This window comes from Streptomyces sp. NBC_00464 (genome assembly GCF_036013915.1).
Lineage (GTDB): Bacteria > Actinomycetota > Actinomycetes > Streptomycetales > Streptomycetaceae > Streptomyces.
Map to the genome: position 1 here is coordinate 1436527 of NZ_CP107899.1, position 115343 is coordinate 1551869.

Genomic DNA, 115343 nt, shown 5'->3' on the forward strand with positions numbered 1-115343 from the left:
CACCAGGACCGGCGTGCGGCCCTCGGCGAGCAGCCGGTCGATCTCGATGCGGGCCAGGCGCTGGTACTCCGCAACGCTGGCGGCCTCGGTGACGTCCCAGATGTCCAGCAATCGGTGGGGTACGGATCCGCGCTCGTCGGGCGTCAGCTTGGCGGTGCCGATGTCCATCCCCCGGTAGAGCTGCATGGAGTCGGCGTTGACCACTTCGCCCCCGAGCTGCTGGGCGAGGAACACCCCCAGGTCGGACTTTCCGGCTGCGGTGGGACCGACGACGGCGATGACCCGCGGTGCGGGAGCTGGACTTCTCACTGCCCCAGTCTCGCAAACCTCGGGGCCGTTCCCGAATGGGCGAGGCGCAGGCCGTGGGGCACCCGCCGCGTCACGCCCCTACCGAGTAAAATGGTGTCTACATTTGGGTGGTTTCTCATGGTTCTGCCGTTTGTCCCCCCACACCGCCGATGCCGCGGCCGGGAGAGTACGGGACAGCAGGGCGGGTACCGGGGCCGGAGAGAGCACGCGCACGCAGCCCCCAGCAGAGAAGGTGTCCGATGGGCTTCATGGACAATTTGAAGGCGAAGCTGAGCCCGGCGAAGGACAAGGTGAGCGACCTCGCGCAGCAGCACGGGGACAAGATCGACCAGGGGCTCGACAAGGCCGCGCGGACGGTGGACGCGAAGACCAAGGGCAAGTACAGCGACAAGATCGTGTCCGGCACGCAGAAGGCCAAGGGGGCCGTGGACCGGCTGGCCCAGAAGGACGGGGGCGGTACGCCGCCCGCTCCGGGCAGCACTCCGCCGCCGCCCGCCTCCTGACAGCGGGCCGCAGGACAGCACGACGGCCGTGGAGCGGCATCGCTCCACGGCCGTCGTGCGTTCTGCCCGCGAGACGTCATGCGTACTGCCTGCTCGCGAGACGTCGTGCGTTCTGCCTTTGAGTGAGAGGGTCAGGACCAGGCCGCGACCATGTAGCCCACGCCGTACGGTGCGTCGTCGTACAGCAGCCTGCCGTCCAGTCCGGCTCCCTCGGCCGCCCCCGCGAGCACCTGCCAGGGCGCGCGGCCCGCGGCCTTGAGTTCGTACGCCAGCGCTTCGTCCAGCGCGATCAGCGCACCCGTGTCCGCCGCCCCCAGCGCGCGCGAGGCAGCCGCGTCGAAACCGGCGGCGCGCTCGTCGAGGTAGCCGGGCGCCTTCAGGGTGCGGCAGGCACTGCCGTCGCCCATCACCAGCAGCGCGACCCGCTCCGCACGTGCGGCCAGCTCACGCCCCGTCTCCGAGCAGCGGCCGGTCTCCAGCGGCTCCCCCACACCGAGCGCCTCGACCGGGGTACCCGACCAGCCGGTGCGGGACAGCAGCCACGCGCCGACCGCGAGCGACGGAGCGAGCGGGCGCTCCGCGACCGTGCCCAGGTCCCGTCCCAGCCGTACGCCGAGGTCCACACCGAACTCCTGGAAGCCACCGGTGGCGCCCTCCGGGTGGGTACCGCGGCCCGCGAGGTCCGCGGGGCCGACCACGATCAGCAGATCGGGCCGGGAGGCCGCGAGCACGCCCAGGGCGTCGGTGCACGCGGTCCGCGCCTCATCGAGCTCGGGCGCGGCACCAGCGGCGACATCGGGGACCAGCAACGGCGGACAGGGGCAGACAGCGGCGGCGACAAGCATGGTGGGCAGCGTACTGGCCTGCCGCTACCGCACGGGGATCGGTACGCCCGTCAGTCGCAGCCGCAGCCCGGTGCCGAGGCGGCGGGCAGCGGCGCCGGGGCGCCGATCCCGGGCAGGCCCAGCATGACGCCGACGGGCTTGGCGGCAGCAGCGGCGGTGCGCTTCTCCCAGGCGTCCCCCGAGCGGGTCCGCCGCACCCCGAGGGGCGCGCCCTCGGCGAGCAGGTGGTGCGGGGCGGCGTAGCTGATCTCGACGGTCACCACGTCGCCGGGCCTTACGTCCTCGTCCGGCTTGGTGAAGTGGACCAGGCGGTTGTCGGGCGCGCGGCCGGACAGGCGGTGGGTCGCGCCGTCCTTGCGGCCCTCGCCCTCCGCGACCATGACGTCCAGGGTGCGGCCGACCTGCTTCTTGTTCTCCGACCAGGAGATCTCCTCCTGGAGGACGGACAGACGCATGTACCGCTCCTGGACGACCTCCTTGGGGATCTGCCCTTCCATGTCGGCGGCCGGGGTTCCGGGGCGCTTGGAGTACTGGAAGGTGAAGGCGTTGGCGAAGCGCGCCTCGCGGACCGCGTGCATGGTCTGCTCGAAGTCCTCCTCGGTCTCACCGGGGAAGCCGACGATGATGTCGGTGGAGATCGCTGCGTCCGGCATCGCGGCCCGCACCTTGTCGATGATGCCGAGGAAGCGTTCCTGCCGGTACGAGCGCCGCATCGCCTTCAGGATCGTGTCCGAGCCCGACTGCATCGGCATGTGCAGCTGCGGCATCACGTTCGGCGTCTCGGCCATGGCCGCGATCACGTCGTCGGTGAAGTCGCGCGGGTGCGGCGAGGTGAAGCGGACCCGCTCCAGGCCCTCGATCCGCCCGCAGGCCCGCAGCAGCTTGGAGAAGGCCTCCCGGTCACCGATGTCGGAGCCGTACGCGTTGACGTTCTGGCCGAGCAGGGTGATCTCGGAGACGCCCTCGGCGACCAGGGCCTCGATCTCGGCCAGGATGTCGCCGGTCCGGCGGTCCTTCTCCTTGCCGCGCAGCGCCGGGACGATGCAGAAGGTGCAGGTGTTGTTGCAGCCGACGGAGATCGAGACCCAGGCGGCGTACGCGGACTCGCGGCGGGTGGGCAGCGTCGAGGGGAACGCCTCCAGGGACTCGGCGATCTCGATCTGCGCCTCCTCCTGGATACGGGCGCGCTCCAGCAGCACGGGCAGCTTGCCGATGTTGTGCGTACCGAAGACGACATCGACCCAGGGGGCCCGCTGGACGATGGTGTCGCGGTCCTTCTGCGCGAGGCAGCCGCCGACCGCGATCTGCATCCCGGGGCGCTTCGTCTTCATCGGGGCGAGCCGGCCGAGGTTGCCGTAGAGCTTGTTGTCGGCGTTCTCCCGCACCGCGCAGGTGTTGAAGACGACGACATCGGCGTCACCGTCGGATCCCTCGGGCGCCCGCACATAGCCGGCGTCCTCCAGCAGACCCGACAGCCGCTCGGAGTCGTGGACGTTCATCTGGCACCCGTAGGTGCGCACCTCATAGCTTTTTCTGACGTCCACTGCTTCGCTCCGGTTGCCGCTGCTCATGCGACAAGGGTAGGCGCTGCCCGGACACCTCCCGCCGCGGGCGGCTTCCGGACCGTACACCGGCGCCCGCCGCGGCAGAGCAGATCCGATGGCACCCCTGGCCAGGGCCGGGAATCACCTGGCAGGATCGCCGCCATGCTCCCGGCAGGACTGTCCCGAATCGGCCGGCGTCGCTCCCTTCGGACGGGCGCCGCCCTCGTCGTCGTGCTCGGACTGCTGCTCTGGTGGCTGCTCCCCCTCGGCGACCCGGCGCCGACCGGGTCGCTGACGTTCAGTACCGGGGTGCGCAGCGGCGTCTACGAGCGCTACGGCGAGCGGCTCAAGGGTGCGCTCGCCAAGGACCTGCCCGAGGTGTCGATACGGCTGCAGACCAGTGAGGGCTCGCAGCAGAACATCGCCCGGGTCGCGACGGGCCAGGCCGATTTCACCATCGCCACCACCGACGCCCTCGCCACCTATATCCGGGGCCACAAGCCGGGCGCCGACCGGCTGCGCGGCTGTGTCCGGCTGTACGACGACTACATTCAGCTTGTCGTGAAGCGGGACTCGGACATCCGCAAGGTCGGGGATCTGCGCGGCAAGAGGGTCGCGGTCGGACAGCCCGGGTCGGGGGTGCGGCTGGTCGCCGACCGGCTGATGACGGCCGCGGGCCTGAACCCCGTCGACGACGTGACGGCGGTGCCGGCCGGGATCGACACGATGCCGAAGCTGCTGAGGGAGGGCCGGCTCGACGCGTTCTTCTGGTCCGGCGGCCTGCCGACCACCGCGGTGGCGGATCTCTCGGACCGGTTCTCGATCCGGCTGGTCCCGCTGGAGGACCCGCTCATCAAGGAGCTCCAGGCGGCCGGGGGGTCCACCCGCTACTACCGCTCGGCCGTGATGCCCGCCGACGCCTACCGCAACGCGCAGCAGGGGCAGGCCATCCCCACCGTGGCGGTCGCCAATGTGCTGGTGACCACGGACCGCACGGACGCGGCGATGACGGAGGCGTTCACCCGGACGGTGATCGACAGCCGGGACCGGATCGGGCGCGAGGTGCACGCCGCGCAGCTGGTGGACCTCCGGACGGCGATCTACACGGATCCGCTGCCGCTGCACGAAGGGGCCAAGCGCTACTACCGCTCGGTCAAGCCCTGAGGGACCCCGCAAGCCCCGAGGGACCCCGCCCCGGCTTCCTCAGCCCTGCGGCCCGTTGCGCGGCACCGAGACCGTCACGCGCAGCCCGTGCGGTTCGTTGCGCGCGCAGGAGAGCGAGCCGGCGCTCGCGGCGAGGAGCGCCTTGGAGATGGAGAGGCCAAGGCCTGACCCCCGTACGTTCTGATGCTGGGAACTGCGCCAGAACCGGTCACCGACGCGCTCCATCTCCTGATCGGTGAGCCCCGGTCCGCCGTCCGCCACGACCACGGTGACGCAGGTGCTCCCGGCAGCGACCGTGACCCGGACCTCCTCGTCCTCGGGCGTGAACTTGAGGGCGTTGTCGATGATGGCGTCGAGTGCGCTGGACAGCGCGATGGGATCCGCCCAGGCGGTGACGGCCCCCATGCCGTCCGCCCGCAGTCGTACGCCCTTCTCCTCGGCCACCGGCCGCCAGGAGGCGACCCGTTCGGAGCTGAGCGCGCCTATGTCCGTGAGCTGCAGTACGGCGTCGGCGTGCTCGGCCAGCGCCAGGTCGAGCAGGTCGTCGAGGACCTGGCCCAGGCGCTTGCCCTCCGTACGCACGGAAGCGATCTCCTGGTTGCCCTCGGGCAGTTCGAGGGCGAGCAGCTCGATCCGCAGCAGCAGCGCCGCCAGTGGATTGCGCAACTGGTGCGAGGCGTCGGCGACAAAGGCGCGCTGCTGCTCCAGCACGTCCTCGACGTTGTCGGCCATCTCGTTGAACGAGCGGGCCAGGCGCCTGAGTTCCGGTGGCCCGCCCGACGCCGCGACCCGGGACCGCATCCGGCCGCTGGCGATGTCGTGGGCGGCGGCGTCCAGCGTCCGCACGGGGAGCAGTACCCAGCCGGTGAGCCGGTTCGCGGCGCCCAGGGCCACCAGCATCGCGATCACCTCACCCGCGGCGATCAGCAGCCAGCCGCGGAGCGTGGCGGCACGCATCTGGTCGGTGGGCGAGTCGATGACGACGACGGCGACCACATCGCCGTCCCGCACGACGGGCGAGGCGACGACGACCCGGCCGTCCTGCCAGGGCCAGACCTGGGGCGGATCGTGGCTGCGGCGGCCGAGCAGCGCCTCGTTGAACGCCTCACGGCCCTCGCCCTCGACGGGCAGCCGCCAGGACCCCGGCGCCTTGGCCATCGCGGAGTCGTCACGGTAGAAGACGCCGGCCCGGATGCCGTAGACGGCGTCGTACGTCTCCAGCTCGCCCTGGAGCGTGCGGCGCCGCTCGTCGTAGCCGCTGGTGCGTTCGGTGATGAACTGGGCGAGTGCGGCGAAGCGTGCCGTGTCGTCGATGCGGTCGATCACGACGCGCTGCTGTTCGGCTGCGGCCCCGCTGACGGCCAGCGGGAAGCCGAGCGCGAGCAGAACGCTCGCCATGAGGACGATGAGCAGTGGGAGCAGCCGGGTACGCAACGGGGACGTACGCCTTCTACGCGGACGGCGCGACGAGGCGGTAGCCGACCCCGCGCACGGTCTCGATCAGGGCGGGCAGCCGCAGTTTGGAGCGCAGGGAGGCGACATGCACCTCCAGGGTGCGTCCCGTCCCCTCCCAGCTCGTACGCCACACCTCGCTGATGATCTGCTCCCGGCGGAACACCACCCCGGGCCGCTGGGCGAGCAGCGCGAGAAGGTCGAACTCCTTGCGGGTGAGCTGTACTTCGCTCCCGTCGACACTGACCCGCCGGGTCGGCAGCTCGATGTGCACATGCCCCAGGCGCAGGGCTGCGACGGGCGTGGGCGCGGTGTCCTCGGGGCCCGTCTTGCGCCGGCTGACGGCATGGATACGGGCGAGGAGCTCACCGGTGTCGTACGGCTTGGTCACGTAGTCGTCGGCGCCGAGGTTGAGTCCGTGGATCCGCGAGCGCACGTCGGCCCGCGCCGTCACCATGATCACGGGTACGGAGCTGCGCTTGCGGATCTTCCCGCAGACCTCGTAGCCGTCCTGGTCGGGCAGGCCGAGGTCGAGGAGCACGACCCCGAAGGCTTCGGTCTCGGTCGGCAGGAGCGCCTGGAGGGCCTCCTCGCCGCTGCGGGCGTGCACGACCTGGAAGCCGTGGCGGGCGAGGATCGCGGACAGGGCGGCGGCGACGTGGTTGTCGTCCTCGACGAGCAGCAGTCTCATGGCCCCCCTTTCTCTCCGGATGCGCGGTGTTTGCACGGTCACGTACACCCCCGGTTACTTCCCCGTACCGGGGCGTTTCACGTCAGGGTGTACCAGGGCATCCACTCCGATGACCGGTGGGCCAGTCAAGGCCCCTTCCGTTGCATCGAGGTTTCCGTTATGCACCCGGTACGCCCCGAGGGTCCGACAGGGCGTCCCGTTCACGCGGAGTGTCCGGTTGCAGCCGGATCGTTATGCTCAATTTCCGCTCAGATGTAATGACGCTGGTCGCACTGCGTCACTAAGGTCCTTCCCAACCGAGGAGGACGGAGCAAGAAGCCGATGAGCGGAGTTTCAGTGACCAAGGGCGCCGAGGACGCTGCACCCGCGCCCGGCGGCGACCTGGTCGTGCTGAGCAACGTCAACAAGCACTTCGGCGCGCTGCATGTGCTCCAGGACATCGACCTGACGATCGCCCGTGGCGAGGTCGTGGTCGTCATCGGACCCTCCGGGTCCGGGAAGTCCACGCTGTGCCGCACGATCAACCGCTTGGAGACGATCGACTCGGGCGCGATCACGATCGACGGAAAGCCCCTGCCCGAAGAGGGCAAGGAGCTGGCGAGGCTGCGTGCCGATGTCGGCATGGTCTTCCAGTCGTTCAATCTCTTCGCCCACAAGACGGTGCTCGAGAACGTGACGCTCGGCCAGCTCAAGGTCCGCAAGGCGGACAAGAAGGCTGCCGAGGACAAGGCGCGTTCGCTGCTCGACCGGGTGGGCGTCGCGACCCAGGCCGACAAGTACCCGTCGCAGCTCTCCGGCGGTCAGCAGCAACGTGTGGCGATCGCACGGGCGTTGGCGATGGACCCGAAGGTCATGCTCTTCGACGAGCCGACCTCCGCGCTCGACCCGGAGATGATCAACGAGGTGCTGGAGGTCATGCAGCAGCTCGCCCGCGAGGGGATGACCATGGTCGTCGTCACCCACGAGATGGGCTTCGCGCGTTCCGCGGCCAACCGGGTCGTCTTCATGGCGGACGGGAAGATCGTCGAAGAAGCCACGCCCGACCAGTTCTTCAGCAACCCGCGCAGTGACCGTGCCAAGGACTTCCTGTCGAAGATCCTTCACCACTGATGGAGCCTTCAGCGCCGGTTTCCGGACCGGCTGATCACTCACATCGCGTCAACTCTAGGGAATTTCACCATGCAGCTTCGTAAGGTCACCGCCGCCTCGGCCGCCGTGCTCGCCCTCGCCCTGACCGCCACCGCCTGTGGTTCCGACGACAAGGACGACGCGTCCGGTTCGGGCGGCGGCAAGAAGATCACGATCGGTATCAAGATCGACCAGCCGGGTATCGGTCTGAAGACCCCGGACGGCAAGTTCACCGGCTTCGACGTCGATGTCGCCACGTACGTCGCCAAGGAACTGGGCTACGACGCCAAGAACATCGAGTTCAAGGAGACCAAGAGCGCCGACCGTGAGACGTCGATCGAGCGCGGTGACGTGAAGTTCATCGCCGCCTCCTACTCGATCAACGACGAGCGGCTGGCGAAGGTCGACTTCGCGGGCCCGTACCTCCTGGCCCACCAGGACATCCTGGTCCGCGCGGACGACACCTCCATCAAGGCGCCCGAGGACCTGAACAACAAGAAGCTCTGCTCGGTCACCGGCTCGACCTCGGCGCAGAACGTCCACGACAAGCTGGCCCCGAAGGCGGACCTTCAGGAGTACGGCGGCTACTCGGAGTGCCTGACCGGCCTGGAGAACGAGGCTGTTGACGCGCTGACCACGGATGACAGCATCCTGGCCGGCTACGCCTCGCAGGACGTCAACAAGGGCAAGTTCAAGCTGGCCGGCTTCAAGATGACCAACGAGAACTACGGCATCGGCCTGAAGAAGGGCGACGCCGACCTCAAGAAGAAGATCAACGACGCGCTCACCAAGATGGTCTCGGACGGTTCGTGGGAGAAGGCCGTGAAGGCCAACTTCGGCCCGGCAGGCTACAAGAACGAGCCCGCCCCGAAGATCGGCAACGTCGTCAAGTGAAGCAGGGCTGACCGGGCGCGCCGCCACTGACGGCGGCGCGCCGTGCCCTCCTACACGCGGAAGCGCGGGAGATCGTGTTCGACTTTCTTGATGGTTACGACCTGCTGGGGGCCTTCTGGGTGACGGTGCAACTCACCGTCTACTCCGCCCTCGGCTCCCTCATATGGGGAACGCTGCTGGCCGGCATGAAGGTCAGCCCGGTCCCCCTGATGCGCGGTTTCGCGACCGGCTACATCAACGTGGTCAGGAATATCCCCCTGACCGTGATCATTATGTTCTCCTCGCTGGGTCTGTACTCGACGCTGGCCGTCAGTCTCGGCGCAACCGACATCACGGGCATCAACTTCCGGCTCGCGGTCCTGGCGTTGAGCGCCTACACCGCCGCGTTCGTGTGCGAAGCCCTGCGGTCCGGCATCAACACGGTGCCGGTCGGTCAGGCCGAAGCGGCACGCGCCCTCGGCCTGAGCTTCACCCAGGTACTGCGGCTGATCATCCTCCCGCAGGCCTTCCGCGCGGTCGTCAATCCGCTCTCCAACGTGCTGATCGCGCTGACGAAGAACACCACCGTCGCTTCCGCGATCGGGGTGGCGGAGGCCTCCTACCTGATGAAGAAGATGATCGAGAACGAAGCGCAGCTGCTTCTGATCTCGGCTGTCTTCGCGTTCGGCTTCATCGTTCTGACCCTCCCGACCGGCCTCATCCTCGGCTGGGTGAGCAAGAAGGTGGCGGTGAAGCGATGACCTCGGTCCTCTACGACGCCCAGGGGCCGCGCGCCAAGCGTCGGAACATCCTCTACACCGTCCTGTTCGTGCTGGGCGCGGCAGCCGTGGTGTGGTGGGTGTACGACGGTCTCGCCTCCAAGCACCAGCTCGACTGGATCAAGTGGAAGCCCTTCTTCACCAGCTCCCAGCCGTGGGAGACATACATCTGGCCGGGGCTCCAGAACACGCTCAAGGCGGCGTTCTTCGCGCTGATCATCGCGCTTCCGCTGGGCGCGCTGTTCGGAATCGGCCGGCTCTCGGACCACCGGTGGATGCGGGCACCGTCCGGTGCGGTCGTGGAGTTCTTCCGGGCCATTCCGGTCCTGATCCTGATGCTCATCGCGAACCAGGCCTACTTCGAGTACACCAGCCTCGACCCGGACACCCGTCTGCTGTACGCCGTGATCACGGGGCTGGTGCTCTACAACGCCTCGGTGCTCGCCGAGATCGTGCGGGCCGGCATTCTGACGCTCCCCTCGGGGCAGACGGACGCGGCCAAGGCGATCGGCATGCGCAAGGGCCAGACCATGGTCTTCGTGCTGCTGCCGCAGGCGGTGACCGCGATGCTGCCGGCGATCGTCAGCCAGGTCGTGGTGATCGTGAAGGACACGGCACTCGGTGGCGCGGTGCTCAGCTTCCCGGAGCTGCTGGCCTCGGTCCGGCCGATGGCCGCGAACTACGGCGCGAACACCATCGCGTGCTTCACGATCATCGCCGTGATCTACCTCGCGGTGAACTTCGCCCTCACGTCGTTCGCGAGCTGGCTTGAGCAGCGGCTCCGGCGCGCGAAGAAGAGCACGGGCGCCGTCGTGGGCACCGGCCCCGGGGGCGACCTGGAGACGATCGGTGCGCCGTCGCTCAGAATCGATGACGGGCACGCCGTCTGACGGCTCGTCGACCGACGTCCGCGAGGGGCGGTGGCGCATGCGCCACCGCCCCTCGCCGCGTTCCGGTGTCACTTGACGCACGCACCCCCAGTAGGTTGCATACGTTCTGTGATCGCGCCCCGAGCCTCCGCTGCCGCATCTCCTTCGACGCCGTCCTCCGTCTCAGGGGCCGCCCCGGCCTCCTCGCTCCTCTCGCGCGCCTCCGGGCGTCCGACCGCAGGTGTTCCGGGGGCCGCGCCGTGGACCCGGTGATCATCGTCGGCGCCGGGCCCGTGGGCCTGGTGCTGTCGCTCGCCCTGGCGGCGCAGGGTGTGCCCTGTGTGCTCCTCGACGAGGACCCGGGCAAGGACGAGACCCGTCCGGCCCGCACGGTCGTGCTGCGCGAGGACACCGCCGACCTGGTCGAACGGCTCGGCTGCAAGACGCTCCAGGACGAGGGCCTTCGCTGGTCCGGCTGGCGGTCCGTGCGGCGCAGGCAGCTCGTACGCGAACTCGCGCTCGGCGAAGGCGCGCCCGACGGCGGTCTGTCGGCCGCCCCCGTCCACGTACCGCAGCACGCGCTGGTGCGTGGGCTGCGGGACGCGGTCGCCGCGCAGGATCTCGTACAGACGGCACGGCTCAGCCGGATCGACACGCTGGAGCAGGACCGCGACGGGGTCACGGTGCACACGCGCGAGCCCGGTTCCACCTGGTGGCGCGGGAGTTACCTGGTCGGCTGCGACGGGGCCAGGTCCACCGTGCGCAAGCTCCTCGACATCCGGTTTCCCGGGCGTACGGCGGTGGAGCGGCATGCCGTCGCCGCGCTGCGCACCGAACTGCCCTGGCCCGGCGAGGCCGTACTGCACCGGCTGCCGCCCTGGCGCACCGGTGGCGCCGAGGTCACCGCGCGGCCGCTGCCGGACGGTGTCTGGCGGCTGGACTGGCTGCTGCCGCCACGGGGCGAACTCGTCACGCCGGACGCCCTTGTCACCCGGGTCCGGGACACCCTGGCCGGCTGGTGCGGCGAGACGCCCCCGTACGAACTGCTGGACACCGGGGTCTACACGCTCCACCACCGGCTCGCGCGGCGGTGGCGGGTGAAGCGGGCCTTCCTGGCAGGGGACGCCGCCCATCTGCTGGGTGCCCTCGGTACCCAGGGGCTGGACGAGGGGCTGCGGGACGCCGAGAACCTGGCGTGGAAGCTGGCACTGGCCTGGCATCACGGCGCCCATGACGTGCTGCTCGACAGCTACCAGGCCGAGCGGCGGGCGGCAGTCGCCTCACGGCTGCGCGCCGCCGACCAGTCGCTGCCGATACTGCGGGGCGGCGGGGGGCTGCGGACGCTGATTCCCGGGAGCGCACGGGGGCACGACTCGCTCCTCACCGACGGGCATCTGGGCTGCGGCCCACTCGGTGCGCCCCCGTCCTACTCCCATTCCCCCCTTGCGCCCCCGCGCGCCGAGGCGCACACCGCGGTGGGTACGCCCCCCGGTGCGCCGGTCGCGGATGTACGGGTCACCGCGCCCGACGGCACGACCGTGCGGCTTCGGGAACGGCTGGGGCAGGGCCATCTTCTCGTGGTGCTCGTGGCACCGGGTACGGGGGTCTGGGACCGCCGGCACTGGATGCGGGCCGGCGTCATGCCCCGGCTCGTCGAGGCGGTCGACGGCCTGCCGGTGAAGGCCGAACTGCTGGTCACCGAGAGCTATCCGGGCGCGTCCGCGCACACCGTGCTGCTGGTCCGGCCGGACGGCCATCTCGTGGAGTCGTTCGGCGGGGTCCGGCCGGCGGAACTCCTCGCGGCGGCGGACGCGGCGCGCGGCGGCGCGGTTCTCACCTCCGTGCGCTCCGACCGGACCGCAGACATCAATTGACCGACGCAGGCGCACATGGTCTACTCCGGAACATGACCGACACCGATGTGCGCCTGTGGCGGAGGGTCCATATGGACCTCCTCCGCTATGCGGGCTGCGTGTGTCGCCCGTCCTGCTGAATCGCCTTCTCCTGCTCCGCCGCGCGCTGTGACGTACGGCCGGAGCGTCCACGCGAACTCTCAGGACGGTCCCTGTGTCTGCCTCTCCCTCCCCTGTGCCCGTGCGTACGTCCGACCCCGGTCCGACCGCTGCGGAACTACTCGACTTCGTCCGCAGCACCGCCGCGGACGCCGCACTCATCGCCTCACTCCCCCTCGACCCCGAGGGCCGAACCTGGATCCGGCTCGACGGGCCCGGCGGCAGCGAGGCCTGGCTGATCGGCTGGCCGCCCGGCACGGGAACCGGCTGGCACGACCACGCCGATTCGATCGGTGCCTTCCTCACCGCGGCCGGCACGCTGAAGGAACACGCGCTCGCGGCGCGGCTGCCCACCGACGGCTGGAAGACGCTGGAACTGTCCGAGGACATCGACCGCTCACGGGAGTTGACGACCGGTCAGGGCAAGGCGTTCGGCCGGCACCACGTCCACGAGGTGCTGAACGAGTCGGCCACGGAGCACGCCGTCTCCGTCCACGCGTACTACCCGCCGCTGCCGCAGATCCGGCGCTACAGCCGCACCGGCGCGGTGCTCCGCCTGGAGCAGACCGAGCGTCCGGAGGACTGGCAGTGAGCGACGAGGTACGGCACAACGGTGGCGACGACCGGGTCGGGATCGACGAGCTCCTGGAGCGGGTCCGGGCCGGATACGAACGGCTCGGACCGCAGGAGGCCAAGGCGGCGGCCGAGGAGGGCGCGTTGCTCGTGGACATCCGCTACGCGGAACTGCGGGCGCGGGACGGGCTGATTCCGGGGGCGCTGGTCGTCGAACGCAACGAGCTGGAATGGCGGCTGGACCCGCAGGGAAGCCATCGCGCGGCAGAGGCCGTGAGCCACGGTCTGCAGGTGGTGGTGATCTGCAACGAGGGGTACGCGTCCAGCCTTGCCGCCGAGTCTCTGCACCGGCTCGGGCTGTACCGGGCGACGGACCTGATCGGCGGTTTCCAGGCCTGGCGCGCGGCGGGGCTCCCGGTCGAGGTGTGACCGGGAGCCCTGACGGGGCCTTCGAGCCCCGGCGGGCAGCGGGCATTGGAGCCCGGCCCGTCGTCGGTCACCGGCTCGTGACGGCCTCCACCGGGCGGGCCTTCAGGGCCATCCGGCCGGGCAGCGCCGTCGCGACCAGGGCGAGCAGGGCGGCGGCGCCCACCACGGTCGCGTACACCAGCGGCCTCACGGAGGGCGCCGCGCCGCCCGTCATGCCGATACTGAAGGCCGTCAGTACGGCGAGCGCGATCCCGGTGCCGAGAGCGGCCGCGACGAGCAGGACCGACAGGGCCTCGATACGAAGCATCCGCAGCACCTGACGGCGGGTCGCCCCGGCCAGTCTGAGGAGTGCGAACTCCTTGAGCCGCTCGGAGACCGACATGGCGAGCGTGTTGACGACGGCGATGGCGGTGAAGGCCAGGACCAGTCCCATGGCGAGCAGGTTGACCTCGGCGTTCTCCTGCTGGCGTGCCGCCTGGAGCCGGTCCGCTTCGGCAGGTGCGGCAACCGCGACACTGGGGAACTTGCCCAGTACGGCCGTCAGTTCGCTGCGACTCACATCACCTGCGACCAGGACGGTCGCGGCGAGGGGGTTGTTCATGTGCCGGGCGAGCAGGTCGTGCGGCAGCGTCAGATCACCGAAGCCCAGCCCGCGGCGGTAGACGGCCGCGACCGTGAGGGTGGCGGGGGTGCCGTCGCCCAGGTGCAGCTTCAGTTCGCTGCCGGGGCGCAGCCCGAGCCGGTCGGCGGCCAGTTCACTGATCGCGGCGGTGCGGGAGCCCGCGGTGAACGCGGCGAGAGACCCGCGCGTCACACCGGGGTCCCAGGTGCGGTCGAGTCCGGCCGCGGTGACCCCCTGGGCCTGGTACTTGTCGAGCCCGACCCGGACCGTGGTGCGGACCACCTCCGTGGCTCCGGTGACGCCGGACGTCGTACGGACAGCTTCGGCGGCTTCCGCCGGCACGCCGGGGCCCTGCGCGCCCAGCACCCAGGTGGCGTGGGTGCCCTCACGGGCCTGGGCGAGGGCGGCGTCGCCGAGGGTCGGCTGGACGAAGAGAACCGTGCAGGTCATGCCGATGAGCAGGGTGAGCGGAGTGACGACGGAGGCCATCCGGGTGGAGTTCCCGCGGATGTTCGCCGCGGCCAGGACGCCGACGTGTCCGGCTGCCCGGAGCGCGCCCGCCAGCAGGAATGCGGCGCCTCGGACCAGGAGCGGGCCGAGCAGCGACACCGCCATGGCCAGCACCACCACGGCCAGGAAGGTGACCGGTGTCGAGGCGGCCTCGGTGTGCAGGATGCCCAGTACGGCGACGAGCACCCCGCCGCCGATGAGCAGGCCCAGGCCGGCGGCGATGCGCCCCCGGGCCGGGCGGCGACGCTCGACCGCGGACTCGGCCATGGCCTCGGCAGGCCGGAGGCGGGCGATACGACGGCCGGCGATCCGGGCGGCGGCCCAGGCACCGAGGAGGGTGACGGCCAGGGCCGCGCAGCCGGGAAGGATTCCGGCCGTCCGCTCCAGCGTCGGCGGAACCACGCCCATGTCGATGAATCGACTGTGCAGCAACCGCGCGAGCGGCAGTCCGGCAAGGGCGCCCAGCACCCCGGCCACCGCACCGACCACCAACGCCTCGCGGCCCAGCAGGCGGCGGATCTGCCGTGACGTGGCGGCGATGGTACGCAACAGGGCCAGCTCGCGGTGGCGTTGCTGGATGGAGAGCGCGAAGGTCCCGACGACCACGAGTACCGCGACCAGCAGCGAGGTACCGCCCATCGCGCCACCCATGGAGACCAGCTTGATGCGCGCGCCCGCGGCATCCAGGAACTCGACCGGGCCGCGCTCGTCTCCCGTCGAGATCTGGGCGGTGGTGCCTGAGAGGGCTTGCGTGACCTGCTGCTTCAGCCGGCCGGTGTCCGTACCGGGGGCGGGCAGCACACCCAGCGCGGAGACCTGGCCGGGGCGGGCGGCGAGGCGTTCGGCCTCCGCCGCGGAGAAGAACAGTGAGGTCTGCTGCCGGAGTTCACCGTGTCCGTCGGGGGCCGCGATGCCGCTGACACGATAGGTGTGAGGGGCCTGCGTGGACTGCACGGTAAGCCGGTCCCCGGTCCTCAGGCCTGCTCTATCGGCGAAACCCCGGTCGATCACCACGTCGTCGGCCGAGGCGGGGGCGCGGCCCGCGGTCAGGGCGAACGGGGTGAGCGGGGCGGATTCCCAGGAGTGTCCGTACGAGGGTGTGTCGCCGCCTCCCGCGTCCGCGGGCAGGGCCGACAACGGCTCGGCGAGGAAGGTCAGTTCGGGGACTACCGCGCGCACACCCGGGAGGGTGCGGATCCGGTCGGCGGCGGTGGCGGGGAGCCAGGCACGTTCGGCGACCGGTTTGGCCTTGTGCTTGACCTTCGTCTTCCCGTTTCCCTTGTGCTTCACGGTGGTCCGGTGGACGTTCTGGTCGGCGGAGACGACGAGGGGCGTCGCGGCGTAGCGCTCGGTGGCGATGCGTCCGCGCAGTCCGGTCTCCAGAAGGGTGCCGCAGGCGGTGACGAGGGCGGCGGCACACATGAGGGCCAGCAGCGCTCCGAGGAACCCGCCTTTGCGATGGTGGATGGTCCGCAGGGCATAGCGCAGCATCATGACGCGTCCGTCTCTCTTCTGTTGGCGTCGTCCGTGGCGGAACTCTCAGTGCCGGGGATGTCTCTGTCCGGGCCCGGGAAGGCGAGCAGCCGGGTGTGGACCGTGCGGGCGCCCGGCGGGGTTCCGGCGTCGGGGCGCTTGTAGCGGTTCATGAGGGCGATGTACTCCTCGAAGAACTCCTGGAGTTCGGGGAGCGTGAGTCGCAGGGCGCCCCGTGAGTAGACGTGGCCATCGGCCCACTCGTCGGCGTCCCGGCCGTCGGCCCCTGTACCGCTCTCGCGCTGGAGCTGCTCGAAGTGCGCGAGGTCGGCGGCGTACGCATGGCGGTTCAGCTCGTCCATGACGAGACGCACGCCACGGGTCCGGCGGGACGGAGGCGGGAATCGGCGGTCACCCGGGACGGCCCGCCACCACCTCGCCCGGCGGGCGTCGGGCCGGGGCGGCACGGTGTCTGCCACGAAGCCGTACCGGGCCAGTTCACGCAGGTGGTAACTGGTGGCCCCGGTGTTCAGGCCCAGGGCGCGGGCGAGGATCGCCGATGTCGCGGGGCCGTGCAGGGTGAGGCGCTGAAGGATCTGCTGGCGTCGCGGCTGGGCGAGGGCCTTGAGAGCGGCCAGCTCCGTGATCTCGGTTCCGCCGGGCTTCTCTGGCATGCGTCACACACTGCTCTGTGCACAGATACCTGTGCACTGGAGCGTTCCGGCGTCTTCGTTGGGGGGCTTTCCCCCGTGCCATGGCCCGGGGGGCTTTCCCCCGTGCCATGGCCCGGGGGGCTTTCCCCCGTGCCATGGCCGGGCACGGCGCGAGGGACAGTACGGCACGGCACGATCCGCCGGTCCGTGTCCCCGCCCCGGAACTGCCCGTCGACCGGATCCGCCCACTCCGAATCGCCGGTGGGAATCAGCGGTGGAAATCACCGGAATCCGAAGCGACACACCCGTATGGCCTCGCTCCGGTGGAGCGAACCGCGGACCGGACGGACATTCGGCTCAACGCCAATGACCAGTGCGACATCACCATCGCACCGCTACGGCGTCGCCATGCCACCGCTACGACGGGGAGCCCGCACCCATGCCGACCACCGCCCTCACCCCCGACGAACTCGACGTCCAGGCCGCTCGCCTCCATGACACGGAGGCCTGGCAGCAGATCGTCACGGGCTGGGAACTCACTGTCCCGGAGCCCCCGCGCCCCGTCTCGCCCGGCGACGCGCAGGAGCGGCCGGACGTCTCGGGCGACTGGCGTGACCTGCTGTCCGTACCCGTGGACCAGCTCATCGCCGACACGGTGCGCGCGCTGCCCGCCGTACCGCGCGAGCGCCCGCTTCCCGGGCGTCTCGGTGCCGTGCTGCCCGACCGGCTCCATGCCTGGCGGCGTATCGGACAGCCGGAGGTGCGACCCTCCGTCCATCTCGCCCACGCACGGCAGATCCTGACCGAGTGGGGATGGCAGAACACCCCGTACCGGCTCCGCAACGCCCGCGGTGCCCGATGTGTCTGCGGCGCCATGCTCACGGCGCACCGCCTGGGCTACGGATCGGCGCACACCGTCGACCGGGCCGGTGCCTGGCTGATCTCCGAACTCCGCTCCCAGGGCTGGACCGGGCTGATCGGGCCGTGGAACCGCTACCCGGGGCGCACCGCCGACGACGCCCTCGCCCTGATCGACGCCACCATCAGCCGTGCGGCCCGCGCCGGGCAGTAGCGACCGGTCAGTAGCCGCTGGTCAGTAGCGGCCGGACAACGGCGAACGGCCGCGCCAAGAACCGGATCGCCACGTTCTCACCGACCCCCGCCGGCACTCAGAACGGGTCGTCCAGCCCCTCGGTGTCCTCGCCCTCCTCCTCCAGTGCCCGGCGCACCACGCGCAGGGCCATTCCCTCCCCGTACCCCTTGCGGGCGAGCATGCCCGCAAGGCGGCGAATCCGTTTGTCGCGTTCCAGGCCCCGGGTGGACCGGAGCTTGCGGGCGACGAGCTCCCGCGCCGTCTCCTCCTCCTGCTCGGAGTCGAGCTGACCGACGGCCTCGTCGATCACGGAGGCGTCCACGCCCTTGGTCCGCAGCTCACGGACGAGGGCGCGGCGAGCCAGACCGCGGCCGTGGTGCCGGGATTCCACCCAGGCATCGGCGAACGCGGCGTCGTCGATCAGCCCGACGTCCTCGAAGCGCGACAGCACTTCTTCGGCCACCTCGTCCGGGATCTCCCGCTTGCGCAGGGCATCCGCGAGCTGCTGGCGGGTGCGTGCGGTCCCGGTGAGCAGCCGCAGGCAGATGTTGCGCGCCTGCTCGGCCGGGTCTCGCGGCTCCCCCTTCTCGGCCCTCGACGAGGAAGGGGAACCGCTGCCTCTGGAACGGGAGCGGGCACGGCGCCCGGCCCCCTCGCCGAATCCCGTACCCGTACCCGAACCCGCGCCTCTGCCATAGCCGGCCCCCGTTGCCGGCTCATGGAAGAGGTCGGATTCGCTCTCGGATCCGGTGGTGTGTCCGGCGGCGGATTCGGGGCCGGGACCCGCGCCGGATTCGGCGGCGCTGCCCGGCCACTCCGTACGACGCGTCACGGTCTAGCTCTTGGCCGCCGCCGTCTTGGCCGGCTTGGCCTTGCCGGCCGGAGCGGGCGCCGACTTCGCCGCACCGTCTGCCGCAGCCGCCGCGGCTCCTGCCGCATCCGCTCCGGGCTCGGCCGATGCCGCCTCGGGCCGCACACCCACGCCCAGCTTCTCCAGGATCTTCTTCTCGATCTCGTCGGCGAGGTCGGGGTTGTCCTTGAGGAAGTTGCGGGCGTTCTCCTTGCCCTGGCCGAGCTGGTCGCCTTCGTACGTGTACCAGGCGCCGGCCTTGCGCACGAAGCCGTTGTCCACGCCCATGTCGATCAGACCGCCCTCGCGGCTGATCCCGTGGCCGTAGAGGATGTCGAACTCGGCCTGCTTGAACGGCGGCGCGACCTTGTTCTTGACGACCTTGACGCGGGTGCGGTTACCGACCGCGTCGGTGCCGTCCTTGAGCGTCTCGATCCGTCGGATGTCCAGGCGCACCGAGGCGTAGAACTTGAGCGCGCGGCCACCGGTGGTGGTCTCCGGCGAGCCGAACATCACACCGATCTTCTCGCGCAGCTGGTTGATGAAGATCGCCGTGGTCTTGGACTGGTTGAGCGCGCTGGTGATCTTACGGAGCGCCTGGCTCATCAGACGGGCCTGCAGACCGACGTGCGAGTCGCCCATCTCGCCCTCGATCTCCGCACGGGGCACCAGGGCCGCGACGGAGTCGATGACGATCAGGTCGAGGGCGCCCGAGCGGATCAGCATGTCCACGATCTCAAGAGCCTGCTCGCCGTTGTCCGGCTGGGACAGGATGAGGTTGTCGATGTCGACACCGAGCCGCTTCGCGTACTCCGGGTCGAGGGCGTGCTCCGCGTCGATGAAGGCCACCGTGCCGCCGAGCTTCTGCGCGTTCGCCACGGCGTGCAGCGTCAGCGTCGTCTTACCGGAGGACTCCGGTCCGTACACCTCCACCACACGCCCGCGAGGCAGGCCGCCGACGCCGAGCGCCACGTCCAGCGCGGTGGACCCGGTGGGGATCACCTCGATGGGCTCGTTCGGCCGCTCGCCCAGGCGCATCACCGCGCCCTTGCCGAATTGCCGTTCAATCTGTGCGAGTGCGGCGTCCAACGCCTTCTCGCGGTCGTTACCTGCCATGGGTTCCACCCGATTTGCTTGAGTCGATCGCTTCACGTCAAAGACGCTAACCCCTGCCACTGACAATGGGCCTCGACGTCCTCCCGGCCTGTGGACAACTCCACGGTCGAGCCCGGGAAAACCCGGCCGGAATCCCATGAGAATGGATGTTCGATTTTGGTGTCAAGCGCACCACGCCGCACCGACTCGCCCCCAGGATAGCGCTCCGAATCCAGGTGTTTAGTCAGCAAATGGCACATATGCGACACGACGCCAAGCGTGCATCGCAAGGGGACAACACGGACCGCAAAGGCCCCGCATCAGGAGCGCGGCTGCGGGCCCTGCGGCTCCTCGTCCTCCCCCTGCCCGCCCTCGGCCTCGGCCTCGGGGGCACGCCAGAGCCGACGCAGCCGCACGTACACCGATTCGCCGCGCCGCCACTGATGGCGTCCGTGCACCCGGGGGTCGTCCGTGACGTCGTAGCGCTTCACATAGGCGCCCAGGAAGGCCTGCAGCGTGGCCACGGCCGGGATGGCGATCAGCGCGCCGACGGCCCCCATCAGTGCCGTACCGGCGATGACCGAGCCGAAGGCGACCGCCGGGTGGATGTCGACGGTCTTCGAGGTCAGCTTGGGCTGCAGCACGTAGTTCTCGAACTGCTGGTACACCACGACGAAACCGAGGACCCACAGCGCGTACCAGGGGTCGACGGTGAACGCGATCAGCATCGGCAGGGCGCCCGCCAGATACGTACCGATCGTGGGAATGAACTGCGAGACGAGTCCGACCCAGACCGCGAGCACCGGCGCGTACGGCACACCGAGGGCCAGCAGCAGGATGTAGTGCGCGATGCCGGAGATGAGCGCCATCAGACCGCGCGAGTAGAGATATCCGCCCGTCTTGTCCACCGCGATCTCCCAGGCACGCAGCACTTCCGCCTGGCGGGCGGGAGGGAGGATGGAGCACAGCGCGCGGCGCAGCCGGGGGCCGTCGGCCGCGAAGTAGAACGAGAACAGGAAGATCGTCAGCAGCCGGAACAGGCCGCCCAGGACCGTGGTGGACACGTCGAGTACGCCGGTCGCACTGTTCTGGACGTACTTCTGCAGCCAGTCGGAGTGCAGCAGGCTGTCCTGCACCTCGACGCGGGAGAGCTCCGTGTGGAAGGACTGGTTGACCCAGTTGATCACCGAGTCGAGGTACTCCGGGAAGTCCTCCACCATGTCGACGATCTGGCCCGCGAGCATCGAGCCGAGCAGCACGACGAAACCGGCGCCGGCGATCAGCACACCGAGGAAGACCAGGAAGGTGGCGAAGCCCCGGCGCATACCGCGGCCCGACATCCGGCTCACCGCCGGCTCGATCGCCAGCGCCAGGAAGAAGGCGATCAGCACATTGATCAACAGGCCGATGAGCTGGTCGAACGCCCAGCTGCCGAGCCGGAAGCAGGCATAGAGCGCCAGCGCCAGCACCATGGCACGCGGCAGCCAGCCGGGCATGCGGGCACTCCCGGTGCCGGACGGCGGGGCTGGTGGCGCGGCCGGCGGGACGGGCGGGGTGAGGGGCGGCTGGGTCTGAGCGGTCTCGTCTGTCGGTGCCACGGAACAAGTCTCGCCTACTGCTGAGACAGTCGGGCGCGCGCCCCGGGGGACGGCTCGCCGCCGCGCGGTGTCGGACTGTGCGTCAGCGCTTGTCCGCGGGGATGCCGACCGCCGTGCAGACCCCGCGCCAGACGTCCTTGGCCTCCCACCCCTCGTCGAGGGCCTGCCACACCGTGCGCCCGCCGAGTTCCGCCATCACATGGTCGCGCGCGAAGGAGTCGGCGTACCCCGCGCCGAAGTGGTCCGCCATCCGTTCCCAGAAAATCGTCAACCGCATGCCACCAGTATCCCGCTCCTGAGAGTGCAGCCGGGCCGCCCGGCCTTGCCGAGAGCGCTTACCGTCCTACGGTCGGTCCATGGCTGGATCCGGAACAAGTCCCCTCAACCGCGCCGAGCAGTTCATCTGGCTCACGGCCCGTGTCCTCGAACAACGGCGGTTCGCCCATCACTTCCTGAAGGGAAGTGCGGACGCCGTGGAAACGGCGCTCGCCGCCTATCTCAACGAGGACGGCGGGTACGGTCACGCGCTCGAACCCGATCTGCGCGGCCCCGTCAGTCAGCCGCTGCACACAGCGCACGCGCTGAGCGTCCTCGACTCCATCGACCGTTGCGGAGGGCTCCGGGTGGAGCGCATCTGCCGATTCCTCACCGATGTGTCCACCAAGGAAGGGGCCTTACCCGCTCTGCTTCCCTCGCAACGCGGCTACCCGGCCGCGCCGTTCATCCCGATCGTCGACCAGCCCCCTGCCGAGCTCCTGGTCACCGGGCCCGTCGTCGGGCTGCTCCACCGCAATTCGGTGTGGCACGCCTGGCTGTTCCGGGCCACGGACTTCTGCTGGGCGGCCGTCGACGCCCTGGAGGTGTCGCATCCGTACGAGATCGAGGCTGCGGTCGCCTTCCTCGACGGTGCGCCGGACCGGGCGCGGGCCGAGGCCGCAGCCGACCGCCTCGGACGCCTGGTGCGCGACCAACGGCTCGCCGTCCTGGACCCGGAGCGGCGCGCGGAGTACCCGGTGGCGCCCGGATACGCGCCGGGTGAGCAGCACTTTCCGTACGACTACGCCCGCGCGCCCGAATCGCTCGCCCTGCGTTGGTTCACCGACGCGGAGATGGACCGCGCGCTGAACCATCTGGCGGCCGGGCAGGAGGCGGACGGCGGCTGGCCGGTGACCTGGCGGCAGTGGGCTCCGGGAACCGCTCTGGAGGGACGCCCCCTGGTCACGCTCAGAGCCCTGCAGACCCTGCGGGCGTACGGACGCGGCCTGGACTGACCACGGACACCGGCGGGTCGGCGGCTGCCGCCGGCCCGGGGTTCTCACGCGCTGCCGCGCCCCACGTCCCCCTGCCCGCTGTCGTGCAGGAGCAGGGCCGCGATGGCGAGCGCGGTGCCGCGCGGGGAACCCGGATCGAGCCCGGTCAGTTCCGCGAGCCGGGCGAGCCGGTTGTCGACGGTGTTGGGATGCAACCCGAGGAGCGCGGCGGTGAGGCGCCGGTCCTGCTGTTGTGCCAGGTACGTCCGCAGGGTCCGCAGGAGTTCGGGACGTGCCGCGACCGGGTCCAGCAGGGCGGCGATGCGCCGGCCGCTGGGGCCGGGCCGCGACAGGTGGAATTCGAGGAGCACGTCGTCGAGACCGTGCACGCCCGGAGGCAGTCCGCACACCCGCGCGATCCGCAGGATCTCGGCCGCCGTACGGGATGCCTCGGGCACCGCCGCGGGTGACGGCGCCCGTGCCGCGGCGATCCGCACCCCGACCCCGCAGGCGCGGGACAGCCGCCGGGCGAGATCGTCCGGCGGCTCGCAGTCCCGCGGGACGACGGCCCGGCCGGCACCCGCGTCGAACAGGAAGAGCAGTTCCGTACCGAAGGTCTGGTCCAGGACCGTCTGGATCCGCCGCATCCTGCGCCGCACCGTCACCGGGCTGAGGGAGTCCGGCTGCCCGCCGCCCGGCTCGTCGGCCGGCTCCAGGGCGACGGCGAGGACCAGCGCCGGCCCCTCCAGCCCCAGCTCCTCCAGCAGTACCGGTCCCGGTTCCAGCGTCCCGTCCAGGAAGCCGCGCACGAGGGAGCGGCGCCGCTCCCGCTGCTCCGCCTCCAGTGCGGAGCGCTCGTCCATGTAGGTCTCGGCCACGGCGCCGAGGAGCGAGTGGTGCGACTGGAGCAGCAGGTCGACGAGTTCGATGAGCGCTCCCTCCTCGCCCGGTTCCGCCACCTCGCGGAGTGCCTGCCACAGGACGTACACGCCGAGGGCGTGGGTGCGCAGAAGCAGGTGCAGGGGCAGGCCCTCCTCGGCGCGCTGCGCGGCCCGCTCGCGAAACAGCCGCAGCCCGCCGGAGCCGGGATGCGGATCGCTGACCCGCCGCAGGAAGAGACGCACCCCGTGCCGGGCGGTGGCGGCGATCTCCAGGTCCTTCACGTCGTCGGGCAGGTCCGCGTACCCCGGAAGCTGCTCGAAGGACTCCCGGGCCATGTGCCGGGCCAGCTCGTTGACCCTGGGCTCGCAGCGCAGAGCGAGGGCCCTCGCCTCGTCGGACAGTGGCACGGCCGGCCTCCTCGCGTTCCGGTGGTCCCTGTGACGCGTCACAGTACGCAGCCCGCGGCGGTGTGACGAGGACGGGTGTCGGAGGCCACCACAGAGTCCGAGACTCGGGATTCCGGCGATCCGCCGGACCGTACCGAAGGAGCCGCAGGTATGACCGAGCACAAGCCGACGGACTATCTCAGCTATATCGACCGGGTATGGCGGGGCAAGGACACCCTGCTGGCCCATCTGTCGGGGGCGTACTCGGGCGCGGAACTGGTGACCGTGCGCGACCGGGTCGGCTTCCTGCCCGCCTTCGCGAATGTGGCGGTCTTCGACACGGGCGACGGGCTGGTCCTGGTGGACTCCGGCGACAAACGCACCGCCGCACCGCTGCACACGGCTGTCCAGGCGTTCAGCGAGCAGCCGGTCGGCACGGTCGTCTACACGCACGGCCACATCGACCACGTCTTCGGGGTGGCACCCTTCGACGCGCAGGCGGACAGCGAGGGCCGGGAGCGGCCCGAGGTCATCGCGCACGAGGCCGTCACCGCCCGCTTCGACCGCTACATCAGCACCGCCGGATACAACACCTGGATCAACCGGAGGCAGTTCGGTGTGCCGTCGCTGAACTGGCCGTCCACCTACCGCTACCCCGACACCACCTACCGCGACCGGATGACCGTGCGGCGCGGCGATCTGACCTTCGAGCTGGTGCACGCCAAGGGCGAGACCGACGACAGCACCTATGTGTGGATCCCCGAGCTCAAGACGCTGTGCACCGGCGACCTGTTCATCTGGAACACACCGAACGCGGGCAACCCCCAGAAGGTGCAGCGGTACCCGGAGGAATGGGCGCGGGCGCTGCGCGCCATGCAGGAACTGGGTGCCGAACTGCTGCTCCCGGGACACGGCGTGCCGATCGTGGGCAGGGACCGGGTCCACCGGGCGCTCGACGACACCGCGCGTCTCCTGGAGTCGCTGTGCGAGCAGACCAGGGCCCTGATGAACGCGGGCCACCGCCTGGACGCGGTGGTGCACGGCGTGCAGGTGCCGCAGGAGCTGCTGGCGAAGCCCTATCTGCATCCGGCCTACGACGAGCCGGAGTTCGTCGTACGGAACCTGTGGCGGCTGTGGGGCGGCTGGTACGACCAGAACCCGGCGCACCTCAAGCCGGCGCCGGACGCGGCGGTCGCGGCCGAGTTCGCCGCCGCGGCGGGCGGTGCGTCCGTGCTGGCGGCGCGCGCGGCCGAACTTCTGGAGCAGGGCGAGCTGCGGCTGGCCTCGCATCTGGCGGAGACCGCCGCGCTGGCCGCCCCGGCCGATGGGGACGTGGCGCGGATACGGGCCCGGGTCTACGCACAGAGGGCGACGGCCGAGACGTCGACGATGGCGCGCGGAGTGTTCAGCTGGGCGGCCGCGGAGTCGGCGGCGGTGGCCGAGGGCACCGACCTGGAGACGGAGCTGACGCGCTCGCCCGAGGGCCGCAGGCGCGCGGCCGGAATGATCAGCGTCGGCGTCACGGACGACGACGCGTGCGGCTGCGGCGGGGAGGACGGATGAGCGCCGGTACCGGTGCAGCGACCACGCCGCCCGCCGATACGGAAGGGGCGGAGCGATTGCGGAAGGGTGCCTGGGGCACCACCTGGCTGCTGCTCACCTTCATGCTGGTGAACTTCGCCGACAAGACCGTGATGGGGCTGGCCGCCGATCCGATCCGCGAGGAGCTGGGACTGACCCGCGGTGAGTTCGGTACGGCGCAGGCCGCGTTCTTCGCCCTGTTCAGCCTGGCCGCGCTCGGGGTGTCCTTCCTGACCCGCCGTGTCCGGACGACGGTGCTGCTGCTCGGCATGGCGCTGCTGTGGTCGGCGGCGCAGCTGCCGATGCTGCTGGGTGCCGCGGGCTTCGGGACGCTGTTGGCGACGCGGGTGCTGCTCGGGGCGGCGGAGGGTCCTGCGGTGCCGGTGGCGGTGCACCACCTGCACGGCTGGTTCGGGCAGCGGGAGCGGACCCTGCCGACCGCGGTGCTGATGGTCGGTGCGGCGGGCGGGGTGGCCGTGTCCGCTCCGCTGCTCACCGTGGTGATCGACGTATGGGGGTGGCGCTGGGCCTTCGGTTCCGTGGGTCTGGTCGGTCTGGTCTGGGCGATGTGCTGGTACGCCCGGGGCGAGGAGGGGCCTCTTGCCCCACCGCTCGCCCGGCGGTCCGCCGCCCGTGACGACGGTGCTACGTCCGTTCCCTACCGGCGGCTGCTGCTCTCGGGCACCTGGCTGACGGCCGCCTTCGGGGCGTTCGCCGCCTACTGGCTGCTCTCGGCGGGGCTGACCTGGGCTCCGGACTATCTGCACGAGGTGTCGGGGCTGAGCCTGAAGCAATCGGGTGCCGTGGTGACCGCGACCGCGGTGGGCAACGCGGTGGTGCTGCTGGCGCATGGTCTGCTCGCCCGGCGGGCCTCGTCGAGGGGGACGGCGCCCCGGCTGTCTGCGGGGCTCGGCGGAGGTCTGGTGATGTGTGTGGCCGCCGCGTCGATCGCCACGTTCGCGGAGGTGGACGCGGTGGGCGTGAAGATCGCGCTGATGGCCGGCCCGATGGCACTGACGAACGTGATCCTCACGGTGTCGCAGACGGCCGTCGCGCGGATCACCCCGGCGGGACAGCGCGGGGTTGCCCTGGGCGCCCTGGCGTTCGTCTACGCCCTGGCGGGTGTCCTGTCCCCGCTGGTCACGGGCCGGATGGTGGATGCGGCCGTATCGGTGCCCGCGGGCTACCACTCCGCGTATCTGCTGATGGCGGGTCTGGTCGCGGTCGCCGGTGTGCTCGCCGTCTGCTTCCTGCGGCCTGAGAAGGACGCGCTGCGGCTGAATGTTCCCGAGGCTCCGACGGCCGGTCTGCCCGTGCACTGAGAGGGACGCATCCCCAGGACCACGTGTAAGGGGCTCGGCCCAATGGACCGAGCCCCTTACACACCCCTCCCCGGGCGTCGTGTGCGCGGTCAGCCGAGAGCACGTACTCCGGCGGTGACGGCCACGGCCACCCCCACGACGACGAGGAAGGGCGCGCGCAGCACGAGGGCGAGTGCCGCGGCGGCGAGCCCGGCGCCCCTCGCGTCGAGCACCACGTGCTGTCCACTGCCGAAGGCCTGCTGCGCGGTCAGGGCGGCCAGCAGCGCCACCGGAAGCAGAGCGGCCAGACGCTGCACGAGGGGGCGCTCCAAGGCGCCGGCAGGCACCAGGAGGCCCAGGAGTTTGGCGAGGTAACAGCCGACGGCGGTCAGCGCGATGGCGATCCAGACGTTCATCGGCCGTCCTCCGACGTGGTGGTGCGCGAATCCGCGCCTCCCCTGGCTTCCTTCGGGCTCGGTGCCGTGTCCTTGCCGCGTCCCGTCAGAAAGAGGACGACGGGCGCCGCGAGTGCGGACAGCAGTACGGGCACGCCTGCGGGCAGTACCGGCAGCAGGCCGAGTGCGAGCAGAACGGCAACCGCGGCGGTGATCCGCTCCGTCGTGCTCTTCAGCATCGGGGCGAGCAGGGCGAGGAAGACGGCGGGGCCTGCCGCGTCCAGGCCCCAGGCAGCGGTGTCGCCCAGCGCGTCAGCGCCCAGTGCGCCCACCAGCGTGGTGAGGTTCCACAGCACGTAGAGCGTGAGCCCGGTGACGGTGAAGCCGATTCGGGCGGCGCGCCGGGTGGGCTGGGACAGGGTCACGGCGGTCGTCTCGTCGATGACCCACTGGGCGGCGAGGGGACGCAGGGCACGCGGTAGTGCGAGCAGCTGCGACAGCCGCAGGCCGTAGAAGGAATTACGTACGCCGAGAAAGAAGGCACCGGCGGCCGCGGTGTACGGGTTGCCGCCGGCGGCCAGGGCGCCCACCAGGGCGAACTGGGAGGCGCCGGTGAAGACGAGGAGGCTGAGCGCGCAGGTCTGCAGCAGGCTCAGTCCGGACCCGGCCGAGGTGACGCCGAACGCGAAGCCGGAGAGGCCGACGGCTATGCCGACGCCGAGTGCGTCACGTACGACGGCCGCGTCCGGCTTGGCCTCGGCGGTGATCGCACTGCCGCCGGGCGGGCCGGCGACGCTCTGAGGGGGTGCTGTCTGTTCTGCCACGCCCGGGACGCTACCCCGGCACTCCGGGGCCGGTCTTGTACGTTCTTGCGCGTTCGCGCTGGTAGGCGCCGGGTGGCACCCCCACGATCCGGGTGAAGTGACGGTTGAGATGCGGCTGGTCGGTGAAGCCGACCGCGGCGGCAGCCGCGGCGGGGGCGGTGCCCGCATCGAGCATCCGGCGCGCACGCCGGACGCGCGCGTCGGTGAGCCAGGTGTGCGGTGGCATCCCGTACTGCTTCTTGAAGGCCCGGAGCAGGGCGAACGGACTCGTGCCGAGCTCGGTGGCCAGTGCCTCCAGGGTGGGCGGCTCCGACAACCTGCTCTCCAGTACGGCACGGGCCCGCGCCGCGTCCCGCGCGCCGGCCGCCCTGGCCGTGCGGGCGGGCAGGACGCTGCCGTGCCGGGTGAGCAGACGCGTGACCAGGACCCGCAGCACGCTGTCCGCCGCCAGCGCGTTGCTCTCCTCCGCTGCCCGGTGGACCTCGCCGATGAGCCGGGCCGCGTAGGGATCGGCCACGCTGGTCTCCGCGAAGCCCACGGTGCCCCGCAGGTTCGTCGTATCGGCCGCGATGTCGTTGATCACCTGGGAGGACGGGTAGAGCGTGGCGTACACCCACCCTTCGGGCACACCGGCGCGGGCGGTGTGCGGGACCTCCGGATTGATCATGACGACGGTGCCGGGCCCGGCGTGGACGGTTCCGCCGGGCAGCCCGACGTCCTCGACGCCCTGGGTGATGGTGCCGAAGACATAGCCCTCGTGGCTGTGGCGGGGGAAGGTGTGGCGGATGTAGCGGGCCCGCAGCAGGTCAAGGTCGGGCAGCTCCGCGTGCTGCCAGTACCTCGCCCATTCCGCCGGTCCCGTCGCTCCTGCCATGCTCGAATTCTCGCAGCTCGCGGGCTGCGAGTGCCTCGGCGCAGTGGCCGGCCCAGCCGTCGCGGCATCATCCGCGTGCGGGGCACGCGACCCGGCGGGGCCGTTTCCGGGGCCGTTGTCAGTGGCGGGGTGCACGATGGGGAACATGACCGGCTCCGCACTCGATGCGTTCTCCCCCGCGACCCGCAGCTGGTTCACGGGGGCCTTCAGCGCGCCGACAGCCGCGCAGGAAGGCGCCTGGCGGGCAATCGGTGAGGGGTCGGACGTCCTGGTCGTCGCGCCGACCGGTTCGGGAAAGACCCTGGCCGCCTTCCTCGCCGCCCTGGACCAGCTGACCGCGGTCCCGCCACCCGCCGAGGCGAAGAAGCGCTGCCGTGTGCTGTACGTATCGCCGCTCAAGGCGCTCGCCGTCGACGTGGAGCGCAACCTCCGCTCGCCGCTGACCGGTATCCGTCAGGAATCGGCGCGCCTGGGGCTGCCCGAGCCCGAGGTGCGTGTGGGCATCCGTTCCGGCGACACCCCGCCCGCCGAGCGCCGCTCGATGGCGACGAGGCCGCCGGACATCCTGATCACCACACCCGAGTCCCTCTTCCTGATGCTGACGTCCTCGGCGCGGGAGGCGCTGGCCGGCATCGAAACGGTGATTCTCGACGAGGTACACGCGGTCGCGGGCACCAAGCGGGGCGCCCATCTCGCGGTGTCGCTGGAGCGGCTCGACGAGCTGCTCCCGCGGCCCGCCCGGCGGATCGGCCTGTCGGCCACGGTCCGTCCGGTCGACGAGGTGGCGCGTTTCCTCTCACCCCAGCGGAAGGTGGAGATCGTCCAGCCGCCGTCCACCAAGCAGTTCGATCTGTCGGTGGTCGTGCCGGTCGAGGATCTGGGCGAGCTCGGCGGTTCCCCCGCCACTGACCCGGACTCCTCCGGCCAGGCGGACAAACCGTCGATCTGGCCCCATGTGGAGGAGCGGATCGCCGATCTCGTCCAGGCCCACCGCTCCACGATCGTCTTCGCCAACTCCCGTCGTCTCGCCGAGCGGCTCTGCAACCGGCTCAACGAGATCGCGTACGAGCGCGCCACCGGCGAGACGATGCCCGAAGCCCACTCCCCCGCGGAGGTCATGGCGGAGTCAGGTGCGGCGAAGGGTGCTCCCCCGCTGCTCGCCCGGGCCCACCACGGATCGGTCTCCAAGGAGCAGCGCGCCCAGGTCGAGGAGGACCTCAAGGCGGGCCGGCTGCCCGCGGTGGTAGCCACCTCCAGTCTGGAGCTGGGCATCGACATGGGCGCGGTCGATCTGGTGATCCAGGTGGAGTCACCGCCGTCGGTCGCCTCCGGACTGCAGCGGGTCGGCCGTGCCGGGCATCAGGTGGGCGCGGTCTCCACCGGGGTCGTCTTCCCGAAGTACCGGGGCGATCTGGTGCAGGCGGCCGTGGTCACCGAGCGGATGCGCACGGGATCCATCGAGGCGCTGCGGGTTCCGTCCAATCCACTGGACGTGCTGGCCCAGCAGCTGGTCGCCATGGTCGCCCTGGACAGCTGGCAGGTGGACGATCTGCTGGCGGTGACCCGCCGGGCCGCCCCCTTCGCCTCGCTCCCCGAGTCGGCGTTCACCGCTGTGCTCGACATGCTCGCCGGCCGCTACCCGTCCGACGCCTTCGCCGAGCTGCGTCCACGCGTCGTCTGGGACCGCGTCGCCGGTACGGTCACGGGCCGCCCCGGCGCCCAGCGGCTCGCCGTCACCTCCGGCGGCACCATCCCCGACCGCGGACTCTTCGGGGTCTTCCTCGCCGGCGCCGACCCCAAGAAGGGCGGCGGCCGGGTCGGCGAGCTGGACGAGGAGATGGTGTACGAGTCCCGGGTCGGTGACGTCTTCACCCTGGGCACCACGTCCTGGCGGATCGAGGACATCACTCGCGACCGGGTCCTGGTCTCGCCCGCCCCTGGCGTTCCGGGACGGCTGCCGTTCTGGAAGGGCGACCAGCTGGGCCGTCCGCTGGAGCTGGGGCGTGCGCTGGGCGCCTTCCTGCGCGAGCTCGGCGGCCTGTCCCCCGAGGACGCCCGGAAGCGGCTGCTGGCCGCGGGGCTCGACACCTGGGCCGTGGACAACGTGCTGTCCTACATCGACGAGCAGCGCCGGGCCTGCGGCCATGTGCCGGACGACCGGACCATCCTCGTCGAGCGTTTCCGGGACGAGCTGGGCGACTGGCGCGTCGTCGTGCACTCCCCGTTCGGCGCCCAGGTGCACGCCCCGTGGGCGCTCGCCCTCAGTGCCCGCCTCGCCGAGCGGTACGGCATGGACGCCCAGGTCATGCATGCCGACGACGGCATCGTGCTGAGGCTCCCGGACGCGGACATGATGGGCCTGGACCTCCTCGACTTCGACCCCGTCCAGGATCCGTCCCAAGCGCCCGCCGCGGCACCACTCCCTCCCGCCAACACCGCCCTCGACAGCGACCAGCCCCCGGTCGGCGCCGCCGATGTGGCCTTCGACCAGGGCGAGATCGCACAGATCGTCACGGACCAGGTCGGCGGTTCCGCCCTGTTCGCCTCGCGGTTCCGCGAGTGCGCGGCCCGAGCGCTGCTGCTGCCGCGGCGCAGCCCCGGCAAGCGCACACCGCTGTGGCAACAGCGACAGCGGGCCGCCCAGCTCCTCCAGGTCGCGTCCGAGTTCGGCTCGTTCCCCATCGTTCTCGAAGCGGTCCGCGAATGCCTCCAGGACGTCTTCGACGTCCCCGGGCTCACCGAGGTGATGGGTGACCTGGAAGCCCGCCGGATCCGTCTGGTCGAGGTGACCACGCCGGAGCCCTCCCCGTTCGCGCGCTCCCTCCTGTTCGGCTACGTGGCGCAGTTCCTGTACGAGGGCGACTCGCCCCTGGCCGAGCGGCGGGCCGCCGCGCTCTCGCTCGACTCCCACCTCCTGGCCGAACTGCTGGGACGCGCGGAACTGCGTGAGCTTCTCGACGCCGAGGTCCTGACCGAACTGGAGCGGGAGCTCCAGTGGCTGGCCGAGGACCGCCGGATCAAGGACGTCGAAGGGGTCGCCGACCTGCTGCGGGTCCTCGGCCCGCTCACCGATTCCGAGCTCACCGAGCGCGGCGCCGAGCCGCAGTGGGCGCAGGAGCTGGCATCGGCACGCCGCGCCATCCGGGTCCGGATCGGCGGCGGCGATCACTGGGCGGCCATCGAGGATGCGGGCCGACTGCGCGACGCCCTGGGAACGGCACTCCCGGTCGGCGTCCCCGAGGCGTTCACCGAACCGGTGAAGGACCCCCTCGGCGACCTCCTCGCCCGCTACGCCCGTACGCACGGGCCGTTCACCTCCACCGCGGCGGCGGCCCGCTTCGGCCTCGGCACCGCCGTCACCGACGGTGCACTGCAGCGGCTCGCAGCCTCGGGCCGGATCGTCCAGGGCGAGTTCCACCCCGCCGGTATCGGCCAGGAGTGGTGCGACGCCACGGTGTTGCGGCGGCTGCGGCGCCGCTCGCTCGCCGCGCTCCGCCATGAGCTGGAGCCGGTGCCGCCGGCCGCGCTGGCGGGCTTCCTCCCCCAGTGGCAGCATCTGGGCAGCAACAGCCTGCGCGGAATCGACGGACTGGCCCGCGCCATCGAGCAGTTGCAGGGCGCACCCGTCCCCGCGTCCGCGCTGGAGAAGCTCATCCTGCCCAGCCGTGTCAGCGGCTACTCCCCCGCGCTCCTGGACGAACTCACCACCACGGGCGAAGTCGTGTGGGCCGGTGCGGGCGCCCTCCCCGGCAAGGACGGCTGGCTCTCCCTCTATCCGGCCGACAGCGCGCCCCTGCTCCTGCCTCCCCCTCGCCCGCTCGAACTCAGCGCGCTGCACGAGTCCGTTCTCACCACCCTGAGCGGTGGGTACGGGCTCTTCTTCCGCCAGATCGCCGATCAGGTCCGTGCCACCACGCACCCGGACTCCACCGATCCCCAACTGGCTGACGCTGTCTGGGATCTCGCCTGGTCGGGCCGGCTCACCAACGACACACTCGCCCCGCTGCGTGCGCTGCTCGGCTCCGGACGCACGGCCGGATCGACCGCTCACCGCGCCAAGCGGAGTGTTCCGCGCGGTCGTTACGGCTCGCTGAGCGCTTCGGCACGCCCCGTCTCCCGCACCGGTCCGCCCACGGTCTCGGGCCGCTGGTCGCTGCTGCCGCCCGCCGAACCCGAGCCCACACACCGGGCCCACGCCCTGGCTCGCACCCTCCTGGACCGGCACGGCGTGGTAACCCGCGGCGCGGTCCAGGCCGAGGGTGTCGAGGGCGGCTTCTCCGCCGCGTACCGCGTACTGTCCGCCTTCGAGGACAACGGGCAGGCACGCCGCGGATATGTCGTGGAGGGGCTGGGAGCGGCGCAGTTCGCCATGGACGGCGCGGTCGACCGGCTCCGAGCGGTGTCCACCGCCCGCGACCGTACGGAACCCGGCGCGGATCCCCGCGCCCTGGTCCTCGCCGCGGCCGACCCCGCCAATGCCTACGGCGCGGCCCTGCCGTGGCCCGAGCCGCCGGCCGGGGCCGGGCACAAACCCGGACGCAAGGCAGGTTCCCTCGTGGTCCTGGTCGACGGGGAGCTGACCCTGTACATGGAACGCGGCGGCAAGACGCTGCTGGCCTGGCCGACCGATCCGGACGACCCCGCGCTCCGGGCGGCAGCGACTGCCCTGGCCGCCGCTGCCCGCGCCGGAAGCCTCGGCACGGTCACGGTCGAGCGCACCAACGGCACCTCGTCGCTGACCTCACCCCTCGGCCGCACTCTGGAGTCGGCAGGTTTCCTCGCCACCCCGAGAGGCCTGCGCCTGCGCGCCTGAGCTCCCGCCCTTCCGCCTCCACACCGAAACCGCCCCGCCGCGGTCACGCCAGGCGGCACGCCACTCCCACGCAGCCACGCCCCCAGGCCCCACGCGCCACAGAACGCGCGGTCACCCCACCCACAGCCCGCCACTCCCACAGAACGCACGGACACCCCACCCACAGCCCGCCACCCCCACAGAACGCACGGACACCCCACCCACAGCCCGCCATCCCCGCGCATCATGGACGTATGCCCGAAGGAGACACCGTCCTGCAGACCGCGAAACGGCTGCACAGCGCGCTGGCCGGTCAGGTCCTCACCCGGTCCGATCTGCGTGTCCCCCGGTTCGCCACCGCCGATCTCACCGGCCGGGCCGTTCTCGACGTCTCCGCGCGCGGCAAGCATCTGCTGACCCGCATCGAGGGCGGCCTCACCCTCCACAGCCATCTGCGCATGGACGGTGCCTGGCGTATCTACGCCCCGGACGAACGATGGCGCGGCGGCCCCGGCCACCAGATCCGCGCCGTCCTGGCCAACACCACGCACACCGCCGTCGGCTACCGACTGCCCGTTCTCGAACTCCTGCGCACCAGGGACGAGGACAAGGCCGTCGGCCACCTCGGCCCGGACCTGCTGGGGCCGGACTGGAACGCCGACACCGCACTGCACCATCTGCTCACCGATCCTGCCCGCCCCCTCGGCGAGGCTCTCCTGGACCAGCGCAACCTGGCCGGCATCGGCAACATCTACAAGTGCGAGCTCTGCTTCCTGGCCCGCGCCACTCCCTGGCTCCCCATCGGCCGACTGCCCGAATCCACGGCGGCCCTTCTGGTCACCACGGCCAAGCAGCTCCTGGAAGCCAACCGCGACCGCCCGGTCCGCACCACCACCGCCGGTGCCCGCCAGCTGACCACCACCTATCCGGCTCCCCGCGCCCGCCGTCCGAGCGAGAACCTCTGGGTCTACGGCCGCACCCACCGCCCCTGCCTACGCTGCGGGACACCGATCCGCGCGTCGCAGCAGGACTCCCGCCCCGTCTACTGGTGCCCCCACTGCCAATCGGGACCCACCCCATAGCGGACGAGCCATCGCCGCGCCATGGGGGAAAATCCGTCGCCGCACCATAGTTGACGACCCGTCAGAACCAGTCGTACGGTCCGGTCATGCCTCTCGCCGCGTACGACCTCACCGGCCGCTCCGCGTTCGTCACCGGCGCCGCCGGCGGAATCGGCCGTGCCACCGCCGTCCTGCTGGCGGAGGCCGGCGCCCGCGTCCACTGCGCCGATCTCGACGAGAAGGGCCTCCTGGAGACCCTCGACCTGATCACTGCCGCAGGTGGCGAAGCCCACACGCATCCGCACGATGTCACCGACCGCAACCAGGTCCGGGCCGCGGTCGCGGCCGCCGGCGATCTGGACATCCTGGCCGCCGTTGCCGGGATCATGCATACGAGCAGTGTCCTGGAGACCGCGGACGAGGACCTCGACCGTGTGCTCTCGGTCAATTTCAAGGGGGTCCTGTACGCCTGCCAGGAAACGGCCCGCAGAATGGTCGCGCGCAGCGCGCCCGGCTCGCTGATCACGATGGCCTCGGGCGCGGTCGACTCCGCAAGCCCGGGCCTGCTCTGCTACAGCGCGGCCAAGGCCGCTGTGGTCCAGCTGACCAAGACTCTGGCGACCGAGCTGGGCCCTCACGGCATCCGGGTCAACGCGGTCGCGCCCGGCTGGATCCGCACCCCCATGACCGCCCGCCACGACGCGGAGCAGCAGCACCGGGCCGAGGCCACGATGGCGCGCATATCGCCGCTGGGCAGGGTCGGCGAACCCGATGACGTCGCACACACCGTGGTGCACCTGGCATCGGACGCGTCGGCCTTCATGACCGGCCAGATCCTCCGCCCGAACGGCGGCGTCGCCATGCCCTGGTAGCGCGCCACGCCCTGCCGACGGACCAGGACCGCCCGCCCATGCGCCAGGACAAGCCCTTCGCGCGACCAGAGAGGGCCGACGCACGCCAGGCCCGGCCGGCCTCTCGCCGCGACGAGCCGGATATCGACGAGCCCGGTACCGACGAGCCGGGTATCGACGACTGCGATATCAGTGACCGCAAGGCACGGCCCGCCTCACGCACGCCCTCGGCGCACCGCCGCAGCAAACCCGTGCCCGCGTCGAAGATCCCGGTCGGCCGGACCGTCTCGGCCACATGCACAGGCAGGAGGCTGAGCCCCCATCCGCCCGCCGCCACCGCTCCCTCGACCGGACCCGCGTGCGCAGGCTCCAGCACCAGCCGCAGTACGGCCCACCACCACACACCGCCGAGCACGAGCGCCGGCACCCACCGCCGCACCATGGCTGCCTCCTTCGGGCGAACCCCGGGGCCTGTCGTTCGGAGCATTGCGGGTTCGGGGAATCCGTCCTGATCCGAACGGAAGACCCTAGTCCGGCGCGATCCCCGGTGGGAGAGCGCACCGGCGCAGTACCGGCGCACATGCCGCGGTCGTGCACACGCCGCAGTCGCACACACGCGCACGCACGCCCGGCCGCCCGGCCGCCGGATCGCGTATCCCCGCAGCGGGCCCTGTCCAGAGCGGAGCCCCCACCGCTTCCCGGTGGGGGCTCCGCCGACTGCCGCTCAGCCCTTGTCGTCGCGGGTCAGGGAGTCCTTGACGCCCTCGGCGCGCTCCCGCGCCTCGCCCATGGCGCCCTTGGCCTTGCCCTTCGCCTGGTCCGTCTTGCCCTCGGACTCCATGCGCTTGTTGCCGGCCATCTTGCCCATGGCCTCCTTGGCCTTGCCTGCAAGCTTGTCCTTCGCGCTTTCGTCGGTCATCACAGCTCCTTGCGTCGTACGTACCGACCTCTGCCCGATCCCGGGCAGGCCGGTTGGAATGGGGCCCCGCCAGGCGGGAAAGCCTGTCGGGTGGGGGCGGACAGCCCGGTCAGGCGCTCTCCGCCTGGAACATCCACGCGTGCTTCTCCAGGTCGGCGGTCAGCGCGATGAGAATGTCCTGGCTGACGGGGTCGGGGTCGCCCGTCACCTCGATCCGCTGACGCATCCGGCCGATCACCACGCTCAGGGCGTCGACCAGGGTCCGTACGGCATCGACGTCCTTGACCCAGCCCTCGGGCACGGAGTCGATGGCCGTAGTCCTCGCGATCGTCCCCGACCGCCCGTCCGGGTTGACGCCCAGCGCAGAGGCTCGTTCGGCGACCGTGTCGGAGTGCTGACGGGCGGTGTCGACGACCTCGTCGAGCTGAAGGTGCACGGACCTGAACCGAGGCCCCACCACGTTCCAGTGGACCTGCTTGGCCACCAGCGAGAGGTCGACGAGGTCCACCAGAGCGCCCTGAAGGGCATCTCCCACGGACTTGAGGTCGGTCTCGGACAGCGGGCTCTTCACCACAGACATGCACGTCTCCGATCTGGTATCCGTTCCGTTCAGCACGAACCACGATGGCACAAACGAAGCAAAACGGTCATTCGGGGAAACGCTCGACGAGATCGTTTCCCGGTCTCATCCATGCGCCTGCCCGCCGAAAGCCCTCCAACACCCCGTCCGCCACATCCCCCGCACCTCACCCGGACGCACCGAAGCCCCGGCCCGCCCCCTGAGGGGAGGACCGGGGCTCCGGCTTCACACCGAACCGAGCGGGTCAGGCGGCGACGACATCCACCGCTTCCGCAGGCGCCTTGATGGTCACCCGCCCCGTCGGTACACCCGTCACCGACGAAACGGAGACGGAATTGAGCATGGGGCGCACCGGTACTGGTACCGGATCAGTGGCTGCTGCCGACTCGGCCAGTTCAGCCAGGGACAGCTCATCGCTCACTTCACGCATGAGCTCGGACATCCGTACATCCAGCGCGTCGCAAATGGCGGAGAGCAGTTCGGAGGATGCCTCCTTCTGCCCCCGCTCCACCTCGGAGAGATAGCCGAGCGAAACTCGGGCGGACGAGGAGACTTCGCGCAGAGTACGGCCTTGGCGCTGGCGCTGCCGACGCAGCACGTCACCAAGCAGGCGACGGAGCAGAATCATCGGTGGCTCCCTCCTCGGACCGCGTAGCCGCATCCTTCACGCCCCACCGTACCGCCTAGCGCTGCGGCCGTGCGGGGAGCGATGTCGTGTTCACTCAGGGCTGCAAACATCAATTCCCCCCGTTGTGTTCCGTATCCTGTGCGCTCGCGTACCCGCCGAGTTCGCCGGAGAGCAGTTCGAGCACGCTCCGTACGCTCTCTCTACGGATGTCCGCCCGTCCACCGTTCAACCGCAGCGCGGCCACTTTCCCGGTGTCACAGGGCCCGCAGACTGCGACGAAGACCGTTCCGACCGGTTGGCCGTCCTGTGGCTCGGGGCCCGCGACACCGGTTGTCGCCACTCCCCAGTCTGCGCCGAGCGCCCGGCGTACGCCTGCCGCCATCTGGCGCGCGACCTCGGCGTCCACTGCCCCTCGTGCTGCCAGAAGCTCCGCGTCCACGCCCAGGACTTCACTCTTGAGGGGGGTCGCGTAGGCGGTCACCGACCCTCGGAACGCCTGCGAGGCACCAGGTACGGACGTCAGCTCGGCCGCGACGAGGCCGCCGGTCAGCGACTCGGCGACGGCAAGTGTCTCGCCCCGCGAGACAAGCAGCCGCAGCACCTGGGCCGCGGCTGTCACCGCTCGGCCTCCGCGGCGCCGCGGTTCCCGGAGGCCTGCTCGGCGGCGCCACGGCGGCCGGAGGCCTGCTCCGCGCCGCTGAGTCCCTCGGAGACCGCCCCGGCAGTCCCGGTGCGGCGGGAGAAGGGGGTCTGTCCCTCCCCCTTGGCGCTCTCCAGAGCCGCCTCGGCGTTCTCGGCAGCTTCCTGGGCCGCGGCCGTCTTCTCCTCCGCGCGCCCCTGACGGCGCAGCACGACGGCCTGGCGGACATAGTCCAGGCCGGTGACGACCGTCAGCACGACGGCCACCGCCATCACCCAGAAGCGCATCGTGGCCAGTGGACCGGTCAGCGCCAGGACGTACATCCCGACAGCGGTCCCCTGCGCCAGCGTCTTCATCTTCCCGCCACGACTGGCTGGAATCACGCCGTGCCGGATCACCCAGAACCGCAGCACCGTGATGCCGAGCTCGCGGAAGAGGATCACGCCCGTGACCCACCAGGGAAGATCACCGAGGTACGACAGGCAGATCAGCGCCGCACCCATGATCGCCTTGTCCGCGATCGGGTCGGCGATCTTCCCGAAGTCGGTGACCAGGTCGTACTTGCGCGCCAGATGCCCGTCGAACACATCGGTGATCATCGCGACGGCGAACGCGGCCCAGGCGATGGAACGCCAGGCCGGGTCGTATCCGCCGTCGTGGAGCAGCAGCACGACGAACCCGGGGACCAGCACCAGCCGCGCCATGGTGAGCAGATTGGCGATGTTCCACAGGCTGGCCTGATTGACGGCCGCAGCACCCAGTTTTCCGCCGCGGACCGGCGTCGCGCCGGTACCACCTGCCGCGGATGCCGGTGCTCCGGTCATCTGGCTACCTCCGCAAGTTCACAGCATTCGGCCACCAGGTCCACGCCTTCGGTGCCCACTACCTTTGCCTCGACCATACGGCCCGGGACAAGTCCCTCGCGTGCGGTGAAGAGCACCTGCCCGTCCGTTTCGGGCGCCTGGTGGGCGGCACGGCCCACGGCGCGCGACTCGTCCTCGGTGGGCTCGACCGACTCGACCAGCACCTGGAGCGACTCTCCGATACGTTCTTCGGCACGCTGCGAGGTCAGCTCCTCGGCCAGCTGCGAGATGTGCGCCAGCCGTTCGGCGATGGTGTCGGCGTCCAGCTTGTTCTCGTACCCGACCGCCTCGGTGCCGTCCTCGTCGGAGTAGCCGAAGACGCCGATGGCGTCGAGGCGAGCACCGGTGAGGAACCGTTCCAGCTCTGCGAGGTCCGCCTCGGTCTCGCCGGGGAAGCCCACGATGAAGTTGGAGCGCGCGCCGGCCTGCGGCGCCTTGCTCCGGATGGTGTGGAGGAGCTCCAGGAAGCTGTCGGTGTCACCGAAGCGCCGCATCGCACGCAGCACGCCGGGGGCCGAGTGCTGGAAGGACAGGTCGAAGTAGGGCGCGACCTTCGGCGTCGAGGTCAGCACGTCGATCAGACCGGGGCGCATCTCGGCGGGCTGCAGGTAGCTGACCCGGATCCGCTCGATGCCCTCGACGTCCGCGAGCTCCGGGAGCAGCGTCTCCAGGAGGCGGATGTCGCCGAGGTCCTTGCCGTACGAGGTGTTGTTCTCGGAGACCAGCATGACCTCCTTCACGCCCTGCTCGGCCAGCCAGCGCGTCTCACCGAGGACGTCCGAGGGCCGCCGCGAGATGAAGGAGCCGCGGAAGGACGGAATGGCGCAGAAGGAGCAGCGGCGGTCGCAGCCCGAGGCCAGCTTCACGGAGGCGACGGGGCTGGTGCCCAGCCGGCGGCGCAGGGGTGCCCGCGGACCGGAGACCGGCGCGACTCCCTCCGGAAGATCGGCGGGGGCCGGGGCGGCCTCCTGGGCGTGGCCGGGCAGGGCCACGGCCGCGTCCTGGCGGTCGGCCGGACTGATCGGCAGCAGCTTGCGGCGGTCGCGCGGGGTGTGGGAGGCGTGGATGCCACCGTTGAGGATGGTCTGAAGGCGGTCGGAGATGTCTGCGTAGTCGTCGAATCCGAGGACTCCGTCCGCTTCCGGCAGGGCCTCGGCGAGGTCCTTGCCGTAGCGCTCGGCCATGCAGCCGACGGCGACGACGGCCTGGGTCCGGCCGTGGTCCTTCAGATCATTGGCTTCGAGCAGGGCATCGACGGAGTCCTTCTTGGCGGCCTCGACGAATCCACAGGTGTTGACCACGGCGACATCGGCATCGGAGGCATCCTCGACGAGCTCCCAGCCGTCCGCTGCCAAGCGGCCTGCGAGCTCCTCCGAGTCCACCTCGTTACGGGCGCAGCCAAGAGTGACAAGGGCGACGGTACGGCGTTCGGGCATGGGCTCAAGACTACTTTGTCCCGGCACTGGCCCCGCCGCGCAGGGTTCGACCGTTACAAGGAGTGACAGAGGCGGCGAGCGCCCGGCACTATGGCCGGGCGCTCGCCGCCTCTGTGTGAACTGCCGGGGCGCGAGGTCAGCCGACCTCGGGGTCGCCCTTGGTGTACGAGAGCCGCTCCACCTGTCCGGGCTGGAACTGGTCCTCGACCTTCTTGCCGTTGACGAAGAGCTCGATCGATCCGGCGTCACCGAGGACGAGGTCGACCCGCTCCTTGTCCTGGAAGGTCTTCGTCTCGCCCTGCTGGAGGGTTCCGTCGAAGAGGGACCGGCCGTTGTGGTCCTTGGCGGAGATCCAGCTCTTGCCCTGGCTCGCGCTGAGCTTGACCGTCACCTTGTCCTGGGGCGCTGCCGCGATGGCACTGTCCGAGGGGGCCGGCTTGGGGTCGACGGGCTTGCTGGACGCCGGCTTGGGGGTGATCTTGTCGGACGTCGGGCCTTCGGCGACCTGGCCGGCGGTCGAGGGCTCGTCACCGCCCTTGAAGAAGGTGAAGCCGACGAATCCGACCACGGCCACGATGGCCGCGACCATGGCAGCGGTCCAGTTGGGCCGCCGGGGTTCGGAACGGATCCGCTCGGCCTCGAACAACGGGGCCGCCGGAGTGGGCGCGGGACGGCCGCCGTGCTCGGCGTCGTACTGCGAAACCAGCGGTTCCGGATCGGTGCCTACGGCACGTGCGAGCGTTCGGATATGGCCGCGGGCGTACACGTCGCCGCCGCAGCGGGAGAAGTCGTCCTCCTCGATCGCGTGCACGATGGGGATGCGCACCCGGGTGGACGTGCTGACCTCTTCGACCGTGAGACCTGCGGCGATACGAGCCTGCTGGAGCACTCGACCGATCGAAGGCCGGTCGTCTTCGGGGGAGTTGCCGATGGACACGGGGGCGCCTTTCGAGCGTGAGCCACCTGCTGGGTGTTCAGTCTAGGGGGGGTACGAAAGGGTGGGGCAACCGGGAGGATGACTTTGTACGCCATCAGATTCGAACAGAGCCTGACGTGCCGGACCGCCCCGGGGAGGAACATCCTGCTTTCCCTCCCCTCAACTTGACGTACGGCCCGGCGAAACGGTTGCCCGCAAAACCCTTACGAACCGGTTTCCCCCCGGATCAGTGCCAACACCCCGTCGATCTCGTCCGGTTTCACCATGACATCGCGCGCCTTGGAGCCCTCGCTGGGGCCGACGATGTTCCGCGACTCCATCAGGTCCATCAGCCGGCCGGCCTTCGCGAACCCCACCCGCAGCTTGCGCTGGAGCATCGAGGTGGATCCGAACTGGGTGGAGACGACCAGCTCAGCGGCCTGGCAGAGCAGATCCAGATCGTCCCCGATATCCTCGTCGATCTCCTTCTTCTGCTTGGTGCCGACCACGACGTCGTCGCGGAAGACCGGAGCCATCTGGTCCTTGCAGTGCTGGACGACCGCCGCGACCTCGTCCTCGGTGACGAAGGCGCCCTGCATACGGGTCGGCTTGTTCGCCCCCATCGGCAGGAACAGCCCGTCACCCTTTCCGATGAGTTTTTCGGCGCCGGGCTGGTCGAGGATGACGCGGCTGTCGGCCAGCGACGAGGTGGCGAAGGCAAGCCGGGAGGGCACGTTCGCCTTGATCAGACCGGTGACCACGTCCACCGAGGGGCGCTGGGTGGCGAGCACCAGATGGATACCGGCGGCGCGGGCCAACTGGGTGATACGGACGATCGAGTCCTCGACGTCCCGGGGGGCCACCATCATGAGGTCGGCCAGCTCGTCGACGATCACCAGCAGATACGGGTACGGCGACAGCTCCCGTTCACTGCCCTCCGGCGTCTTGAGCTTGCCGGTGCGCACGGCGTGGTTGAAGTCGTCGATGTGCCGGTAGCCGAACGCGGCGAGGTCGTCGTAGCGCAGATCCATCTCGCGTACGACCCACTGGAGGGCCTCGGCCGCCTTCTTGGGGTTGGTGATGATCGGCGTGATCAGGTGCGGAATGCCCTCGTACGCGGTGAGCTCGACGCGCTTGGGGTCGACGAGCACCATACGGACGTCCTCCGGCGTCGCCCGCACCATCACCGAGGTGATGAGGCAGTTGATGCAGGAGGACTTGCCGGAACCGGTGGCACCGGCCACCAGGACGTGCGGCATCTTCGCGAGGTTGGCCATCTCGTAACCGCCCTCGACGTTCTTGCCGAGCGCGACCAGCATCGGGTGGTCGTCCTCCGCCGCGTCCGCGAGCCGCAGCACATCGCCGAGGTTGACCATCTCCCGGTCGGAATTGGGGATCTCGATGCCGACCGCGGACTTCCCCGGGATCGGCGAGATGATCCGGACGTCGGGGCTGGCGACGGCGTACGCGATGTTCTTGGCGAGCGCGGTGATCCGCTCGACCTTCACGGCGGGACCGAGCTCCACCTCGTACCGCGTCACCGTGGGACCGCGGGTGAAGCCGGTGACGGCGGCGTCGACCTTGAATTCGGTGAAGACGTTGGTCAGCGACGCGACGATCGCGTCGTTGGCGGCGCTACGGGTCTTGCCCGGGCCGCCTCGCTCCAGCAGATCGAGCGAGGGCAGCGAGTAGGTGATGTCGCCGGAGAGCTGGAGCTGCTCGGCACGTGGCGGCAGCGGCTGCGACTGCGAGCGGTCGGGGACCGGCTTGGTGAGGTCGGGTACGCCCCCGGCGGGCGAGGACGCCCTCTCCCCCGGCCTCCTGGCGGGCTCCGCCTCCCTGGCGCCGGGCACCGGGGTGCCCGCACGCTCGCGGTCCACCGAGACGCCCTGGGTGAGGTCGGCGACGACCGGCGAGGGCGGCATGCCGTTGAGCACCGCCCCGTCGAGCGCGGCGGCTGCGGCGGCTGCGACGTCCACGGCGTCCATGGTGCGGTTCATCGCCGGCTGCACGGAGGGCCTGCGCGGCCTGCGGCGCTTGGAGAGCGCGTCGGTCTCCGCCCGGTCGGGGTCGTACTCCTCCGACGCCTCGGACCGGCGTACGGAGGAGCGGCGCGAACGGGCGGCCGGCGCCTCACGCCACTGCTCGTCGTACCGCTCGTCCTCGTCCTCGTCCAGCGCCTCGGGGTCGTACACCGGGTCGATGATTCCCAGCTTGGAACCGAGCAGCCGCAGCCGCTGCGGAATGGCGTTCACCGGCGTCGCCGTCACGACCAGCAGCCCGAAGACGGTCAGGAGCAGGAGCAGCGGTACGGCGAGCACCTCGCCCATCGTGAAGATCAGCGGCTTGGAGGCGGCCCAGCCGATGAGGCCGCCCGCGTCCTGCATGGCCTCGGTGCCGTCCTCGCGCCCCGGCGATCCGCACGCGATGTGGACCTGGCCGAGCACCCCGATGACGAGCGCGGAGAGCCCGATGACGATCCGCCCGTTGGCCTCGGGCTTCTCCGGATACAGGATCAGCCGTACGGCGACGGCGCCCAGCAGTATCGGCACGAGGAGGTCGAGCCGGCCGAAGGCTCCGGTGACGAGCATCTCGACGAGGTCGCCGACCGGGCCGCGCAGATTCGACCAGGTGCCCGCGGCGACGATCAGCGCGAGACCGAGCAGCAGCAGGGCGACACCGTCCTTGCGGTGAGCGGGGTCGAGCCCCTTGGCGCCGCGCCCTATGCCGCGGAACAGCGCACCGACGGCGTGGGCCGTACCGAGCCAGACGGCGCGCACCAGGCGGTACACACCACCGGTGGGCGACGGCGCCGGTTTGGGCGCGGCAGCCTTCTTGGCCACCGCCTTCTTCGCGGGAGCCTTTTTCGCGGGCGCGGTCTTCTTGGCAGCGGCCTTCTTCGCGGGCGCGGCTTTCTTCGCCGGACCCGATCCGCCACCGACGCGCTTCGCGGTGCCCGCCGTGCCCTGGGAACCCTTGCCGGACGTACGTGAGGCCATGGAGCCGAGGTTACCGGTGTCCGCGGCAGTGAACACGTGCGCGTGCCGGTTCACCCGACCGTGTCGCCGTACGGCGGCCGCAAACTGACGCGCCCTCACCGGACCGCGGCGATGCCACACCCACCGGCCGGGGACGGCCGTACCGGGACGCCACCGCCGAACGGCCGCGCCCTCAGGTCAGTTGACGCCCCACCGGCCCGAAGGGACCTGACGGAGCGGGGCAGTACGGTCCACAGCCGCCTTACGAGGGAAGGGGTGCGGGTCCGCCACTGGTGCCGGGCTCCAGGGCGTCCAGCGCCCGGCGCAGCCCGGTCAGCTTCCGTTCGAGGTGAGCCGCGGTGGCCACGGCCCCGGCGTCCGCCGACTCGTCGTCGAGCTGCTTGGAGAGGGCCTCGGCCTGCTCCTCGACGGCCGCGAGCCGTGCGGAGAGTTCGGCCAGCAGTCCGGCGGGCTCCTTCTCGTGGTTCGCGCCCCCGTGACCGCTGCCCTCCAGCTGGAGTCGCAGCAGCGCCGCCTGCTCACGCAACTGGCAGTTCTTCATGTACAGCTCGACGAAGACCGAGACCTTGGCCCGCAGCACCCAGGGGTCGAACGGCTTCGAGATGTAGTCCACCGCGCCGGCCGCATAACCCCGGAAGGTGTGGTGCGGACCGTGGTTGATCGCGGTGAGAAAGATGATCGGGATGTCCCGGGTCCGCTCCCGCCGCTTGATGTGCGCCGCGGTTTCGAATCCGTCCATGCCCGGCATCTGGACGTCCAGCAGAATGACCGCGAAATCGTCCGTGAGCAGCGCTTTGAGCGCCTCCTCCCCTGACGATGCCCGAACCAGTGTCTGATCGAGCGCAGAGAGGATGGCCTCCAGCGCCAGCAGATTCTCCGGCCGGTCATCGACCAGGAGGATCTTGGCCTTCTGCACCATGGCCCGTCCTCCTCGCCCCGGAATTACACCGGGCGCCGCCCCAGGGGACGGCTCCCTTACGCCGTCCGTCCTTGTGCCGGTCATGGTAGCCGCACCCCGCCCGTCACCACACCCTGTCACCGCGATGTCACTGTGCACACAGGGAAAACGCGGTGGGAGACCAGAAGGTTCCCCGAAAACCGCGCTCCCACACTCCTCCAGACACAGCTAGTCAACAGAACACGAAATAATCCCTCAATCTTCGATCACTCTCCGCGCATCCACTGCTCCATAACCGAAAGCAGATGATCAGGGTCGACCGGCTTGGTGACGTAGTCGGATGCTCCGGACTCGATCGCCTTCTCGCGGTCGCCCTTCATCGCCTTCGCGGTCAGAGCGATGATCGGCAGTCCGGCGAACTGCGGCATCCTGCGGATCGCCGAGGTTGTCGCGTAGCCGTCCATCTCCGGCATCATGATGTCCATCAGCACGACCGTCACATCGTCGTGCTGCTCCAGGACTTCGATCCCCTCGCGCCCGTTCTCCGCGTACAGAACCGACAGCCCGTGCTGCTCCAGCACGCTGGTGAGCGCGAAGACGTTGCGGATGTCGTCGTCGACGATCAGCACCTTCTCGCCGCCGAACCGGAACGTCCTGCGGACCACCGGCTCCTCCTGGCCACCGAGCGTCCACGGCTCCTGAGCGGTCTGCCGATCCGCCGGGGAAGCCGCCCGGGGCGGCAGCGCGGGCTGCTGCTGCGCACCGCCCAGCGCCTTGCGCCGACGCCTCAACAGCCCGGCCGCACCGCCCTGGCCGTGCGCGCTCCCCGGCATCCCTGAGGCCTCGCCGAAGGTCTGGAAGCCCGGTCCCGTGCCCTGTCCCGTCCCCTGGCCGGCCTCGGGAAGCCGGCCGCTCTCGACCGCCGCACCGTGCACCTCGATGGGTCCGGGGCCGATCTGCGGGTAACCCTGCGGCGGGAGTTCGCTCGGGTGCAGTGGCAGGTACAGCGTGAACGTCGAGCCGCGGCCGGGCTCGCTCGCCGCATGGATCTCGCCACCCAGCAGCCGTGCGATCTCCCGGCTGATGGAGAGGCCGAGACCGGTGCCTCCGTACTTGCGGCTGGTCGTACCGTCCGCCTGCTTGAACGCCTCGAAGATCACCAGCATCTTGCTGGACGCGATCCCGATACCGGTGTCGGTCACCGAGAAGGCGATCAGATCGGCGTCGGCGTCCCGCAGTGAACCGGCTTCCAGCAGCTGCTCACGAATGGCGTTCGGCACCTCGGCACCGGCGTGCCTGATCACCAGCTCGACGGCGCCCCCGTCGGTGAACTTCACCGCGTTGGAGAGCAGATTGCGCAGCACCTGAAGCAGCCGCTGTTCGTCGGTGTGCAGCGTGGCCGGGAGTTCCGGCGACACCCGTACGGAGAAATCCAGCCCCTTTTCCGCGGTCAGCGGCCGGAACGTCGCCTCCACGTAGTCGACCAGCTGAACCAGGGCGATCCGGGTCGGGCTGACGTCCATCTTGCCCGCCTCGACCTTCGACAGATCGAGGATGTCGTTGATCAACTGGAGCAGATCGGAACCGGCCCCATGGATCGTCTCGGCGAATTCCACCTGCTTCGGCGACAGATTGCCCTCGGCGTTGTCCGCCAGCAGCTTGGCCAGAATGAGCAGCGAGTTGAGCGGTGTCCGCAACTCGTGCGACATGTTCGCCAGGAACTCCGACTTGTACCGCATGGAGACGGCCAGCTGTTCGGCGCGCTCCTCCAGAACCTGTCGCGCCTCTTCGATCTCGGTGTTCTTGACCTCGATGTCGCGGTTCTGCTGGGCCAGCAGCTCGGCCTTCTCCTCCAGTTCGGCATTGGACGCCTGGAGGGCCTTCTGCCGGTTCTCCAACTCCTGCGACCGGTCGCGCAATTGCTCCGTGAGCTCCTGCGACTGCTCCAGCAGTTTCTCGGTCGTGGTGTTGACGCTGATCGTGTTGACGCTGGTCGCGATCATCTCGGCGAGCTGGTTGAGGAAGTCCCGCTGGATATGGGTGAAGGGCTGGAAGGAGGCCAGCTCGATCACACCGAGGACCTTCCCCTCGAAGAGCACCGGCAGCACGATCACATGCGCGGGCGGCGCCTCACCGAGCCCGGAGGAAATCTTCAGGTACCCCGGCGGCACGTTGTCCACCTGAATCGTCCGCTTCTCCTCGGCCGCCGTGCCGATGAGCGTCTCCCCGGGCCGGAAGGAGGTCGGCATGGAGCCGGCGGAGTAGCCGTAACTGCCCCGCATCCGGAGTTCGTACGCACCCTCCCGGTCGCCGTCCGCGCCCAGCGCGTCGGCGTCTCCCGTCGCCATGGCGAGGAAGAAGGCGCCGTGCTGCGCGGAGACGACCGGCGTCAGCTCGCTCATGATCAGCGAGGCGACGTCGTCCAGGTCGCGCCGCCCCTGCATCAGGCCGGAGATCCGGGCGAGGTTGCCCTTGAGCCAGTCCTGCTCCTTGTTGGTGGCGGTGGTGTCGCGCAGATTGGCGATCATCGTGTTGATGTTGTCCTGGAGGGACTGGATCTCTCCGGCGGCATCCACGTCGATCTTGAGATTGAGATCGCCTCGGGTCACCGCGGTCGCGACGGCCGCGATGGCGCGCACCTGACGGGTCAGGTTTCCGGCCATCTCGTTCACCGACTCGGTGAGGTCGCGCCAGGTGCCGTCCACGTCCCGCACCCGCGCCTGACCGCCCAGCTGGCCTTCGGTGCCCACCTCGCGGGCCACCCGGGTCACCTGCTCGGCGAACGAGGACAGCCGGTCGACCATCGTGTTGATGGTGTTCTTCAGCTCCTGAATCTCACCACGCGCGTCGATGTCGATCTTCTTGGTGAGATCGCCCTCGGCGATGGCCGTGGTGACGGTGGCGATCTGGCGCACCTGCCCCGTCAGGTTGGACGCCATCGAGTTCACGGACTCGGTGAGGTCCTTCCACGTACCGGCGACGCCGGGAACGCGTGCCTGGCCGCCCAGTTCACCCTCCGTGCCCACCTCACGGGCGACTCGCGTCACCTCGTCGGCGAACGACGACAGGGTCGTCACCATCGTGTTGACGGTGTCGGCCAGCTCGGCGACCTCCCCACGCGCCTCGACGGTGACCTTCTTCGTCAGATCGCCGTTGGCCACCGCGGACGAGACGCGGGAGATGTTCCGCACCTGACTGGTCAGGTTGTTGGCCATCAGGTTGACGTTCTCGCTGAGGTCCTTCCAGATGCCCGTGGCACCGCGCACCCGGGCCTGGCCGCCGAGGATGCCCTCGGTGCCCACCTCGCGGGCCACCCGGGTCACCTCGTCACCGAAGTTCATCAGCTGGTCGACCATCGTGTTGACCGTCGTCACCAGTTCGAGGATCTCGCCCTTGGCGTCGACGGTGATCTTCTTGGAGAGGTCACCGTTGGCGACCGCGGTGGTGACCTCGGCGATGTTGCGGACCTGAAGCGTCAGGTTGTTCGCCATGCCGTTGACGGACTGGGTGAGGTCCTTCCACGTGCCGGACACTCCCTGCACCTCGGCCTGACCGCCGAGAATGCCTTCCGTACCCACCTCACGGGCGACCCGGGTCACCTGCTCGGCGAAGTTCGACAGCTGGTCGACCATCGTGTTGAGGGTGTTCTTCAGCTCCAGGATCTCGCCGCGCGCGTCCACGTCGATCTTCTGCGACAGGTCACCCCGCGCCACCGCCGTGGCGACCTGCGCGATGTTACGGACCTGAGCGGTGAGGTTCCCGGCCATGCCGTTCACCGAATCGGTCAGATCACGCCACACACCTGCCACGCCGGGCACCTGCGCCTGACCCCCGAGACGCCCGTCCGTGCCCACCTCGCGGGCGACCCGGGTCACCTGCTCGGCGAAGGCGGAGAGCTGGTCGACCATCGTGTTGATGGTGTTCTTCAGCTCCAGGATCTCGCCGCGCGCGTCCACGTCGATCTTCTGCGACAGGTCACCCCGCGCCACCGCCGTGGTCACCTGCGCGATCTGGCGCACCTGGGAGGTCAGGTTCCCCGCCATGAAGTTGACGGAGTCGGTGAGCTCCTTCCACGTACCGGACACGCCGTCGACCCGCGCCTGACCGCCGAGGCGCCCCTCCGTGCCCACGTCCCGCGCCATGCGCGTCACCTGGTCGGCGAACGAGGACAGCTGCGCCACCATCGTGTTGACGGTGTTCTTCAGCTCCAGCATCTCGCCGGCCACATCGACGGTGACCTTCTGCGACAGGTCGCCATTGGCCACCGCGGTCGTCACCTGGGCGATGTCGCGCACCTGACCCGTCAGGTTCCGGAACGCCGTGTTGACGGAGTCCGTGAGGTCCTTCCAGGTACCCGCCGCGCCCGGCACCTCGGCCTGCCCACCCAGCCGGCCCTCGACGCCGACCTCCCTGGCCACCCGGGTCACTTCCGAACCGAAGGACTGGAGCTGGTCGACCATCGTGTTGACGGTGTTCTTCAGCTCCAGCATCTCGCCGGCCACATCGACGGTGACCTTCTGCGACATGTCACCGCTGGCCACCGCCGTGGTCACCTGGGCGATGTCACGCACCTGGGTCGTCAGATTGCGGAAGACGGTGTTCACCGAGTCGGTGAGGTCCTTCCAGGTGCCCGCCGCGCCCGGCACCTGCGCCTGGCCGCCGAGCAGACCCTCGCCACCGACCTCGCTGGCCACGCGCGTGACCTCGTCCGCGAAGGTGCGCAGCGTCTCGGTCATCTGGTTGATCGTCTCGGCGAGCTGCGCGACCTCGCCGCGCGCGCTGACCCGGACCTTCTGCGACAGGTCACCGTTGGCGACCGCCGTCGTCACCTCGGCGATGCCGCGCACCTGTGAGGTGAGGTTGCCGGCCATCGTGTTGACGGAGTCGGTCAGGTCCTTCCAGACCCCGGCCACCCCCGGCACCGTCGCCTGTCCGCCCAGCTCGCCCTCGGTCCCCACCTCACGGGCGACGCGGGTCACCTCGGAGGAGAAGGAGGACAGCTGGTCGACCATCGTGTTGACGGTGTTCTTCAGCTGAGCCATCTCGCCGGCCACATGGACGGTGACCTTCCGCGACAGATCCCCCTTGGCGACCGCTGTCGTCACCAAAGCGATGTCGCGCACCTGCGCGGTCAGCCGGTACGCCATGGTGTTCACGGAGTCCGTGAGGTCCTTCCAGGACCCGGACATCCCACGCACCTGGGCCTGGCCGCCCAGCTTGCCCTCGGTCCCCACCTCGACCGCGACCCGCGTCACCTGTTCGGTGAACGCCGACAGCTGGTCGACGAGGTTGTTGACGGTGCGGGCGACCTTCAGGAACTCGCCGCGCAGCGGCCGTACCGTCTCGTCGGCCGTGTGCGAACGCAGCTCCATCCGCTGTTCGAGATCACCGTCGGCCACTGCCGACAGCACTCGCCCGACCTCCGAGACAGGCCGCGCGAGATCATCGACCAGCTCGTTGGACGCGTCGATCGCGGCGGCCCAGGAGCCCTCGCAGGCACCCGTCTCCAGCCGCTCGGTGAGCTTGCCCTCCCGGCCGACCACACGCCGCACGCGCGCGAGCTCACCGGTGAGATGCACGTTGCGGTCGGCGACCTCGTTGAAGACCGCCGCGAGCTCGGCCATGACACCGTCGCCGGAGACCGTCACACGCCGGCGGAAGTTCCCGTCACGCATGGCCACCAGACCCGACAGCAGTCTGTTGAGTGCCGCGGCGTCGACTTCGACGGTTCCATTGCGCTGCTTCTTCACGGACTGTCCGCCTTTACTGCGCGTACCTGTGCCCCGCGCCGCCACGTCAGACTCCACCGTGTCCCTCCCGCAGGGGTTGACCGAATCGCTCGGGCCTTGTCCGAGAGCTTGCCCAAATCCTCTGGGACTCACCGCCACAGCCCACCGTTGACGGGTGACCATGCGGACGTCAAATCGTTGAAACGTACCAGGCCGGAACCAGTCGGGGCGGAACCACCCATGGTTGTGCCACATCCCTCCATGAGGAAGCCCACACTTGTCCGGTCACAAGCCTGTTCCTGCCCGTCCTTGCCCGAACCCGGCCCTCGTGTATCCGGTACCTGCACGAAGCGTCTAGCCTGGCAAGGCGAATCGAAGCGGCGAGAAACGGGCACAGGACTCGGGGAAGCGACGAGACACCATATGGGGAGTGCTGTGATCACGGCGCGCGCGGCTGCCACCTTCGACCCGGTCGGGCGCTCCGTCGCGACGGCCCGCGCCTTTGTCCGGGACACGCTCCAGGGGTGGGGGTACACCGACGTCGTCGACGACGCCGTGGTCCTCACCAGCGAGCTCGTCACCAACGCCGTGGTCCATGCGGGCACAGCGGCGGACGTCCTGTGCCTGCGCACGGAGGACGGCGTCCGGGTCGAGGTCTCCGACCACTATCCGGAACGGGAGATCCCGCTCCAGTCCACCGGGCTGGACTTCGGCAGCCCCGACCGGGAGAGCGGCCGCGGCCTCCTCCTGTGCGCGGCGCTCGCCTCCCGCTGGGGAGTCGAGTACTCCCCCACACACAAACATGTCTGGTTCCAGCTCGATCTGCCCGACCGCCCCGTGGGCATCCGTTCCGCGGGCCCGCTGCTCCCCGTCGACCTGCTCCCCGTCACCGACGAACGGGTCAGGGTCGCCGTCGTCCAGATCGACAGCGCGGGCGCCATCGCGGCGTGGAACGACGACGCCTCATACCTCTTCGGGCACACGGCGGAACAGGTCACCGGAAAACAGTTCACCGACTTCACCGCCTGGCCGCAGACCCCCGGCACCAACACCGGCATCGCGGACGCCCTGCGTCTCTCCCGCTGGGAGGGCAGCTACGGCATCCGGGGCGCCGACGGCCGTACGATCCCGGTCTACGGCTCTCATCTGCGCGTGCGGGACACCCAGGGCGAGCCCTCGACCGTGTGCCTGCTGGTGCGCGACTACGAGCGGGCCGTACTCCAGTCACCGGTACGCACTCCCGTCTCCGACGCGAACACGGAGAACCGCTCGACGGACCCCTTCGAGGTCTTCATCGGCTCTCCCGCCCCCGACGACCTCGACGGGCTGCTCCAGCGCACCGTCGAGCGGGCCCGCGACATGCTCGACGCCGACGCGGCCTTCCTGCTGCTGGCGACGGACGACGAGACCGAACTGGAAGTACGGGCCACGACCGGTCTGCCCTCCGCCCGTCAGCGCTTCGCCCGCGTCCCGGTGGAGGCCGGCACCGGACGGTACGGCTCCGCGCGCATGCCCGCCGTGCACGAGGACCTCGACGCGGTCCCCGGTGCAGTCCCCCTGCTCGTCGACACGGGCATGCGCTCGGTGGTCACCGTCCCGCTGAAGGTCGAGGGCCGGCTCACGGGCTCCCTGGGCGTCGCGGCCGAAGCCGCCGGCCGGTACTCCAACGAGGAGGCCCTGCGCCTCCAGTTCGCCGCCGACCGCATCGCCCTGGCCGTCGAGTCCGCCCGCCTGGGAGAACTTGAACGGCTGCGCCGCGGCTCGCTCTCCTTCCTCGTCGAGGCGTCCGACCTGTTGGCCGGCACGCTCGACCGGGACCAGACGCTCGCCCTGATGGCACAGATGACGGTGCCCACCCTGGCCACCTGGTGCGCCGTCTACACGATCGCCGACCAGTCCTCGGATCCGTACCTCTCGTACGTACTGCACGAGGACGAGGAGCGCATCGACGGCCTCAAGGCCTTGCTCTCCAAGATCGCCCCGCCGGACCCGGTGCCGACTCCCGGCGCCCGTGTCTGGTCCGCGCCCTCCGAGGCCGCCCATCAGGCGGCGCTGCGCACCTCGATGCGCAGCATCGGCCTCGGCGACCCGGGCGGGCTCGGCGCCGGCATCCGGACGACACTCGCCACGGCGGCCGCCGTGGGCGGGGAGACCGTAGTCCTCCCCCTCGTCGCCCGTAACCGGGTTATCGGCATGCTCACGCTCGGCAAACCGTCCGACGACCATTTCCGCCAGGAGATCCTGGAGTTGGCCGAGGACCTCTCCCGCCGGGCCGCCCTGGCCCTGGACAACGCTCGTCTCTACTCGGAGCGCACGGCCATCAGCCAGTCCCTCCAGCGCAGCCTGCTGCCTCCGGGTCTGCCCGATGTGCCCAATGTCGAGATCGAGGTCATCTACCGGGCAGCCGGTGAGGGCAACGAGGTCGGCGGCGACTTCTACGACGTCTTCCCGATCCGCGACGGCGCCTACGGTTTCGCCATCGGCGATGTCTGCGGTACGGGGCCGGAGGCGGCGGCCGTCACGGGCCTGGCTCGTCACGCCCTGCGCCTGCTCGCCCGCGAGGGCTTCGGCGGCCCCGCCGTCCTGGAGCGGCTGAACGCCGCCATCCTCGACGAGGGCGCCCGCAGTCGCTTCCTGACGCTTCTGTACGGGGAGTTGTGGCCCCAGGAGGACGGCAGCGCCCTTCTGAAGGTGGTGTGCGCCGGCCATCCGCTGCCGCTGCGCCTGCGCCAGGACGGCTCGGTCGAGGCCGCGGCGGAACCGCAGCCCCTGCTGGGCGTCATCGAGGACCTGGAGCTGTACGAGCAGACGGTGACCCTGGAACCGGGCGACGTCCTGCTGTGCGTCACGGACGGCGTCACCGAACGCCGGGAGGGCACCCGCATGCTCGGTGACGACGGCCTGGCGGACGTGCTCGCCAACTGCACGGGCCTGACAGCGGGCGCGGTCGCGGCACGCATCCTGCGGGCGGTGGAGCGATTCGCCGCCGAGCCTGCCTCGGACGACATGGCCATCCTCGCGATGCGCGTCCCCGAGCCACAGGCCGCTGTATAGGTCGCGTCGGCTTCGGACAGTCCGGGACGCCCCGGGATACGCGAAAGGCCCCCGCCGTTTGGCGGGGGCCTTTCGTCTGTCTGAGCCCCAATGCGGAATCGAACCGCAGACCTTCTCCTTACCATGGAGACGCTCTACCGACTGAGCTATTGGGGCCTTGCTGCCCTGCGGCAACGAGCTAAAGCATACCCTGAACCAGGGGGTCTGCAAAACCGCCTGTCGCACCGTCACCTTGCCGCCCACCAGGGTGTTCCAAGAGCGGGCCCGCCCCCACGACCAGCCAGGGGCTCCCCCGCCACGGTGCGCCGGCGAACGGGTCCGGAACGCAGAAAAGCCCCGTGCCACAAGGGCACGGGGCTTAACTATCAAAAGGAGTTCGGCGGCGTCCTACTCTCCCACAGGGTCCCCCCTGCAGTACCATCGGCGCTGAAAGGCTTAGCTTCCGGGTTCGGAATGTAACCGGGCGTTTCCCTAACGCAATGACCACCGAAACACTATGAAATTAACCAACACCGGATACTGCATTTAATTAAATACAGTCACGGCCGTTCGTTATTTCAGAACTAACACAGTGGACGCGAGCAACTGAGGACAAGCCCTCGGCCTATTAGTACCAGTCAGCTCCACCCGTTACCGGGCTTCCACATCTGGCCTATCAACCCAGTCGTCTACTGGGAGCCTTAACCCTTCAAGAGGGTGGGAATACTCATCTCGAAGCAGGCTTCCCGCTTAGATGCTTTCAGCGGTTATCCTTTCCGAACGTAGCCAACCAGCCATGCCCTTGGCAGGACAACTGGCACACCAGAGGTTCGTCCGTCCCGGTCCTCTCGTACTAGGGACAGCCCTTCTCAATATTCCTACGCGCACAGCGGATAGGGACCGAACTGTCTCACGACGTTCTAAACCCAGCTCGCGTACCGCTTTAATGGGCGAACAGCCCAACCCTTGGGACCGACTCCAGCCCCAGGATGCGACGAGCCGACATCGAGGTGCCAAACCATCCCGTCGATATGGACTCTTGGGGAAGATCAGCCTGTTATCCCCGGGGTACCTTTTATCCGTTGAGCGACAGCGCTTCCACAAGCCACTGCCGGATCACTAGTCCCGACTTTCGTCCCTGCTCGACCCGTCGGTCTCACAGTCAAGCTCCCTTGTGCACTTACACTCAACACCTGATTGCCAACCAGGCTGAGGGAACCTTTGGGCGCCTCCGTTACTCTTTAGGAGGCAACCGCCCCAGTTAAACTACCCATCAGACACTGTCCCTGATCCGGATCACGGACCCAGGTTAGACATCCAGCACGACCAGAGTGGTATTTCAACGACGACTCCACAACCACTGGCGTGGCCGCTTCAAAGTCTCCCACCTATCCTACACAAGCCGAACCGAACACCAATATCAAACTATAGTAAAGGTCCCGGGGTCTTTCCGTCCTGCTGCGCGAAACGAGCATCTTTACTCGTAGTGCAATTTCACCGGGCCTATGGTTGAGACAGTCGAGAAGTCGTTACGCCATTCGTGCAGGTCGGAACTTACCCGACAAGGAATTTCGCTACCTTAGGATGGTTATAGTTACCACCGCCGTTTACTGGCGCTTAAGTTCTCAGCTTCGCCGACCCGAAAGTCAGCTAACCGGTCCCCTTAACGTTCCAGCACCGGGCAGGCGTCAGTCCGTATACATCGCCTTACGGCTTCGCACGGACCTGTGTTTTTAGTAAACAGTCGCTTCTCGCTGGTCTCTGCGGCCACCCCCAGCTCACCGAGTAAATCGGATCACCAGTGATGGCCCCCCTTCTCCCGAAGTTACGGGGGCATTTTGCCGAGTTCCTTAACCATAGTTCACCCGAACGCCTCGGTATTCTCTACCTGACCACCTGAGTCGGTTTAGGGTACGGGCCGCCATGAAACTCGCTAGAGGCTTTTCTCGACAGCATAGGATCATCCACTTCACCACAATCGGCTCGGCATCAGGTCTCAGCCTTAATGTGTGACGGATTTACCTACCACACGGCCTACACCCTTACCCCGGGACTACCACCGCCCGGGCTGGACTACCTTCCTGCGTCACCCCATCGCTTACCTAGTACAAGTCTGGTTCGTCGGCTCCACCACTACCCTCAACTCCGAAGAGATCGGGCCGGCTTCACGGACTTAGCATCGCCTGATTCAGTATTGGGCGTTTCAAAGCGGGTACCGGAATATCAACCGGTTGTCCATCGACTACGCCTGTCGGCCTCGCCTTAGGTCCCGACTTACCCTGGGCAGATCAGCTTGACCCAGGAACCCTTAGTCAATCGGCGCACACGTTTCTCACGTGTGTATCGCTACTCATGCCTGCATTCTCACTCGTGAACCGTCCACAACTCGCTTCCGCGGCTGCTTCACCCGGCACACGACGCTCCCCTACCCATCCACACAGGCGTTGGCCCTATATGTGTGAATGACACGACTTCGGCGGTACGCTTGAGCCCCGCTACATTGTCGGCGCGGAATCACTTGACCAGTGAGCTATTACGCACTCTTTCAAGGGTGGCTGCTTCTAAGCCAACCTCCTGGTTGTCTCTGCGACTCCACATCCTTTCCCACTTAGCGTACGCTTAGGGGCCTTAGTCGATGCTCTGGGCTGTTTCCCTCTCGACCATGGAGCTTATCCCCCACAGTCTCACTGCCGTGCTCTCACTTACCGGCATTCGGAGTTTGGCTAAGGTCAGTAACCCGGTAGGGCCCATCGCCTATCCAGTGCTCTACCTCCGGCAAGAAACACACGACGCTGCACCTAAATGCATTTCGGGGAGAACCAGCTATCACGGAGTTTGATTGGCCTTTCACCCCTAACCACAGGTCATCCCCCAGGTTTTCAACCCTGGTGGGTTCGGTCCTCCACGAAGTCTTACCTCCGCTTCAACCTGCCCATGGCTAGATCACTCCGCTTCGGGTCTTGAGCGCGCTACTAAATCGCCCTATTCGGACTCGCTTTCGCTACGGCTTCCCCACACGGGTTAACCTCGCAACACACCGCAAACTCGCAGGCTCATTCTTCAAAAGGCACGCAGTCACGACTGCATGTGCAAGCACATACAGCGACGCTCCCACGGCTTGTAGGCACACGGTTTCAGGTACTATTTCACTCCGCTCCCGCGGTACTTTTCACCATTCCCTCACGGTACTATCCGCTATCGGTCACTAGGGAATATTTAGGCTTAACGGGTGGTCCCGCCAGATTCACACGGGATTTCTCGGGCCCCGTGCTACTTGGGTGTCTCTTAAACGAGCCGTTGATGTTTCAGCTACGGGGGTCTTACCCTCTACGCCGGACCTTTCGCATGTCCTTCGCCTACATCAACGGTTTCTGACTCGTCTCACGGCCGGCAGACCATGAAAAAGAGATCCCACAACCCCGCATGCGCAACCCCTGCCGGGTATCACACGCATACGGTTTGGCCTGATCCAGTTTCGCTCGCCACTACTCCCGGAATCACGGTTGTTTTCTCTTCCTGAGGGTACTGAGATGTTTCACTTCCCCTCGTTCCCTCCACACTGCCTATGTGTTCAGCAGTGGGTGACAGCCCATGACGACTGCCGGGTTTCCCCATTCGGAAACCCCCGGATCAAAGCTTGGTTGACAGCTCCCCGGGGACTATCGTGGCCTCCCACGTCCTTCATCGGTTCCTAGTGCCAAGGCATCCACCGTGCGCCCTTAAAAACTTGGCCACAGATGCTCGCGTCCACTGTGCAGTTCTCAAACAACGACCAGCCACCCATCACCCCGTTCCGAAGAACGAGTGCACTGGGGCCGGCAACCGAAGGACAGACTCAAATGAGCCCGTACCTTCAGATACCCAACAGCGTGCCCGACACAATCAACCCATTTACGCTTTCCACGCCGAAGCAGTACTTACGAAAACCAGCCAACCGTGCCGAATAGTCAACGTTCCACCCATGAGCTAACCACCGCCGAACATTTGCCGGCGTAGTGGCTCTGGATTCCTTGCGGAATCTAGATGCTCCTTAGAAAGGAGGTGATCCAGCCGCACCTTCCGGTACGGCTACCTTGTTACGACTTCGTCCCAATCGCCAGTCCCACCTTCGACAGCTCCCTCCCACAAGGGGTTGGGCCACCGGCTTCGGGTGTTACCGACTTTCGTGACGTGACGGGCGGTGTGTACAAGGCCCGGGAACGTATTCACCGCAGCAATGCTGATCTGCGATTACTAGCAACTCCGACTTCATGGGGTCGAGTTGCAGACCCCAATCCGAACTGAGACCGGCTTTTTGAGATTCGCTCCGCCTCGCGGCATCGCAGCTCATTGTACCGGCCATTGTAGCACGTGTGCAGCCCAAGACATAAGGGGCATGATGACTTGACGTCGTCCCCACCTTCCTCCGAGTTGACCCCGGCAGTCTCCTGTGAGTCCCCATCACCCCGAAGGGCATGCTGGCAACACAGAACAAGGGTTGCGCTCGTTGCGGGACTTAACCCAACATCTCACGACACGAGCTGACGACAGCCATGCACCACCTGTATACCGACCACAAGGGGGGCACCATCTCTGATGCTTTCCGGTATATGTCAAGCCTTGGTAAGGTTCTTCGCGTTGCGTCGAATTAAGCCACATGCTCCGCTGCTTGTGCGGGCCCCCGTCAATTCCTTTGAGTTTTAGCCTTGCGGCCGTACTCCCCAGGCGGGGAACTTAATGCGTTAGCTGCGGCACCGACGACGTGGAATGTCGCCAACACCTAGTTCCCAACGTTTACGGCGTGGACTACCAGGGTATCTAATCCTGTTCGCTCCCCACGCTTTCGCTCCTCAGCGTCAGTAATGGCCCAGAGATCCGCCTTCGCCACCGGTGTTCCTCCTGATATCTGCGCATTTCACCGCTACACCAGGAATTCCGATCTCCCCTACCACACTCTAGCCTGCCCGTATCGACTGCAGACCCGGGGTTAAGCCCCGGGCTTTCACAACCGACGCAACAAGCCGCCTACGAGCTCTTTACGCCCAATAATTCCGGACAACGCTTGCGCCCTACGTATTACCGCGGCTGCTGGCACGTAGTTAGCCGGCGCTTCTTCTGCAGGTACCGTCACTTTCGCTTCTTCCCTGCTGAAAGAGGTTTACAACCCGAAGGCCGTCATCCCTCACGCGGCGTCGCTGCATCAGGCTTTCGCCCATTGTGCAATATTCCCCACTGCTGCCTCCCGTAGGAGTCTGGGCCGTGTCTCAGTCCCAGTGTGGCCGGTCGCCCTCTCAGGCCGGCTACCCGTCGTCGCCTTGGTAGGCCATTACCCCACCAACTAGCTGATAGGCCGCGGGCTCATCCTTCACCGCCGGAGCTTTTAACCTTCCCCCATGAGAGGGAAAGTGTTATCCGGTATTAGACCCCGTTTCCAGGGCTTGTCCCAGAGTGAAGGGCAGATTGCCCACGTGTTACTCACCCGTTCGCCACTAATCCACCCCGAAGGGCTTCATCGTTCGACTTGCATGTGTTAAGCACGCCGCCAGCGTTCGTCCTGAGCCAGGATCAAACTCTCCGTGAATGTTTTCCCGTAATCGGGTAGACACCACGAGAGCGGAACGACCATGTCGGAATATGACCGGTCGTCCACTGAATCCTCGCTGTGTGCATTGCCTACCAGACCAGAGGCCTGTTAGGACTTTCAAAGGAACCTCGAACCTGCCGAAGCAGGTCGGGGTATCAACATATCTGGCGTTGACTTTTGGCACGCTGTTGAGTTCTCAAGGAACGGACGCTTCCTTTGTACTCACCCTCAGAACATTTTCTGGGGCTTTCCTCCGGGCGCTTCCCTTCGGTCTTGCGTTTCCGACTCTATCAGACTCTTTCGTGTCCGATTCCCGGTCGAAGCGGGCCTCGCATTTTCGCTTTCCAGTTCTTCGCTTTCGCGCTTTCCCTTTCCAGCGGTTTCAACCTTACCAGACTCATTTCGTTCCGTTTCCGGTCCGAATTTTAATTCCGGTGGCCGTTGAAGTGGCCTTGCCTTTCGGCGGATCCGACATTATCAGAAGTTCTGAGTCGGAATTTCCACTCTCCGCGAGAGGCTCGCGGACACATGTGTGCGCGGCGCTTCCCGGTGAGGCGGAGAGGTAAACGTACTGGAGCGGGGCGCCCCGATGCAAATCGGGGGCCCCGCTCCGGAGTTCACACCTGTCGGAGTCAGACCTCGACGACGACGGGAAGGATCATCGGACGCCGACGGTAGGTGTCGGAGACCCACTTGCCCACCGTGCGGCGGACCAGCTGCTGGAGCTGGTGCGGCTCCATCACGCCGTCCTGGGCCGACTTGTTGAGGGCGTCCTGGACCTTCGGAACGACCGCGCTGAACGCCGAGTCGTCAATGCCGGAGCCCCGGGCCTGGATGTGGGGGCCGCCCACGATCTTGCCGGAGGAGCTGTCGACCACGATGAAGACGGAGATGATCCCCTCGTCGCCGAGGATCCGGCGGTCCTTGAGGGAGGTCTCGGTGACATCGCCGACCGAGAGGCCGTCGACGTACACATAGCCGGCCTGGACCTTGCCGACGATCTTGGCCTTGCCGTCGATCAGGTCGACGACCACGCCGTCCTCCGCGATGACGATGTGGTCCTTCGGGACACCCGTGAGGGCGCCCAGCTCCGCGTTGGCCCTGAGGTGGCGCCATTCGCCGTGGACCGGCATCAGGTTCTTCGGCTTGCAGATGTTGTAGAAGTACAGCAGCTCGCCGGCCGAGGCGTGGCCCGAGACGTGGACCTTGGCGTTGCCCTTGTGGACGACGTTGGCGCCCCAGCGGGTCAGACCGTTGATCACGCGGTAGACCGCGTTCTCGTTGCCCGGAATCAGCGACGAGGCCAGGATGACGGTGTCGCCCTGGACGATGCGGATCTGGTGGTCGCGGTTGGCCATCCGGGACAAGGCCGCCATCGGCTCACCCTGCGAGCCCGTGCAGACCAGCACGACCTCGTCGTCCGGCAGGTCGTCGAGGGTCTTCACGTCGACGACCAGGCCGGCGGGAACCTTCAGATAGCCCAGGTCACGGGCGATGCCCATGTTCCGGACCATCGAACGTCCGACGAAGGCGACCCTGCGGCCGTATTCGTGTGCCGTGTCGAGGATCTGCTGGATGCGGTGCACATGGCTCGCGAAGCTCGCCACGATGATGCGCTTCTGCGCATTGGCGAAGACCGTGCGCAGGACGTTGGAGATGTCCCGCTCCGGCGGTACGAAGCCCGGCACCTCCGCGTTCGTCGAGTCGGAGAGCAGAAGGTCGATGCCTTCCTCGCTCAGCCGGGCGAACGCGTGCAGGTCGGTGAGGCGACCGTCCAGCGGCAGCTGGTCCATCTTGAAGTCGCCGGTGGCGACGGCCATGCCCGCGGGCGTGCGGATGGCGACCGCGAGAGCGTCCGGGATGGAGTGGTTGACCGCGATGAACTCGCAGTCGAAGACTCCGAGACGCTCGCGCTGCCCCTCCTTGACCTCAAGGGTGTACGGCCGGATGCGGTGCTCCTGAAGCTTCGCCTCGATGAGCGCGAGGGTCAGCTTGGAGCCGATGAGCGGGATGTCCGGCTTCAGGCGCAGCAGATACGGGACACCACCGATGTGGTCCTCGTGCCCGTGCGTCAGGACGATCCCCTCGACGTCGTCGAGGCGGTCCCGGATGGTGGTGAAGTCCGGAAGGATCAGGTCGATTCCGGGCTGCTCCTCCTCCGGGAAGAGAACGCCGCAGTCGACGATGAGCAGGCGGCCGCCGTACTCGAAGACCGTCATGTTGCGGCCGATCTCGCCGAGGCCACCCAGGGGGGTGACCCGCAGGCCGCCCTTCGGGAGCTTCGGCGGGGTGCCGAGTTCAGGATGCGGATGACTCAAAAGACTCTCCTTACCACGCACGCCACGTACCGCTTGGGCACGTGGCGCGCATGTCATTCGTGCACTTGCTGTTGTCTTTGGTTTTGCTCTGTTGCGAATGTTCTTCGCGTATTCAGTTGTGAAGTCTGTGGTTACAGCTGTACCCCACCGGCGGCGAGGTCGATCTTGAGCTGTGCCGTTTCCTGCGCGCTGAGTTCCACCAGGGGGAGGCGCAGCGGGCCCGCAGGGAGGCCCTGAAGGGTCAGTGCGGCCTTGGTGGTGATCACACCCTGGGTGCGGAACATGCCCGTGAAGACCGGCAGCAGCTTCTGGTGGATCTCCGTGGCCTTCTGGACGTCCCCGCCGAGGTGCGCCTCGATGAGGGCCCGCAGGTCCGGGGTGACGACATGGCCGACGACCGAGACGAAGCCGATCGCGCCGACCGACAGAAGCGGCAGGTTCAGCATGTCGTCGCCCGAGTACCAGGCCAGGCCGGACTGCGCGATGGCCCAGCTGGCGCGGCCGAGGTCGCCCTTGGCGTCCTTGTTGGCCACGATGCGCGGGTGCTCGGCCAGCCGGACCAGGGTCTCTGTGTCGATCGGCACCCCGCTGCGGCCGGGAATGTCGTAGAGCATCACCGGCAGACCGGTGGAGTCCGCGATCGCAGTGAAGTGGCGGAGGAGACCCTCCTGCGGCGGCTTGTTGTAGTACGGGGTGACCGCGAGGAGGCCGTGGGCACCGGTGCGCTCGGCCGTGCGGGCGAGTTCGACGCTGTGCCGGGTGTCGTTCGTACCGATGCCGGCGACGATGTGCGCCCGGTCTCCGACCGCCTCCAGCACAGCCCGTACGAGCTGGTCTTTCTCCGCGTCACTGGTGGTCGGGGACTCGCCGGTGGTGCCATTGATGATCAGGCCGTCGTTGCCTGCGTCCACCAGGTGAGTGGCGAGCCGCTGGGCGCCGTCGAGGTCGAGTGCACCGTCCGCCGTGAAGGGCGTGACCATAGCAGTGAGGACCCGCCCGAAGGGGGTCTGCGGAGTGGAGATCGGAGCCATGGGTACCACGCTACTCGTTGCTCGGCGCCCGGTGTCCCCTCGGGGGGACAAGCAAGAGGAGCCCGGCACTGCCTGCTCGGGGGTTCAAGCAGTGCCGGGTCCGTTTGATCAGCCTAGATGAACTTCACGAAACGCCGCAATACGGACACCGCTTACGGGGCAACGCGTCCGTTTTTGTTGAAGGCTGCATGGGTGAGCGGCATGAGCGCCGCCCAGTGCGCCTCCATCTGCTCGCCGACCATCTCGATCTCCCGCTGCGGGAACGACGGGACCTTCGCGAGCTCGTGCTGCGTGCGCAGTCCGAGGAAGTGCATCAGCGAGCGGGCGTTGCACGTGGCGTACATCGAGGAGAACAGGCCGACCGGGAGGACCGCACGGGCGACCTCGCGGGCCACTCCTGCCGCGAGCATCTCCTGGTAGGCCTCGTACGCCTGGCGGTACGAGGCCTCCATGGCGCGGCCGGTGAGCTCCGCCTGCGCCTCGGTGCCGTCGACGAACTCGTACTTGCCGGGACGGCCCTGCTGGACGAGCTTGCGGGACTCCCCCGGGACGTAGAAGACCGGCTCCAGCTCCCGGTAGCGGCCCGATTCCTCGTTGTACGACCAGCCGACGCGGTGCCGCATGAACTCGCGGAACACGAAGATCGGGGCGCTGATGAAGAAGGTCATCGAGTTGTGCTCGAACGGGCTTCCGTGCCTGTCCCGCATCAGGTAGTTGATGAGCCCCTTGGAGCGCTCAGGATCCTTGGTGACCTCTTCGAGGGACTGCTCACCGGCCGTGGAAACGCGGGCGGCGAACAGCACGTCGGAGTCACCTGCGGCGTGTTTCACCAGGTCAACGGTGACATCGCTGCGGAAGCTGGGCTTTGCGGGCTCGGGGGTCTCGGTCACCGGCGGGGTCCTTCCAATGGCGTCGCTCGGGCGGCGCCCACTCTACGGGCCGCCACTGACAACGTAGGCCGCACCGCCCGTTCGAGGATTTCTTCGACCAATTCGGTGATTCGGGGCACCGATCGGGCTTCCCGTGCGTCTGACTCATTAGCACCACCCGAATCAGCGTTCAAGGAGAGTTTCCTCATGTTCCGCCGGCGTGAATCCGTCCCGTTCTCGTTCGTAGCCGAGGCCGACCGATTCCGCAGTAACGTCACACCGCCCCCGCGCGAGCGCGCGTCTCTCTCGGAGAAGGCGGGTCGCACCCTGACCGGTCTCGTCGTGATCGCCGGACTCGCGGGATCGCTGCTGCTCGGACTGCCCGCCCTGGGGCCCGAGCAGTCGCCGCTGCACAACCAGCAGACCGAGAGCGCACAGGGCCGCTGACCCGACCGGGCCCCCTGGGGTGGCCCGGTCGGTACGCTCCTCGGTAGCCTCACCGGGCACAGCAATCGAGCGTGCTTGTGAGTGAGGATCAGTCGTGCCCCTGCCCTTTCTGACGGCCGACCGCGCATTTGACGCGAGCGCTGAGGACGTCGCGCTGCCGTTCGACGACCACGACAGCTGGCGGCGCCCCTACCGCCCCGGGCCCTGGCGCGTCGCCGCTGCGGCCGGTCTGCTGCTGCTTGCCTCGTTCATCCTGTTCGCCGGGATGATCACGGCGTTCGCCGGGGCGTTGCCCGGGGCCGGAGCGTGTCTTGCCCTGGCCCTCGCGGTCATCATCTGTGCCCTGCGAATGCTGCGGATCGGCGCCTGGGTCAGCCGGCACGGTGTGCGCCGGGTGGCGTTCTTCCGGACGACGACCGTGCCGTGGAACCGCGCCGCCGCAGTGCGTACGGTGCAGCAGCCGGTGAAGTGGCTCGGGTTCCCGCGCACGGTGCAGGGCCAGGCCCTGATCGTCGTACGCAAGGGCGGGGACGCGGTGCCGCCGCTGCTCACGGACTCCAACGCGGACTTCCTGGCGCGCGGTGAGGCCTTCGACAGGGCCGCCGACACGATCGAGGCGTGGGGGGACGAGTACCGGCAGCACTGAGGGCTCGCCTGCCCCACGAAGACGACGAGACCGTCCGGCGTTCGCCAAGAACGCCGGACGGTCTCGTCGTGCGGGAACGTGCTAGTTGCCGGAAGGGGCCGGTGAGGCCGCTGTGCCGCCTCTGTGGAGGGCGATGGCCCGCTGCATGGCCTTCCTGGCCCTGGGGGTGTCCCGGGCGTCCTGGTAGGCCACAGCGAGGCGGAACCAGCAGCGCCAGTCGTCCGGCGCGTCCTCCGTCTCCTCCTTGCGGCGGGCGAACACCGCGTCGGCGGCGTCCCGGTCGATACGCCCGCTCGGGGTACGGGCCAGGTCGTCGACGGGCAGGCCGCCCTCGGCGTCGAGTTCGGCGGCGAGGGCGTTGGCCCTCCGGACGAACTGGGTGTTCTTCCAGAGGAACCAGATGCCGATCACCGGAAGGATCAGCACGGCGACCCCGAAGGTCACCGTGAGCAGCGTGCCGTGCTCGATGAGCAGGACACCTCGGCTGCCGACCAGGACGAAGTAGAAGACCAGGACGGCAGCGGTGACGGCGTAAGTGATCTTTGCGCGCATGGCGTGGGCTCAGTCAGTTCAGGTCGAGGAAGTTTTCCAGGCCGAACGTGAGGCCCGGGGTGGTCACCACGCGGCGTGCTCCGAGCAGGATGCCCGGCATGAAGCTGCTGTGATGCAGGGAGTCGTGCCGGATGGTGAGGGTCTCGCCCTCGCCCCCGAGCAGCACCTCCTGGTGGGCCAGGAGGCCGCGGAGCCGTACCGAGTGGACCGGGATGCCGTCCACGTCGGCGCCTCGCGCCCCGTCCAGTGCCGTCGCGGTGGCGTCCGGCTGCGGCACGCAGCCCGCCTCGCGGCGGGCCTCGGCGATCAGCTGGGCGGTGCGGGCGGCGGTGCCGGAGGGGGCGTCGGCCTTGTTCGGGTGGTGGAGCTCGATGACCTCGACCGACTCGAAATAGCGGGCGGCCTGCTGTGCGAACTTCATCGTGAGGACCGCGCCGATCGAGAAGTTCGGCGCGATGAGCACACCGGTGCCCGGGGAAGCGGAGAGCCAGGTGTCGAGCTGCGCGAGCCGTTCATCGGTCCAGCCCGTGGTGCCGACCACGGCGTGGATGCCGTGCCGGACGCAGAAGTCGAGGTTGTCCATCACCGAGGTGGGGGTGGTGAGCTCGACAACGACCTGGGCACCGGAGTCCGTGAGGGTCTCCAGTTTGTCGCCGCGGCCGAGCGCGGCCACCAGTTCCAGGTCGTCGGCGGCCTCGACCGCTCGTACCGCCTCGGAGCCGATACGGCCCCCGGCGCCGAGAACGGCTACGCGCAGCTTGCTCATTGCTCTGCTTCCTTACAAAGGGATTTAGGAGACCGCTTCGTCGAGGCGGCCGGCCTGCTTGTCCTTGAGCGGGCCGATGACGGAGAGCGAGGGACGGTGTCCGAGGACCTCGCCCGCCACCGCGCGGACGTCGTCCGGGGTCACCTGCGCGATGCGGGCCAGCATGTCGTCGACCGACATCTGCTCGCCCCAGCACAGTTCGCTCTTGCCGATCCGGTTCATCAGGGCGCCGGTGTCCTCCAGGCCGAGGACGGTGGATCCGGAGAGCTGGCCGATCGCGCGGCTGATCTCCTCGTCGTCGAGTCCGTCCGACGCGACCTTGTCGAGCTCGTCGCGGCAGATCTTGAGGACGTCGTGGACCTGGCTGGGCCGGCAGCCCGCGTACACACCGAAGAGCCCGCAGTCCGCGAAGCCCGAGGTGTACGAGTAGACGCTGTACGCGAGGCCGCGCTTCTCCCGTACCTCCTGGAAGAGGCGGGAGCTCATGCCGCCGCCGAGGGCGGTGTTGAGTACGCCGAGCGCCCAGCGGCGCTCGTCGGTGCGGGCCAGTCCCGGCATGCCGAGGACCACGTGGGCCTGCTCGGTCTTGCGGTTCTGCAGCTCGACCCGGCCCGCGGTGCGCAGCGTGCGGGAACCCGCGCGCGGCGCCGTCGGGACGGCGTCAGTGCGGGAGAGGGCTCCGGCGCGCTCGAAGGCCTTGCGGACCTGGCGTACGACCGTGGCGTGGTCGACGTTGCCGGCTGCGGCGACGACCAGGTGCGTGGGGTCGTAGTGCTTCTTGTAGAAGCGGGCGATCTGGCCGCGGTTCAGGGCGTTGATCGTGTCGACGGTGCCGAGGACCGGGCGGCCGAGCGGGGTGTCGCCGAGCATCGTGTGCGCGAACAGGTCGTGCACGCAGTCGCCCGGGTCGTCCTCCGTCATCGCGATCTCCTCGAGGATGACGCCGCGCTCGGCGTCGACGTCCTCGGGGGCGATCAGGGAGCCGGTCAGCATGTCGCAGACGACATCGATGGCCAGCGGCAGGTCCGTGTCGAGGACCCGCGCGTAGTAGCAGGTGTACTCCTTCGCCGTGAAGGCGTTCATCTCGCCGCCGACCGCGTCGATCGCGGACGAGATGTCGAGGGCGCTGCGCTTGGCGGTGCCCTTGAAGAGGAGGTGTTCGAGGTAGTGCGTCGCGCCGTTCAGCGTCGGGGTCTCGTCGCGTGATCCGACGTTGGCCCAGATACCGAAGGTGGCGGAGCGTACGGAGGGCAGGGTTTCGGTGACGATGCGCAGGCCGCCGGGGAGGACCGTGCGGCGGACCGTGCCGATGCCGTTGGTGCCCTTGAGAAGCGTTTGGGTACGGGCGACGGCCCGCCCCTCCGAGGAGGGGCGGGCCGTCGTCACGGAACTACGGGACGTCACTTGTCGGTGTCGTCCTTCGTCTCGTCCTCTTCGCCCTCGATGACGGGGATGAGGGAGAGCTTGCCGCGGGAGTCGATCTCCGCGATCTCGACCTGGACCTTGGCGCCGACGCCGAGCACGTCCTCGACGTTCTCCACGCGCTTGCCACCGGCGAGCTTGCGGATCTGCGAGATGTGCAGCAGGCCGTCCTTGCCGGGCATCAGGGAGACGAACGCACCGAAGGTGGTGGTCTTGACGACCGTACCCAGGTAGCGCTCGCCGACCTCCGGCATGGTCGGGTTGGCGATCGCGTTGATCGTGGCGCGCGCGGCCTCGGCCTGCGAGCCCTGCTGGGCACCGATGTAGATGGTGCCGTCGTCCTCGATCGTGATGTCGGCGCCGGTGTCCTCCTGGATCTGGTTGATCATCTTGCCCTTGGGGCCGATGACCTCACCGATCTTGTCCACCGGGATCTTGACGGTGATGATCCGCGGGGCGTTCGGGGACATCTCGTCCGGGACGTCGATGGCCTCGTTCATCACATCGAGGATGTGGAGGCGTGCGTCACGGGCCTGCTTCAGCGCGGCGGCCAGGACCGAGGCGGGGATGCCGTCGAGCTTGGTGTCGAGCTGGAGCGCGGTCACGAACTGCTTCGTACCGGCGACCTTGAAGTCCATGTCACCGAACGCGTCCTCGGCACCGAGGATGTCGGTGAGGGCGACGTAGTGGGTCTTGCCGTCGATCTCCTCGGAGATCAGACCCATGGCGATACCGGCGACGGCGGCCTTGAGGGGCACACCGGCGTTCAGCAGGGACATGGTGGAGGCGCAGACCGAGCCCATGGACGTGGAGCCGTTGGAGCCCAGCGCCTCGGAGACCTGGCGGATCGCGTAGGGGAAGTCCTCGCGCGACGGCAGCACCGGCACGATGGCGCGCTCGGCGAGCGCGCCGTGGCCGATCTCGCGGCGCTTGGGCGAGCCCACGCGGCCGGTCTCACCGACAGAGTACGGCGGGAAGTTGTAGTTGTGCATGTAGCGCTTGCGGGTCACCGGGGAAAGGGTGTCCAGCTGCTGCTCCATCCGGAGCATGTTGAGGGTGGTGACGCCCAGGATCTGGGTCTCGCCACGCTCGAAGAGCGCCGAGCCGTGCACGCGCGGGATGGCCTCGACCTCGGCGGCGAGCGTACGGATGTCCGTGACGCCACGGCCGTCGATGCGGACCTTGTCCTTGATGACGCGCTCGCGGACCAGCTTCTTGGTCAGCGCGCGGTAGGCACCGGAGATCTCCTTCTCGCGGCCCTCGAAGGCCGGGAGGAGCTTCTCGCCCGCGATCTCCTTGATGCGGTCCAGCTCCGCCTCGCGCTCCTGCTTGCCGGCGATGGTGAGCGCCTTGGCGAGCTCGGTGCTGACGGCCTTGGAGAGGGCCTCCAGGACGTCGTCCTGGTAGTCGAGGAAGACCGGGAACTCACCGGTGGGCTTGGCAGCCTTGGCGGCGAGGTCCGACTGGGCCTTGCAGAGCGCCTTGATGAAGGGCTTCGCGGCTTCCAGACCGGCGGCGACGACCTCTTCGGTCGGGGCCTCGGCGCCGTCCTGGACGAGCTGGATGGTCTTCTCGGTGGCCTCGGCCTCGACCATCATGATCGCGACGTCGCCGTCCTCCAGGACGCGACCCGCGACGACCATGTCGAAGACGGCGTCCTCGAGCTCGGTGTGCGTCGGGAAGGCGACCCACTGGCCCTTGATCAGGGCGACGCGGGTGGCGCCGATGGGGCCGGAGAAGGGCAGGCCCGCCAGGATCGTGGAAGCGGAGGCGGCGTTGATCGCGACCACGTCGTACAGGTGGTCGGGGTTGAGCGCCATGATCGTCTCGACGATCTGGATCTCGTTGCGCAGGCCCTTCTTGAAGGAGGGGCGCAGCGGGCGGTCGATCAGACGGCAGGTGAGGATCGCGTCCTCGGAGGGGCGGCCCTCCCGGCGGAAGAAGGAGCCGGGGATCTTGCCGGCGGCGTACTGCCGCTCCTCGACGTCCACCGTGAGGGGGAAGAAGTCGAGCTGGTCCTTGGGCCGCTTGGAAGCGGTGGTGGCCGACAGCACCATGGTGTCGTCGTCCAGGTACGCGACGGCGGAGCCGGCGGCCTGCTTGGCCAGGCGGCCCGTCTCGAAGCGGATGGTGCGGGTGCCGAAGGTTCCGTTGTCGATAACGGCCTCGGCGTAGTGGGTCTCGTTCTCCACTAGTGATTTCTCCATACTCGTCGTCTTTCGTCCTGTCGCCCGTGTGGCGGAGGACGGTGCGGAGAGGCGCACCTTGTGTGCGGGGCCGGTCTTCGATCGAAGCTCCCGGGCGTTGTCCCGGGGGCCACTACCGAGGACCGGCGGCGGCTGCGGGGCGCCTCTCCTCGTCTGGTGTTGTACGTCCAGGTTACTGAGCTTGACGCCAGTACCGCACGTACGGCAAAGGGAGCGGCCCCGTGATCGTGGGCACCGCTCCCTTTCGCAACGTCTTTACTTGGCGCCGCCGGCCGCGCCACGGCGGATGCCGAGGCGGTCGACGAGCGCACGGAAGCGCTGGATGTCCTTCTTGGCCAGGTACTGCAGGAGGCGGCGACGCTGGCCGACCAGGATCAGCAGACCACGACGGGAGTGGTGGTCGTGCTTGTGCGTCTTGAGGTGCTCCGTCAGGTCCGAGATGCGGCGCGAAAGCATGGCGACCTGAACCTCGGGGGAACCGGTGTCGCCCTCCTTCTGCGCGAACTCGGTCATGATCTGCTTCTTCGTAGCGGCGTCGAGCGGCACGCGGTACTCCTCTTGGTGTTCGATGCGCCCACGAGTGCCCCTGGTCTTGATCTCAGGGGAGCTTGAGTGACTCGGGAGCGAAGGTCCGATGAGCGCAGCCCCCAGAGTCAACCGGGAACGCGTACACAAACGGCCACAGCCAGACTACCAGCCGTTCGGAGCGGGACCGACTGGCCTCAGCCCGTGAGGGTCCTGGCGCGTGCGAAGACGTCGAGGACCGCCATGCAGAGCGGGACCAGGGAGAGCAGGAGCACGCTCTCCGTCAGGTCCAGGATCCGGCCCCAGAACGGGGAGAGCCCCTTACGGGGAACGATCAGGCCAGCCGCGGTCAGCAGGGCCGCCCCGGCGGCGACGGCCGCGGAGAGCCGGACCGTACGCATGGCGAGCACCCCCGCCGGGTCGGCCGGCGGATTCAGCGCGAGGCCGAGGATCAGCAGGGCGAGGGCTGCGATGCCTGCCGCGAGCACGCAGACGACCTGCGAGGTGTAGCGGAAGAGCCGGGCGCGCAGCAGCAGGGCGAGCCCCGTGGCCAGGGCGAGGACCTGCCCCCAGGCGTCGCCGGAGAAGCCGAGCACCGCGGCGGACGTAGCGGCGAGGGCCGCGCAGCCTCCGACGAGGCCGAGCAGGAGCTCGTGGCCCCGCCGCGCCCGCTCCGCGATGTGCGCGGCGTCGGCGGGTGCGTCCCGGCGGCCGGTGTCCGGGTCGGCGTAGGGGTCGTCGTAGCCGGTCCGGCCGGTGCGCTCCTGCGTGTATCCGATGGGGAGCCGGGCGAAGCGGGCCGAGAGGCCGGGCAGGAAGGCGGCGAGTCCGATGGCGGCCGGGGCGCAGACGGCGGCGGCCGCGGCGGCCGGGGCTTCGGTGAGGATCGCGGCGAAGGCCGCCAGGGTGCCCGCGGTGGCGAGGAAGGCCGCCGCGACGAACGGGGCGTCGCCGCCCGGGCTGACGGCCACCAGGGCGACGGCGGCGACCAGGACGGCGACGCAGCCGAGCAGGAGCTGGAGCCCGCCCGGTCCCTGGCCGGCGTCCGGGCCGATGATGCCGGAGCCCGCGATGAGGACGAGGGGCAGCGCGCCGAGGCCGAGTGCGACGGCCGTGCCGCGGTCCGCGTAGACCCGGGCGCGCAGCCCCGCGAAGGCGGTGAGCAGCACTCCGGCGGCGCCCGCGATGACGCCGGGCAGGCTGTGCATGTCGTGGCGGACCGGGTCGGCGAACCAGAGGACGAGGCCCAGCAGGACGAACAGCAGTGCGGCGCCCGCCGGGCCGGCGCCGCGCAGCAGGTCGTCGCTCCACAGGTGGCGGTCGCGGCCGACGGCCGAGGCGATGGCGTCCGGGACGTCGTCGAACACGGCGGGCGGCAGCGACTCGGCGAACGGGCGCAGGCTGAGGATCTCGCCGTCGAGCACCTGCTGGGCGGCGAGGGTGCGGGCGCCGTCGAGGACGGTGCCGTCGCGTCGTACGAGGTGGTAGCCGGTGGGAGTGGCGACGGCCTGGGTCCGGCCGGTGAGGCGGAGGATCTCCGGGCAGACGTCGGCGACGGCGAGGTCCTCGGGCAGTGCGACGTCGATCCGGCTGTCGGGCGCCACGACGGTGACGCGGCAGAAGCCGGTCGCTGCGGTCGTACTCACGTGTCTGGTCCCCCTGGTCCGCAATTGCGCACGATGCGCGCGCAACCCTACTGGAAAGGGTGAATCCCGTTATCTGCGCCGGAGTCCGGCACATAGGATCGCGGTCGCGCGGAGGCCGGCCCGTGGGCGGAGCAGCCACGGGACGCCGGTGCGGGTCCGTCCCGCTTCCGCTCCCGGCCCGTCCGTACCGAGGGATTGATGCACCGGTGAGCCACATCGTCATGAAGCGACCGCCGCGGGCCCTGCCGCCGGAACTTCCCGCGGACGGGGTGACGTTGAAGGCTCCGCCCTCGCTGCCGCGCGGACAGCGGGAGGGCCTGCTGATGCAGGTCCTGCCGGTGCTCGGCATGGGTTCTTCGGTGGTCTTCTTCTTCTCGCCGCAGGCGCCGCCGTTCATGCGGATCATGGGTGTGCTGATGCTGGTGTCGACCCTCGCCATGGCGGTGGCCCAGCTGGTCCGTCACCGGCGTGGTACGCAGGGGCAGTTGGCGGATGCGCGGCGCGACTACCTCACCTACCTGGCGCACACCCGGCGTACGGTCCGGCGGACCGCGCGCGCCCAGCGTGACGCGCAGTGGTATCTGCACCCCGGCCCCGAACAGCTGTGGTCGGTGGTCGCCGAGGGCGTCCGGGTCTGGGAACGGCGGGCCGGTGACGAGGACTTCGGGCGGGTACGGATCGGGCTCGGGGTTCAGGGGCTGTCGACGCCCCTGTCGGCGCCGGACGCCGATCCCGCGGATGAGGCGGAGCCGGTGTGCGCGGGGGCGCTGCGGCGGTTCCTGGCGGTGCACGGCTCGCTGGACGGGTTACCGGTGGCGTTCCCGGTGCGGGCGTTCCCGCGGGTGACGGTGAGCGGGCCGCCGGAGTCGGCCCGGTCGGTGGCGCGGGCGGTGGTGGCCCAGTTGGTGACGCTGCATTCGCCCGACGATCTGGTGGTCGCGGTCGTGGCGGGGCCGGGTGCGGTGGCGTGCTGGGACTGGACGAAGTGGCTGCCGCACACGCAGGTGCCGGGGCAGGCCGACGGGGCCGGTTCGAAGCGGCTGTTCGCGGCCGACATGGCCGGTCTTGAGGCGTTGCTGGGCGGCCGGCTGGAGGGGCGGCCGCGGTTCGGCCGGGAGAGTGGGCCGTTGGCGGACCAGCCGCACATCGTGGTGGTCCTGGACGGCGGGCGGGCGGCGCCGGACTCGGCATCGGTGGCGCCCGAGGGGCTGCAGGGCGTGACCGTCGTGGAGCTGGTGCAGGGTGAGCCGGCCGTTCACCGCGGCGGTCTGTCCGTGAAGGTGCGGCCGGGGCTGCTGCGGATGGAGTCGGGCACGGGTGCGGCGTACGAAGGTGTGCCGGACGGCATCTCACTGCCCGCGGCCGAGGCGCTGGCCCGGCAGCTGGCCCCGCTGCGGACGGGCGGGGGCAGGGACGGCGAACCGCTGCTGTCCGACCTGGACTTCACCGAACTGCTGAACCTCGGCGATGCGGCTGCCGTCGATGTGGCGCGCACCTGGCGGCCCCGGCCGGTCTCCGAACGGCTGCGGGTGCCCATCGGGGTCGGCGAGGACGGGCTGCCGGTGATGCTGGACCTCAAGGAGGCGGCGCAGGACGGCATGGGGCCGCACGGGCTGTGCGTCGGCGCGACGGGGTCCGGCAAGTCGGAGCTGTTGCGGACGCTGGTGCTGGGGCTCGCGGTCACCCATCCTTCCGAGACGCTGAACTTCGTGCTCGCGGACTTCAAGGGCGGGGCGACGTTCAGCGGTATGTCGCAGCTGCCGCACGTGGCCGCGGTCATCACCAATCTGGCCGACGACCTGGCCCTCGTCGACCGGATGGGCGACGCGCTCCGCGGGGAGCTCCAGCGCAGGCAGGAGCTGCTGCGCTCGGCGGGCAACTACGCCAACATCCACGACTACGAGAAGGCCCGGGCGGCGGGCGCGGCGCTGGAGCCGCTGGCCTCGCTGGTGCTGGTGATCGACGAGTTCTCCGAACTGCTCACCGCCAAACCCGACTTCATCGACATGTTCATCCAGATCGGCCGCATCGGCCGTTCGCTGGGTGTGCATCTGCTGCTGGCCTCGCAGCGGCTGGAGGAGGGCAGGCTGCGCGGTCTGGACACGTATCTCTCGTACCGGATCGGGCTGCGGACCTTCTCGGCCGCCGAGTCGCGGACGGCGCTGGGGGTGCCGGACGCGTACCAGCTGCCGTCGGTGCCGGGCTCGGGCCTCCTCAAGGCCGGTACGGAGGAGATGACGCGGTTCAAGGCGGCGTACGTGTCGGGGGCGTACCGCACGGGCGGCCCCGCCGTCGGGGCGGGGCAGGTGCCGGCCGCGCGGCGGGCCGCCCTGTTCCGTGCGCTGCCGGTGGCGTCGGCGGGTACGGAGGCCGGTGGGGCGGCCTCGCCTGTCGCGCCGGTGCGGGACGACGCGTTCGCCGACACCGTGCTCGACGTGGTCGTGCGTCGGCTGGAGGGCCAGGGGGTGCCGGCCCATCAGGTGTGGCTGCCGCCGCTGGACCGGGCCCCGGCGCTGGACCAGCTGCTGCCGGGGCTCGCGCCGGCCGAGGGGCGCGGGTTCACCGCCACGGAGTACAGCCGGCCCGGCGGGCTGACGGTCCCGCTCGGTCTGGTCGACAAGCCGTTCGAGCAGCGGCGCGAGGTGCTGTACCGCGACTTCTCCGGGGCTGCGGGGCATCTGATGGTGGTCGGCGGGCCGCAGTCGGGCAAGTCGGCCCTGCTGCGGACGTTGATCGCGTCGTTCGCGCTCACGCACACCCCGCAGGAAGTGCAGTTCTACGGTCTCGACTTCGGTGGCGGCGGGCTCGCCCCGCTGGCGGAGCTGCCGCATGTGGGACAGATCGCCTCACGGCTGGATCCGGAGCGGGTGCGGCGCACGGTCGCGGAGGTGGCGGGGGTGCTGGCCCGGCGCGAGGAGCTCTTCCGCGCCCGGGGGATCGACTCCGTCGCCACCTACCGGCACCGGCGCGCCCTCGGTGAGCTGCCCGGTGAGGCGTGGGGGGACGTGTTCCTGGTCATCGACGGCTGGGGCGGGTTCCGGACCGAGTACGAGTCGCTGGAGCCGGTCGTCACGGACATCGCCGCGCGCGGTCTCGGCTACGGGGTCCATGTGGTGCTCTCCGCCGCGCGGTACATGGAGGTGCGCGCCGCGCTCAAGGACCAGATCCTCGGACGGCTCGAACTGCGGCTCGGCGACGTCATGGACTCCGAGTTCGACCGGAAGGTCGCCGGCCGGGTGCCGGCCGGGGCGCCGGGCCGCGGCCAGGTGGCGGAGAAGCTGCACTTCATGGCCGCGCTGCCGCGCATCGACTCGGTCACCGATGCGACGGGCCTCGCCGACGCGACCTCCGAGCTCGTCGGTACGGTGCGGGCGAACTGGACGGGCGCACCGGCCCCTTCCGTACGGCTGCTGCCGCTCAGGCTGCCGGCGGAGCGCCTGCCGAAAGGGTTCGAGTTCCCGCACCGGGGCGTCGCGATCGGGATCGCCGAGACGGATCTGGAACCGGTGTTCGTCGACTTCGACACCGATCCCTTCTTCCTGGTCTTCGGCGAGAGCGAGTCGGGCAAGACCAATCTGCTGCGCCTGATCGCGAAGCAGCTCGCCGAGCGGTACTCCCCCGACGAGGCGAAGCTCGTCGTCGGGGACTACCGGCGGGGGCTGCTGGGCGCGCTGCCGGAGAGCCATCTGCTGGAGTACGCGCCGACGGCGGACGCGCTGGGGACGCACATGGAGGCGCTGGCCGGTGTGTTCGCGCGGCGGCAGCCGCCGGCGGACGTGACTCCGCGGCAGCTGCGGGACCGGAGCTGGTGGACGGGTCCGCAGATCTTCGTCGTCGTCGACGACTACGACCTGGTGGCGACGGGCACGGGCGGTCCGCTGGCCCCGCTGGCGGAGTATCTGCCGTTCGCCCGGGACACCGGGGTGCGCTTCGTCATCGCCCGCAGTTCGGCGGGGGCGTCGCGCGCGATGTACGAGACGTTCATGCAGCGGATCAAGGAGCTGGGGGCGCAGGGGGTGGTGCTGTCCGGCAGTCCGGCCGAGGGGGATCTCATCGGGGCGGTGCGCGGGCATCCGCTGCCGCCGGGGCGCGGGTACTTCGCCACCCGGCGGCGCGGCAGTGCGCTGGTGCAGACCGGAAGGCTTCCGGAGCGGCCCTGAGACGGGCGACGGGGAGCGCGCGCGGCATCACGGGAGCACAGAAGAGCGCCGTTCGCCGGGGAATCGGCGACCTCGTCAAAGCCCGCGGCGGTGCCTGTACGGTGCCGTGCAGAGCCACGTACGGAGAGGAACGCTGACCATGGGCACGCAGGCGGAGAAGGACGAGCTGTACGCACTCGACATCTCGGGGGTGGAATGGCTGAGTGCGCCCGGGACCGAGAAGGCGGAGGAGCGCGTCGAGATCGCGCATCTGCCGGGCGGGGCCGTGGCGATGAGGTCCTCGCTGGATCCGGACACCGTGCTGCGGTACACGGAGGCCGAGTGGCGTGCGTTCGTACTGGGCGCCCGGGACGGCGAGTTCGACCTGACGTAGGCCCTGAGGGGTGGGCGGCACGCGGGAGGGGCACGTTCACCGGAACGTGCCCCTCCCGTTGTACGCGGCCCGGTGCCCCGTGTGTTCAGTACGCCTCGGTGAACAGCCGTGAGGCCCTGAGGTCCGTGACGCGGTAGTTGTCCTTGCCGTTCTCGATGATCCTGGCGACGTGTTCCAGGCGGCCCTTCATGTCGTCGGCCTTGCCGCGGTACTTGTTCTGGAGCAGCACGTACGCGGTGTGGGCCTCGCCGTCCCAGGTGTCGGTGACCACCTTGAGCGCGCTGTCCATCTCCTCCAGGTCGCGGCAGATGTTCTGCGACACCACACGGATGCGGTTCGCCATCTCCTGGACGCTTTCGTACCTGACCTTGGTGTGCGGGTCGTGCCCCATCCGGGTTCTCCTCTGGCTCGGCTGCGGGGGAAGGGGAAGTGCGGCTTCAGACTCCGTTGAGCCCCGAGGCGTTGCCCGCCGAGGCCGGTGTCCTGACCGCGTTGAAGGCGGCGCGGACCTCGTCGTCGTTGGCGTTGCTGAGGTTCCTGGTGCTGCCCACCGCGTGGAGCAGCACATTGAGCAGCCGGCGGATCTCGTCGTGGTCCTCGTTGATCACGAGCTGCGCGGACGTGAACCCCGAGGCGCCCGCACCGGTCCACCCCGCCCCGGCCGTCGCGAGGATGTCGGCGAGTTCCCTGGACTGCGTGGAGACCGCCTCGGCGGTCTTGACGATCTTGTTCCTGGCCTGGATGACCGGCTCGTCGGCAAGTCCGAAACCGCCCGCGGGGTTGGTCATGCGGAGGTCCTCTCTCGGTTCGCTGGGGATGCGGGGCAGGGTGGGCCGCACCGGCTCCGGCGGAGCGCCTCCAACCGGTCCTGACCCCCCGTCACCCGCCTGAAGTCCGCGCTCACCCTAGCCACTTCGGCGCCTCGTCCCGGGCGCCCCGAACGGCGCGCAGCCGCCTCGGAGCGGGTCAGCGACGAGGTGGAACGCGGCGTCTGCGGAGGTCGCGCGCCACGGTCGCGGTGCCGGCCACCACGGCGACCAGCACGGCCGCCGTGACCAGTGCGTAGGTCGCGTACCGCTTGCCGCGTTGCTGCGAGGTCTCCGACATCTCCAGGTGCGCGGGCTCGGGAGCCTGGGCCCCGGTGGGCGGTGCGTCGGGGTGGGGGGCGTCCTGCGGGGCGTCGTCCCCGGACAGTGCGCGGACCGGATCGACTACACCCCATCCGATGAAGGCGTCACGGCCGTTGACGGAGCGCTCCGCCGTCTGTTCGATATGGGCGATGATCTGCGCAGCCGTCCATTCCGGGTACTTGGCGCGCATCAGGGCGACGACCCCGGTGACGTACGGCGCGGCGAAGCTGGTGCCGTTGTCGGTGCACTGACCGTTGCCGGGGACGGTGGAGACGATGTCGACACCGGGGGCGGCGACCCCCACGAAATCCCCTGCCTGGGAGAAGGGTGCGCGTTCGTTGTTGCGGTCGGACGCGGCGACGGCGAGGACGCCGTCGAAGGCTGCGGGGTAGGTGCTTCTGTGTCTGCCGTCCGCGCCGTCGTTGCCCGCGGCGGCGACGACCACGATGTCCTTGTCGATCGCCCGCGCCACCGCCCGGCCCAGCAGCGAGTCGTCGGCCAGTGGCCTGGTGGTGTCCTGGGAGATGTTGATGACCTGGGCGCCGTGGGCGATCGCGTGGTCGATCGCGGCGGCCATCGCGCTGTCCCTGCCGTTGTGCCGCCCGTCGTTCTGACGGATCGGGATGACGGTGGCCTCGGGGGCCAGGCCGACGAAGCCGGTGCCGCCGCGGGGGCGGGCGGCGATGATGCCGGCGACCTTGGTGCCGTGACCGACCTCGTCCACGGTTCCGTCGCTCCCGCCGCCATCGGTGTAGTCGATGCCCGCGGAGGCGTCCACGGCGCCTCTGAGCTGAGGGTTGGTGTCATCCACCCCGGTGTCGATGACGGCGACGCGGATCCCCTTGCCCCGTGTGTCCTGCCACAGTTCGTCGAGGAGTACCCGCTGGAGCGGCCAGGGGCGTCCCTCGAACTGCTCCTTCATCGGGAAGTCGCATGCGCCGCCGCCGTCCAGGTGCAGACCGCCCGGGTCCGCGACGGCGTACGCGGCCTGCGGCCCCGCAAGGGCGCCCAGCGCGGCGGCGGCCGCCGTCAGCAGGACCCTTTTCCGATACGGCATCGCGCTCTCTCCCCCACGTGTGTCCAACGGCCTTCCGCCGCCCCGCCCTGCCACGTCACGAACCCTGGGGCCGACGGGCGCTGTTCGTGTCGAGCCGGGGGCCCTTGGCCAGGAACTCCGACCAGGCGATCGGGACGAGTGCCGGCGTCACCGTCTCGTATCCGAGCCTGATCTGCGCCTCGCCGGGTTCGGGCCGCCTGCCGGGATCGTCCTTCGCGCCGCCGGTGCCGATGCCGGACCGTTCGGCAGCGCTGTCGCCGCTCGCCTGAACCGCGTACCGCAGTCCGGTGTCTGTCACCAGGAAGAGTGATCCGTCCCGGCTGTCCTGCCCTTCCCTCACCTGGGTGTAGAGCAGCCCGCTGCCCGGGGTCACATACGTGCTCGTGCCCCCGGCGCCGACGGGGACGGGGTACGCGGCGCCGGCCCAGGTACTCAGCGTCGTCCGGCCCGTGCCGTCCGTGCGGCGCAGCACGTTGCAGACGGTGTCGCGGCCGGCGGCACCCGCGTCGGTGGCATTGACCTGGACCACCCTGTTCGCGGGCCAGTGCGCGGCCTGGCCCGCGAAGGGCCCGGTGCCCGGGACGAAGTCCTGGAGGCCGGCGGGGCGCGCCTTGCCGACCAGGTCGAGGGGTGCGGTCTGCGGGGAGTTGATCAGCAGCCAGGCGGTGAACTCGGAGACCGGCAGGACCTCGCCGTCGAGGACGACGTAGTGGGCGGTGCCCTCTCCGTTCCTGGTGCGCAGCACCGTACCCACGCGGTTCTCCAGCGCGGACAGGTGTCCCTCGATGTGCGCCGGGGCGCCGACCTCGCCGGGGATCCGCGGGAAGGCGACCGGGCTGCCGTCGTGCAGCGTGGCCAGCCAGTCGTCGGTGACGGACTGCGGCTGCGCGCTGCCGACCAGGGCGCCGGTCAGATGGCCGAGGTCTGCGGCGGTCTCGTCGATGCGGTACTTGGTGCCGCGGGCGTCGACGAGGTAGCGGGTGCCGTCCTGTCCCTTGACGTAGAGGATCTGGCCGCCGGTGAGCCGCCCGGCGCCCTCGGTCAGCTCCTTGTCGCGTTCGGCGAGGACGAAGGCGGCCTTCTGTACGGTGTTCCCGCTGCCGGGCTGTACGCAGACGGCCCAGCGCTTGGCGGTGCCCGCGTCCTTTTCCTCGGGCAGCCGGTCGGGGGCGTAGGGGATGCCGAGGACGGGCCCGCGCGGGGGTTTGCCCGCGTCCAGGATGTCGTCGTCGACCTGGACGACGCCGTAGTTCTGCGGGGTCAGCAGCAGCCTGGCGGAGGCGAGGTTCAGCACGGGGTGCAGGAGCGTCCTGCGGTTCCCGCCCTTGCCGGTGGTGAGCACCACGTAGCGGGTGGTGGACGCCTTGCCGACGATCACCTTGGTGCCGGGGGCGTCCCAGTCCCTGGGGGCGGCCGGCCGGAACATGCCGTAGGCGCCGAACCCCGCGAGGATCAGCGCGCCGGCGACGAGGCCCGGCAGGACGGCGCGCAGGGGGCGCGGGGCGCCCTCGTCGCAGCCGGTGGGCGAGGGCTGGAGGAATGCCGCCACCATGCGTCGCTTCGCGAAGGTGTACGCGTTGAGGTCGTCGCGCCGCGATGCCATGAGTCCGTCCGTCTCCCCGTGTCCGACCGCACGGCACCGGGAGCGGCCGCGGCCGGCGTCCCGTACCGGACCCCCGATGCCGGACCGGCTCCCTACTATGCCTGTCGAACCAGGGGTGTTGCGGTCCGGGTATGGTGATTCACCCCGCCGGAGACCTCGGCGGAACGGCGTGGAACGGGCCGGGCCGGGTCGCGAGACACCGGGCCCGGATGAACGGGGGAATGCCTCGATGACGGCTTCCGCGACGCGGACGGCTGCGGACACCCGGCCTCCGGAATCCCCCCGGGCCGGAGCGCCGGACGCCCCCATACGCGGCAGCGGTCCCGGCATCGTGCGGTGGGGCGGGCGGGCCGGATCGTTCGGGCCGTTCCGGCTGCACCAGCTGGTGCTGTTCGAGATCGCGGGGGCGTTGCTGCTCTGTGCCTGGGTCGTGGATCCGCTGCTGCTGGCCCCGGCCTCGGTGCCGGCCGTACTGCTGGTGATGCTCGCCGTCGTGCGGCGGCGGCGCCGCTCTCTTCCGGCCCTGCTGCACGCCGTCCTCGCCCTGCGGGCCCGTAACCGCAGGTCCGCGTCCACGGAACGGGCCGCCGGAACCGAACCGGGCATCGCGCCCGTGGTCGAGTGCGAACCGGCGCTGCGTACGCACTCGTTCGGGGGCCGTGATCGGCGACCGGTCGGCATGATCGGCGACGGTACGTACCTGACGGCCGTCCTCAGGATCGACGCGGGCGGCACGGCACTGCGCGCGGACCGGTCCGCGCGGCCGCTTCCCCTGGCGCTCGTGCGCGACGCGCTGGACGTCGACGGCATCCGGCTGGAGTCGGCACAGATCGTGCAGCACACCCAGCCGGCGCCCGCGCCGCATCTGCCGGAGGACTCGGTCGTGGCCCGCAACTACGCGCCGCTTCAGGCCCGGACGGGCTCCCCCGCGGTCCGGATCACCTGGATCGCGCTGAAGCTGACCCCGGAGCTCTGCCCGGAGGCCGTACGGGCGCGGGGCGGCGGCTTCACCGGTGCGCAGAAATGCCTGGTGCGCGCGGCCGACCAGCTGGCCGGCAGGCTGACCGGAGCGGGGCTCCGCGCGACGGTGCTCACGGAGCAGGAACTCGGCGCGGCGATCGCCACATCCACCTGCGCGAGCCCGTCGGCCACGGCGCGGGCCGGTCTGGACGGGGCGCCCGCCCGCCGCACCCGGGAGACCGCGCGCACCTGGAGCTGCGACGACCGGCCGCACACCACGTACTGGGTGCGCCGCTGGCCGGAGTTCGGCGGTGGCGGTGCCCCGATGCCGCAGCTCGTCGCGCTGCTCACCTCGGTCCCGGCCCTGGCCACGACGTTCAGCCTCACGCTGGGACACGGTGACCGGCAGGAGACCGCGGTCACCGGTCACATCCGCGTCACCGGTCGAGACGAGCGGGAACTGCGGTCCGCCCGACACGAGTTGGAGCGGACGGCACGCGGGGTGAAGACCTCGCTGGTACGGCTCGACCGCGAGCAGCTGCCCGGCGTGCTGGCCACCCTGCCCCTCGGAGGTGCCGGCTGATGTCCGTACCCGTACCCGTACGGGGCCGTGGGCGACTGGGCCTCGGGCTGCCGGGCGTGCGGCGGCCCACGCATACGGTGCGGCCCGAGCAACTGGCCTCGCTGGCCCTGCCGGTCGGCGACGACGGCGTGGTGATCGGCGTGGACGAGGAAGGGCGCCCCGCCGTGCTCGGCGTCGTCCGGCCCACTCCGTACGACGTCACTCTGATCGGAGGGCTCTGGACGGCGCAGGTGCTCGCGCTGCGGGCGGCGGCGACCGGAGCCCGGATCGTGGTGGAGACGGGGCGGGCCGCCGCCTGGGAGGGGCTGGTGCGGGCGGCAGGCGGTGACGGCTGCGGCATCGCGCTGCACGAGGTGGGCCGGGTGCCGCCGCAGGGCCCCTCGGCCGGTTCGCCGGTCGTGGTGGTGCGGGACTGCGGCACCAGGCCACCGCGCGGGCGGGTGGCGGCCGGCCCCTGGCAGTCGGTGGTGACACTGCTGCCCTATCTGAGCCCGGTGGCCTCCGGACTGATGGAGAAGTCGTCCCTGGTCGGCATTCAACGGGTGTCTCCCGGCGAAGCCGAACAGATCGGGCATCTCATGCGTCTGGGGTCCGGCGAGACCCGTTCCCTGCCCACCCTGACGGACGGGGTCACCCTCTGGCGCACCCGGCGGGACCGCCGGTTCGTGATGATCCATCCGACCGATGCGGAATCGGGACTGCTGGGCAGCGCACGCAGGATGGACTGACGGCCCACCACCAGGTGTGCGAATTGTGCGGTTTTCCCTGCGCAGATGTGCATGTTTGACCGCTTTACGCCTCACTCCCGGCCGCACTCAGTCCACTTGGGTGCAGTACGTGACGTACGGGACAGCAGCCACAGTGCCGTACGGCCTGCCGTGGTGGGCCCGATGACGATTAGGGTGGGTCGGGGCGCGGCAGAAGAACCTGCGGGCAGGCAACGCGCGTCCCAGGGGGAGAGCCGGGCGGTACGCACTGCGGGAAACGGTCGCCCCCACCCCCCACGGCACAAGGGTGCTCGACCACACCAGGAGGCAAAGTGAACGGCGATCGGGACGAGATGCGCGGGGGCTGGAACAAGCCCGTCGACGAGTCGTCCGACGCGGAGCCCGCCGAGATGACGGGTGAGTTCACCATCGACTACACCCCGCCCGCCTGGTACACGCAGAATGCGCCGGGCGACTCGTCGGGCGGCGCCGGAACGCACCTGGCACCCCCGCCGCCCAGCGGCGCCCCGGTGTCCGTGCCCGGACTGCCGCCCGGGAGCGGCTTCGAGCCCGACTGGACTCCGGCACCTCCGGCTCCGGCTCCGGCTCCGGCTCCGGCTCCGGCTCCGGCTCCGGCTCCGGCTCCGGCCCACGATGCCGCCGTCGGCGCGAGTGGTGCGCCGGATCCCTTCGGGGGCGGCGACCTGGAGAGCGGCGCGACCATGCGGTTCTCGGCCGCCGCCCTGAAGCGGGAGATCGCCGAGCGCGAGGCCGCTGCGGAGCCCTCCGCCGAGGCGGGGGGCAACGACTCCGCGGTCGGCGCCGGTGCCACCGGGGTCGACCCCGTGGCCGGTGAAGAACCCGCGGATACCGGAGCCGACGCCGCCTCGGACGCCACGCAGCATGATTCCGGAGAGGCCGGAGAGGCCGGAGAGGCCGGTTCCCGGGAGGCCGGGGCAGATCCGGACGCCTCCGCATCCGAACCCTCCTCGACACCGGCCGACGCGCCTGCCGCACCTGTCGACACTGTTGCCTCCTCCGCCGAGGAGGAGGAACAGCACGAGGCCGACGGAGACGCCTCCTTCGGCACCCCGCCGGTGGACGGCTCCGCGAGCCACGACGACTCCGGCAGCGCCCCGCAGGCAGAAGAGCCCGCCGACGCCGTGCCCGCGGACGCGGCACCCTCCGACACCGCGCCCCCGGCCGCCCCCACCGGCGCGGCCCCTCTCGACGTACCGTCGGGCAGCGCACCTCAGGACCCCGCACCGGCGCCCTGGACGCCCGCACCGGCATCGGGCGGACTGCCGCCGCTGCCGCCCGCCTTCCAGCCCGCGGCACCGCAGCCCGCCGCACCTCAGCCGGCGTCCCACTGGCCCCCGCATGCCCCGGCGGCCCCTCAGGCTCCTCAGTTCCCCCAGCCGGCTGCCCCGGCGCCGCAGGGTGGGTACGGCTTCCCGCAGCAACCGCAGGCCCAGCAAGCCCTGCCGGGAGCCGCACTTCCGGCACAGCTCCCGCAGGCGCCCACGCCGCAAGCACCGCAAGCACCGCAAGCCCCCCAGGCACCCCAAGCTCCGCAGCCACCTCAGGCGTACCAGTGGCCCCCGCAGCAGCAGAGCGCGACGCCACCCCCGCCGGCCCCTCAGTTGCCCCAGGCTCAGCAGCAGCCACAGCAGGGCGGCTACGGATTCCCCCAGGGCGCCCAGCCGCCGGCGCAGGCCACACCGAATCTGCCCGCGCAGATGCACCCGCAGCAGCAACCGCAGCAACCGCAACCTCAGCAGCACCCGCAACAGCAACTCCCGCCGCAGGGCCCGCCCACCGACCCCCGGGCCGGGGCCGCATGGCCCACGCCGGTCACCCACGACCAGCGCGAGCGTTCCGTGCCGGGCGCACCGCTCGGTTACACGGCCGCGGTCGAGCTCTCCTCCGACCGGCTCGTCCGGGGCAAGCAGAAGGCGAAGAGCAGTCGCAACCCGTCCGGCGCGTCCCGCTTCAAGCTGGGCGGCAAGAAGGAGGAGATCGAGCGGCAGCGCAAGCTCGATCTGATCCGCACCCCGGTGCTCTCCTGCTACCGGATCGCGGTGATCAGCCTCAAGGGCGGCGTGGGCAAGACCACGACGACCACCGCTCTCGGCTCGACCCTGGCGACCGAGCGGCAGGACAAGATCCTCGCCATCGACGCCAACCCCGACGCCGGCACGCTGGGCCGCCGGGTCCGCCGCGAGACCGGCGCGACCATCCGCGACCTGGTGCATGCGATCCCGCACCTCAACTCGTACATGGACATCCGGCGGTTCACCTCGCAGGCGCCCTCCGGTCTGGAGATCATCGCCAACGACGTGGACCCGGCGGTCTCGACCACGTTCAACGACGAGGACTACCGGCGCGCGATCGAGGTGCTGGGCAAGCAGTACCCGATCATCCTCACGGACTCGGGTACCGGTCTGCTCTACAGCGCGATGCGCGGTGTGCTGGACCTCGCAGACCAGTTGATCATCATCTCGACCCCGTCGGTCGACGGCGCGTCAAGTGCCTCCACCACACTGGACTGGCTGTCGGCACACGGGTACGCGGAGCTGGTCCAGCGGTCCCTCACGGTCATCTCCGGGGTCCGCGAGACCGGAAAGATGATCAAGGTCGACGACATCGTCCAGCACTTCGAGACACGCTGCCGCGGCGTGGTCGTCGTACCGTTCGACGAGCACCTGTCGGCCGGTGCCGAGGTCGACCTCGACATGATGCGTCCGAAGACCCGGGACGCGTACTTCCACCTCTCCGCCCTGGTGGCCGAGGACTTCGCGCGCGCCCAGCAGCAGCAGGGGCTGTGGACGGCGAACGGCACCAACCCGCCGCCGCAGTACGCCCCGCCGATGCCCGGCCAGCAGCAGCCGGGCCAGCCGGCACCCGGACAGCAGCCGTACGCACCTCAGCAGCCGTACCCCCAGCAGCCCGGACAGCCGTACCCGCAACAGCCATACGGTGGACAGCCGCAGCAGCCCTATCCGCCGCAGCCGGCGCCCGGCGCCGGGCAGAACTGGCAGCAGCCACCGCCCTCCCAGGCACAGTCGACGGCCGGCCGGACAGGTCCGCCGCCGCAGCCGCAGTACGGCGGACAGCCAGGTCAGCCGGGGCAGCCCGCCCACCCCGAACTCCAGGGCCCCGTACCGCCCGCGGGGTGGCAGCAGCAGCCTCCGCAGCCGCCGCCAGCGCCTCAGCAGTAAGGCGTCAGAGGTCTGAACCAATGAGGGTCCACATCGTTCTCGCGATGTGGACCCTCATTGCATTCCCGCAGACCACACGCCGTTTCGATGACCGTTGACGCGGCTCGACCACCGCTGATAAACCTTCGCTTCACCAGCTGGCGAACCACAGATCAACCCGCCTTCTCCGTGCGAGTCATGACGCGAGGTCCCTGACCATGGTCGAAAGAGTTCCACCACCCTCCGCCCAGCCACGCTCACGTCTGCGAATCCTCGTGGCCTCCGGCGCCGCCGCCCTTGCTCTCGCAGCCGGGTCCATCGTGCCGGGCATGCCGCTCGGGGCCGCGCCCCAGCAGGCGCAGGCCGCCGACAGCGGCAACAGGACGCTGACCGTCGCGGTCGCGCAGAGCGTCGACTCCCTGAGCCCGTTCCTCGCCCAGAAGCTGCTGAGCACGAGCGTCTCCCGGCTCATGTACGACTTCCTGACGAATTACGACCCGAAGGACAATCACGCCGTCCCGGGTCTCGCCACCAAGTGGGAGCCGTCGGCCGACAAGCTGACGTGGACGTACACCATTCGGTCCAATTCCAAGTGGTCGGACGGTCAGCAGGCCACCGCCGAGGACGCGGCCTGGACCTTCAACAAGATGATGACGGACGAGGCCGCCGCCCAGGCGAACGGCAGTTTCGTCACCAACTTCAAGAAGGTGACGGCTCCCAGCCCGACGCAGCTGGTCATCGAGCTCAAGGAGCCGCAGGCCACGATGGCCGCGCTCGACGTGCCGATCGTCCCCAAGCACGTCTGGGAGAAGGTCAAGGACTTCTCGAAGTTCAACAACGACAAGGACTTCCCCGTCGTGGGCAACGGGCCCTTCGTGCTGAGCGACTACAAGGTCGACCAGTACGTGAAGCTCAAGGCCAACAAGGACTTCTGGCGCGGCAAGCCCAAGTTCGACGAGCTGGTCTTCAAGACGTACAAGGACCAGGACGCCGCGGTCGCCGCACTCCGCAAGGGTGAGGTCTCCTTCGTCGCCGGCTCGCCCGCGCTGACGCCCGCCCAGGCCGCGTCGCTCAAGGGTGACGCGAACATCAAGGTCAACGAGGGTCCGGGGCGCCGCTTCTTCGCGCTGGCGACCAACCCGGGCGCGCAGACCAAGGACGGCAAGAAGTTCGGCAACGGCAACAAGGCGCTGCTGGACCAGAAGGTCCGCCAGGCGCTGTTCCTGTCGATCGACCGCAAGACGATCATCGACAAGGTCTTCCAGGGCCACGCCGTCGAGGGCCAGGGGTACATCCCGCCGCGCTTCTCCGAGTACGCCTGGCAGCCGTCGGCGACCCAGAGCCTCGCCTACGACCCCGCCAAGGCCGGAAAGCTCCTGGACCAGGCGGGCTACGAGCTCAAGGACGGAAAGCGCGTCGGCAAGGACGGCAAGGCGCTCGACCTGCGCATCCTGTGCCACGCGACGGACCCGAACGACAAGGCCATCGGCAAGTACCTCAAGGAGTGGTGGGGCAAGCTCGGCGTCGGCCTCAAGGTCGACTGCCTCGACGACGTCTCCGTGCCCTGGTACGCCGGTGAGTACGACCTCGCCTTCGACGGCTGGTCCGTCAACCCGGACCCGGACTTCGTCCTCGGCATCCACACCTGCGCCGCTCTGCCGATCAAGGCCAAGGCGAGTGCGTCCACGGACAACTTCATCTGCGACAAGTCGTACGACGAGCTGTACAAGAAGCAGCTCGCCGAGTACGACCCCGCCAAGCGTGCGGACCTCGTCGGGCAGATGCAGTCGTGGCTGTACGACTCCGGGTACATGAGCGTCATCGCGTACCCGAACGCGGTCGAGGCCTACCGCACCGACCAGATCAAGTCGATCACGACGATGCCCGAGGCGGCCGGCAACATCTACGGCCAGGACGGGTACTGGAGCTGGTGGTCGGCCGTTCCGGCCGGCAGTGACGGCGGAGACGGTGACAGCGACTCCGGTTCGAGCTCCACGGGGCTCGTCATCGGCATCGTCGTCGCCGTGGTGGTCCTCGCCGGTGGCGGGTTCCTCATCTCCAGGCGCCGCCGCACCACCGCGGACGAGCGCGAGTAGTTCCGCGGACCGCGGGTAGTTCCCGCGGACGGGTTGAGAGCGAACGGCGGCGGGGTCCGGGCAGCCGGGCCCCGCCGGCCGATCCCTCTAAGTGCAGCACGAGTAACGAGAGTTCCCATGACAGCTGACAGCACTCCGGCGCTCGTGAAACAGGCGGATGCGGACACGGACGGCCCGGCTCCGGCCGCGCCCCCGGCCGCCCGCGGCCCACGGGCGCGCAACACCAAGGCCTATCTGAAGTACGTGGCCACGAAGATCGTCGGCGCGGCCGTCTCGCTGTTCGCCGTACTGGTCACCAGCTTCTTCCTCTTCCGGCTGATTCCCAGCGACCCCGTGAAGCAGATGACCGGCGGGCGGCCCGTGTCCGCCGAGCAGCTCGAATCGCTGCGCCGCCAGTTCGGCCTCGACCAGCCGATGTGGCAGCAGTTCACCAGTTACGTGGGCGACGCGCTCACCGGCGACTTCGGCACCTCGTTCCAGTTCCACGCCCCGGTGATGGACAAGATCACCGAGGCGCTCCCGGCGACCCTGCTCCTCACCGGAACGGCGTACGTCCTCTACAGCGCGCTGGGCATCTGGCTCGGCACCCGTACCGCCTGGCGCAACGGTTCGAAGAGCGACCGCTTCAACACCGCGCTCGCCCTCACGCTCTACTCCGTGCCCGCATTCTGGCTCGGCCTGCTCCTGATCATCGTCTTCTCGGTGGGCGTCGGCCCGATCCCGGGCATGTTCCCGACGGGCGGCCTGGAGTCGGGCAACGAGACGGGCTTCGCGTACGTGCTCGACGTCGCGCACCACATGGTGCTCCCCGTGATCACCCTGGTCGCGGTCGGCTACGCGCAGACGCTCCTCGTGATGCGCTCCTCGCTCCTCGACGAGATGGGCAGCGACTACCTGACGACGGCACGCGCCAAGGGGCTGCGCGACGACACGGTCCGCCGCCGGCATGCCGTCCCCAACGCGATGCTCCCGACGTTCACCCTGATGTTCGTCAACCTGGGCCATGTGGTCGCGGGACAGATCCTGGTCGAGACCGTGTTCTCCTGGCCGGGTCTCGGCGGCCTCTTCTACCAAGGGCTGAGCGTCCCCGACCTTCCGCTCGTCCAGGGACTGTTCTTCGTCTTCGCCACCGCGGTGATCCTGGCGAACACCCTGGCCGATCTGCTGTATCCGCTGCTCGATCCCCGGGTGGGCCGATGACGACCGAATCCATGCCCGCGTCCACACCGGGAGCCGAGGCCCCCGCACCCGAGGAATCCGGGCCCGAGACGGCCAGGAGTGCGGGCGCACTGGCCCGGGCCCGCAAGCGGCAGTCCCTGGCCCGGTTCTGGCGGCAGTACCGTAGCCACCGTGGTGGTCTGTGGGGGCTCGCCGGGCTTGTCCTGATCGTCCTGATCGCCGTGTGCGCGCCCGTACTGACGGGCGCGGACGCGCAGAGCGTCACCGAGGCTCCGGGCGGCGCGCTGGAGTCGCCGAGTGCGGAGTTCCCGCTCGGCACCGATCAGTTCGGACGCAGCGTTCTCGCCCTGCTGATCTGGGGAGCGCGCGTCTCGCTCACCGTGGGGCTGCTCGCGGCGTTCCTCTGTGTGGCCATCGGCACGGTCGTCGGGATCGTCGCGGGGCACTTCCGCGGCTGGTACTCGACGGTCCTGATGCGGGTCACCGACTGGTTCCTGGTGATGCCGACCCTGGTCCTGGCCATCGCGCTCGCCACCGTGATGGACCGCTCCCTGTGGACGGTCATCATCGCGATCGGCGTCACGACCTGGCCGACGACGGCCCGGCTGGTGCGGGCTCAGACCCTTGCCGTGGAGTCCCGCCCGTACATCGAGCGCGCCCGCGCGCTGGGCGGCGGGCACAAACACATCATGCTCCGGCACGTCCTGCCGAACGTGATGCCGCTGGTACTCGCGCAGACCACGCTGGTGATCTCCAGCGCGATCCTGACGGAGGCCACCCTGGCCTTCCTCGGCCTCGGCGACCCGACCATCACCTCCTGGGGCGGCATGCTCCAGGATGCGCGCGAAGCCGGTGCGGTGAGCGCCGGCGACTGGTGGTACCTGGCGCCGCCCGGCATCGCCATCGCCCTGGTGGCCCTGGCGTTCACGCTGTGCGGCCGCGCCATCGAGTCCGTCCTCAATCCCAAGCTGGGGGTGGCCCGTTGAGCACGACGAGCATCCGCAAGACGCCTCTTCTCGAAGTACGCGATCTGACGGTGACGTACGCCGGCGGGGCCCAGGCGGTCCGCGGGGTGAACCTGGAGGTCGACGCGGGCCGGAAGCTCGGCATCGCCGGGGAGTCCGGCTGCGGGAAGTCCACGCTGGCGCTCGCACTGCTGCGGCTGCTGCCGGCGGGCACGAAGGTCACCGGCGAGATCCTGCTGAACGGCGAGGACGTCCTCGCCATGAAGTGGGGTCAGGTCAGGGCGGTGCGCTGGGCGGGCGCGTCGATCGTCTTCCAGGGCGCGATGCACTCGCTGAACGCGGTGCACCGCATCGGGGACCAGATCGCCGAGCCGATCGTGCTGCACAGGAAGACGACACAGGCCGCGGCACGCAAGCGTGCCGGTGAGCTGCTGGAGCAGGTGGGGCTGCCCGCCGCCCGGGCGGACGCCTATCCGCACGAGCTCTCCGGCGGGCAGCGCCAACGCGTGATGATCGCGATGGCGCTCGCCTGCGACCCGGGCCTGATCATCGCGGACGAGCCGACGACGGCCCTCGATGTGATGATCCAGGCCCAGATCCTGCGGCTGATCGAGCAGTTGGTCTCCGAACAGGACCTCGGACTGATCATGATCAGCCATGACCTCGCGGTGCTCTCGGACACCTGCGACCGGCTCGCCGTGATGTACGCGGGACGGGTCGTGGAGCAGGGTCCGGCCTCCGAGGTCTACGAGCGGGCCCACCACCCGTACAGCAAGGCCCTGTCGGGCGCCTTCCCGCGGATCGGGGATCCCGCCTCGCGGTTCGCGCCTCGGGGGCTGCCGGGCGATCCGCCCGACCCGTCGGCGCTCCCGGCCGGCTGCACGTTCCATCCGCGCTGCCAGGTGGCCCTGGACTCCTGCACCACGCAGGACCAGGTGCTGCGGGTGGCGGGACCCGGGCGGGAGGCCGCCTGCGTGCTGGTGGGGCCGGAAGGGGCCGCGGCCCCGCAGGGCGCCGAGGAAGCAAGGAGCACATCATGACCACCACCACGGACCTGCTCAGTGCGCGGGAGCTCCAGGTCACGTTCCCCGGCAGGCACGGCGCCGACCCGGCGCGTGCGGTGGACGGGGTCGACCTGGACATCCGGCCGGGCGAGATCGTCGCGCTGGTCGGCGAGTCGGGGTGCGGCAAGACGACCCTGGCCCGTTCACTGCTGGGCCTGGTCCCGCCGACGGGCGGGCAGGTCACCTTCGGCGGGAAGCCGCTCGACTACGGGAGCCGGGCGCTGAAGGCGTACCGCAAGCGGGTCCAGCTGGTGCTCCAGGACCCCAGCGGTTCGCTGAACCCGCGCCACACGGTGTACGACGCGGTGGCCGAGGGTCTGCGGATCCACCGGTACGGCGGCGACGAGCGGGAGGCGGTGACGAACGCCCTCTCCCGGGCGGGTCTGCGGCCGCCGGAGCGGTTCTTCCTGCGCTATCCGCACGAGCTGTCGGGCGGTCAGCGCCAGCGCGTCGTGATCGCGGGCGCGCTGGTCCTGGAGCCCGAACTCATCGTGGCGGACGAGCCGGTGGCCTCCCTGGACGCGTCGGTGCGCGGCGAGATCCTGGCGCTGCTGCTGCGGCTCAGGGATGAACTGGGCCTGTCCGCGCTGGTGGTCACGCACGACCTCGGTCTCGCGTGGAACATCGCGGACCGGGTGGCGGTGATGTATCTCGGCCGGATCGTGGAGACGGGTGATGTGGAGCAGATCCTCACGTCTCCCCAGCATCCGTACACCCAGGCGCTGTTGTCGGTGCTGCCGGAGGCCGAGGGCGAACCGGTGGTACTGACCGGCGAGCCGCCGGACCCGTCCAGGGTGCCGTCGGGCTGCCGGTTCCATCTGCGCTGCCAGGTGCTGGCCTCGGGCGAGGCGGAGCGGGCCGGTGTCGCCGACGCCTGCCGTACGAAGGACCTGCCGGTGCTCGCGGGCGGCGGCGAGACCCAGGTGGCGTGCCACTGGGCGAGCGCGGCGGCGGTGGCGCAGCCCTAGGGGGTGCCGGCGGGCCCCCTCAGCGGGGCCCGCCCGCTACCGCCGGCCGTGATGGTGGATCGCGCCGGACAGTTCGCCGAGCGGCCGCCCCGTGCCGCCCCACCGGTGCTGGATGATCTCCGCGGCGATCGAGACGGCGGTCTCCTCCGGTGTCCGGGCGCCGAGGTCGAGCCCGACCGGTGAGGCGAGCCGGGACAGGTCGGCCTCGCTCACGCCCTCCTCCCGCAGCCGGGCCAGCCGGTCGAGGTGGGTGCGCCGGCTCCCCATCACCCCGATGTAGGCGGCCGGCGTGCGCAGTGCGGCCAGCAGCAGGGGGACGTCGAACTTCGGGTCGTGCGTGAGTACGCACAGGACGGTGCGCGCATCGACGTCCGTGTCCGACAGATAGGTGTGCGGCCAGGCGCGGACGACCTCGTCGGCGGTGGGAAAGCGCTCGGGGGTCGCGAAGGCCGGGCGGGCGTCGCACACGGTGACCCGGTAGCCGAGGAAGGATCCGATACGGGCGGTCGCCGCCGCGTGGTCGATGGCGCCGAAGACGATCATGCGGGGCGGTGGCGCGTACGTCTGGATGAAGACCGACACGTCCTGCATCCGGCGCTCGCCATGGGTCCCGTACCACTGCCGGCCGGTCGCGCCCTGGGCGAGGAGACCCCTGGCGTCGTCGGTGACGGCGGCATCGAGCCCCTCGTTGCCCAGCGAGCCCTCCGCGCCGTCCGCCCGCACCACCCGTCGCGCGCCCGCGGAGGCGGCGTCCGGAAGGAGGGTGGCCACGGCGACCGGTTCGCCTTGCGCGACGGTTTCACCGACGCCCCGGAGCCAGGACCGGTCGGCCGCCGCGGCAAAGGGGGCGACAAGGACATCGATGGTGCCGCCGCAGGTCAGGCCCACGCCGAACGCCTCGTCGTCGCTGATCCCGTACGACCGCAGCTGCGGGGCGCCGGTGGCGAGCACCTCGCCGGCCACCTCGTACACCGCACCCTCGACGCAGCCCCCGGAGACGCTGCCCGCCACCGTGCCGTCGGCGGTCACGGCCATCATGGCGCCGGGCGCCCGGGGAGCACTGCCGCGGACGGACACGACGGTCGCAAGGGCGAAGGGGGTGCCGGCATCGTGCCAGGCGCGCAGTTCCGACAGCAGTTCACGCACGGTACGGACCTCCTCCGGCCCGGTCCACCCGGCCCTGATGCGGCCACCATAGACGAAGCTTGAGTACTGAGATACTGAGCGCTACGGGTTGTGCGGCGGATCCCTCCGTATGGACGCCGCCAGTGCGGCACGGTCCGGCGGCGTCTGCTCCGCCGTCTCCAGCGAGCGTTCCAGCTTGCCGAGCAGCAGACCCAGCCGGCGCCGTTCGACCTCGGACAGTTCGGCGAGCATCCGTTCCTCGTTGGCGAAGTGCGCGACGGCGACCACGTCGGCGATCTCGGTGCCGCGTTCGGTGAGGCGCGCGTACACGATCCTGCGGTCCACCCCGTCGCGCTCCCTGGTCACCAGACCCGCCTTCTCCAGCCGGTCCAGCCGCAGCGTGATGCCACCCGTGGTGACCAGGGCGATGTCCGCGAGCTGACCGGCCGTTTGCCGGTACGGTGGCCCTGACCTGCGCAGAGCTGCCAGCACATCGAAGGCGGCCATGTTCAGGTCGAAGCATTCGAAAAGGTCGGACAGCAGTCCCTGGTACCGCAGGAAGCTGCGGTGGAGCCGGCCGAGCACCTCCATGGGCGAGGCGTCCAGGGCGGGGAGTTCACGCTTCCACTGCTCAAGGATGAGGTCGACCGCGTCGGGGCGGCCGGATGCTCTACGAGTCATGTGCGATGGGAGGACGGTGCGACGCCGCGCCCCCGCGCCTCCTTCCGGAAACACCGCGCACGGCGCAGCGGTGAGGTGTTCACGATACAACCGGCACCCGCGTCCGGGCTTCCGCCCCGGGAAACCCTCGTAACATTTAAGCACTTAGTCATTGACCGCTAAGACACTTCTTCCTAGGGTCACCGCAACTCCTGTTCGCGGAAGGATCCCCATGTCAATCGTGGCCAACGGCCCCGCCGTGAGCTCCGTCTCGGCCAGACTCGAACGCCTGCCGAGCTCTCGCTGGCACATCAAGGTCCGCACGTTGATCGGCACCGTCACGTTCTTCGAGGCGTTCGATCAGCTGCTGACCGCCTCCGCGCTGCCCGTCCTGACCGAGCAGTGGAGGCTGAGCACCGGTCAGGGAACGATGATCGTCACGAGCGGCTCCGTCGGCATGCTGCTCGGCGCGCTCGTGGCCGGCTGGCTCGGCGACCGCATCGGCCGGGTCAACACCGTCGCGTTGGGCGTCGCCGTGACCGCGCTGGCCAGCCTCGCCGTCGCCGTCTCCCCCGGCTTCGCCCTGTTCACCCTCTTCCGGTTCGTCCAGGGCCTGGGCATCGGCGGTGTCGTACCGGTCGCCGCCACGTACATCAACGAGATCGCCCGGGCGGAGCACCGCGGCCGGTTCGTGCTGCTCTACGAACTCATCTTCCCGGCCGGTCTCGCCACGGCCACGCTCGTCGCGAGCTGGGTGGTGCCCAGTTTCGGCTGGCGGGTGATGTTCGTGATCGGCGCCCTTCCCGTCCTCCTCGTCGTCGTCCTGCGCCGCCAGGTGCCGGAGTCGCCCCGCTGGCTGCTGTCCCGGGGCCGGGTCGCGGAAGCCGAACAGGTGATCGCGCGGATCGAGAAGGACGTGGCGAAGTCGACCGGCGCCCCGCTCCCCGAACCCGGACCCGCGACGGCCGTCGAGACCGCGCGGGGCGGGCTGCGTGACCTGTTCACCGGGCGGTATCTGCGGCGCACGGTCGTGGTGTCGGCGCTGTGGTTCGTCGCGTACTACGTCAACCACGGCATCGCCACATGGCTGCCGTCGCTCTACACCAAGGAGTTCGGTCTCGATCTGCGCACCGCGCTCAACTACGCGCTGCTGAGCAATGTGACCGGTCTGATCGGCTGTCTGCTGGTCGCGCTCGTCATCGACAGGGCAGGGCGCCGGGTGTCCCTGACCGTCGGTCTCGGCGGGGCGGCCGTCGCCCTGTTCTCACTGGCCGTCTCCGGCGCCACGTCCGGTGGCCAGGTCGCGGCGTGGGCGTCCGTCACGACACTCTTCGTCTTCGCCACCAACGTGAGCCTCTACCTCTACACACCCGAGCTCTACCCGACCCGCAGCAGGGCGCGCGGGGCGTCGTTCGGCGGGGTGTGGAACCGGCTCGGAGTCATCCTCGGGCCGATCGTGGTCGGCGCGATCATCAGCTCGGGCGCCGGCCTGGCCATGGTCTTCACCCAGCTGGGCTGTGTGGCGGCGGCGGGCGCGGTGATCGCCCTGTTCGCCGTGGAGACCAAGGGAAAGACGCTGGAGGAACTCAGCAGCTGAGCAGATTCGACGCAGGGCACGGATACGGCTCCGGCCGGGACCGCATGACAGCGGTCCCGGCCGGAGCCCTCGGATCAGGGGGCGGTTCAGCCTCCGTCGTACGCGGCGATCAGCTCGCTGCACCGCTTCACATCGGCGGCCATCGCCACGAGCAGATCGTCGATCGAGTCGAACTTCAGCATGCCGCGTACGTACGCGAGGAAGTCCACGGCGACGTGCAGGCCGTACAGGTCGAGGCCGACGCGGTCGATCGCGTACGCCTCCACGGTCCGCTCGGTGCCGTCGAACTGGGGGTTGGTGCCGACCGAGATCGCGGCGGGCATCGCCTCGCCGTCCACATGCAGCCAGCCCGCGTACACGCCGTCGGCGGGGATGGCGGTGTGCGGCAGGGTCTCCACGTTCGCGGTGGGGAAGCCGAGCTCACGTCCGCGCTGCGCCCCGCGGACGACGATGCCCTCGACGCGGTGCGGGCGTCCGAGGATCTCGGCGGCGCCGGCCACGTCTCCCTCGGCGACGAGGCGCCGGGTGAGCGTGGAGGAGAACGGCTCGCCGCCGCCCGCCTCGCCGCGCACCCGCAGGTCGATGACCTCGACGCGGTAGTCGTACGTGTCGCCCAGCTCGGTGAGCAACTGCACGTTTCCTGCGGCCTTGTGACCGAACCGGAAGTTGGGCCCCTCGATGACCAGCTGTGCGTGCAGCTTGTCGACGAGCACCTTCACGATGAAGTCGGCCGGAGCGAGCTTCGAGAACTCGGTGGTGAACGGAAGGATCAGCACCGCGTCCACGCCGAGCTCGGCCATCAGCTCGGCGCGGCGGTGGTGCGGGGCGAGCAGCGGCGGATGGCTGCCGGGCCGGACGACCTCGCTGGGGTGCGGGTCGAACGTCACGACGACCGACGGAACCCCCAGCTCGCGGGCCCGCTCGACGGCCCGGCCGATGATCAGCTGGTGTCCGCGGTGCACCCCGTCATAGGAGCCGATGGTGACGACGCTGCGTCCCCAGTCCTGGGGGATGTCCTCCAAGCCACGCCAGCGCTGCACTCTGACCGCTCCTCGCCCGAACCTGTGTACGTGGGTTTGCCTCTTACGCAGGTCTAAGACTGCCATGCTCACGCCCTGCGGCCTGCATCGGCATGGTCATCGGGGCCCCGAGCGCCTCCACCGTCCGCCGCGCGCCGGGGCCGACGACCGCCGCCCACTCCTGCGGGGCGTCGGCCAGCCACCCGATGACCAGGGCGCCGAACCCGGGCACGTCACGGGCGAGCACGACCAGCAGCCGGTCGAACAGACCGGCCCCTTCGGGGGTACGGACCAGCAGCATCCCGGTGCGGTGCACCAGGGCCCGGGTGCGGGCCTGCGACCGCCCGCCGCAGCCGGTCGCGGCAGCCCGCAGCAGCGCTTCCAGCACGATCGGGTCCCGGTACGCACCGCCCTGCTCGAAGTCCAGCAGCACCTCCAGCAAGGTGTCCCGCAGTTGCTGGGACGCGGGGCCGCCGGGCGAGGCCAGTACCCCGGCGAGTGCTCCTCTGACCGGCGCGGGCGCCGGGCGGTCCCTGAGCAGTCCGGTCAGCAGGGGAAGCAGCAGCGCCCGTGCGGCGGGCCCGTGCTCCAGCCTGCGGTCGAGGTAGGCGGCGGTGTGCGAGGTGTCCCCGGGGTGGCTGTCGACATAGGCGCGTACGAGCCCGGCGGTGTGCAGGGCGAGCGCGGGAGCATCGAGCCCGGCGAGCGCGCGGAGCACCTCACCCGCGCCGTCCCCGGGGCAGACGAGTCGCTCCCGGTACGCGGCCAGCACCGGTTCAGGATGTGTGGGCAGCGCGACGGCGAGTGCGGCGACGGTCACCTCGGGCCCGCCCGCGACGAAGGCCCGGAGGGCCTGCGGCAGATAGCGGTCCCTGGTCTGCGGATCGGCGACGAGCAGGGCGAGCACGGGGCCGTGCAGATCGGTGTCGGCCGGGCGGGCCAGCAGAGCGAGGGCGGCGCGGCGCAGCAGGGCGCGATCCGTGTCGCGGGTCAGGTGCGGGGCGACGAGCGCCCCGTACGAGGCGGCCGCGATCCGCCGGACCCGACGGTCCTCGTCACGCGACCACCGCTCGACGGCCCGGCAGAGCGCGGCCGGCTCGTCCTCGGCCAGCGCGGCCAGCAGTTCGTCGGCGCGGGGGTGGCCGGACGAGACGAGCGCGTCGGTCAGATCGTCCACGGCCAGATCGCGGCGTGCGTAGAGAAGCGCCTGGGCCGCGGCCGCCACGGTGGGCCGCAGCACCCCGCCCGCGTCGGCGGCGAGCGGGTGCTCGTCGGTGAACCAGGCGCACAGCAGCGGCTGGATCGTACGCGGCTGGGCGGCGAGCCGACGGGCCACGGCGTCCAGGAATCGCCCGCTGCCCCCTTCGGAGTCGGTGTCGCTGCGCGGTGGCCCGTCGGCGGGGACGAGGCGCCGGAACAGATCCATCCGGTCCGCCTCGGGCAGCCGCAGCCGCCGCCAGAACCACGGTCCGAGCTCGGCGTACGTACCCCGCGCAACGGACCCGCCGCCATCGGCCGAGCTCCGGACGATGCGCCCGGCGAGCAGCCGGAGCACCCCGAGGTGCGGCCTGGCGTCGGGGACCCGAAGCAGCGTCTCCGACAGCAGATGTACGGCCCACCAGCGCGCGTCGGGGAACGGCACGCCGCTGTCCGGGGGGCCCTCCGCGGCTTGTGCGGATGGGTCGGGCTGGGCGGGCTCGGAGGGCTCCGCGGCCGTCAGCCGGTCCAGCGCCTCGATCAGGTCGGCCAGCCGGTGGGCCAGCGCGGCCGGGCCCTGGCGGCGGCCCAGCAGGAGGAGCGCCTGGATCACCGGCCCGATGCGGTGGCGCGGCACGGGAAGAGTGTGCGGCTGCTCCGGTGCGGATGCCGTCTCCGGCGCGGGCCGCCCGCCCGGTCGACGGGGTTGTGGCACCCGGTCCCTCTCCCCCGCGTCCGCGTGCCACCGGTGCACCAGCGCCCGCAGCGCCGCCTCCAGGTCCAGATGCGCACCCTGGACCCAGTCGCCCAGCTCCTCGTGCGCGAACCGGTATCCCGCTCCCGCCGGCACCAGCAGGCCCTCGGTCAGTACCGCCGACGCCCAGCCCGTGCGCCACGGGAAGACCTCCTCGAACGCGGCCCGGTCCAGCTCCCCCTGCCCGGGCCCCAGGCAGCGCCGGGCCGCCTCGTGGACCTGGCCCGCCACCCGCGCCGCCAGCCGCCGCACCGCCCTGCCGTGCGGCGCGGGACGCCATTGGGCGGCGATCCGGACCGCGATGCGCAGGCACATGAGGTCCAGGTGGGCGCCGAAGACCTCCTCGGTGTCGGGACGCCCCGGGGCGCCCGCCGGCAGCGCCTCGCGTACCTCCGCGAGCAGCCGCAGCGTGAGCGGGTGCCGGTCGTGGCCGACGGCCAGCGCGTCGGGCGGGAGGGCGTACCCCTCCCGGGCCCTTTCGGCCTGGCCCACGGTCAGGTCGCCGATGCGGACGGCCGACGGGAGCCGCCTGGCGGGCCGGGCCGGGCGGTGCAGCGCACCCGGCGGGCAGAGCGCGCCCGCCGTCTCCCAGTGCTCGGGCCGGCAGGCCACGACGAGCCGTGCCCCGTGCTCGCGCAGCCAGTCGACCGTGCCCGCCGTCCACCGGGCCAGCCGGTGTGCCAGGACGGGCGGCATCTCCTCGGGGCCGTCCAGCAGGACGAGCAGCGGGCTGCCGGCGTCCACTGCCAGCCGGGCCACCCGCTCAGGGGTGGCGGTCGCCATGTCACCGACGGCTCCGGCGGCGGTGACGATGCGGCCCGCCTGCCGGAGCGTGCGGGCGATCGCGTCGGCGACGGAGGTGTCGTCGGCCAGCAGATCGGCGCCGCGCAGCCACAGGGTGAGCGCGGGCACCGGGCCCCGGGCCCGTCGTGCGGCGAGCGCGGCAAGTTCGGTGGTGCGGCCGGTGCCGGGTGCCCCGACCAGGCCGAGCACCACCGCGGGCTGCTCCGTGGTCGGGCCGGCCGCGGTGAACGTGTGGAACTCCGCGAGGGCGTCGGGCCGTTCCACCGGATCGGGCCAGGCGACCGGGCCGCCCGCGGAGCCGACCGACATGGCGGTGAGCTGGAGCGCCCCCGCCGCGTTCAGGTCGGTTCCGTAGCCCGGCACTTCCATCGCGTTGCGCCGCAGGAGCGCACCCAGCGGGCCGTCGCGGTCCTGGCCGGCCAGCGGAACCGCGCAGCCGGCGGCGTCGTGTCCGGTGCGCAGGGCGGTGCCCAGGACGGCGATGACGGCGCCGCTGTCCGGATCGAGGACGGGCCCGCCGACGGCCGCACCGCGGAGCCGTAGGGCGTCGCTGCCGTCCGTGCCGAGGGCCAGCTCCAGCGCCCGGCCGATCGTGTGGGTGCGGCCGCCGGCGGTGTACGTCACCGAGGCCGTACCGAGGACGCGCGCCTCGCGCCAGCCGTGTGCGGCGATCGTGACGTACGTACCGGAGTCGATCCGCTCCCTGGGGGCGATCGGCAGGGGCGGCACGCCGAGTGCTTCCGGTCCGCCGGTGGGCAGGAGCGCGAGGTCCAGTTCCGGCAGGGCGATGATGTCGAGGGCCTCGACGCGGCAGCTGCGGCCGTCGGCGCCGTGCACGAGGAGGTGGGGCAGCCCGTCGACCGCCTCGTGACTGGTCACCACCGTGCCCCGGCCGTCCGCGACGAAGCCGGTCCCCCGCGGCCGGCCGGCCGGATCGCACAGTCGTACCAGCGTCGCCCGGTCCCCGCATCCCATGATCCGACGTTATGGCGATGGTGATCGGCGCGAGAAGCACTCGGGGTAAAAGCGCCCCGTTTGCACCCCCGATTCACTCCGAGCGCCTGCCCGTTGGGGTGAATCAAGGGTGTTCGCCGGACAGAATCCGGTGGGGGGTCGTGGAGCGGGCAGAGAGGTCCTGCCCGCTCCACGACGGGAGCCACGACGAGGGGCCGGAACGGCCCCGGTTGTCAGGCGAAGACGGCGAGGCTCTTGGCCTTGCCCTTCTGCTCCTCGACGAGGACCAGGAAGCGTCCGTCGGGCCCGAAGACCGCGACCGGACCCGGCGGGTACGCGGGCATGTCCAGCCGCACGCCGTTGAGCAGCAGCTTGGCGCGCTTGTCGTCGACGTCCCAGCGGGGGAAGGCCGAATCGGCGGCCTCGGCCACCGGCATCACGACCAGCTCCTCCTGGTGCTGGTCGATCGTCCGCGCGGCATCGAGACCGTACGGACCGACGCGGGTACGCCGCAGGGCGGTCAGATGCCCGCCCACACCGAGCCCGGCACCGAGGTCGCGCGCGATGGCCCGGATGTACGTACCGGAGGAGCAGACCACCGAGACGACCAGGTCGACCACCGGGGTGCCGTCCTCGGCGACGGCCTCACGGACGTCGTAGACGTGGAAGGACGAGATGGTCACCGGCCGGGCCGGGATCTCGAACTCCTCGCCACCACGCACCCGTGCGTAGGACCGTTTGCCGTCGATCTTGATGGCGCTGACCTTGGACGGCACCTGCATGATGGCGCCGGTCAGGGCGGCGACGCCCGCGTCGATGCCCTCGCGCGTCACACCGGAGGCGTCGGTGGACGAGGTGATCTCGCCCTCCGCGTCGTCCGTGACCGTGTCCTGGCCGAGCCGGATCGTACCGAGGTACTCCTTCTCGGTCAGTGCGAGATGGCCGAGGAGCTTGGTGGCCTTCTCGACGCCGAGCACGAGCACTCCGGTCGCCATCGGGTCCAGCGTGCCGGCGTGGCCGACGCGGCGGGTCCGGGCGATGCCGCGCATCTTGGCGACGACGTCGTGCGAAGTGAAGCCGGACGGCTTGTCGACGATGACAAGGCCGTCCGGCGTTTTGTTCTGCGTCATGCGGAAGGTGAGTCCTCGTCCTCGTCCTCCGGCTTGCGGTACGGGTCCGCGTCGCCCGCGTACGTGGCGCCCGAGGACGCCTCGCGCACCTTGGCGTCCGAGGCCCGTGCCCGGTCGAGGAGGTCCTCGATCGCCTTGGCGTTCTCGGGCAGCGCGTCCGCCACGAAGGAGAGCGTGGGGGTGAACTTCGTCCCCGCCGCCGAGCCGACCGCCGAGCGCAGGATGCCCTTGGCGCTCTCCAGCCCGGCCGCCGCGCTCGCGCGCTCCTCGTCGTCGCCGTAGACCGTGTAGAAGACCGTGGCCTCCCGCAGGTCGCCGGTGACGCGGGTGTCCGTGATGGTCACGTGCGTACCCAGGCGCGGGTCCTTGATTCCACGCTGCAGTTTCTCGGCGACCACCTCCTGGATGAGGTCCGCCAGCTTCTTAGCCCGCGCGTTGTCGGCCACTGGTCCGTCTCCTTCTCGCCTTGCTCAATCGTCTTCGTCGCTGTGCAGCCGCCGCCGTACGGACAGCAGCTCCACTTCCGGCCGGCCGGCGACCAACCGCTCGCACCGGTCGAGTACGTCTGTGAGGTGCCCGGTGTCCCCGGAGACCACGGCGAGGCCGATCTCGGCCCTGCGATGGAGGTCCTGACCGCCCGTCTCCGCCACGCTCACCGCGTACTTGCGCTGGAGCTCGGCAACGATCGGACGGACTATGGAGCGCTTCTCCTTCAACGACCGTACGTCGCCGAGAAGCAGATCGAAGGACAGTGTCCCCACATACATGTGTGTCCGGATGTCCCGCCGGTTCGGGTTCGTGCCCCGCCGGTGATTGGCAGGGACACAAGAACCGTACACGGAACGGCCGGGGCCGATCGACGGATATACGTCCCGTCGACCGGCCCCGACTGTTGAGGTACGGGTCAGCCTCGCGGCTTCTCGCGCATCTCGTACGTCGCGATGACGTCGTCGATCTTGATGTCGTTGAAGTTTCCGAGGTTGATACCGCCCTCGAAGCCTTCGCGGATCTCGGTGACGTCGTCCTTGAAGCGGCGCAGACCGGAGATGTTGAGGCTCTCCGCGATGACCTTGCCATCGCGCAGCAGGCGCGCCTTGGTGTTGCGCTTGACCTCGCCGGACCGGACCAGCACACCGGCGATGTTGCCCAGCTTGGACGAGCGGAAGATCTCGCGGATCTCCGCCGTACCGAGCTCGACCTCTTCGTACTCCGGCTTGAGCATGCCCTTGAGGGCCGCTTCGATCTCTTCGATCGCCTGGTAGATGACCGAGTAGTACCGGACGTCCACACCTTCGCGGTCGGCCATCTGCGCGGCACGCCCTGCGGCGCGCACGTTGAAGCCGATCACGATGGCGTCGGAGCCGGTCGCCAGGTCGATGTCCGACTCGGTGACCGCACCCACACCGCGGTGCAGGACCCGGATGTCGACCTCTTCACCGACGTCGAGCTGGAGCAGCGAGGACTCGAGAGCCTCCACCGAACCGGACGCGTCGCCCTTGATGATGAGGTTGAGCTCCTGGACCAGACCGGCCTTGAGCGCCTCGTCCAGGTTCTCCAGGGAGAACCGGACACCCTTGCGGGCGAAGTTGGCGTTGCGCTCACGAGCGGCACGCTTCTCGGCGATCTGACGGGCCGTACGGTCCTCGTCGACGACCAGGAAGTTGTCGCCGGCACCCGGGACGTTGGTGAGACCCAGCACGAGGACGGGGGTCGAGGGACCCGCTTCCTCGACGTTCTCGCCCTTGTCGTCGAGCATCGCGCGGACTCGGCCGTACGCGTCGCCGACCACCATCGTGTCGCCGACCCGCAGCGTGCCTCGCTGGACCAGGACGGTCGCAACGGCACCGCGGCCGCGGTCGAGGTGGGACTCGATCGCAATACCCTGCGCGTCCTGCTCCGGGTTGGCCCGCAGGTCGAGCGAGGCGTCGGCGGTGAGGACGACGGCCTCCAGAAGAGCCTCGATGTTGAGGCCCTGCTTGGCGGAGATGTCGACGAACATCGTGTCGCCGCCGTACTCCTCGGCCACCAGACCGAACTCGGTGAGCTGACCGCGCACCTTGGTCGGGTCCGCACCCTCGACGTCGATCTTGTTGACCGCGACCACGATCGGCACGTCGGCCGCCTTGGCGTGGTTCAACGCCTCGATCGTCTGGGGCATCACACCGTCGTTCGCCGCCACCACGAGGATCGCGATGTCGGTGGACTTCGCACCACGTGCACGCATGGCGGTGAACGCCTCGTGACCCGGGGTGTCGATGAAGGTGATACGGCGGTCCTCGCCGTTGACCTCGGCGCCGACCTGGTACGCACCGATGTGCTGCGTGATGCCGCCGGCCTCGCCCGCAATGACGTTCGTCTTGCGGATCGCGTCCAGCAGTCGGGTCTTACCGTGGTCGACGTGACCCATGACGGTCACGACCGGCGGACGGGAGACCAGAGCCTCTTCGCCGCCCTCGTCCTCGCCGAACTCGATGTCGAAGGACTCGAGCAGCTCGCGGTCCTCCTCCTCCGGGCTGACGATCTCCAGGACGAAGTTCATCTCGTCCGCGAGCATCTTCAGCGTCTCGTCGGAGACGGACTGCGTGGCAGTGACCATCTCGCCGAGGTTCATCATCACGCCGACGAGCGACGCCGGGTTGGCGTTGATCTTCTCGGCGAAATCGGTGAGGGAGGCACCGCGCGACAGCCGGACAGCCTGTCCGTTGCCGCGAGGCAGCATGACGCCGCCCACCGACGGGGCCTGCATGGCCTCGTACTCCTGGCGCCTCTGCCGCTTCGACTTGCGACCACGACGCGCGGGACCGCCGGGGCGGCCGAAGGCGCCCTGCGTGCCACCACGGCCACCGGGACCGCCGGGTCGTCCACCGAATCCGGGACGACCGCCGAAGCCGCCGCCACCACCGGGACGACCTGCGCCGCCACCGCCACCGCCGCCACCGGGACGACCGGCGAAACCGCCGCCGCCGCCACCGGGACCGGCCGGACGGCCTGCGAAGCCGCCGCCACCGGGACGGCCTGCGCCGCCACCGCCGCCGGGACGACCGCCGCCGCCACCGGGACCACGGCCACCGCCGGGGCCACCACCGGGACGCGGGCCGGCAGCGGGACGCTGCGGCATCATGCCCGGGTTCGGACGGTTACCGCCGGCGCCGGGGGCGCCGCCGGGACGAGGAGACTGCGGGCGCGGCATGCCGCCCGGAGACGGACGTGCGCCGCCCTGACCCTGACCCTGCGGACGCGGGGCGCCGCCGGGGCCGCCCTGCGGACGCGGGGCGCCGGGGCGCTCCGAGCCGCCACCGGGACGCGGGGCGCCACCGGGACGGGGCGACTGCGGACGGGCCATGCCCGTCGAGCCACCGGAGGTGAAGGGGTTGTTGCCCGGACGGGGACCCGCCGGACGGGCGCCGCCGGGGCGCGGGGCGCCCTGGCCCGCGGGGCGGGCGGGGCGCTCGGCGCCACGCTCTCCACCACGGCCGCCGTCGCGCTGGCCACCGTCACGCTGACCACCGTCGCGGCCACCGTCACGCTGACCGCCGGCCGGAGCCGGACGGGCAGGGCGGGGACCCGGGGTGGCACCCGCGGGACGCGGGGCCTGCTGCTGCTGCGGCGCTGCCTGCTGGGCCGGAGCCGGAGCCGAGAACTCGGCTGCGGGCACCGGGGTGACCGGGGCGGCCTTCGGCGCGGGCTTGGGGCCCGGACGCGGGCCCGCCGACGGCGCGGCAGGTGCAGCGGGGGTGGTGCTCGCCGGGGCTTCGGCAGCGGCCGGCTTGGGAGCCGGTGCGCCGGGCTTCGGAGCACCGGGACGTGCCGCAGCGGCCGGGGAGGGCGCTGCGGGCTTCACAGGGGCGGCCTTACGGGGCGCGCCAGGCTTTGCAGCGGACTTGCCGGCGTTGCCGCCGGGCCCCTGCAGTGCGTCAGTCAACTTGCGTACAACCGGCGCCTCGATCGTCGAGGACGCCGAACGTACGAATTCACCGAGTTCTTGGAGCTTGGCCATGACGACCTTGCTCTCAACCCCGAACTCCTTGGCGAGTTCGTATACCCGGACCTTAGCCACTTCGCTCCTTTTAGGTCCGGGTTACCGCCGGACCGTCGCTACTTCATGGGCGTACTCATCGCGTACTCATCGAGTGCTCATCGCAATCTCGACCTACTTCCAACTCGCGAGGTACCTGACCGCACGGGGACCCGTGCCGTTCGTTATTGCGGTGTCACCCGCTCGACAAACCGCTGTACCGCGGCGGGGTCGAACGGCCCCTTGGCCTTGAAGGCCCGGGGGAATGCCCGGCGGCGAACCGCCAGGTCCAGACAGTCGGAGACGGGGTGTACGTAGGCACCCCGGCCGGGCAGCGTACCGCGCGGATCGGGGACGCATGCGTCCTCGTCCACCACGATGCGCAGCAGCTCGCTCTTGGCCGCTCGCTCCCGGCATCCCACACAGGTTCGCTCAGGGCAAGCGCGGGCTTGCGTCCGGCCAGACACGTTTAAGTCTACCTCCCCGTATCGACCTCACCCCTTTGGGGCAAAAATCGAACGGATGTTGTCGTGATCTCAGCGGCGAGCCGACGTGATCTATTCCCGGACGCCGCGTCCCGGCCGGTCCGCGGCGGGCTCGGACACCCGCCGCGGCCGGTCCCGGCTCAGCGTCGTTCGGAGCGCTCCCGGGCCCGCTCGGCCCGCTCACGGTCCGCGACGTCGCGCTCGGCGTCGGTCTCGGTGTCCGGGCGGATGTCGATGCGCCAGCCCGTCAGACGCGCGGCCAGACGGGCGTTCTGCCCCTCCTTGCCGATCGCCAGCGACAGCTGGTAGTCGGGCACGGTGACCCGGGCGGAACGCGCGCCGAGGTCAACGACCTCGACCTCACTCACCCGTGCGGGCGACAGCGCGTTGGCGACCATCTCTGCCGGGTCGTCCGACCAGTCGACGATGTCGATCTTCTCGCCGTGCAGCTCGGCCATGACATTACGCACACGCCCGCCCATCGGGCCGATGCAGGCGCCCTTGGCGTTGAGGCCCGAGCGGGTGGAGCGGACGGCGATCTTGGAACGGTGACCGGCCTCGCGGGCGATCGCGCAGATCTCGACGGAACCGTCGGCGATCTCCGGAACCTCCAGCGCGAAGAGCTTCTTCACGAGGTTGGGGTGGGTCCGCGACAGCGTCACGGACGGGCCGCGGACGCCCTTGGCCACACGTACGACGTAGGTACGCAGCCGCAGGCCGTGGGTGTACTCCTCGCCGGGCACCTGCTCCTGCACCGGCAGGATGGCTTCCAGCTTGCCGATGTCGACCAGGACGTTCTTCGGGTCCTTGCCCTGCTGGACGACGCCGGTGACGACATCCCCCTCGTGGCCCGCGTACTCGCCGAAGGTCCGGTCGTCCTCCGCGTCGCGCAGCCGCTGCAGGATGACCTGCTTGGCGGTGGTCGCGGCGATCCGGCCGAAGCCCGACGGGGTGTCGTCGAACTCCTTGGGCTCCTGGCCCTCCTCCAGATCGGCCGGGTCCTCCTTCGCCCACACCGTCACGTGGCCGCGCTCGTCCAGCTCCACGCGCGCCCTGCGGTGGCTGCCGTCGGTGCGGTGGTACGCGATGAGGAGGGCCGACTCGATCGCCTCGACGAGCACGTCGAACGGGATCTCCTTGTCCTGCGCCAAGCCCTTCAGAAGCTTCACATCGATGTCCACGGCTACGCCTCCTCTTCCTTCTTGTCCTTGCGGTTGAATTCCAGCTCCACGCGCGCCTTGGCGATCTCGGCGAAGGCGATCCGGCGGGACGTGGGCTTGCGGCCCTTGACGCCCGGCACTTCGAGATCCAGGCCCTCTTCGTCGACCGCGAGGATGCGGGCCACCAGCTCGCCGCCCTCGTCGAGCGTCAGCCGGGCCAGGCGACCCGTGGCGCGTACGTAGTGGCGGTGCTCCGTCAGCGGGCGGTCGGCACCGGGAGAGCTGACCTCCAGGACGTACTCGTCCTCGCCCATCGCGTCGGTCTCGTCGAGCTTGGCGGAGATCGCGCGGCTCAGATCCGCACAGGCGTCGAGCTCCACGCCTTCCTCGGAGTCCACGATGATCCGCAGCACCCGGCGACGGCCGGCCCGGGACAGTTCGATCTCTTCCAGATCCAGCTGCTCGGCGCTGACGAGCGGTTCGACCAGCCCGCGCAGCCTGTCGCTCTGGGTGGTGCTCATCCGGGTGACTCCTCGGCCGCGTGTGCTGTTGTGGGGATCGTCGCGTGTCTGGTCAAAGGGTATCCGGTCCCAGGGGGTGTTGCTGTCCGTCGGCCTCCGGGGCGCGGGTACGCTCACCAACGGTGATCACTTCCGGACAGATCCAGTCAAGACAGGTCCAGGCCCGAAGGAGAACAAGTGCGGCGCACGGGGACGACGCGCAGGGGAGCGCTGACCGCGACGGGAGCGATCGCCATGGGGGCGGTGCTGGCCGGCTACGGAAGCGGCGATGACGAGAGCGCCGGACCCAAGGGTTCCGCACGGACCGGCGCACGGACCGCGGCCGACCGGTCGTCGGCCGAGGCATCCCTGAGGGCCCAGGCCCGTGGCGTGAGCACGTCGCTGTTCGCCCAGTACGAGACCGTCGTCCGGACCCATCCGGCGACCGCCGCCAAACTCACCCCCCTGCGGGACGCCGTCCGCGCCCACATCACGGCCCTGGGCCCCGGCGACGCGCTCGGCCTCGTCCGGACCCGGCCCGGCACCGGCGACGCCGCGGCCGCGGTCAGGGAGCTGGCCGATGCGGAGCGCCGTGCCGCGGCCTCCCACACCCAGGCGCTGATGAAGGCCCCGCCGGAGCTCGCACGGCTGCTCGCGTCGGTCGCGGCGGCATCCTCGGCCCATGCCTATCTGCTGACCGAACTGGCCAAGGAGACGAAGGCATGAGCGACGACGGGACGCTGGAGGCCGCGCAGGCGGCGCTGGCCGCCGAACACGCGACCGTGTACGGATACGGAGTTGCGGGCGCCCGGGTCGCCGCGGACCGCCGCACCGAGGCCACCGCCGCGCACCACGCCCACCGGGCCCGCCGCGACGCGCTGGTGCGGACGGTGCGTGACCTGGGCGGCGACCCGGTGGCCGCGGCTCCCGCGTACGCTCTGCCGTTCGCGGTACCGGACGCCGCCTCGGCCGTACGCCTCGCCGCCGTGCTGGAGGACCGGGTCGCGGATGTCTACTCCGACCTCGTACGGGCCTCTGAGGGGCCGTTGCGGCGGTCGGCGGCGGACGCCCTGCGGGAAGCAGCGGTGCGCGCGGTCCGCTGGCGCGGCAGCGGCGTACCCTTTCCCGGGCTCGCCGAGCGGTCCGCGGACGGTTCCCGCACCGACGGGACCGCCGAGACCGGCAAGGCGACGGCCGGCCGGTCCGAGGCCCAGGCCGGCATGACGCACTGAGAACTCTGAAAGGGAACACGGCACGTATGGGTTTTGAACCGCCGCAGCGTCTGGTGCGAGCGCTCGGCGAGTCGTACGGGGATACGGCCGCCGGGGACTGGCTCGCGCGGCTTCCCGCACTGACCGAGCAGGCGCTGGCCGCGGCCGGGCGGGAGATGACCGTGGAACGGGTCGCCGCCCCGGGCGGGCGCAGCAGCCTGGTCCTGCTGGTACGGGATGCCGGCGGCACCCCGGCAGCGTTGAAGCTCTCCCCCGCCGGGGCGGCCCCGGAGCTCGAAAGGGCGGCGCTGGCGCACTGGAACGGCTGGGGCGCGGTGAACCTGATCGCGGCTGCGGACGAGGCGCCCGCCGAGGGCGGCGCCCTGCTGCTGGAACGGCTGCACCCCGAGGTGTCGCTGCGTTCGCTCCCTGAGGCCAAGGCCCTGCTGGAAGCGGCCGGGACGGTGCGGCGGCTCTGGGTCGAACCGCCCCCTGAGCACTCCTTCGAGACGGTCGCCGAGCGGACCGGGCTGCGGATCGGGGCGATGCGGGCCTCCGCCGCGGCAGATCCCGCCCTGGAGCCCCTGGTCTCGGCGGCCCTGGCGGCGCGCGCGGAACTGGTCGCGCAGTCCCCCGAGGCCGACCTGCTGCTGCACGGCAACTTCCGGCAGAGCAAGGTCCTCTCGGGCGAACGGGCGCCCTGGCTGACGGTCGGCCCCGAGCCGGTGGTCGGCGAGCGGGCCTACGATCTGGCGCGGCTGGTGCGGGACCGGGTCGAGGACCTGATCGCCTCCCCCGGCGGTGCGGTCACCGCCCGGCGCAGGATCAAGAAGCTCGCGGACGCGCTGGACGTGGACCGTGAGCGGCTGCACGGCTGGACGCTGTTCCGCGCGGTGGAGTCGGGCACCCGGGCACTCGCGGCGGGGCGCCGCCAGGAGGGCGAAGTGACGCTGGAGTTCGCGGGCTGGCTGTAGAGCGCGCATGGCGAAGGGCCCCGGCACGGAGCGATCCGTGCCGGGGCCCTTCGCCATGCCGGCGGTGCGGTCAGCCCTGCTCGGTGAGACGGGCGATGGCCTCGTCGACCGTGAGCTCCTCGCGCTCGCCCGTACGGCGGTCCTTCAGCTCCAGGACGCCCTCGGCCGAACGGCGGCCGGCGACCAGGATCTTCGGGACACCGATGAGCTCGGAGTCGGTGAACTTGACGCCGGGCGAGATGCCCGGGCGGTCGTCGACCAGGACGCGCAGGCCGGCAGCGTTCAGCTTCTCGGAGACGTCGAGGGCGAGCTCCGTCTGGAGCGCCTTGCCGGCGGCCACGACGTGCACATCGGCCGGGGCGATCTCACGGGGCCAGCACAGGCCCTTGTCGTCGGCGGTCTGCTCGGCGAGGGCGGCCACCGCGCGGGAGACGCCGATGCCGTACGAACCCATCGTGACGCGGACGGGCTTGCCCTGCTGGCCGAGGACGTCGAGGGAGAAGATGTCGGCGTACTTGCGGCCGAGCTGGAAGATGTGGCCGATCTCGATGGCGCGGTCCACCTGGAGGCCGGTGCCGCACTTGGGGCAGGGGTCGCCCGCCTCGACGACGACGACGTCGAGGTAGTCGTCGACCTCGAAGTCACGGCCCGCGACGACGTTCTTCGCGTGCTTGCCCTCCTTGTTGGCACCCGTGATCCAGGCGGTGCCGGCGGCGACGCGCGGGTCGGCGATGTAGCGGACCTTCTCAAGACCCTGCGGGCCCACGTAGCCGCGCACCAGGTCGGGGCGGCCCACGAAGTCCTCGGCGGTGACGAGCTCGACCACGGCGGGCGTGAGGTGCTCGCCGAGCTTGCCGAGGTCGACCTCGCGGTCGCCGGGCACGCCCACGGCCACGATCTCGCCGTCGACCTTGACCAGGAGGTTCTTCAGGGTGGCGGAGGCCGGGACGCCGAGGTGGGCGGCGAGGGTCTCGATGGTCGGGGTGTCGGGGGTGTCCAGCTCCTCGACGGCGGCGGTCGCCGAGCCGTCGACCGGGGTGGCGTTGAACGTCACGGCCTCGGTGTTGGCGGCGTAGTCGCAGTGGGGGCAGTCGACGAAGGTGTCCTCACCGGCCGGGGCGGGCGCGAGGAACTCCTCGGACGCCGAGCCGCCCATGGCGCCGGAGACCGCGGAGACGATGCGGTGGTCGAGACCGAGCCGCTCGAAGATCCGGATGTAGGCGCCGCGGTGCAGCTGGTACGCCTCGGCGAGACCCTCGTCGGTGGTGTCGAAGGAGTACGAGTCCTTCATCTGGAACTCGCGGCCGCGCAGCACACCGGCGCGGGGACGGGCCTCGTCGCGGTACTTCGTCTGGATCTGGTAGAGGATCACGGGCAGGTCCTTGTAGGACGAGCACATGTCCTTGACGACCTGGGTGAAGACCTCTTCGTGCGTCGGGCCGAGGAGGTAGTCGGCGCCCTTGCGGTCCTGGAGCCGGAACAGCAGGTCGCCGTACTCGTCGTACCGGCCGCTCGCCTCGTACGCCTCCTTGGGGAGCAGCGCGGGAAGCAGGACCTCCTGGCCGCCGATGGCGTCCATCTCCTCGCGGACGACGCGGGTGATGTTCTCCAGGACCTTCTTGCCGAGCGGCAGCCAGGACCAGATGCCGGCCGCGGTGCGGCGTACGTATCCGGCGCGGACGAGCAGCTTGTGGTTGAGCGTCTCGGCGTCCGCCGGGTCGTCGCGCAGTGTCTTGATCATCAATCGGGACATGCGCTGGACCTGGGCCATGATGAACTCCTGCTCGGAAGGGTGATGTGCAGGAGGTTAGCCGGGCGGCGGGGGCGGGCGGAAATCGATTGCTTCAGCCGCGTCCGGGGCGGAGCAGCGGAAGCGGTGCTCCCATGACCGCGTACGGCGTGGGAGCGCTGGGGAAATGCACCTGCCGGGCCAGGTCCCGATAGCCGAGTGAGCGGTACAGACCGCGTGCCGGGCTCTCCGTGTCGATCGCGGAGAGGATGGAGCGGGGCTGGTCGACGGCGTCCGTGATGGTGGTGATGAGGGTGCGGCCGATGCCCGCGTTCTGGAACTCCGGGTGGACGTGGAGCTCGGTGATGACGAAGGAGTCGTCGAGCCAGCCGGTCGAGCCGGTCGCGCGCAGATAGGGCTCGACGACGGTGGACCACCAGTGGCCGCGTTCGTTGGGCATGCCGTAGACGAATCCGACGAGGTCGCCGTCCGGGGTCATGGCGCCGAGCGCGCGGGCGCAGGGGTGGTCGAGGTGTCTGAGGACGATGTGACGGCGCACTTCGATCTCTTCGGGACCGAGTCCGAAGGCGACGGCCTGCACGGCGAGCGCCTCGTCCACGCGTGCGGCAAGATCGATCGGTCCGATCCGGACGCCGGTGGTGTGGGGGCCGCCCCCGGAAGCTGCTGCCATGAGCAGACCCTACTGTCCGTGGCGGGGTGCGGGGTACGGGCCGGGGCGGGCCGGCTGCGGGATCAGAACAGTACGCTCATGAACGCACCGGTCTCGCGGAAGCCGATGCGGCGGTACGCCTTGCGGGCGGGGGTGTTGTAGTCGTTCACGTACAGGCTGACGATCGGCGCGACGTCGGCCAGTGCGTACCGCAGGACGGCCGCCATGCCGGTCTCGGAGTGGCCTCGGCCGCGGAACTCGGGGGCGACCCAGACTCCCTGGATCTGGCAGGCCTGTGCGGTGGTGGCGCCGATCTCCGCCTTGAAGACGACCTTGCCGTCGTCGATCCGGGCGAAGGAGCGGCCGGCCCCGATGAGCTCGGCGACGCGGGCCTGGTAGAGGAGTCCGCCGTCGCCCGCGAGCGGGGAGATGCCGACCTCTTCGGTGAACATGGCGACGCAGGCCGGCATGAGGACGTCCACTTCGTCCTTGCGGACACGTCGGACCAGCGGGTCGGGTGCCACGTCGGCGGACGGGCTCTCGGTGACCATGAGCGGCTGGTTGGCCCGGACCTCGCGGGCGGGTCCCCAGCCCGGTTCCAGGAGCCGCCACAGCTGTGCCGTGGGTCCGGCCGGGCCCACGATCGAGGAGCAGCGGCGGCCGGCTCTGCGGGCGCGGTCGGCGAAGGCCCGGACGGCCTCGGGGGTGGCGCAGATGGGGACGAGGTTGGCTCCCGAGTAGCAGAGCGAGCGCAGGTGGCCGTCGGCGTACCAGCCCCACATCTCGCCGCCGAGGCGCCAGGGGTCGAGGCCGGCGATCTGGACCCGGGAGGTCACGAAGGCGTTGGCTACGGGTTCGCTCTCCAGCACCGCGAGGGCGGCGCCGAGGTCGCTGGGTTCGAGGACCCGGGTGGTGGTCTGCGTCAACACGAGGGGGCCTCACCATGCGGTCTGCTGATTTCCGCACTGTACCCAAAGAGGCTGGGAGGCGCCGCTCGTGGCTGCGAACCGTTTCTGCTGAAGGCGGTGAGCTCGCTCACGGACAGCGCCCCGCGGGGAGGGTTCCTCCGGCGGGGCGCTGTCGTGGTTGTCATGACTCAGCTGATGGAGACCTCGGGCTCGCCCGAGGCGATGCCGTCCTTCTCCATCTGTTCGGCGATCTTGAGGGCTTCCTCGATGAGGGTCTCGACGATCTTCGACTCGGGCACCGTCTTGATGATCTCGCCCTTGACGAAGATCTGGCCCTTGCCGTTGCCCGAGGCCACACCCAGGTCGGCCTCGCGTGCCTCGCCGGGACCGTTGACGACGCAGCCCATCACGGCGACCCGCAGCGGCACCTCCATGCCCTCGAGGCCCGCACTGACCTGATCGGCCAGCTTGTACACGTCCACCTGCGCACGGCCGCACGACGGGCAGGACACGATCTCCAGCCGGCGCTGCTTGAGGTTCAGCGACTCCAGGATCTGGAGTCCGACCTTAACCTCCTCGGCGGGCGGCGCCGACAGCGAGACGCGGATCGTGTCACCGATGCCCTCGCTGAGCAGGGCGCCGAAGGCGACGGCCGACTTGATGGTGCCCTGGAACGCCGGACCTGCCTCGGTCACGCCCAGGTGCAGCGGGTAGTCGCACTGCGCGGCGAGCTGCCGGTAGGCGTTGACCATCACGACCGGGTCGTTGTGCTTCACCGAGATCTTGATGTCCCGGAAGCCGTGCTCCTCGAAGAGGGACGCCTCCCACAGCGCCGACTCCACCAGGGCCTCGGGCGTCGCCTTGCCGTACTTCTTCAGCAGCCGCGCGTCCAGCGAGCCCGCGTTCACGCCGATCCGGATCGGGGTCCCGGCGTCGTTCGCCGCCCGCGCGATCTCCTTGACCTTGTCGTCGAACTGCTTGATGTTCCCGGGGTTCACCCGCACCGCCGCGCAGCCCGCGTCGATCGCGGCGAACACGTACTTCGGCTGGAAGTGGATGTCCGCGATCACCGGGATCTGCGACTTCGAGGCGATCGTCGCGAGCGCGTCCGCATCGTCCTGCGTCGGGCACGCCACCCGCACGATCTGGCAGCCCGAGGCCGTCAGCTCCGCGATCTGCTGCAGCGTGGCACCGATGTCCGACGTACGCGTCGTCGTCATCGACTGCACCGAAACCGGCGCGTCCCCACCGACCGCCACCGACCCGACCTGGATCTTGCGGCTGACCCGCCGTACGGCGAGCTGGGTCGGAACGGTGGGCATTCCGAGAGAAATCGCAGTCATGCGCTGAGCATCCCCAAGGTGTGGATCGAGGTCCCGAAGTCGGCGGGCTCCGGCCTTCGAGGTTACGGCACCGAGCACGGCGTGAAGCACACCGCGTCCGGGAACCCGGGCAAAATATGGGCTCCCGGACGCACCGTGCGCATCCACCGTCACTCGGGGTACATGCGGCCCCGGGCCGGGCCGGTCAGGAGATCTTGACCGGGTTGACGACGTCGGCGACCAGGACGAGCAGGGTGAAGCAGATGAACACCCCGGCGACCACGTAGGCGACCGGCATCAGCTTCGCGACGTCGAACGGGCCCGGGTCGGGGCGCTTGAAGACCCGCGCCACGTTCCGGCGCAGCGCCTCCCACAGCGCCCCCGCGATATGACCGCCGTCGAGGGGCAGCAGGGGCAGCATGTTGAAGAGGAACAGCGAGAGGTTGAAGCCCGCCAGCAGGAACAGCATCATCGCGACCTGGTTCTGCGCCGGTACGTCCAGCGTCATCACCTCGCCGCCGATCCTGGCCGCGCCGACGACGCCCACCGGGGAGTCCGCCGCGCGCTCGCCGTCGCCGAAGGCCGCGTCCCAGAGGTCGGGGATCTTGGAAGGCAGGGCGATGATCGAGTCGACGCCGTTCTCGATCATGTCGCCCATGCGGACGACGGAGTCACCGAAGGAGAGCGGGACGATTTCCGTCTGCGCCGCGAATCCGAGGTAACCGGCGGAGATGAACTTTCCCGGCACCACTTCGCCGTCGGAGTCCTTCTTCGCCACGGCGTTCTTCTTGAGCACGGCGTGGAGGGTCTTCTCCTGCCCGTCGCGCTGGACCGTGATGGTGGCGGGGCCGATCGTGTCGCGGATCTTGTCGGAGAGTACGGACCACTCGTCGATCTTCTGGCCGTTGAAGGCGACGATCTTGTCGCCCACCTTCAGACCGGCGGCCTGCGCGGGCGAGACCGGGTCGGACTTCTTGCAGGTCTCCCGCTTCTCGCTCTGGGAGATCACGCACTTCTGGACACCGGCGACATCGGTCGTCTGCGTCTGGAATCCGAAGGTCATGGCCACACCGAGGAAGATCGCCACGGCCAGGACCAGGTTCATGAAGGGTCCGGCGAACATGACGATGACGCGCTTCCACGGCTTGCGCGTGTAGAAGAGGCGCTTCTCGTCGCCCTCTTCGAGCTC

88 protein-coding genes, 1 tRNA gene and 3 rRNA genes (2 of these 92 only partly in view) are annotated in these 115343 nt (G+C 70.1%); 34 read left to right on the top strand and 58 right to left on the bottom strand.

Annotated elements, in window-relative coordinates; translation table 11 throughout:
* Positions 1–309, bottom strand: the 5' portion of a protein-coding gene (gene miaA, locus OG912_RS06135; RefSeq protein ID WP_327708523.1) for a tRNA (adenosine(37)-N6)-dimethylallyltransferase MiaA. 630 nt of this gene lie to the left of the window's left edge; the window shows 309 of its 939 coding nt (coding positions 1–309); it begins with the start codon at positions 307–309; the stop codon falls past the left edge of the window.
* A 239-nt stretch (positions 310–548) separates the two neighbouring features.
* On the opposite strand from miaA, the gene OG912_RS06140 reads away from it, so the two are divergent.
* A complete protein-coding gene (locus OG912_RS06140) occupies positions 549–812 on the top strand; it encodes an antitoxin (protein WP_326739259.1) in 264 nt (87 codons plus the stop codon).
* A gap of 131 nt (positions 813–943) precedes the next feature.
* Here OG912_RS06140 and OG912_RS06145 read toward each other — a convergent pair whose 3' ends face one another.
* Together OG912_RS06145 and miaB are read right to left on the bottom strand one after the other, a co-directional pair.
* Entirely contained in the window at positions 944–1657 is a 714-nt protein-coding gene (locus OG912_RS06145) for a class III extradiol dioxygenase subunit B-like domain-containing protein (RefSeq protein ID WP_327708524.1), read from the bottom strand.
* A gap of 50 nt (positions 1658–1707) precedes the next feature.
* A complete protein-coding gene (gene miaB / locus OG912_RS06150; protein ID WP_327708525.1) occupies positions 1708–3228 on the bottom strand; it encodes a tRNA (N6-isopentenyl adenosine(37)-C2)-methylthiotransferase MiaB in 1521 nt (506 codons plus the stop codon).
* A gap of 135 nt (positions 3229–3363) precedes the next feature.
* On the opposite strand from miaB, the gene OG912_RS06155 reads away from it, so the two are divergent.
* On the top strand, positions 3364–4365 hold the full coding sequence (locus OG912_RS06155; RefSeq protein WP_327708526.1) for a TAXI family TRAP transporter solute-binding subunit: 1002 nt from the start codon (positions 3364–3366) through the stop codon (positions 4363–4365).
* Between the two features lie 39 nt (positions 4366–4404).
* Here the strand turns inward: OG912_RS06155 and OG912_RS06160 are convergent, their stop codons facing one another.
* Together OG912_RS06160 and OG912_RS06165 are read right to left on the bottom strand one after the other, a co-directional pair.
* Positions 4405–5799 carry a sensor histidine kinase gene (locus OG912_RS06160; protein ID WP_326739255.1) on the bottom strand — a complete coding sequence of 465 codons (1395 nt, stop codon included), beginning with the start codon at positions 5797–5799 and terminating at the stop codon, positions 4405–4407.
* 16 nt (positions 5800–5815) lie between these two features.
* A complete protein-coding gene (locus OG912_RS06165) occupies positions 5816–6508 on the bottom strand; it encodes a response regulator transcription factor (RefSeq protein ID WP_326739254.1) in 693 nt (230 codons plus the stop codon).
* 321 nt (positions 6509–6829) lie between these two features.
* Between OG912_RS06165 and OG912_RS06170 the strand changes: the two genes are divergently transcribed.
* From OG912_RS06170 to OG912_RS06205, 8 genes are all read left to right on the top strand, one after another.
* The gene (locus OG912_RS06170; RefSeq protein ID WP_326739253.1) at positions 6830–7618 is read left to right on the top strand and encodes an amino acid ABC transporter ATP-binding protein; all 789 of its coding nucleotides are present in this window, start codon (positions 6830–6832) and stop codon (positions 7616–7618) included.
* A gap of 69 nt (positions 7619–7687) precedes the next feature.
* Complete coding sequence (locus tag OG912_RS06175) at positions 7688–8530, top strand: glutamate ABC transporter substrate-binding protein (protein ID WP_327708527.1); 843 nt, start codon at positions 7688–7690, stop codon at positions 8528–8530.
* A gap of 74 nt (positions 8531–8604) precedes the next feature.
* Complete coding sequence (locus tag OG912_RS06180; protein ID WP_327708528.1) at positions 8605–9270, top strand: amino acid ABC transporter permease; 666 nt, start codon at positions 8605–8607, stop codon at positions 9268–9270.
* A complete protein-coding gene (locus OG912_RS06185) occupies positions 9267–10178 on the top strand; it encodes an amino acid ABC transporter permease (protein ID WP_327708529.1) in 912 nt (303 codons plus the stop codon). The genes OG912_RS06180 and OG912_RS06185 overlap by 4 nt, the downstream gene beginning before the upstream one ends.
* Positions 10179–10417: 239 nt before the next feature.
* Positions 10418–12031 carry an FAD-dependent monooxygenase gene (locus OG912_RS06190; RefSeq protein ID WP_327708530.1) on the top strand — a complete coding sequence of 538 codons (1614 nt, stop codon included), beginning with the start codon at positions 10418–10420 and terminating at the stop codon, positions 12029–12031.
* 32 nt (positions 12032–12063) lie between these two features.
* The gene (locus OG912_RS06195) at positions 12064–12150 is read left to right on the top strand and encodes a putative leader peptide (RefSeq protein WP_311307652.1); all 87 of its coding nucleotides are present in this window, start codon (positions 12064–12066) and stop codon (positions 12148–12150) included.
* A gap of 95 nt (positions 12151–12245) precedes the next feature.
* Positions 12246–12761 carry a cysteine dioxygenase gene (locus tag OG912_RS06200; protein WP_327713353.1) on the top strand — a complete coding sequence of 172 codons (516 nt, stop codon included), beginning with the start codon at positions 12246–12248 and terminating at the stop codon, positions 12759–12761.
* Positions 12758–13171: a rhodanese-like domain-containing protein gene (locus OG912_RS06205; RefSeq protein WP_327708531.1), complete on the top strand. Its 414-nt coding sequence runs from the start codon at positions 12758–12760 to the stop codon at positions 13169–13171. The genes OG912_RS06200 and OG912_RS06205 overlap by 4 nt, the downstream gene beginning before the upstream one ends.
* A 67-nt stretch (positions 13172–13238) precedes the next feature.
* On the opposite strand, the gene OG912_RS06210 is transcribed toward OG912_RS06205, so the two are convergent.
* Complete coding sequence (locus tag OG912_RS06210) at positions 13239–15797, bottom strand: ABC transporter permease (RefSeq protein ID WP_327708532.1); 2559 nt, start codon at positions 15795–15797, stop codon at positions 13239–13241.
* On the bottom strand, positions 15794–16450 hold the full coding sequence (locus OG912_RS06215; protein ID WP_327708533.1) for an ArsR/SmtB family transcription factor: 657 nt from the start codon (positions 16448–16450) through the stop codon (positions 15794–15796). Before OG912_RS06215 ends, OG912_RS06210 begins: the two co-directional genes overlap by 4 nt.
* A gap of 418 nt (positions 16451–16868) precedes the next feature.
* Here OG912_RS06215 and OG912_RS06220 point away from each other — a divergent pair, with 418 nt between their 5' ends.
* Positions 16869–17501, top strand: a complete 633-nt coding sequence (locus OG912_RS06220) for a DUF6197 family protein (protein ID WP_327708534.1) — start codon at positions 16869–16871, stop codon at positions 17499–17501.
* Between the two features lie 97 nt (positions 17502–17598).
* Here OG912_RS06220 and recX read toward each other — a convergent pair whose 3' ends face one another.
* The 4 genes from recX to OG912_RS06240 form a co-directional block, all read right to left on the bottom strand.
* Positions 17599–18354, bottom strand: coding sequence for a recombination regulator RecX (recX, locus tag OG912_RS06225; protein WP_327708535.1), 756 nt, complete (start codon positions 18352–18354; stop codon positions 17599–17601).
* A 3-nt stretch (positions 18355–18357) separates the two neighbouring features.
* Positions 18358–19488 carry a recombinase RecA gene (gene recA, locus OG912_RS06230; protein ID WP_327708536.1) on the bottom strand — a complete coding sequence of 377 codons (1131 nt, stop codon included), beginning with the start codon at positions 19486–19488 and terminating at the stop codon, positions 18358–18360.
* A 299-nt stretch (positions 19489–19787) separates the two neighbouring features.
* Positions 19788–20963: an AI-2E family transporter gene (locus OG912_RS06235; RefSeq protein ID WP_327713354.1), complete on the bottom strand. Its 1176-nt coding sequence runs from the start codon at positions 20961–20963 to the stop codon at positions 19788–19790.
* A 184-nt stretch (positions 20964–21147) separates the two neighbouring features.
* Complete coding sequence (locus OG912_RS06240) at positions 21148–21342, bottom strand: DUF3046 domain-containing protein (protein WP_327708537.1); 195 nt, start codon at positions 21340–21342, stop codon at positions 21148–21150.
* A 79-nt stretch (positions 21343–21421) separates the two neighbouring features.
* On the opposite strand from OG912_RS06240, the gene OG912_RS06245 reads away from it, so the two are divergent.
* A complete protein-coding gene (locus OG912_RS06245; protein ID WP_327708538.1) occupies positions 21422–22336 on the top strand; it encodes a hypothetical protein in 915 nt (304 codons plus the stop codon).
* Positions 22337–22380: 44 nt separating this feature from the next.
* On the opposite strand, the gene OG912_RS06250 is transcribed toward OG912_RS06245, so the two are convergent.
* The gene (locus OG912_RS06250) at positions 22381–23604 is read right to left on the bottom strand and encodes a PucR family transcriptional regulator (protein ID WP_327708539.1); all 1224 of its coding nucleotides are present in this window, start codon (positions 23602–23604) and stop codon (positions 22381–22383) included.
* A 150-nt stretch (positions 23605–23754) separates the two neighbouring features.
* On the opposite strand from OG912_RS06250, the gene OG912_RS06255 reads away from it, so the two are divergent.
* Together OG912_RS06255 and OG912_RS06260 are read left to right on the top strand one after the other, a co-directional pair.
* Positions 23755–25146: an alkyl sulfatase dimerization domain-containing protein gene (locus OG912_RS06255; protein WP_327708540.1), complete on the top strand. Its 1392-nt coding sequence runs from the start codon at positions 23755–23757 to the stop codon at positions 25144–25146.
* Complete coding sequence (locus OG912_RS06260; RefSeq protein WP_327708541.1) at positions 25143–26486, top strand: MFS transporter; 1344 nt, start codon at positions 25143–25145, stop codon at positions 26484–26486. The genes OG912_RS06255 and OG912_RS06260 overlap by 4 nt, the downstream gene beginning before the upstream one ends.
* An 89-nt stretch (positions 26487–26575) precedes the next feature.
* On the opposite strand, the gene OG912_RS06265 is transcribed toward OG912_RS06260, so the two are convergent.
* Genes OG912_RS06265 through OG912_RS06275 form a run of 3 tightly spaced genes read right to left on the bottom strand, consistent with a single transcriptional unit; the run spans position 26576 to position 28558 of the window.
* Positions 26576–26881: an AzlD domain-containing protein gene (locus OG912_RS06265; RefSeq protein ID WP_326739236.1), complete on the bottom strand. Its 306-nt coding sequence runs from the start codon at positions 26879–26881 to the stop codon at positions 26576–26578.
* Positions 26878–27684: an AzlC family ABC transporter permease gene (locus OG912_RS06270; RefSeq protein ID WP_327708542.1), complete on the bottom strand. Its 807-nt coding sequence runs from the start codon at positions 27682–27684 to the stop codon at positions 26878–26880. Before OG912_RS06270 ends, OG912_RS06265 begins: the two co-directional genes overlap by 4 nt.
* 10 nt (positions 27685–27694) lie before the next feature.
* The gene (locus tag OG912_RS06275) at positions 27695–28558 is read right to left on the bottom strand and encodes an AraC family transcriptional regulator (RefSeq protein WP_327708543.1); all 864 of its coding nucleotides are present in this window, start codon (positions 28556–28558) and stop codon (positions 27695–27697) included.
* Positions 28559–28703: 145 nt separating this feature from the next.
* On the opposite strand from OG912_RS06275, the gene OG912_RS06280 reads away from it, so the two are divergent.
* The 3 genes from OG912_RS06280 (at position 28704) to OG912_RS06290 (ending at position 35283) form a co-directional block, all read left to right on the top strand.
* Complete coding sequence (locus OG912_RS06280) at positions 28704–33371, top strand: Lhr family helicase (RefSeq protein WP_327708544.1); 4668 nt, start codon at positions 28704–28706, stop codon at positions 33369–33371.
* Between the two features lie 233 nt (positions 33372–33604).
* Positions 33605–34432 (top strand): DNA-formamidopyrimidine glycosylase family protein, encoded by an 828-nt coding sequence (locus OG912_RS06285; RefSeq protein WP_327708545.1) that lies wholly within the window; start codon positions 33605–33607, stop codon positions 34430–34432.
* 86 nt (positions 34433–34518) lie between these two features.
* A complete protein-coding gene (locus tag OG912_RS06290) occupies positions 34519–35283 on the top strand; it encodes an SDR family NAD(P)-dependent oxidoreductase (RefSeq protein ID WP_327708546.1) in 765 nt (254 codons plus the stop codon).
* A 703-nt stretch (positions 35284–35986) separates the two neighbouring features.
* On the opposite strand, the gene OG912_RS06295 is transcribed toward OG912_RS06290, so the two are convergent.
* From OG912_RS06295 to OG912_RS06340, 10 genes are all read right to left on the bottom strand, one after another.
* Complete coding sequence (locus OG912_RS06295) at positions 35987–36181, bottom strand: CsbD family protein (protein ID WP_326739230.1); 195 nt, start codon at positions 36179–36181, stop codon at positions 35987–35989.
* 109 nt (positions 36182–36290) lie between these two features.
* Positions 36291–36761 carry a Dps family protein gene (locus tag OG912_RS06300; RefSeq protein WP_326739229.1) on the bottom strand — a complete coding sequence of 157 codons (471 nt, stop codon included), beginning with the start codon at positions 36759–36761 and terminating at the stop codon, positions 36291–36293.
* Between the two features lie 244 nt (positions 36762–37005).
* Complete coding sequence (locus tag OG912_RS06305) at positions 37006–37389, bottom strand: helix-turn-helix domain-containing protein (RefSeq protein ID WP_326739228.1); 384 nt, start codon at positions 37387–37389, stop codon at positions 37006–37008.
* 109 nt (positions 37390–37498) lie between these two features.
* Positions 37499–38008, bottom strand: a complete 510-nt coding sequence (locus OG912_RS06310; protein ID WP_327708547.1) for a CinA family protein — start codon at positions 38006–38008, stop codon at positions 37499–37501.
* Positions 38005–38853, bottom strand: coding sequence for a CDP-diacylglycerol--glycerol-3-phosphate 3-phosphatidyltransferase (gene pgsA, locus OG912_RS06315; protein WP_327708548.1), 849 nt, complete (start codon positions 38851–38853; stop codon positions 38005–38007). The genes OG912_RS06310 and pgsA overlap by 4 nt, the downstream gene beginning before the upstream one ends.
* Positions 38850–40328 (bottom strand): 30S ribosomal protein S12 methylthiotransferase RimO, encoded by a 1479-nt coding sequence (rimO, locus tag OG912_RS06320; protein WP_326739225.1) that lies wholly within the window; start codon positions 40326–40328, stop codon positions 38850–38852. The genes pgsA and rimO overlap by 4 nt, the downstream gene beginning before the upstream one ends.
* A gap of 136 nt (positions 40329–40464) precedes the next feature.
* Positions 40465–41265, bottom strand: a complete 801-nt coding sequence (locus tag OG912_RS06325; protein WP_326739224.1) for a helix-turn-helix domain-containing protein — start codon at positions 41263–41265, stop codon at positions 40465–40467.
* Positions 41266–41468: 203 nt separating this feature from the next.
* Positions 41469–44243, bottom strand: coding sequence for a DNA translocase FtsK (locus OG912_RS06330; RefSeq protein ID WP_327708549.1), 2775 nt, complete (start codon positions 44241–44243; stop codon positions 41469–41471).
* 241 nt (positions 44244–44484) lie between these two features.
* Complete coding sequence (locus tag OG912_RS06335) at positions 44485–45162, bottom strand: response regulator (RefSeq protein ID WP_327708550.1); 678 nt, start codon at positions 45160–45162, stop codon at positions 44485–44487.
* A 245-nt stretch (positions 45163–45407) separates the two neighbouring features.
* Positions 45408–50891, bottom strand: a complete 5484-nt coding sequence (locus tag OG912_RS06340; protein ID WP_327708551.1) for a HAMP domain-containing protein — start codon at positions 50889–50891, stop codon at positions 45408–45410.
* A gap of 402 nt (positions 50892–51293) precedes the next feature.
* On the opposite strand from OG912_RS06340, the gene OG912_RS06345 reads away from it, so the two are divergent.
* Entirely contained in the window at positions 51294–53924 is a 2631-nt protein-coding gene (locus OG912_RS06345) for a SpoIIE family protein phosphatase (protein WP_443060952.1), read from the top strand.
* An 83-nt stretch (positions 53925–54007) separates the two neighbouring features.
* Here OG912_RS06345 and OG912_RS06350 read toward each other — a convergent pair.
* The 7 genes from OG912_RS06350 to thyX all read right to left on the bottom strand — a co-directional run bounded on the left by OG912_RS06350 (position 54008) and on the right by thyX (position 63705).
* Positions 54008–54080: transfer RNA gene (locus OG912_RS06350), tRNA-Thr, on the bottom strand.
* A gap of 218 nt (positions 54081–54298) precedes the next feature.
* A 5S ribosomal RNA gene (gene rrf, locus OG912_RS06355) occupies positions 54299–54415 on the bottom strand.
* Positions 54416–54511: 96 nt separating this feature from the next.
* Positions 54512–57636 (bottom strand): 23S ribosomal RNA (locus tag OG912_RS06360).
* Positions 57637–57937: 301 nt separating this feature from the next.
* A 16S ribosomal RNA gene (locus OG912_RS06365) occupies positions 57938–59463 on the bottom strand.
* The 16S, 23S and 5S rRNA genes sit together here with 1 tRNA gene alongside, the layout of an rRNA operon.
* A gap of 635 nt (positions 59464–60098) precedes the next feature.
* Entirely contained in the window at positions 60099–61784 is a 1686-nt protein-coding gene (locus OG912_RS06370) for a ribonuclease J (RefSeq protein WP_326739219.1), read from the bottom strand.
* Between the two features lie 131 nt (positions 61785–61915).
* Complete coding sequence (gene dapA, locus OG912_RS06375; RefSeq protein ID WP_327708553.1) at positions 61916–62815, bottom strand: 4-hydroxy-tetrahydrodipicolinate synthase; 900 nt, start codon at positions 62813–62815, stop codon at positions 61916–61918.
* 152 nt (positions 62816–62967) lie between these two features.
* Positions 62968–63705 (bottom strand): FAD-dependent thymidylate synthase, encoded by a 738-nt coding sequence (thyX, locus tag OG912_RS06380; protein ID WP_327708554.1) that lies wholly within the window; start codon positions 63703–63705, stop codon positions 62968–62970.
* A gap of 186 nt (positions 63706–63891) precedes the next feature.
* Here thyX and OG912_RS06385 point away from each other — a divergent pair, with 186 nt between their 5' ends.
* Positions 63892–64131, top strand: a complete 240-nt coding sequence (locus OG912_RS06385; RefSeq protein ID WP_326739216.1) for a hypothetical protein — start codon at positions 63892–63894, stop codon at positions 64129–64131.
* Between the two features lie 94 nt (positions 64132–64225).
* Positions 64226–64777: a hypothetical protein gene (locus OG912_RS06390; protein ID WP_326739215.1), complete on the top strand. Its 552-nt coding sequence runs from the start codon at positions 64226–64228 to the stop codon at positions 64775–64777.
* 81 nt (positions 64778–64858) lie between these two features.
* On the opposite strand, the gene OG912_RS06395 is transcribed toward OG912_RS06390, so the two are convergent.
* From OG912_RS06395 to eccD, 6 genes are all read right to left on the bottom strand, one after another.
* Complete coding sequence (locus OG912_RS06395; protein WP_327708555.1) at positions 64859–65329, bottom strand: hypothetical protein; 471 nt, start codon at positions 65327–65329, stop codon at positions 64859–64861.
* Between the two features lie 13 nt (positions 65330–65342).
* The gene (gene dapB, locus OG912_RS06400; protein WP_327708556.1) at positions 65343–66095 is read right to left on the bottom strand and encodes a 4-hydroxy-tetrahydrodipicolinate reductase; all 753 of its coding nucleotides are present in this window, start codon (positions 66093–66095) and stop codon (positions 65343–65345) included.
* 24 nt (positions 66096–66119) lie between these two features.
* Entirely contained in the window at positions 66120–67499 is a 1380-nt protein-coding gene (locus OG912_RS06405) for a M16 family metallopeptidase (RefSeq protein ID WP_326739212.1), read from the bottom strand.
* Positions 67496–69709, bottom strand: coding sequence for a polyribonucleotide nucleotidyltransferase (locus OG912_RS06410; protein WP_326740800.1), 2214 nt, complete (start codon positions 69707–69709; stop codon positions 67496–67498). The genes OG912_RS06405 and OG912_RS06410 overlap by 4 nt, the downstream gene beginning before the upstream one ends.
* A 270-nt stretch (positions 69710–69979) precedes the next feature.
* Complete coding sequence (gene rpsO, locus OG912_RS06415; protein WP_018551846.1) at positions 69980–70270, bottom strand: 30S ribosomal protein S15; 291 nt, start codon at positions 70268–70270, stop codon at positions 69980–69982.
* A 176-nt stretch (positions 70271–70446) separates the two neighbouring features.
* Positions 70447–71895: a type VII secretion integral membrane protein EccD gene (gene eccD / locus OG912_RS06420; RefSeq protein WP_327708557.1), complete on the bottom strand. Its 1449-nt coding sequence runs from the start codon at positions 71893–71895 to the stop codon at positions 70447–70449.
* 206 nt (positions 71896–72101) lie between these two features.
* Here eccD and eccCa point away from each other — a divergent pair, with 206 nt between their 5' ends.
* A complete protein-coding gene (gene eccCa / locus OG912_RS06425) occupies positions 72102–76055 on the top strand; it encodes a type VII secretion protein EccCa (RefSeq protein WP_327708558.1) in 3954 nt (1317 codons plus the stop codon).
* A 139-nt stretch (positions 76056–76194) separates the two neighbouring features.
* Entirely contained in the window at positions 76195–76428 is a 234-nt protein-coding gene (locus tag OG912_RS06430; protein ID WP_326739209.1) for a DUF397 domain-containing protein, read from the top strand.
* Positions 76429–76513: 85 nt separating this feature from the next.
* Here OG912_RS06430 and OG912_RS06435 read toward each other — a convergent pair whose 3' ends face one another.
* The 4 genes from OG912_RS06435 to eccB all read right to left on the bottom strand — a co-directional run bounded on the left by OG912_RS06435 (position 76514) and on the right by eccB (position 80218).
* On the bottom strand, positions 76514–76819 hold the full coding sequence (locus tag OG912_RS06435) for a WXG100 family type VII secretion target (RefSeq protein WP_326739208.1): 306 nt from the start codon (positions 76817–76819) through the stop codon (positions 76514–76516).
* 46 nt (positions 76820–76865) lie between these two features.
* Positions 76866–77216 carry a hypothetical protein gene (locus tag OG912_RS06440; protein ID WP_326739207.1) on the bottom strand — a complete coding sequence of 117 codons (351 nt, stop codon included), beginning with the start codon at positions 77214–77216 and terminating at the stop codon, positions 76866–76868.
* Between the two features lie 178 nt (positions 77217–77394).
* Positions 77395–78615 (bottom strand): type VII secretion-associated serine protease mycosin, encoded by a 1221-nt coding sequence (gene mycP / locus OG912_RS06445; protein ID WP_327708559.1) that lies wholly within the window; start codon positions 78613–78615, stop codon positions 77395–77397.
* 55 nt (positions 78616–78670) lie between these two features.
* Entirely contained in the window at positions 78671–80218 is a 1548-nt protein-coding gene (eccB, locus tag OG912_RS06450; RefSeq protein ID WP_327708560.1) for a type VII secretion protein EccB, read from the bottom strand.
* A 229-nt stretch (positions 80219–80447) separates the two neighbouring features.
* Here eccB and eccE point away from each other — a divergent pair, with 229 nt between their 5' ends.
* The 8 genes from eccE to OG912_RS06490 all read left to right on the top strand — a co-directional run bounded on the left by eccE (position 80448) and on the right by OG912_RS06490 (position 91940).
* Positions 80448–81761 (top strand): type VII secretion protein EccE, encoded by a 1314-nt coding sequence (gene eccE / locus OG912_RS06455; RefSeq protein ID WP_327708561.1) that lies wholly within the window; start codon positions 80448–80450, stop codon positions 81759–81761.
* Positions 81761–82489, top strand: a complete 729-nt coding sequence (locus tag OG912_RS06460) for a hypothetical protein (RefSeq protein WP_327708562.1) — start codon at positions 81761–81763, stop codon at positions 82487–82489. Before eccE ends, OG912_RS06460 begins: the two co-directional genes overlap by 1 nt.
* Positions 82490–82800: 311 nt before the next feature.
* On the top strand, positions 82801–85689 hold the full coding sequence (locus tag OG912_RS06465; protein ID WP_327708563.1) for an SCO5717 family growth-regulating ATPase: 2889 nt from the start codon (positions 82801–82803) through the stop codon (positions 85687–85689).
* Between the two features lie 197 nt (positions 85690–85886).
* Positions 85887–87764, top strand: coding sequence for an ABC transporter substrate-binding protein (locus tag OG912_RS06470; protein WP_327708564.1), 1878 nt, complete (start codon positions 85887–85889; stop codon positions 87762–87764).
* 117 nt (positions 87765–87881) lie between these two features.
* Entirely contained in the window at positions 87882–88964 is a 1083-nt protein-coding gene (locus tag OG912_RS06475; RefSeq protein ID WP_327708565.1) for an ABC transporter permease, read from the top strand.
* The gene (locus tag OG912_RS06480) at positions 88961–89929 is read left to right on the top strand and encodes an ABC transporter permease (protein ID WP_443060953.1); all 969 of its coding nucleotides are present in this window, start codon (positions 88961–88963) and stop codon (positions 89927–89929) included. Before OG912_RS06475 ends, OG912_RS06480 begins: the two co-directional genes overlap by 4 nt.
* Positions 89926–90948: an ABC transporter ATP-binding protein gene (locus tag OG912_RS06485; protein ID WP_327708566.1), complete on the top strand. Its 1023-nt coding sequence runs from the start codon at positions 89926–89928 to the stop codon at positions 90946–90948. Before OG912_RS06480 ends, OG912_RS06485 begins: the two co-directional genes overlap by 4 nt.
* Positions 90945–91940, top strand: coding sequence for an ABC transporter ATP-binding protein (locus tag OG912_RS06490; RefSeq protein WP_327708567.1), 996 nt, complete (start codon positions 90945–90947; stop codon positions 91938–91940). The genes OG912_RS06485 and OG912_RS06490 overlap by 4 nt, the downstream gene beginning before the upstream one ends.
* A 36-nt stretch (positions 91941–91976) precedes the next feature.
* On the opposite strand, the gene OG912_RS06495 is transcribed toward OG912_RS06490, so the two are convergent.
* Positions 91977–93086, bottom strand: a complete 1110-nt coding sequence (locus OG912_RS06495; protein WP_327708568.1) for an XdhC family protein — start codon at positions 93084–93086, stop codon at positions 91977–91979.
* Positions 93087–93167: 81 nt separating this feature from the next.
* The gene (locus OG912_RS06500) at positions 93168–93746 is read right to left on the bottom strand and encodes a MarR family winged helix-turn-helix transcriptional regulator (protein WP_327708569.1); all 579 of its coding nucleotides are present in this window, start codon (positions 93744–93746) and stop codon (positions 93168–93170) included.
* Positions 93747–93957: 211 nt separating this feature from the next.
* Between OG912_RS06500 and OG912_RS06505 the strand changes: the two genes are divergently transcribed.
* The gene (locus OG912_RS06505; RefSeq protein WP_327708570.1) at positions 93958–95322 is read left to right on the top strand and encodes an MFS transporter; all 1365 of its coding nucleotides are present in this window, start codon (positions 93958–93960) and stop codon (positions 95320–95322) included.
* An 86-nt stretch (positions 95323–95408) separates the two neighbouring features.
* Here OG912_RS06505 and OG912_RS06510 read toward each other — a convergent pair whose 3' ends face one another.
* The 9 genes from OG912_RS06510 to rimP all read right to left on the bottom strand — a co-directional run bounded on the left by OG912_RS06510 (position 95409) and on the right by rimP (position 107361).
* Positions 95409–96362, bottom strand: coding sequence for a bifunctional riboflavin kinase/FAD synthetase (locus tag OG912_RS06510; protein ID WP_326739194.1), 954 nt, complete (start codon positions 96360–96362; stop codon positions 95409–95411).
* A 43-nt stretch (positions 96363–96405) separates the two neighbouring features.
* Positions 96406–100071, bottom strand: coding sequence for a serine protease (locus OG912_RS06515; protein ID WP_327708571.1), 3666 nt, complete (start codon positions 100069–100071; stop codon positions 96406–96408).
* A 212-nt stretch (positions 100072–100283) separates the two neighbouring features.
* Positions 100284–101180 (bottom strand): tRNA pseudouridine(55) synthase TruB, encoded by an 897-nt coding sequence (gene truB, locus OG912_RS06520; protein WP_327708572.1) that lies wholly within the window; start codon positions 101178–101180, stop codon positions 100284–100286.
* On the bottom strand, positions 101177–101626 hold the full coding sequence (rbfA, locus tag OG912_RS06525) for a 30S ribosome-binding factor RbfA (RefSeq protein WP_326739191.1): 450 nt from the start codon (positions 101624–101626) through the stop codon (positions 101177–101179). The genes truB and rbfA overlap by 4 nt, the downstream gene beginning before the upstream one ends.
* Positions 101627–101650: 24 nt before the next feature.
* Positions 101651–101947, bottom strand: coding sequence for a DUF503 domain-containing protein (locus OG912_RS06530; protein WP_326739190.1), 297 nt, complete (start codon positions 101945–101947; stop codon positions 101651–101653).
* A 137-nt stretch (positions 101948–102084) separates the two neighbouring features.
* A complete protein-coding gene (gene infB, locus OG912_RS06535; RefSeq protein WP_327708573.1) occupies positions 102085–105237 on the bottom strand; it encodes a translation initiation factor IF-2 in 3153 nt (1050 codons plus the stop codon).
* Positions 105238–105380: 143 nt separating this feature from the next.
* Positions 105381–105662, bottom strand: a complete 282-nt coding sequence (locus OG912_RS06540) for a YlxR family protein (protein ID WP_326739188.1) — start codon at positions 105660–105662, stop codon at positions 105381–105383.
* A 158-nt stretch (positions 105663–105820) separates the two neighbouring features.
* On the bottom strand, positions 105821–106861 hold the full coding sequence (gene nusA / locus OG912_RS06545; RefSeq protein ID WP_219571906.1) for a transcription termination factor NusA: 1041 nt from the start codon (positions 106859–106861) through the stop codon (positions 105821–105823).
* 2 nt (positions 106862–106863) lie between these two features.
* Positions 106864–107361: a ribosome maturation factor RimP gene (gene rimP / locus OG912_RS06550; protein ID WP_327708574.1), complete on the bottom strand. Its 498-nt coding sequence runs from the start codon at positions 107359–107361 to the stop codon at positions 106864–106866.
* Positions 107362–107538: 177 nt separating this feature from the next.
* Here rimP and OG912_RS06555 point away from each other — a divergent pair, with 177 nt between their 5' ends.
* The 3 genes from OG912_RS06555 to OG912_RS06565 are packed head-to-tail and all read left to right on the top strand — an operon-like array spanning position 107539 to position 109525.
* Positions 107539–108066 (top strand): hypothetical protein, encoded by a 528-nt coding sequence (locus tag OG912_RS06555; RefSeq protein WP_327708575.1) that lies wholly within the window; start codon positions 107539–107541, stop codon positions 108064–108066.
* Entirely contained in the window at positions 108063–108572 is a 510-nt protein-coding gene (locus OG912_RS06560; protein ID WP_327708576.1) for a ferritin-like domain-containing protein, read from the top strand. The genes OG912_RS06555 and OG912_RS06560 overlap by 4 nt, the downstream gene beginning before the upstream one ends.
* A 26-nt stretch (positions 108573–108598) precedes the next feature.
* Complete coding sequence (locus tag OG912_RS06565) at positions 108599–109525, top strand: aminoglycoside phosphotransferase family protein (RefSeq protein ID WP_326739184.1); 927 nt, start codon at positions 108599–108601, stop codon at positions 109523–109525.
* Between the two features lie 70 nt (positions 109526–109595).
* Here the strand turns inward: OG912_RS06565 and OG912_RS06570 are convergent, their stop codons facing one another.
* The 5 genes from OG912_RS06570 to OG912_RS06590 all read right to left on the bottom strand — a co-directional run.
* On the bottom strand, positions 109596–111296 hold the full coding sequence (locus OG912_RS06570; RefSeq protein ID WP_326739183.1) for a proline--tRNA ligase: 1701 nt from the start codon (positions 111294–111296) through the stop codon (positions 109596–109598).
* Positions 111297–111369: 73 nt separating this feature from the next.
* The gene (locus tag OG912_RS06575; protein WP_327708577.1) at positions 111370–111945 is read right to left on the bottom strand and encodes a GNAT family N-acetyltransferase; all 576 of its coding nucleotides are present in this window, start codon (positions 111943–111945) and stop codon (positions 111370–111372) included.
* Between the two features lie 62 nt (positions 111946–112007).
* The gene (locus OG912_RS06580) at positions 112008–112850 is read right to left on the bottom strand and encodes a GNAT family N-acetyltransferase (RefSeq protein WP_327713356.1); all 843 of its coding nucleotides are present in this window, start codon (positions 112848–112850) and stop codon (positions 112008–112010) included.
* Between the two features lie 170 nt (positions 112851–113020).
* Positions 113021–114175, bottom strand: coding sequence for a flavodoxin-dependent (E)-4-hydroxy-3-methylbut-2-enyl-diphosphate synthase (gene ispG, locus OG912_RS06585; protein ID WP_219571918.1), 1155 nt, complete (start codon positions 114173–114175; stop codon positions 113021–113023).
* 184 nt (positions 114176–114359) lie between these two features.
* Positions 114360–115343, bottom strand: partial view of a M50 family metallopeptidase gene (locus tag OG912_RS06590; protein WP_326739181.1) — the 3' portion only. Its footprint extends 327 nt past the window's final position; only the last 984 of its 1311 coding nucleotides appear in the window; the start codon falls outside the window, past its right edge — the gene reads right to left on this strand; its stop codon occupies positions 114360–114362.

Bases quoted from the DNA above. Each gene is read 5' to 3' on its own strand.
- OG912_RS06570 (WP_326739183.1), bottom strand. From the start codon at position 111,296: ATGGCCCAGGTCCAGCGCATGTCCCGATTGATGATCAAGACACTGCGC.
- OG912_RS06240 (WP_327708537.1), bottom strand. From the start codon at position 21,342: ATGCGGTTGACGATTTTCTGGGAACGGATGGCGGACCACTTCGGCGCG.
- eccB (WP_327708560.1), bottom strand. From the start codon at position 80,218: ATGGCATCGCGGCGCGACGACCTCAACGCGTACACCTTCGCGAAGCGA.
- OG912_RS06435 (WP_326739208.1), bottom strand. From the start codon at position 76,819: ATGGGGCACGACCCGCACACCAAGGTCAGGTACGAAAGCGTCCAGGAG.
- OG912_RS06265 (WP_326739236.1), bottom strand. From the start codon at position 26,881: ATGAACGTCTGGATCGCCATCGCGCTGACCGCCGTCGGCTGTTACCTC.
- OG912_RS06165 (WP_326739254.1), bottom strand. From the start codon at position 6,508: ATGAGACTGCTGCTCGTCGAGGACGACAACCACGTCGCCGCCGCCCTG.
- pgsA (WP_327708548.1), bottom strand. From the start codon at position 38,853: ATGACCGGAGCACCGGCATCCGCGGCAGGTGGTACCGGCGCGACGCCG.
- truB (WP_327708572.1), bottom strand. From the start codon at position 101,180: ATGACGCAGAACAAAACGCCGGACGGCCTTGTCATCGTCGACAAGCCG.
- OG912_RS06220 (WP_327708534.1), top strand. From the start codon at position 16,869: ATGCCGACCACCGCCCTCACCCCCGACGAACTCGACGTCCAGGCCGCT.
- rimO (WP_326739225.1), bottom strand. From the start codon at position 40,328: ATGCCCGAACGCCGTACCGTCGCCCTTGTCACTCTTGGCTGCGCCCGT.
- OG912_RS06505 (WP_327708570.1), top strand. From the start codon at position 93,958: ATGTCAATCGTGGCCAACGGCCCCGCCGTGAGCTCCGTCTCGGCCAGA.
- OG912_RS06300 (WP_326739229.1), bottom strand. From the start codon at position 36,761: ATGTCTGTGGTGAAGAGCCCGCTGTCCGAGACCGACCTCAAGTCCGTG.
- rimP (WP_327708574.1), bottom strand. From the start codon at position 107,361: ATGAGCACCACCCAGAGCGACAGGCTGCGCGGGCTGGTCGAACCGCTC.
- OG912_RS06430 (WP_326739209.1), top strand. From the start codon at position 76,195: ATGGGCACGCAGGCGGAGAAGGACGAGCTGTACGCACTCGACATCTCG.
- OG912_RS06565 (WP_326739184.1), top strand. From the start codon at position 108,599: ATGGGTTTTGAACCGCCGCAGCGTCTGGTGCGAGCGCTCGGCGAGTCG.
- OG912_RS06345 (WP_443060952.1), top strand. From the start codon at position 51,294: ATGGGGAGTGCTGTGATCACGGCGCGCGCGGCTGCCACCTTCGACCCG.
- OG912_RS06335 (WP_327708550.1), bottom strand. From the start codon at position 45,162: ATGGTGCAGAAGGCCAAGATCCTCCTGGTCGATGACCGGCCGGAGAAT.
- OG912_RS06295 (WP_326739230.1), bottom strand. From the start codon at position 36,181: ATGACCGACGAAAGCGCGAAGGACAAGCTTGCAGGCAAGGCCAAGGAG.
- OG912_RS06235 (WP_327713354.1), bottom strand. From the start codon at position 20,963: ATGCCCGGCTGGCTGCCGCGTGCCATGGTGCTGGCGCTGGCGCTCTAT.
- OG912_RS06475 (WP_327708565.1), top strand. From the start codon at position 87,882: ATGACAGCTGACAGCACTCCGGCGCTCGTGAAACAGGCGGATGCGGAC.
- ispG (WP_219571918.1), bottom strand. From the start codon at position 114,175: ATGACTGCGATTTCTCTCGGAATGCCCACCGTTCCGACCCAGCTCGCC.
- OG912_RS06285 (WP_327708545.1), top strand. From the start codon at position 33,605: ATGCCCGAAGGAGACACCGTCCTGCAGACCGCGAAACGGCTGCACAGC.
- OG912_RS06440 (WP_326739207.1), bottom strand. From the start codon at position 77,216: ATGACCAACCCCGCGGGCGGTTTCGGACTTGCCGACGAGCCGGTCATC.
- OG912_RS06195 (WP_311307652.1), top strand. From the start codon at position 12,064: ATGACCGACACCGATGTGCGCCTGTGGCGGAGGGTCCATATGGACCTC.
- miaB (WP_327708525.1), bottom strand. From the start codon at position 3,228: ATGAGCAGCGGCAACCGGAGCGAAGCAGTGGACGTCAGAAAAAGCTAT.
- OG912_RS06470 (WP_327708564.1), top strand. From the start codon at position 85,887: ATGGTCGAAAGAGTTCCACCACCCTCCGCCCAGCCACGCTCACGTCTG.
- eccE (WP_327708561.1), top strand. From the start codon at position 80,448: ATGACGGCTTCCGCGACGCGGACGGCTGCGGACACCCGGCCTCCGGAA.
- OG912_RS06210 (WP_327708532.1), bottom strand. From the start codon at position 15,797: ATGATGCTGCGCTATGCCCTGCGGACCATCCACCATCGCAAAGGCGGG.
- OG912_RS06290 (WP_327708546.1), top strand. From the start codon at position 34,519: ATGCCTCTCGCCGCGTACGACCTCACCGGCCGCTCCGCGTTCGTCACC.
- OG912_RS06170 (WP_326739253.1), top strand. From the start codon at position 6,830: ATGAGCGGAGTTTCAGTGACCAAGGGCGCCGAGGACGCTGCACCCGCG.
- OG912_RS06140 (WP_326739259.1), top strand. From the start codon at position 549: ATGGGCTTCATGGACAATTTGAAGGCGAAGCTGAGCCCGGCGAAGGAC.
- OG912_RS06480 (WP_443060953.1), top strand. From the start codon at position 88,961: ATGACGACCGAATCCATGCCCGCGTCCACACCGGGAGCCGAGGCCCCC.
- OG912_RS06490 (WP_327708567.1), top strand. From the start codon at position 90,945: ATGACCACCACCACGGACCTGCTCAGTGCGCGGGAGCTCCAGGTCACG.
- OG912_RS06385 (WP_326739216.1), top strand. From the start codon at position 63,892: ATGTTCCGCCGGCGTGAATCCGTCCCGTTCTCGTTCGTAGCCGAGGCC.
- OG912_RS06460 (WP_327708562.1), top strand. From the start codon at position 81,761: ATGTCCGTACCCGTACCCGTACGGGGCCGTGGGCGACTGGGCCTCGGG.
- OG912_RS06155 (WP_327708526.1), top strand. From the start codon at position 3,364: ATGCTCCCGGCAGGACTGTCCCGAATCGGCCGGCGTCGCTCCCTTCGG.
- OG912_RS06260 (WP_327708541.1), top strand. From the start codon at position 25,143: ATGAGCGCCGGTACCGGTGCAGCGACCACGCCGCCCGCCGATACGGAA.
- mycP (WP_327708559.1), bottom strand. From the start codon at position 78,615: ATGCCGTATCGGAAAAGGGTCCTGCTGACGGCGGCCGCCGCCGCGCTG.
- OG912_RS06305 (WP_326739228.1), bottom strand. From the start codon at position 37,389: ATGATTCTGCTCCGTCGCCTGCTTGGTGACGTGCTGCGTCGGCAGCGC.
- dapB (WP_327708556.1), bottom strand. From the start codon at position 66,095: ATGAGCAAGCTGCGCGTAGCCGTTCTCGGCGCCGGGGGCCGTATCGGC.
- OG912_RS06530 (WP_326739190.1), bottom strand. From the start codon at position 101,947: ATGTATGTGGGGACACTGTCCTTCGATCTGCTTCTCGGCGACGTACGG.
- OG912_RS06515 (WP_327708571.1), bottom strand. From the start codon at position 100,071: ATGGGATGCGGGGACCGGGCGACGCTGGTACGACTGTGCGATCCGGCC.
- OG912_RS06330 (WP_327708549.1), bottom strand. From the start codon at position 44,243: ATGGCCTCACGTACGTCCGGCAAGGGTTCCCAGGGCACGGCGGGCACC.
- OG912_RS06500 (WP_327708569.1), bottom strand. From the start codon at position 93,746: ATGACTCGTAGAGCATCCGGCCGCCCCGACGCGGTCGACCTCATCCTT.
- OG912_RS06255 (WP_327708540.1), top strand. From the start codon at position 23,755: ATGACCGAGCACAAGCCGACGGACTATCTCAGCTATATCGACCGGGTA.
- OG912_RS06185 (WP_327708529.1), top strand. From the start codon at position 9,267: ATGACCTCGGTCCTCTACGACGCCCAGGGGCCGCGCGCCAAGCGTCGG.
- dapA (WP_327708553.1), bottom strand. From the start codon at position 62,815: ATGGCTCCGATCTCCACTCCGCAGACCCCCTTCGGGCGGGTCCTCACT.
- OG912_RS06560 (WP_327708576.1), top strand. From the start codon at position 108,063: ATGAGCGACGACGGGACGCTGGAGGCCGCGCAGGCGGCGCTGGCCGCC.
- OG912_RS06145 (WP_327708524.1), bottom strand. From the start codon at position 1,657: ATGCTTGTCGCCGCCGCTGTCTGCCCCTGTCCGCCGTTGCTGGTCCCC.
- OG912_RS06575 (WP_327708577.1), bottom strand. From the start codon at position 111,945: ATGGCAGCAGCTTCCGGGGGCGGCCCCCACACCACCGGCGTCCGGATC.
- recA (WP_327708536.1), bottom strand. From the start codon at position 19,488: ATGGCAGGTAACGACCGCGAGAAGGCGTTGGACGCCGCACTCGCACAG.
- OG912_RS06215 (WP_327708533.1), bottom strand. From the start codon at position 16,450: ATGCCAGAGAAGCCCGGCGGAACCGAGATCACGGAGCTGGCCGCTCTC.
- OG912_RS06280 (WP_327708544.1), top strand. From the start codon at position 28,704: ATGACCGGCTCCGCACTCGATGCGTTCTCCCCCGCGACCCGCAGCTGG.
- OG912_RS06175 (WP_327708527.1), top strand. From the start codon at position 7,688: ATGCAGCTTCGTAAGGTCACCGCCGCCTCGGCCGCCGTGCTCGCCCTC.
- OG912_RS06245 (WP_327708538.1), top strand. From the start codon at position 21,422: ATGGCTGGATCCGGAACAAGTCCCCTCAACCGCGCCGAGCAGTTCATC.
- OG912_RS06395 (WP_327708555.1), bottom strand. From the start codon at position 65,329: ATGCGCGCAAAGATCACTTACGCCGTCACCGCTGCCGTCCTGGTCTTC.
- OG912_RS06275 (WP_327708543.1), bottom strand. From the start codon at position 28,558: ATGGCAGGAGCGACGGGACCGGCGGAATGGGCGAGGTACTGGCAGCAC.